At 53.2% G+C, this 115343-nt stretch carries 107 protein-coding genes and 1 riboswitch (1 of these 108 running past the window's edge); of the genes, 46 read left to right on the top strand and 61 right to left on the bottom strand.

Annotated features, from left to right (window positions below; translation table 11 throughout):
- The 6 genes from nadX to HP566_RS20550 all read right to left on the bottom strand — a co-directional run.
- Positions 1-691 carry the 5' portion of an aspartate dehydrogenase gene (gene nadX, locus HP566_RS20575; RefSeq protein ID WP_249979167.1) on the bottom strand. 134 nt of this gene lie to the left of the window's left edge, so 691 of the gene's 825 nt are visible here — the first part of the coding sequence; the start codon lies at positions 689-691; its stop codon lies beyond the left edge, outside the window.
- On the bottom strand, positions 688-978 hold the full coding sequence (locus HP566_RS20570; protein ID WP_249979166.1) for a 2Fe-2S iron-sulfur cluster-binding protein: 291 nt from the start codon (positions 976-978) through the stop codon (positions 688-690). Before HP566_RS20570 ends, nadX begins: the two co-directional genes overlap by 4 nt.
- Before the next feature lie 23 nt (positions 979-1001).
- On the bottom strand, positions 1002-2018 hold the full coding sequence (locus tag HP566_RS20565) for a 2Fe-2S iron-sulfur cluster-binding protein (protein WP_249979165.1): 1017 nt from the start codon (positions 2016-2018) through the stop codon (positions 1002-1004).
- A 109-nt stretch (positions 2019-2127) separates the two neighbouring features.
- Positions 2128-2607 (bottom strand): GlcG/HbpS family heme-binding protein, encoded by a 480-nt coding sequence (locus HP566_RS20560; RefSeq protein ID WP_249979164.1) that lies wholly within the window; start codon positions 2605-2607, stop codon positions 2128-2130.
- A 34-nt stretch (positions 2608-2641) separates the two neighbouring features.
- Positions 2642-4096 carry an aldehyde dehydrogenase family protein gene (locus HP566_RS20555; RefSeq protein WP_249979163.1) on the bottom strand — a complete coding sequence of 485 codons (1455 nt, stop codon included), beginning with the start codon at positions 4094-4096 and terminating at the stop codon, positions 2642-2644.
- 89 nt (positions 4097-4185) lie between these two features.
- Positions 4186-4917 (bottom strand): TenA family transcriptional regulator, encoded by a 732-nt coding sequence (locus HP566_RS20550; RefSeq protein WP_249979162.1) that lies wholly within the window; start codon positions 4915-4917, stop codon positions 4186-4188.
- Between the two features lie 751 nt (positions 4918-5668).
- Between HP566_RS20550 and HP566_RS20545 the strand changes: the two genes are divergently transcribed.
- Positions 5669-6547, top strand: coding sequence for a putative RNA methyltransferase (locus HP566_RS20545; protein WP_249979161.1), 879 nt, complete (start codon positions 5669-5671; stop codon positions 6545-6547).
- An 88-nt stretch (positions 6548-6635) separates the two neighbouring features.
- On the opposite strand, the gene HP566_RS20540 is transcribed toward HP566_RS20545, so the two are convergent.
- Positions 6636-6842, bottom strand: coding sequence for a cold-shock protein (locus HP566_RS20540; protein ID WP_009095703.1), 207 nt, complete (start codon positions 6840-6842; stop codon positions 6636-6638).
- A gap of 575 nt (positions 6843-7417) precedes the next feature.
- On the opposite strand from HP566_RS20540, the gene HP566_RS20535 reads away from it, so the two are divergent.
- Positions 7418-8377: a TerC family protein gene (locus HP566_RS20535; protein ID WP_249979160.1), complete on the top strand. Its 960-nt coding sequence runs from the start codon at positions 7418-7420 to the stop codon at positions 8375-8377.
- A 148-nt stretch (positions 8378-8525) separates the two neighbouring features.
- Here HP566_RS20535 and HP566_RS20530 read toward each other — a convergent pair whose 3' ends face one another.
- The 3 genes from HP566_RS20530 to HP566_RS20520 are packed head-to-tail and all read right to left on the bottom strand — an operon-like array spanning position 8526 to position 10123.
- The gene (locus HP566_RS20530; protein WP_249979159.1) at positions 8526-8885 is read right to left on the bottom strand and encodes an Atu4866 domain-containing protein; all 360 of its coding nucleotides are present in this window, start codon (positions 8883-8885) and stop codon (positions 8526-8528) included.
- A 12-nt stretch (positions 8886-8897) separates the two neighbouring features.
- Positions 8898-9347, bottom strand: coding sequence for a carboxymuconolactone decarboxylase family protein (locus tag HP566_RS20525; protein ID WP_249979158.1), 450 nt, complete (start codon positions 9345-9347; stop codon positions 8898-8900).
- A 41-nt stretch (positions 9348-9388) separates the two neighbouring features.
- Entirely contained in the window at positions 9389-10123 is a 735-nt protein-coding gene (locus HP566_RS20520) for an SDR family oxidoreductase (RefSeq protein ID WP_249979157.1), read from the bottom strand.
- Positions 10124-10346: 223 nt separating this feature from the next.
- Here HP566_RS20520 and HP566_RS20515 point away from each other — a divergent pair, with 223 nt between their 5' ends.
- Both HP566_RS20515 and HP566_RS20510 read left to right on the top strand, forming a co-directional pair.
- Positions 10347-11291 carry an AraC family transcriptional regulator gene (locus HP566_RS20515; protein ID WP_249979156.1) on the top strand — a complete coding sequence of 315 codons (945 nt, stop codon included), beginning with the start codon at positions 10347-10349 and terminating at the stop codon, positions 11289-11291.
- 168 nt (positions 11292-11459) lie between these two features.
- Complete coding sequence (locus HP566_RS20510) at positions 11460-13514, top strand: TonB-dependent receptor family protein (RefSeq protein WP_249979155.1); 2055 nt, start codon at positions 11460-11462, stop codon at positions 13512-13514.
- Positions 13515-13628: 114 nt separating this feature from the next.
- On the opposite strand, the gene HP566_RS20505 is transcribed toward HP566_RS20510, so the two are convergent.
- A complete protein-coding gene (locus HP566_RS20505) occupies positions 13629-14012 on the bottom strand; it encodes a septal ring lytic transglycosylase RlpA family protein (RefSeq protein WP_249979154.1) in 384 nt (127 codons plus the stop codon).
- 319 nt (positions 14013-14331) lie between these two features.
- Between HP566_RS20505 and HP566_RS20500 the strand changes: the two genes are divergently transcribed.
- Both HP566_RS20500 and HP566_RS20495 read left to right on the top strand, forming a co-directional pair.
- The gene (locus HP566_RS20500; RefSeq protein ID WP_249979153.1) at positions 14332-15777 is read left to right on the top strand and encodes a hypothetical protein; all 1446 of its coding nucleotides are present in this window, start codon (positions 14332-14334) and stop codon (positions 15775-15777) included.
- Positions 15778-15941: 164 nt separating this feature from the next.
- On the top strand, positions 15942-16715 hold the full coding sequence (locus tag HP566_RS20495) for an RsiV family protein (RefSeq protein WP_249979152.1): 774 nt from the start codon (positions 15942-15944) through the stop codon (positions 16713-16715).
- Positions 16716-16720: 5 nt separating this feature from the next.
- Here the strand turns inward: HP566_RS20495 and HP566_RS20490 are convergent, their stop codons facing one another.
- Complete coding sequence (locus HP566_RS20490; RefSeq protein WP_249979151.1) at positions 16721-17608, bottom strand: DMT family transporter; 888 nt, start codon at positions 17606-17608, stop codon at positions 16721-16723.
- A 100-nt stretch (positions 17609-17708) separates the two neighbouring features.
- On the opposite strand from HP566_RS20490, the gene HP566_RS20485 reads away from it, so the two are divergent.
- Together HP566_RS20485 and HP566_RS20480 are read left to right on the top strand one after the other, a co-directional pair.
- On the top strand, positions 17709-18572 hold the full coding sequence (locus HP566_RS20485) for a LysR substrate-binding domain-containing protein (RefSeq protein ID WP_249979150.1): 864 nt from the start codon (positions 17709-17711) through the stop codon (positions 18570-18572).
- A 284-nt stretch (positions 18573-18856) separates the two neighbouring features.
- Positions 18857-19414 carry a cytochrome b gene (locus HP566_RS20480; RefSeq protein WP_249979149.1) on the top strand — a complete coding sequence of 186 codons (558 nt, stop codon included), beginning with the start codon at positions 18857-18859 and terminating at the stop codon, positions 19412-19414.
- A gap of 38 nt (positions 19415-19452) precedes the next feature.
- Here the strand turns inward: HP566_RS20480 and HP566_RS20475 are convergent, their stop codons facing one another.
- Both HP566_RS20475 and HP566_RS20470 read right to left on the bottom strand, forming a co-directional pair.
- On the bottom strand, positions 19453-20826 hold the full coding sequence (locus tag HP566_RS20475; RefSeq protein WP_249979148.1) for a glycerophosphodiester phosphodiesterase family protein: 1374 nt from the start codon (positions 20824-20826) through the stop codon (positions 19453-19455).
- 129 nt (positions 20827-20955) lie between these two features.
- Positions 20956-21822 carry a LysR family transcriptional regulator ArgP gene (locus tag HP566_RS20470; protein WP_249979147.1) on the bottom strand — a complete coding sequence of 289 codons (867 nt, stop codon included), beginning with the start codon at positions 21820-21822 and terminating at the stop codon, positions 20956-20958.
- 321 nt (positions 21823-22143) lie between these two features.
- Between HP566_RS20470 and HP566_RS20465 the strand changes: the two genes are divergently transcribed.
- Positions 22144-22752, top strand: coding sequence for a LysE/ArgO family amino acid transporter (locus HP566_RS20465; RefSeq protein WP_249979146.1), 609 nt, complete (start codon positions 22144-22146; stop codon positions 22750-22752).
- 8 nt (positions 22753-22760) lie between these two features.
- Here HP566_RS20465 and ltaE read toward each other — a convergent pair whose 3' ends face one another.
- Complete coding sequence (gene ltaE, locus HP566_RS20460) at positions 22761-23768, bottom strand: low-specificity L-threonine aldolase (RefSeq protein WP_249979145.1); 1008 nt, start codon at positions 23766-23768, stop codon at positions 22761-22763.
- 88 nt (positions 23769-23856) lie between these two features.
- Between ltaE and HP566_RS20455 the strand changes: the two genes are divergently transcribed.
- Both HP566_RS20455 and speG read left to right on the top strand, forming a co-directional pair.
- Complete coding sequence (locus HP566_RS20455; protein ID WP_249979144.1) at positions 23857-25071, top strand: NAD(P)/FAD-dependent oxidoreductase; 1215 nt, start codon at positions 23857-23859, stop codon at positions 25069-25071.
- Positions 25072-25140: 69 nt separating this feature from the next.
- Entirely contained in the window at positions 25141-25689 is a 549-nt protein-coding gene (speG, locus tag HP566_RS20450) for a spermidine N1-acetyltransferase (protein ID WP_249979143.1), read from the top strand.
- 74 nt (positions 25690-25763) lie between these two features.
- Here speG and HP566_RS21690 read toward each other — a convergent pair whose 3' ends face one another.
- Positions 25764-25886: a hypothetical protein gene (locus HP566_RS21690; protein ID WP_284041594.1), complete on the bottom strand. Its 123-nt coding sequence runs from the start codon at positions 25884-25886 to the stop codon at positions 25764-25766.
- A gap of 562 nt (positions 25887-26448) precedes the next feature.
- Here HP566_RS21690 and HP566_RS20445 point away from each other — a divergent pair.
- From HP566_RS20445 to HP566_RS20430, 4 genes are all read left to right on the top strand, one after another.
- Entirely contained in the window at positions 26449-28161 is a 1713-nt protein-coding gene (locus HP566_RS20445; RefSeq protein ID WP_249979142.1) for a thiamine pyrophosphate-dependent enzyme, read from the top strand.
- A 57-nt stretch (positions 28162-28218) separates the two neighbouring features.
- Positions 28219-29016 (top strand): alpha/beta fold hydrolase, encoded by a 798-nt coding sequence (locus tag HP566_RS20440; protein WP_249979141.1) that lies wholly within the window; start codon positions 28219-28221, stop codon positions 29014-29016.
- A gap of 42 nt (positions 29017-29058) precedes the next feature.
- Positions 29059-29847, top strand: coding sequence for a metallophosphoesterase (locus tag HP566_RS20435; protein ID WP_249979140.1), 789 nt, complete (start codon positions 29059-29061; stop codon positions 29845-29847).
- A 74-nt stretch (positions 29848-29921) separates the two neighbouring features.
- Positions 29922-31175, top strand: a complete 1254-nt coding sequence (locus HP566_RS20430; RefSeq protein WP_249979139.1) for a PQQ-dependent sugar dehydrogenase — start codon at positions 29922-29924, stop codon at positions 31173-31175.
- A gap of 140 nt (positions 31176-31315) precedes the next feature.
- On the opposite strand, the gene HP566_RS20425 is transcribed toward HP566_RS20430, so the two are convergent.
- Entirely contained in the window at positions 31316-32245 is a 930-nt protein-coding gene (locus HP566_RS20425; protein ID WP_249979138.1) for a cation diffusion facilitator family transporter, read from the bottom strand.
- A 146-nt stretch (positions 32246-32391) separates the two neighbouring features.
- On the opposite strand from HP566_RS20425, the gene HP566_RS20420 reads away from it, so the two are divergent.
- Positions 32392-32667, top strand: a complete 276-nt coding sequence (locus HP566_RS20420) for a hypothetical protein (RefSeq protein WP_249979137.1) — start codon at positions 32392-32394, stop codon at positions 32665-32667.
- Here the strand turns inward: HP566_RS20420 and HP566_RS20415 are convergent.
- From HP566_RS20415 to HP566_RS20400, 4 genes are read right to left on the bottom strand one after another with little or no spacing between them, the layout of a single operon-like run.
- The gene (locus tag HP566_RS20415) at positions 32643-34154 is read right to left on the bottom strand and encodes a tripartite tricarboxylate transporter permease (RefSeq protein WP_249979136.1); all 1512 of its coding nucleotides are present in this window, start codon (positions 34152-34154) and stop codon (positions 32643-32645) included. The two genes, HP566_RS20420 and HP566_RS20415, sit on opposite strands and share 25 nt — an antisense overlap.
- Before the next feature lie 15 nt (positions 34155-34169).
- Positions 34170-34622 (bottom strand): tripartite tricarboxylate transporter TctB family protein, encoded by a 453-nt coding sequence (locus tag HP566_RS20410; protein WP_249979135.1) that lies wholly within the window; start codon positions 34620-34622, stop codon positions 34170-34172.
- A gap of 28 nt (positions 34623-34650) precedes the next feature.
- Positions 34651-35613, bottom strand: a complete 963-nt coding sequence (locus HP566_RS20405; RefSeq protein ID WP_249979134.1) for a Bug family tripartite tricarboxylate transporter substrate binding protein — start codon at positions 35611-35613, stop codon at positions 34651-34653.
- Between the two features lie 32 nt (positions 35614-35645).
- Positions 35646-36407, bottom strand: coding sequence for a GntR family transcriptional regulator (locus HP566_RS20400; RefSeq protein WP_249979133.1), 762 nt, complete (start codon positions 36405-36407; stop codon positions 35646-35648).
- 160 nt (positions 36408-36567) lie between these two features.
- On the opposite strand from HP566_RS20400, the gene HP566_RS20395 reads away from it, so the two are divergent.
- Positions 36568-37368, top strand: a complete 801-nt coding sequence (locus tag HP566_RS20395) for an amidohydrolase family protein (RefSeq protein ID WP_249979132.1) — start codon at positions 36568-36570, stop codon at positions 37366-37368.
- 153 nt (positions 37369-37521) lie between these two features.
- On the opposite strand, the gene HP566_RS20390 is transcribed toward HP566_RS20395, so the two are convergent.
- Together HP566_RS20390 and HP566_RS20385 are read right to left on the bottom strand one after the other, a co-directional pair.
- Complete coding sequence (locus HP566_RS20390; protein WP_249979131.1) at positions 37522-38124, bottom strand: glutathione S-transferase N-terminal domain-containing protein; 603 nt, start codon at positions 38122-38124, stop codon at positions 37522-37524.
- A complete protein-coding gene (locus HP566_RS20385) occupies positions 38124-39332 on the bottom strand; it encodes a YbfB/YjiJ family MFS transporter (RefSeq protein ID WP_249979130.1) in 1209 nt (402 codons plus the stop codon). Before HP566_RS20385 ends, HP566_RS20390 begins: the two co-directional genes overlap by 1 nt.
- 184 nt (positions 39333-39516) lie before the next feature.
- On the opposite strand from HP566_RS20385, the gene HP566_RS20380 reads away from it, so the two are divergent.
- Positions 39517-40413 carry a LysR family transcriptional regulator gene (locus HP566_RS20380; RefSeq protein WP_249979129.1) on the top strand — a complete coding sequence of 299 codons (897 nt, stop codon included), beginning with the start codon at positions 39517-39519 and terminating at the stop codon, positions 40411-40413.
- Positions 40414-40473: 60 nt separating this feature from the next.
- Here the strand turns inward: HP566_RS20380 and nirD are convergent, their stop codons facing one another.
- Genes nirD through HP566_RS20365 form a run of 3 tightly spaced genes read right to left on the bottom strand, consistent with a single transcriptional unit; the run spans position 40474 to position 44694 of the window.
- Positions 40474-40848, bottom strand: coding sequence for a nitrite reductase small subunit NirD (gene nirD, locus HP566_RS20375; RefSeq protein WP_249979128.1), 375 nt, complete (start codon positions 40846-40848; stop codon positions 40474-40476).
- Positions 40849-40882: 34 nt separating this feature from the next.
- The gene (gene nirB / locus HP566_RS20370) at positions 40883-43390 is read right to left on the bottom strand and encodes a nitrite reductase large subunit NirB (RefSeq protein ID WP_249979127.1); all 2508 of its coding nucleotides are present in this window, start codon (positions 43388-43390) and stop codon (positions 40883-40885) included.
- Between the two features lie 2 nt (positions 43391-43392).
- Positions 43393-44694, bottom strand: a complete 1302-nt coding sequence (locus tag HP566_RS20365) for an NAD(P)/FAD-dependent oxidoreductase (RefSeq protein ID WP_249979126.1) — start codon at positions 44692-44694, stop codon at positions 43393-43395.
- Positions 44695-45339: 645 nt separating this feature from the next.
- Here HP566_RS20365 and HP566_RS20360 point away from each other — a divergent pair.
- A complete protein-coding gene (locus HP566_RS20360; protein WP_249979125.1) occupies positions 45340-48078 on the top strand; it encodes a nitrate reductase in 2739 nt (912 codons plus the stop codon).
- Complete coding sequence (cobA, locus tag HP566_RS20355; RefSeq protein WP_249979124.1) at positions 48038-48937, top strand: uroporphyrinogen-III C-methyltransferase; 900 nt, start codon at positions 48038-48040, stop codon at positions 48935-48937. Before HP566_RS20360 ends, cobA begins: the two co-directional genes overlap by 41 nt.
- Here cobA and HP566_RS20350 read toward each other — a convergent pair.
- Complete coding sequence (locus tag HP566_RS20350) at positions 48902-50161, bottom strand: MFS transporter (RefSeq protein ID WP_249979123.1); 1260 nt, start codon at positions 50159-50161, stop codon at positions 48902-48904. The two genes, cobA and HP566_RS20350, sit on opposite strands and share 36 nt — an antisense overlap.
- A gap of 234 nt (positions 50162-50395) precedes the next feature.
- Between HP566_RS20350 and dkgB the strand changes: the two genes are divergently transcribed.
- Positions 50396-51205 carry a 2,5-didehydrogluconate reductase DkgB gene (dkgB, locus tag HP566_RS20345; RefSeq protein ID WP_249979122.1) on the top strand — a complete coding sequence of 270 codons (810 nt, stop codon included), beginning with the start codon at positions 50396-50398 and terminating at the stop codon, positions 51203-51205.
- 108 nt (positions 51206-51313) lie between these two features.
- Positions 51314-51463 (top strand): alternative ribosome rescue factor ArfA, encoded by a 150-nt coding sequence (gene arfA / locus HP566_RS20340; protein WP_249979121.1) that lies wholly within the window; start codon positions 51314-51316, stop codon positions 51461-51463.
- A 121-nt stretch (positions 51464-51584) separates the two neighbouring features.
- Here the strand turns inward: arfA and HP566_RS20335 are convergent, their stop codons facing one another.
- The 7 genes from HP566_RS20335 to HP566_RS20305 all read right to left on the bottom strand — a co-directional run bounded on the left by HP566_RS20335 (position 51585) and on the right by HP566_RS20305 (position 58064).
- Entirely contained in the window at positions 51585-52004 is a 420-nt protein-coding gene (locus HP566_RS20335; RefSeq protein ID WP_249979120.1) for a GFA family protein, read from the bottom strand.
- Positions 52005-52173: 169 nt separating this feature from the next.
- Positions 52174-53781 (bottom strand): gamma-glutamyltransferase family protein, encoded by a 1608-nt coding sequence (locus HP566_RS20330; protein WP_249979119.1) that lies wholly within the window; start codon positions 53779-53781, stop codon positions 52174-52176.
- A 34-nt stretch (positions 53782-53815) separates the two neighbouring features.
- On the bottom strand, positions 53816-55324 hold the full coding sequence (locus HP566_RS20325) for a tripartite tricarboxylate transporter permease (protein WP_249979118.1): 1509 nt from the start codon (positions 55322-55324) through the stop codon (positions 53816-53818).
- A 16-nt stretch (positions 55325-55340) separates the two neighbouring features.
- Positions 55341-55814: a tripartite tricarboxylate transporter TctB family protein gene (locus HP566_RS20320; RefSeq protein ID WP_249979117.1), complete on the bottom strand. Its 474-nt coding sequence runs from the start codon at positions 55812-55814 to the stop codon at positions 55341-55343.
- Positions 55815-55887: 73 nt separating this feature from the next.
- Positions 55888-56868, bottom strand: coding sequence for a Bug family tripartite tricarboxylate transporter substrate binding protein (locus HP566_RS20315; protein ID WP_249979116.1), 981 nt, complete (start codon positions 56866-56868; stop codon positions 55888-55890).
- A 111-nt stretch (positions 56869-56979) separates the two neighbouring features.
- Positions 56980-57510, bottom strand: a complete 531-nt coding sequence (locus HP566_RS20310; protein WP_249979115.1) for a chromate transporter — start codon at positions 57508-57510, stop codon at positions 56980-56982.
- Positions 57507-58064, bottom strand: a complete 558-nt coding sequence (locus tag HP566_RS20305) for a chromate transporter (RefSeq protein WP_249979114.1) — start codon at positions 58062-58064, stop codon at positions 57507-57509. The genes HP566_RS20310 and HP566_RS20305 overlap by 4 nt, the downstream gene beginning before the upstream one ends.
- A gap of 233 nt (positions 58065-58297) precedes the next feature.
- Here HP566_RS20305 and HP566_RS20300 point away from each other — a divergent pair, with 233 nt between their 5' ends.
- A complete protein-coding gene (locus tag HP566_RS20300; protein ID WP_249979113.1) occupies positions 58298-58966 on the top strand; it encodes a GntR family transcriptional regulator in 669 nt (222 codons plus the stop codon).
- A 78-nt stretch (positions 58967-59044) separates the two neighbouring features.
- Positions 59045-59593 (top strand): DUF1415 domain-containing protein, encoded by a 549-nt coding sequence (locus tag HP566_RS20295; protein ID WP_249979112.1) that lies wholly within the window; start codon positions 59045-59047, stop codon positions 59591-59593.
- A gap of 139 nt (positions 59594-59732) precedes the next feature.
- On the opposite strand, the gene HP566_RS20290 is transcribed toward HP566_RS20295, so the two are convergent.
- From HP566_RS20290 to HP566_RS20260, 7 genes are all read right to left on the bottom strand, one after another.
- A complete protein-coding gene (locus HP566_RS20290; RefSeq protein WP_249979111.1) occupies positions 59733-61397 on the bottom strand; it encodes a methyl-accepting chemotaxis protein in 1665 nt (554 codons plus the stop codon).
- Between the two features lie 360 nt (positions 61398-61757).
- Positions 61758-62252 carry a GNAT family N-acetyltransferase gene (locus HP566_RS20285; protein ID WP_249979110.1) on the bottom strand — a complete coding sequence of 165 codons (495 nt, stop codon included), beginning with the start codon at positions 62250-62252 and terminating at the stop codon, positions 61758-61760.
- A gap of 219 nt (positions 62253-62471) precedes the next feature.
- Positions 62472-63464: an LLM class flavin-dependent oxidoreductase gene (locus tag HP566_RS20280; protein ID WP_249979109.1), complete on the bottom strand. Its 993-nt coding sequence runs from the start codon at positions 63462-63464 to the stop codon at positions 62472-62474.
- Positions 63465-63577: 113 nt separating this feature from the next.
- Positions 63578-64261 carry an SDR family oxidoreductase gene (locus HP566_RS20275; RefSeq protein WP_249979108.1) on the bottom strand — a complete coding sequence of 228 codons (684 nt, stop codon included), beginning with the start codon at positions 64259-64261 and terminating at the stop codon, positions 63578-63580.
- Positions 64262-64354: 93 nt separating this feature from the next.
- Positions 64355-65626 (bottom strand): nitrate regulatory protein, encoded by a 1272-nt coding sequence (locus HP566_RS20270; protein ID WP_249979107.1) that lies wholly within the window; start codon positions 65624-65626, stop codon positions 64355-64357.
- A 286-nt stretch (positions 65627-65912) separates the two neighbouring features.
- On the bottom strand, positions 65913-66929 hold the full coding sequence (locus HP566_RS20265) for a patatin-like phospholipase family protein (RefSeq protein WP_249979106.1): 1017 nt from the start codon (positions 66927-66929) through the stop codon (positions 65913-65915).
- A 165-nt stretch (positions 66930-67094) separates the two neighbouring features.
- Positions 67095-67820: a murein L,D-transpeptidase catalytic domain family protein gene (locus HP566_RS20260; protein WP_249979105.1), complete on the bottom strand. Its 726-nt coding sequence runs from the start codon at positions 67818-67820 to the stop codon at positions 67095-67097.
- Positions 67821-67972: 152 nt separating this feature from the next.
- Between HP566_RS20260 and HP566_RS20255 the strand changes: the two genes are divergently transcribed.
- The gene (locus HP566_RS20255; protein WP_249979104.1) at positions 67973-69613 is read left to right on the top strand and encodes a L,D-transpeptidase family protein; all 1641 of its coding nucleotides are present in this window, start codon (positions 67973-67975) and stop codon (positions 69611-69613) included.
- Between the two features lie 76 nt (positions 69614-69689).
- Here HP566_RS20255 and HP566_RS20250 read toward each other — a convergent pair whose 3' ends face one another.
- The gene (locus HP566_RS20250; RefSeq protein ID WP_249979103.1) at positions 69690-71345 is read right to left on the bottom strand and encodes a peptidoglycan DD-metalloendopeptidase family protein; all 1656 of its coding nucleotides are present in this window, start codon (positions 71343-71345) and stop codon (positions 69690-69692) included.
- Between the two features lie 957 nt (positions 71346-72302).
- Here HP566_RS20250 and HP566_RS20245 point away from each other — a divergent pair.
- Together HP566_RS20245 and HP566_RS20240 are read left to right on the top strand one after the other, a co-directional pair.
- Positions 72303-73223, top strand: a complete 921-nt coding sequence (locus HP566_RS20245; RefSeq protein ID WP_249979102.1) for a LysR family transcriptional regulator — start codon at positions 72303-72305, stop codon at positions 73221-73223.
- Between the two features lie 84 nt (positions 73224-73307).
- Positions 73308-74303 (top strand): glutathione S-transferase family protein, encoded by a 996-nt coding sequence (locus HP566_RS20240; protein ID WP_249979101.1) that lies wholly within the window; start codon positions 73308-73310, stop codon positions 74301-74303.
- 320 nt (positions 74304-74623) lie between these two features.
- On the opposite strand, the gene HP566_RS20235 is transcribed toward HP566_RS20240, so the two are convergent.
- Entirely contained in the window at positions 74624-75100 is a 477-nt protein-coding gene (locus HP566_RS20235) for a PRC-barrel domain-containing protein (protein ID WP_249979100.1), read from the bottom strand.
- Between the two features lie 48 nt (positions 75101-75148).
- Entirely contained in the window at positions 75149-75346 is a 198-nt protein-coding gene (locus tag HP566_RS20230) for a CsbD family protein (protein WP_249979211.1), read from the bottom strand.
- A 503-nt stretch (positions 75347-75849) separates the two neighbouring features.
- On the opposite strand from HP566_RS20230, the gene HP566_RS20225 reads away from it, so the two are divergent.
- Together HP566_RS20225 and nfi are read left to right on the top strand one after the other, a co-directional pair.
- Positions 75850-77556, top strand: a complete 1707-nt coding sequence (locus tag HP566_RS20225) for a DEAD/DEAH box helicase (protein WP_249979099.1) — start codon at positions 75850-75852, stop codon at positions 77554-77556.
- 134 nt (positions 77557-77690) lie between these two features.
- Positions 77691-78380: a deoxyribonuclease V gene (nfi, locus tag HP566_RS20220; RefSeq protein ID WP_249979098.1), complete on the top strand. Its 690-nt coding sequence runs from the start codon at positions 77691-77693 to the stop codon at positions 78378-78380.
- Between the two features lie 12 nt (positions 78381-78392).
- On the opposite strand, the gene HP566_RS20215 is transcribed toward nfi, so the two are convergent.
- A complete protein-coding gene (locus tag HP566_RS20215; protein ID WP_249979097.1) occupies positions 78393-79109 on the bottom strand; it encodes a glutamine amidotransferase in 717 nt (238 codons plus the stop codon).
- Between the two features lie 98 nt (positions 79110-79207).
- On the opposite strand from HP566_RS20215, the gene tpx reads away from it, so the two are divergent.
- Positions 79208-79711, top strand: coding sequence for a thiol peroxidase (gene tpx, locus HP566_RS20210; protein ID WP_249979096.1), 504 nt, complete (start codon positions 79208-79210; stop codon positions 79709-79711).
- Positions 79712-79740: 29 nt separating this feature from the next.
- Here tpx and HP566_RS20205 read toward each other — a convergent pair whose 3' ends face one another.
- Together HP566_RS20205 and HP566_RS20200 are read right to left on the bottom strand one after the other, a co-directional pair.
- Positions 79741-80415, bottom strand: a complete 675-nt coding sequence (locus HP566_RS20205; RefSeq protein ID WP_249979095.1) for a gamma-glutamyl-gamma-aminobutyrate hydrolase family protein — start codon at positions 80413-80415, stop codon at positions 79741-79743.
- A gap of 28 nt (positions 80416-80443) precedes the next feature.
- Positions 80444-81460: an amidoligase family protein gene (locus tag HP566_RS20200; RefSeq protein WP_249979094.1), complete on the bottom strand. Its 1017-nt coding sequence runs from the start codon at positions 81458-81460 to the stop codon at positions 80444-80446.
- Positions 81461-81586: 126 nt separating this feature from the next.
- Between HP566_RS20200 and HP566_RS20195 the strand changes: the two genes are divergently transcribed.
- Positions 81587-84010: a mechanosensitive ion channel family protein gene (locus HP566_RS20195; protein ID WP_249979093.1), complete on the top strand. Its 2424-nt coding sequence runs from the start codon at positions 81587-81589 to the stop codon at positions 84008-84010.
- Here the strand turns inward: HP566_RS20195 and HP566_RS20190 are convergent.
- A complete protein-coding gene (locus HP566_RS20190) occupies positions 83927-84358 on the bottom strand; it encodes a hypothetical protein (protein WP_249979092.1) in 432 nt (143 codons plus the stop codon). The genes HP566_RS20195 and HP566_RS20190 overlap by 84 nt on opposite strands.
- A gap of 64 nt (positions 84359-84422) precedes the next feature.
- Positions 84423-85412: a J domain-containing protein gene (locus tag HP566_RS20185; RefSeq protein WP_249979091.1), complete on the bottom strand. Its 990-nt coding sequence runs from the start codon at positions 85410-85412 to the stop codon at positions 84423-84425.
- Positions 85413-85525: 113 nt separating this feature from the next.
- Between HP566_RS20185 and HP566_RS20180 the strand changes: the two genes are divergently transcribed.
- Entirely contained in the window at positions 85526-86953 is a 1428-nt protein-coding gene (locus tag HP566_RS20180; RefSeq protein ID WP_249979090.1) for a hypothetical protein, read from the top strand.
- 129 nt (positions 86954-87082) lie between these two features.
- On the top strand, positions 87083-87772 hold the full coding sequence (locus tag HP566_RS20175; protein ID WP_249979089.1) for a CBS domain-containing protein: 690 nt from the start codon (positions 87083-87085) through the stop codon (positions 87770-87772).
- Between the two features lie 131 nt (positions 87773-87903).
- Here HP566_RS20175 and cdd read toward each other — a convergent pair whose 3' ends face one another.
- The 7 genes from cdd to HP566_RS20140 all read right to left on the bottom strand — a co-directional run bounded on the left by cdd (position 87904) and on the right by HP566_RS20140 (position 94765).
- On the bottom strand, positions 87904-88311 hold the full coding sequence (gene cdd / locus HP566_RS20170) for a cytidine deaminase (RefSeq protein ID WP_249979088.1): 408 nt from the start codon (positions 88309-88311) through the stop codon (positions 87904-87906).
- A 37-nt stretch (positions 88312-88348) separates the two neighbouring features.
- The gene (gene deoD, locus HP566_RS20165; RefSeq protein WP_249979087.1) at positions 88349-89074 is read right to left on the bottom strand and encodes a purine-nucleoside phosphorylase; all 726 of its coding nucleotides are present in this window, start codon (positions 89072-89074) and stop codon (positions 88349-88351) included.
- A 43-nt stretch (positions 89075-89117) separates the two neighbouring features.
- Positions 89118-90362 (bottom strand): phosphopentomutase, encoded by a 1245-nt coding sequence (locus HP566_RS20160; RefSeq protein ID WP_249979086.1) that lies wholly within the window; start codon positions 90360-90362, stop codon positions 89118-89120.
- Positions 90362-91714, bottom strand: a complete 1353-nt coding sequence (gene deoA / locus HP566_RS20155; RefSeq protein ID WP_249979085.1) for a thymidine phosphorylase — start codon at positions 91712-91714, stop codon at positions 90362-90364. Before deoA ends, HP566_RS20160 begins: the two co-directional genes overlap by 1 nt.
- The gene (gene deoC, locus HP566_RS20150; protein ID WP_249979084.1) at positions 91714-92535 is read right to left on the bottom strand and encodes a deoxyribose-phosphate aldolase; all 822 of its coding nucleotides are present in this window, start codon (positions 92533-92535) and stop codon (positions 91714-91716) included. Before deoC ends, deoA begins: the two co-directional genes overlap by 1 nt.
- An 82-nt stretch (positions 92536-92617) precedes the next feature.
- The gene (locus HP566_RS20145; RefSeq protein ID WP_249979083.1) at positions 92618-93901 is read right to left on the bottom strand and encodes a NupC/NupG family nucleoside CNT transporter; all 1284 of its coding nucleotides are present in this window, start codon (positions 93899-93901) and stop codon (positions 92618-92620) included.
- A 33-nt stretch (positions 93902-93934) separates the two neighbouring features.
- The gene (locus HP566_RS20140; protein ID WP_249979082.1) at positions 93935-94765 is read right to left on the bottom strand and encodes an outer membrane protein OmpK; all 831 of its coding nucleotides are present in this window, start codon (positions 94763-94765) and stop codon (positions 93935-93937) included.
- A gap of 283 nt (positions 94766-95048) precedes the next feature.
- Here HP566_RS20140 and HP566_RS20135 point away from each other — a divergent pair, with 283 nt between their 5' ends.
- From HP566_RS20135 to cyoE, 6 genes are all read left to right on the top strand, one after another.
- Positions 95049-95816: a DeoR/GlpR family DNA-binding transcription regulator gene (locus HP566_RS20135; protein ID WP_249979081.1), complete on the top strand. Its 768-nt coding sequence runs from the start codon at positions 95049-95051 to the stop codon at positions 95814-95816.
- 342 nt (positions 95817-96158) lie between these two features.
- Complete coding sequence (gene cyoA, locus HP566_RS20130; RefSeq protein WP_249979080.1) at positions 96159-97217, top strand: ubiquinol oxidase subunit II; 1059 nt, start codon at positions 96159-96161, stop codon at positions 97215-97217.
- Between the two features lie 2 nt (positions 97218-97219).
- Complete coding sequence (gene cyoB, locus HP566_RS20125) at positions 97220-99196, top strand: cytochrome o ubiquinol oxidase subunit I (protein ID WP_249979079.1); 1977 nt, start codon at positions 97220-97222, stop codon at positions 99194-99196.
- Complete coding sequence (gene cyoC, locus HP566_RS20120; RefSeq protein WP_249979078.1) at positions 99196-99807, top strand: cytochrome o ubiquinol oxidase subunit III; 612 nt, start codon at positions 99196-99198, stop codon at positions 99805-99807. The genes cyoB and cyoC overlap by 1 nt, the downstream gene beginning before the upstream one ends.
- Position 99808: 1 nt before the next feature.
- Positions 99809-100138 carry a cytochrome o ubiquinol oxidase subunit IV gene (cyoD, locus tag HP566_RS20115; RefSeq protein WP_249979077.1) on the top strand — a complete coding sequence of 110 codons (330 nt, stop codon included), beginning with the start codon at positions 99809-99811 and terminating at the stop codon, positions 100136-100138.
- Positions 100096-101022, top strand: a complete 927-nt coding sequence (gene cyoE, locus HP566_RS20110; RefSeq protein ID WP_249979076.1) for a heme o synthase — start codon at positions 100096-100098, stop codon at positions 101020-101022. The genes cyoD and cyoE overlap by 43 nt, the downstream gene beginning before the upstream one ends.
- An 81-nt stretch (positions 101023-101103) precedes the next feature.
- Here the strand turns inward: cyoE and pta are convergent, their stop codons facing one another.
- Entirely contained in the window at positions 101104-103287 is a 2184-nt protein-coding gene (gene pta / locus HP566_RS20105) for a phosphate acetyltransferase (RefSeq protein ID WP_249979075.1), read from the bottom strand.
- Positions 103287-104468: an acetate/propionate family kinase gene (locus tag HP566_RS20100; protein ID WP_249979074.1), complete on the bottom strand. Its 1182-nt coding sequence runs from the start codon at positions 104466-104468 to the stop codon at positions 103287-103289. Before HP566_RS20100 ends, pta begins: the two co-directional genes overlap by 1 nt.
- A gap of 152 nt (positions 104469-104620) precedes the next feature.
- Here HP566_RS20100 and HP566_RS20095 point away from each other — a divergent pair, with 152 nt between their 5' ends.
- The 7 genes from HP566_RS20095 (at position 104621) to HP566_RS20065 (ending at position 111116) form a co-directional block, all read left to right on the top strand.
- Entirely contained in the window at positions 104621-105541 is a 921-nt protein-coding gene (locus HP566_RS20095; protein ID WP_249979073.1) for an EamA family transporter, read from the top strand.
- Positions 105542-105619: 78 nt separating this feature from the next.
- Positions 105620-106129 carry a porin family protein gene (locus HP566_RS20090; RefSeq protein WP_249979072.1) on the top strand — a complete coding sequence of 170 codons (510 nt, stop codon included), beginning with the start codon at positions 105620-105622 and terminating at the stop codon, positions 106127-106129.
- Between the two features lie 261 nt (positions 106130-106390).
- Complete coding sequence (locus HP566_RS20085) at positions 106391-107443, top strand: C4-dicarboxylate ABC transporter substrate-binding protein (protein ID WP_249979071.1); 1053 nt, start codon at positions 106391-106393, stop codon at positions 107441-107443.
- Between the two features lie 90 nt (positions 107444-107533).
- Positions 107534-108049, top strand: a complete 516-nt coding sequence (locus HP566_RS20080) for a TRAP transporter small permease subunit (protein ID WP_249979070.1) — start codon at positions 107534-107536, stop codon at positions 108047-108049.
- Entirely contained in the window at positions 108046-109374 is a 1329-nt protein-coding gene (locus HP566_RS20075) for a TRAP transporter large permease (RefSeq protein ID WP_249979069.1), read from the top strand. Before HP566_RS20080 ends, HP566_RS20075 begins: the two co-directional genes overlap by 4 nt.
- Before the next feature lie 260 nt (positions 109375-109634).
- The gene (locus HP566_RS20070) at positions 109635-109814 is read left to right on the top strand and encodes a CsbD family protein (protein ID WP_249979068.1); all 180 of its coding nucleotides are present in this window, start codon (positions 109635-109637) and stop codon (positions 109812-109814) included.
- 222 nt (positions 109815-110036) lie between these two features.
- Positions 110037-111116 carry an NAD(P)-dependent alcohol dehydrogenase gene (locus HP566_RS20065; protein ID WP_249979067.1) on the top strand — a complete coding sequence of 360 codons (1080 nt, stop codon included), beginning with the start codon at positions 110037-110039 and terminating at the stop codon, positions 111114-111116.
- 17 nt (positions 111117-111133) lie between these two features.
- Here HP566_RS20065 and thiC read toward each other — a convergent pair whose 3' ends face one another.
- From thiC to HP566_RS20050, 3 genes are all read right to left on the bottom strand, one after another.
- Positions 111134-113047 (bottom strand): phosphomethylpyrimidine synthase ThiC, encoded by a 1914-nt coding sequence (gene thiC / locus HP566_RS20060; protein WP_249979066.1) that lies wholly within the window; start codon positions 113045-113047, stop codon positions 111134-111136.
- Between the two features lie 31 nt (positions 113048-113078).
- Complete coding sequence (tenA, locus tag HP566_RS20055) at positions 113079-113762, bottom strand: thiaminase II (RefSeq protein WP_249979065.1); 684 nt, start codon at positions 113760-113762, stop codon at positions 113079-113081.
- 79 nt (positions 113763-113841) lie between these two features.
- A riboswitch (TPP riboswitch) is annotated at positions 113842-114002 on the bottom strand.
- Between the two features lie 88 nt (positions 114003-114090).
- The gene (locus HP566_RS20050) at positions 114091-115035 is read right to left on the bottom strand and encodes an integron integrase (protein WP_249979064.1); all 945 of its coding nucleotides are present in this window, start codon (positions 115033-115035) and stop codon (positions 114091-114093) included.
- Positions 115036-115343: the final 308 nt, after the last annotated feature.

Here is a 115343-nt window from a genome sequence, read left to right as displayed (position 1 = left end):
GAGCAGAAACCTCATGAATGTTCTTCTCAATGGTTGGGTCGACCAGAACGCGCACGGTGGTGGATTCGAAACCGATTCCTGCAAGGCTGAGCGCGGCTGAAACGTTGACGCTTTCGGGGAAGAGGCGTGACGATTCACGAGCATTACCCTCGAATACCAGCGTTGGCTCGCTAATCGTATCCAGATTGAGGATTTCTTCCGCAAAGGTACCTCGCCAAGCCTTAACAGGCTTGCGTGTCGTTAGTGTGATGCTGTCCACGTGGCCCAGGGTGGCTGCGGATAGACGGTCAAGGCCTGCAATGGCCGCTGAGGGAATGATCACCCGTTTGCCTTGCTGTCGGGCTATTTCAAGAGTGTCATTGAGTAGGGCCTGGTCACTAAAAGCGCCGACCGACACAACCATGACATCGCAGCCTTTCGACAAAGCGTGACTGGTGTAATGCCGTACGGCATCATGTCCGGCTGTTTCGATAACAACATCCAGGCCCGCATTGAAAAATGCATCGATACTGTCGGTTAATGTACCCGCAGGTAGCTCAGTGCCCGAATAGCGGTGGCTATTACGCACCAGTACCGCTGTAAGCTGGCAGTCGCCAGCATTTCCTGCCAGAATTCCCTTGGCCACATCACGGCCTGCGGTACCGTAGCCAATCAGCCCTGCCCGGATCTGGCGCTTTGCCGTTTTGTTCATGCGCGTGTCTCCCAGGAGACTTTAACATTCCCCTTGAGGAATGTTTGGCAGGCGAGTCGATATCCCTGTGCTAACTCATCCTCGCTGAGTAACTTTTGCTCTTTCTTCTTAATGCTATCGGTATGTTCACGGCCCTCTTCAACGCGACACTTGCAGGTGCCGCATAAGCCTCCGCCGCATTTAAAAGGGATGCCTCCCTGCTCGCGGAGTGAGACACGCAGCAGGTTGGAGTCCTCCGGGGCGCTAACGGTCTTGTTATTATTGGTGATGAAAGTGATATCCAGCATAGCGATACACCTTAGGCAGTGGCTTAGGCCACGCTGCCATCAAGTTCGTGAGTGAAGTTGAAACTGTCGGCGAAAATACGTTCGACGTTGATGCCGCGTAGGGGTAATTCCCGCTTGGCGGCAGCGATCATCGGGGGCGGTCCACAAAGGTAGGCATCGAATTGGCTTAGGTCGTCGTGATTGCGGCATACAGCTTCATGGACAAAACCGCGTGCACCTTGCCACTGTCCATCAGCCTCTGAGAGCACGGGAATGTAGTGGAAATTAGTGAGTTCACGAGCCCACTGGCACAGCAACTCATCCAGGTATAGGTCCTCGGCGCGACGGACCCCCCAGTACAGCATGATGCGGGGCGTAGGCGGAGTACTTCGCAATGACTCAATAATACTTTTGATTGGAGCGAGCCCTGTACCGCCTGCAATCATCAGGAGGTCGCGGGAACTTTGTGCGTCATAGCGAAAATTACCCAGGGGAAGCTCTACATCCAGTGTGTCTCCGATGTGGTAATGACTCTCCAGTCGGCTGGTAAAGAACCCTCCTGGCACACGACGAATGTGCAAGTTGAAGAGATCACCCTTCGGTGGTGAGGCCATCGAGAAGCTACGAGGTGAGCCATCATCCAGCATGATATTGAGGTACTGGCCAGGGTGAAAACTTACCTCGGCAGCGGTAGGAATACGCAATATCAAATGAATGACATCATGGCTGAGCTTTTCGATTTGAGCGATGGTCGCGACGTGATAATCGGCAGGAATAAAACCTTCAGGGCGTAACTGTGCACTGATAGTAAGATCACTTTGTGGCATCGCCTGGCAGGCCAGTGCATATCCCTGCCCGCGCTCTTCTTCGGTTAGTCCGAAAGGAGGTTCTTCGTAGCTTACCTGGCCACTCAGCAGTTTAATGCGGCAGGCACCACAGCCGCCGAAGCGGCAGTCATGCATTAGCTGTAGGCCGGCACGCTCAGCAGCAATCAGTATCGGCTCGTTGGGCTGAACATCAAACGTATCGGAGGTTTCTGAAAGCGTTATGGAATAGGTCATGACGGCCTCCTTGGCACCTCAATATCAGAAGTGCCGAATGCTTATATGTCGAAGTTGGCTTCTCGTTGGATCAACGAAAGCGAAGGCCAGCGCCTTCGCTTGGTCCCGCTTACTTTTTAATGTCCGCCTGAACGACGACTTCGTGACCACTGTTGCGCAAGTGATCCTGCAGGGCTTGTAAAGCAGCCAGACCTGCTTGAGTGTCTTGTTCTCCATTACCGCCACTCAAGCCAACGCCACCTACCACTTCGCCATCAACCACGATGGGGAAGCCGCCAACGAAAACGGCAAATTTTCCTTCAAAACTCCATTGGATACCGAAAGCTTCGTTACCTGGTAGAGCCGGGCCATTGGGGGGGGTGTTGAATAGGTGGGTAGAGCGCTTGTGGCCCGCAGCCGTAAATGCTTTGTTCCAGGCGATCTGAGGGCCGGTAACCCGTGCGCCGTCCATGCGTTCCAAGGCGAGGGGATAGCCACCTTCATCGACAATGCAGATGCTCTCCAGCACATTGATTTCTTCAGAGCGCTTTTTGGCCGCTTCGACCATTAATTTAGCTTCTTCGAGTTCCAGTCGGAAAAACGTTTTCATGATTCACCTTGAAATTATCGTCAGGGGGAGGGGGTCAGTAACCTAGATATATGGTTTTGGTTTGGGTGAAAAAGTCGAGACCGGCGCGTCCAGATTCTCGGAAAGTCGATGTGCTTGATTGCTTGAGGCCTCCGAACGGGGCGTTCACCAGGTTGCCCGTCGTTGTGCGATTAATCTTGACGGTTCCGGACTGAATCTCGCTTGGAAAGCGTTGTATATACTCGAGGTTCTGAGTCGCAAGGGCCGCGGATAGGCCATACATAGAGTCATTGGCCTTGGCGATGGCGTCTTCATACCCATCAACCTCGATAATGGCTACGACCGGCCCAAATATCTCTTCGCGAGCAATGCGCATCTGCTGGGTCACATCGCTGAAAATGGCTGGAGAAACAAAGTATCCGTTGTCATACCCTTCACCTGTAAGGTGTTCTCCGCCATGGATATGCGCGGCTTCGCGTTTGCCAATGTCGATATAACGCAATACCGTATCAAGCTGTTGTCGGGTGGCAAGAGGGCCGATCTGAGTGCTTTGCGCCAGCCCGTTGCCAATCTTCAATTCCTTGACCTTGGCAACCAGGCGTTCCAGATAATCCGTTTTGACCGATTTTTCGATTAGCACGCGGCTGGTCCCTGTGCATGCTTGGCCAGTTAGGGAAAAGCCACCTTTGATCGTCAGGTCGACAGCCTGGTCGAGATTGGCATCGGCGAGCACGATAAGAGGATTTTTGCCCCCTAGTTCCATCTGTGTGCGTGTGCTCATGGCGGCTGCTTGCTGAATGGCTTCGCCTGCCTGGGTCGATCCGGTAAAGGAGATGGCCTTGATGGCAGTATGGGTAGTGAGTTCTTGCCCCAGAGCGGATGCGCTGCCCGTGATGAAATTGAAAACGCCTTTTGGTACGCCAGCGTGGTGAAGTGCTTCGGCAAGACGGTAAGCAATTAAAGGGGCGTCTGATGAGGGCTTAAAGACAACGGTGTTGCCGGTAATTAAAGCAGGGGCAATTTTTCGGGCAGGTATCGAGATTGGAAAATTCCACGGGGTAATGATGGACGCAACGCCCAGCGGCTCACGCTGGGTGTATACCGTCATTTTTGCATCATCCTGGGGAAAGGTTTCGCCAGTAATCGTCAGGCCTTCAACAGCGTAAAAGCGCAGCGTTTGGGCTGAGCGTGCAATTTCGTCGCGGCTATTGCTTAACAGCTTGCCCTCTTCTCGCGTCAGCTCTTCGGCAAAGGCCTCAATGTTTTCTTCCAGGTAATCTGCAGCGCCGTTGAGCACTTTGGCTCGCTTGGAAATAGGCGTTGCCCGCCAGCCTGAAAATGCACTGTCAGCCGCTTCAATCGCGAGGCGGGCATCATCGGCGGAGGAGGCCTGAAAGTTGCCCAGCAGTTCATCGTGTTCGGCTGGGTTGCGATTTTCAAAGGTCTGGCCTGTGGTGCTGGCAGCCCATTGGCCATCAATGTAATTGAGAAACAACGGGGTAGGATTCAAAGTGCTCACCTCATCAGGTCACTGGTACTCGTCAACCTGCCGCTCCTCTGCAGGAGGGGCAGGCATGATGGTTCATGGGTGTCTGGAGTTCAGGCAGCCATATCCAGCTCGGTGATGGGGAGATCGCTTGCAACGTAGTCATAGTAAAGCGCGGTGGTATAGAGCAAACGCATCTGGGCGCCAATTTCACATATGCGCAAGCAACGCTGTTGCAGCTCGACAGTGTCAGCATGTTCGAGCACGATCTGATAGCCGCGCTCACCATGGATCTCGTCGGAAACAATGTGCAGATCAAAGAATTCGACTTCCTCGTCAGTGAAGCCGTACTTCTCGCGAAGGGTTGGGGTTTGTCTGCGATAAATGGAAGGCACTTGTGATTCCAGGCCAACAACGAGTGCCGCGACCGCAACAACGGGATGTTCGCGCATGGCTATGGCATAGCACCAGCTCTGCAGCCCCCGCGTAGTTGGCGACATATTGTCAGGGTTTTCGACGCGCTCACGCGTAGTACCGCACGCCTCAGCAAAGCGGATCAGCAAGTCAGTATGGCGATCACCGCCAAGCTCTTCCTCGTACATGTTCTGAAGTAGAAAATCCTTGGCTTCCGTATAGGTTTCGGGCGTATTGGCGTAAATATAGGCCAGATAATCGGCAAAGGGGCCTACATAGTGATAATGATTTTCCGCCCAGCGGGAAAGATGCTCTCTGGATAGCTTGCCACTTGCCCAGGCGATGCTGAAAGGGGCTTTATTGGCACTTTTGCCTTTGATGGCTTCCTCTAGTGCAGTGCGGAAATCGTCTCGATTCATTAACTGAGTCATTGGGGAGTCTCCTGCGGTCGACTGTTTGGATTGGTAGTCGTGGTTGCTGTTGTTGGTGGAACAAAGTGTGAGGGCCGGTTACAGCATAAGCGCACCCTCTCTTTATGGTTCTTGGTATACCAAGAACCGTTTTTTGAGATTAGCTTTGAAGGCTTGTCAGTGTCAAGGCGTTTCCTGAGAGAATCAGTTCAGATGCTTGTTTGTCGTCGTTGGTATGATGTTTTTTTCTTTAAATACAGATAATTATTATTAAAATATATGTTTTGGTTTTTAGAGTGATACGTATGTTGTAATAATAAAGTGGTGGGATTTTTGGTATTCTGTATATGGTGTTTCTATCGTGTTGCTGGGAAGCACATCACTGATGTATGAAGAGTGTGTCGGTGATACGTCGTATGTTCATTGCCATACCAAGCTGATATGGAATACCTGTTAAACTGTGCCATAGGCCTACAGTGAATGTCGTAATAGGCACTGTAACGGCTGTCCCTGAGCCGGGGCTGTCTTGTCAGGTGCCTGGAAATGCCCGATTCGCAGATCTTCTGGATGGGGTGGCACGACCTGTCAACCACTATGTAGGATGGCTCTGCTTGTATCTGAGGCGCTGTACTATCTCAGTTGATGAGGTTAATTTTGATGAGGTGCGTTCTTCAGTTTTATTGCTGTTACCCTGGTAAGATAACCAATTCTTTATTTTGAGCCGCATTGATTGCGGTACTAACCCGCATCCTCACTCCTGCATGAATCATCTATGAGTAACATCCCGTTTCAAGCACTGGCATGCCCATTAGATGGGAAGCCACTCAAGTTAATGGGCGGTGCCTTGTGTTGTGTGAATGGGCATGGTTTTGATATTGCCAAGCAAGGCTACGTCAACCTGCTACCCGTGCAACATAAGCGTTCACACGATCCAGGCGATAGTAAGACGATGGTGGCTGCCCGCCAGCGGTTTTTAAATAGCGGGCATTATCAGCCCATTGCTGCGTTGGTGAGACGTGCAATTAGCCAGCACCGCGATATCCTTGCTGTGCAGCAAGCGCAGTACAGTTGTTTGGACGCAGGGTGCGGTGAGGGTTATTACCTGCGGCAGTTGGTGCAGGCAGTTTCTGGTGTGCACTCGCTTGCGCTGATGGGGCTGGATATTTCCAAGTGGGCGGTTTTGTCAGCAGCCAAACAGGAGAGGCAATTAGCGCCCGAGCAAACGCATCAGGCAAGCTGGGTAGTCGGCAGTAATGCGCACCTACCGGTTCAGTCGCGAGCGCTAGACAGTGTGCTGTGCATGTTTGGGTTTCCTGTGTATAGCGAGTTTTCCCGCGTGTTGAAGGAGGGAGGCTTACTGCTTCAGGTGGAAGCAGGGCCGAATCACTTGCGGCAGCTAAGGGAAGTGATCTATCCAGCCTTAAAGCCAGAGCGTTCAGGTGGGCTGGCAGTGCCCGAGGGCTTTGGGTATCAGTATACTGAGACGTTATGCTACGAGTTGCAGCTTGAAGGAAAGGGGATGATTAGTGATTTATTGGCTATGACGCCACATCTGTACCGTGCCACTGCCGATGGGCGTGCGCGTGCAGAAGCTTTGGAGGAATTAACTCTGACGGTGGATGTGCGTTTGACTGCGTGGCAGCGTGTTTGAGACTGAAAGGGCAAAATGCAACAAGACCCGCATAAGCGGGCCTTGTTATTGGGCCTGGAAAGGCCCGAGCAAATACTTAACCTAAGGGTTAGGAGATTTGCTTGATGTTAGAAGCCTGGAGGCCTTTCTTACCCTGGGTAACGTCGAAGGAGACGTTAGCGCCTTCTTGAAGGGTTTTGAAGCCGTCAGACTGAATTTCGGAGAAGTGAGCAAACAGATCGTCGCCACCGTCAGAAGGAGCAATAAAGCCGAAACCTTTGGTGTCGTTAAACCATTTAACTGTGCCAGTTGCCATGTGTAGATCCTTTCGCGCTAATGCGCCGTAATAAAATTCCTGGTATTACCCAGATGAAGTAGTGGGTGAAACAAGGAATACAATATCAGGCTGCCGAAAAAGATCGTACGCTTCTGAAACCATGCTGCTTGCTTTCCAACTGACACTACATTGTCATGCTTCTGGGCTTAGGTCAAAGCCTTTTACATTTTTTTTCTGAGTGCGGCGGATGGCGGGTTGAACTCTGTCGCCATCGGCCGACCATTCAGTGTGCTGTTAGCGTGAATGACATTTGGGGAATGGGGCGCTGGGGCTGTGGTGAAATTAGCGAATACCATCATTAGACTGCAACAGATAATTGAGTATTTGACACCACTAAAGGAGTGGCTAGTATTGAGCATACAAGGGGAGTAGCTTTTCGCTGTGGTGTCGTCATGACGGCTGACCTTAAATGGTCGCCCGGCATCACAGGCAACAGATACTGTTGCAAGCGAGACCTTGCCGAAGGGCAAGGTCTCGTGCGTTCTATCTATTGCAAAAAAGACCTGTGTCCTTCGGACGCGGGTCTTTTTTATTGCCTTGAGATAGGTGGCGCGATGCAAACGATGGGAAATGGATGGTTGTGGGGCATCTTCGCAGCCATTGTATTAGTAATGCTGGCGGTTGATTTGCTTATCTTTAAAGGAGGAGAGCGTCATCGTGTATCGCTAAAAGAAGCCGCCGGGTGGTCTATTGCCTGGGTCTCTGTAGCGGTTCTCTTTGGTATTGGCCTGTGGGTGTATCTGGCCCTGACGGTTGGGCGCGACATTGCTAACGACACGGCACTGAAATTCTTTGCAGGGTATGTGGTTGAGAAATCTTTGGCGGTCGATAACGTATTCGTCTGGATGATGATTTTCAGCTACTTCTGTGTTCCGCTGGAGCTTCAGAGACGCGTGCTGCTGTACGGCATTTTAGGTGCTGTTTTTTTACGTACCATAATGATTCTTATGGGAAGTTGGATTATTTCGGACTTCCACTGGATTCTTTACGTCTTTGGCGTCTTTCTGGTGTTTACCGGCATTAAAATGGTGCGCTCAGCGGAGCAGTCGGAGGATTTAGAGCAGAATCCGTTATTAAAATGGATGCGTAACCGGTTCCCGATTACACCGCAGATGGTGGGCGAACGTTTCTTTGTCGTTCAGGATGGGATGCGTATGGTCACGCCTCTTTTCCTGGCTCTGGTACTGGTCGAAATTTCAGATATGATTTTTGCTGTTGATAGTATTCCCACTGTTTTTGCGATTACTACCGACCCCTTTATTGTGCTGACCTCCAACCTGTTTGCCATTCTGGGGTTGCGTGCGATGTACTTTCTATTGGCCGATGTAGGTGACCGTTTCTCACTTTTAAAGTATGGTCTGGCGATGATTCTGGTGTTCATTGGCGTCAAGATGCTGGTAGTGGACTGGATTAAAGTGCCGGTATGGCTCTCGCTAAGTGTCATTGCCTCTATCTTGACTATATCGGTGGTTGCTAGCCTGATACGTGCTCGTAAGCGTGAATGGCTCTCTTGAATCAATCTCCCTGGAGGCGGGTGAGTTTTTCATTCGCTGAGCCCACCCTCCAGTTGTAGTGAGACGCGCCGTAAAGTAAATGGTCGGTGCGATTGATACTGCAGACAGAGCTCCCCCCATCGCGTCGCAAGGGGGGAGCGTAGTTGTTTCATTCAACAGACCGGTATAGCACCATACCGCCGTGATACAGCACATCATCAATGAATTCGCCATCAGCGGTGAAACCGGTGTCATCCCAATATTCTATGTAGTTATCAGTCACCTGATAGCGACCCTGATAAGCGCTTTCACGTTCACCGCGGGCCTCATCATAGCGGTTATTGGGTAAAAGCTCATGACGCACCCGGCCATCTTCAGTGACCCACATGCCAACATAGGGGTGGTCTGCCATAGCGTCGTCTCCGTTATTGTGGGTTGGTTGAGCAGTGGTGGCTGCTGGAAACACCGTGATGATGCCAGCGATCACCAGTGCACGTTGCCAGTAGATGGGAAGCTGAGTCTCTTGCATAAACACCTCTCTCTAGGTATCACGTTCGGCAAACAGCTCGGATAGAACCTGAGATGCAGCAATGGCACGGGGGAAGCCAGCAGGTACCGTGATCATATAGATCACTTCCTTAAGCTCTTCCTCGCTAACGCCAATGTTAAGTGCGTAACCCGCATGGACACGCATCATGCCAACCTCGCCCAGGGCGGCCATCACCGCTACTGCTGTCAGTTGGCGTGTCCGGTCATCAAGGCCAGAACGACTCCAGACATCGCCAAGAGCATAAGCTTCCGTGGCTTCGGCGAGAAAAGGGAACTCTTCGCGCATTGCTTCCAGGTTTGGTTGGTCTGCACCTTGATTAAGATTGCGAATTACTTCTGCTCCTCGCTCGCTGCGGGCTTCTGTCGTCGTTGCCTGTGCAGCAAACGGAAATAGTGCGCAGGCAAGCGTCAGGAAGGGCAATAAAGCCATTTGACGTTTCATTATTTACTCCGCGGAGTCGTTGCTAAAAACATGGGCAAGAATTAGTTGCTCGCTGTGGGTCGTACCACAATGTCGCTGGTATCAACGTCATCCGGCTGACCGATAACATGCGCGATGGCTGATGCAATGGCCTCGGGTTTGAGAGCAATCTGCCGATAGGTTTCCATCAGTTTGGCCGATTCGGGGTCGGTGATGGTGTTCGCCAGTTCGGACTCCACCACGCCTGGATAGACACAGGTGACGCGGATGTTATTGGTTTCCTGGCGTAATCCATCGGAAATAGCGCGTACGGCATATTTGGTGGCGCAGTAAACGGCAGCGGTAGGCACGACCATAAGGCCGCCAATGGAGGAAATATTGATCACCTGGCCCTTTTCCTGAGCCTGCATGGTGGGTAGAACGGCAGCGATGCCATTGAGAACACCGCGAATATTGACATCAATCATGCGGTTCCACTCGTCAATCTTGAGCGCTGCCAAGGGTGAAAGCGGCATAACACCGGCATTATTGATGATGACATCGATACGGCCATGGGTATTGAGCGCGAAATTGGCAAACGCTTGCATAGCTGCAAGATCAGTAACGTCCAGCGTTTGATAATCCACCGTGCCACCATCGGCACGAATGGCGTGGCTCAATGCCTCCAGCCTATCCGTGCGGCGGGCGCCAATGACCAGCCGGTGGCCTTGCCTTGCTAGCCAGCGGGCAGTGGCCTCGCCAATGCCGCTGCTGGCGCCGGTTAATAAAATGACTTTGGATGTGGATGAATGGGGCATGGGTTAATCCTCCAGAGGGTATGTACCTGGAGAAGATTAGAGGCTGGCTGGCAGTGGCAATAGAGACAATTCTATTGCATGTTTGCCTAATTCTATTTGATGGATGGTTTTAGGTACTGAGTTTCAGCATAAAGCATGTATATTGCTCTTATACCGTAATGACGCATATTGACGGGCTTATTGTTTTCTTTATCAAACTGCATCCAGTGAGCAGGTGGTGGGTATGACGACAGGTAGCGACTCTCAGGTTCACGACAGGATTATCGAGCGCTTGTATCAATTAGCACCACATGAAGGGTACACCCAGTCGCTGTTGGATAGCGTGCGCTTAATGCGCGCTAACCGTCCCCTTAAACATACCCCTGCTCTTTATGAACCCTGCATCGTGATTATCTGCCAGGGCCGTAAACGTGGTTATCTGGGAGATGACATCTATATCTATGATGCACAACACTATCTTGTGCTTTCAGTGCCGTTACCATTCACATCGGAAACGGAAGCAAGCCCGGAAGAGCCGATGCTTGGCCTTTCTATCCGGCTGGATGCGGTGGTTATCTCTGAACTGGTAACGATGTTGGAAGCGTCGGGTGGTAATACGCTGGATGCACCACGGGGGATGCTGTCTACCCCACTTGGAGAGCCACTGCTGGATGCGACATTACGCTTGCTGGACGCTTTGGCCTCCCCAGCAGACGCACGCATCCTGGCCCCTCTCATTGTCAAAGAAATCTTCTATCGGGTGCTGGTGGGCGAGCAGGGCGGTAGCGTTCGTTCTGCGCTCTCACATTATGGCCAGTTTGGTAAAATCGCGAAGGCCTTAAGGAGAATTCATACGAATTACGCTGATACACTGGAGGTCAGTAGCCTGGCTGGAGAGGCGGGCATGAGCACACCTGCTTTTCACGTTCACTTCAAAGCCGTTACTCAAACATCCCCTATTCAGTACATTAAATCCACCCGTTTGCACCATGCCCGGCTGCTGATGATACGGGATGGGTTAACGGCTGCGTCAGCAGCGAATCGAGTGGGGTATGAAAGTGCATCACAGTTCAGCCGTGAATTTAAGCGCTTTTTCGGTCGACCGCCCACTGAGGAGGTACGTTCCATGAAGAAGGTTCTGGGGCTGTTGCCGCCAACTCACTTGGCAGATATCGCTTTGCCGCACTAATAGCGTGATAAGCGTTTATTACCTGCCTACCTGCAAGTTAATGCTATACAACAAGAACAGGTGTGTTCTGCTGGAGAGATAGTTGACACAAATAAGCGCTTCACTAGCAGTGAAGCGGCTATCCTAAATTCCAGAACCACATATGAGAACTCACCAGGATAGGATGCCATGGGAAAGTTAATGCCGTCTTCGCTGCTACTTACAAGCACTGTTATCGCCAGCCCGTTATGGGCCCAAACGGTTACGGATGGTGAAGCGGCGACTGAGTTGCAAACGGTGGAAGTGAGCGCACCACGCCTTGCCCGCGAACTCTATGCCACGCCTGCGGCGGTATCGACGCTGGAAGCGGATGATATCTCCCAGGGGCAACAGCGGGTCCGGTTGGATGAATCATTGGTGCGTGTACCCGGTGTGTTTCTGCAAAACCGCGATAATTTTGCCCAGGGGCAGCGGATTGCGATACGCGGCTTTGGAGCACGTGCCCCTTTTGGTGTGCGCGGTATTACGGTCATGGTGGATGGCATTCCCTATACGCTTCCTGATGGGCAAGCCCAGTTGGATGCTATTGATTTGGACAGTGTAGAACGTATTGAAGTGATTCGTGGCCCTTCATCTGTGCTGTATGGCAATGCAGCGGGTGGTGTGATTGATATTACCACCGCAGATGGTCGGGAAAACCCCGGCTCCCGGTTCAGTGTTGGTGCGGGTAGCGATGGTTATCAAAAAGTGGCGCTTCAGAATAGTGGTGCCCATGAAGGGTGGTCGCATAACGTTAGTCTGTCTGCCCTTAATATCGGTGGCTATCGTGAACAAAGCTCTACCGAGAAGTACTTGCTCAATGCCAAGTTACGCCGGGAGCTGGGTAGTGAACGGGCGATAACGGCGATTATTAATTTACTTGAGAACCCACGCTCAGAGGATGCCGGGGCGCTTACTGCACAGGAAGTGGCGGAGGGGCGTCATCAGGCCGCACCCAACTCCTTAGCCCTGGATGCACGGCAAAGTGTGGATCAACAGCTGATAGGTTTGCAGTATGAAGATCTGGCAGCGGGCCCTGGCGAGTTCTATTTGAGAGGGTTTATTGCCCAGCGCGATTTTGAACAGCAATTACCCTACGTGGGGGATAGCCGCCTGGGTTATCAGCGTGACTATGTGGGTGCCAGTAGTGAGCATCATCAGGATGTCGCGTTGGGCAGTTTACCGCTGAGCTACATTGTGGGAGTCGATGTGGCGCGTCAGGACGACGACCGCTTTCGCAATGACGTGAACTCACAGGGCGCTGTTGGTGAGCAGGTGGCCGAGGAAACGCAAACTGCCACAGCAACGGGAATCTTTGCTCAGGCTGATCTGTCTCTTTCTGAAGCAGTGACGTTTTCACTAGGAGCGCGGTTTGATCGTGTAGCGCTTGAGGTGGATGACCGCTATCTGGTGGATGGTGACCAGAGTGGCAAGCGTACCTTTAATGAGTGGAGCGGTTCGGCAGGTTTAAGTTACCGTTATCGTCCTCAGCATCAAGCGTATATCAATACCGGCACCGCGTTTGAAACACCGTCCTTTGCCGAATTTGCCAACCCCGCTGGAGGTGGTTTTAATCCAGCCATTGAGCCGCAAAAAGCCTGGAACCGTGAAGTGGGCTTACGTGGTTATATCGAACCATTGGCCATGGATTATGATATGGCACTCTTTTCAGTGCGTGTACGCGATGAGTTGGTGCCCTTTGATGAAGGGGCGCGCACGTTCTACCAGAATGCTGGCGACACCAACAGGGATGGCGTGGAGCTGGCGGTGGGCTGGCAGCTTGCTGATCAGTGGCGGTTAAGTAGCGCCTTGACGCTGGCACGTTACGAGTTTGATCGTTTTTCAACGCCTGCCGAGCGCTTTGATGGAAACCGCATTCCTGGCTTGCCAGAACAAACCTGGGTCAGTCAGTTGACCTGGGAGGGGCAGGGAGAGCGTTTTGCCACCCTGGAAACCGAGTATGTGGGTGGTATGGTGGCAGACAATGCCAATGAAACTGCGATCGATAGCTACTGGCTGGTCAACCTGCGTACTGGCGATGGTTGGCAGTTGGGTGGTGATACCCGGCTTAATGCCTATGTAGGGGTGCGCAACCTATTAGATGATGACCACTACGCTAATGTACGCCTGAATGGCACCTTTGGCCGTTTCTATGAGCCTGCTCCTGGGCGCAGTGTGTACGGTGGAGTAGCGTTGCGTTTTTAACGTTGTGATTGGTGGGGCAGTTAATACAAATGGGCGGCCCGGTGGTGGGCCGCCTTGCGACACTGATCGTTTAAGGGGTATCACACACTTGCGGGTGTGTTATCCGTTAATTCGCTATGAGTCTAACAGGGTCAGCATCACGGGGGCTGTGCCCCGGCGAATCATGCCTAACTTGCTGGCCGCCCGCTTTGAAAGATCAATAATACGCCCTTGCACAAAGGGGCCGCGGTCGTTGATCAGCACCTCTACTTCCTGCCCGGTATCGGGACGTGTTACCAGCACTTTGGTTCCAAACGGCAAGCTTGGGTGCGCTGCGGTGAGTGCCTGTTGGTCGAAGGGTTCTCCACTGGCGGTGGTGGCACCCTGGAAGCGGTCACTATAGAAGGAAGCAACACCTTCCTGTATTTCTAGACCGTGTGCAAAAGCACCATTAGCGGTGAAGGTAATGAGTAACGCCGCTAAGCAACTCGTTTGGAGTAATCGTTTATGGGCTCCCATGGGAGTACCTCAGTTTTATGTGTCACTAATGCCACTTTCATTGATGAGGTGCCTGCTAGGCTCAAGGATAGTAACGTGCTCTTTTCGAGACGGCAAGCTTTAAGGAGATCGCTACAAATGGCCTCAAAATTACGATTTTTTAATCTTGGCGTTATGGGCTTGAGATTCAGTAAGTTATCGCGAGCCAGCGGATGAGTTCCAGACGCTGCTTTTGTGCACTGCAATGTTTCTATTAAATGCTCACTTTATTCAGTTAAGCGTCATATAATTTCGGCTTGCTTTATCTTCCGCATTATTGCTACCGAACAAGGATGCACGTATGGCCAAGTCTTCCCCATTCACGCTGATCATCGCTGCGGTCGGCGGTGCTGTTGTTGGCTTTTTAGCAGCGCAAGCAATGCCTGGCGCGACACCTGCCGTTGAGGGACCCCCTGCCGAGGAAAACGCCGCGGCAGAGCAGTACCGAAACTCCGCAGTGGCGGGCCTGGATAGTTTAACGTTGGGTGAGCGTACTCGTGGTGAAATCACCTCAGCCGGTGAGTTAAATGGTAAAGATGGCAGCCGGTTCTTACGTTATGCCATTAGCCTGGAAGAGGATGAACTGGTAGAGATTTCCCTGCGTGGGGCTCTGCAAGGGATTGTCGCTTTATATGATGATCAGCTCGAACTGCTGAAAAGTGCCCCAACGGTCCGTCACCGTATCGAAGAGAGTGGCGACTATATCGTGGTGGTCAGTGGAGCTGATGCCCATAGCTACGGTCCCTTCAGCATTAATAGCCGTACCATTGAACTGAGTGATTCGGACACGCTCACCATAGACGCGCCGATTGATAGCTGGTTGGATGGCACTGCCCGTGAGCTAACCCTGACAATCGAAGAAGCAGGCATGTACCAAATTGAGATGCATGCGGATGACTTCGATGCCTATTTAGTGCTGGAAGGCCCCCATGGCTACCACCGTGAAGATGATGACAGCGCAGGTAATCTGAATGCACGGATCTCTGATTTCCTTGCGCCAGGCGACTATAAGCTGACAGCACGTACTGCATATGGTGATGGCAATGGTGTATTCACCTTAACTGCCGAGCCGCGAGAACTGCCGGGAGATGGTGAGTTGCGTAATGATGGCACCATTACCCCCGATGACTCTTTAAACGGTTGGTACAGCGGTCAAGACCTTCAATATGAGTTGGAAATTGAAGAGGCGGGCATGTATCAGGTCCAGATGGGGTCAAACGATGTCGACTCGTATCTGGTACTACAGGGGCCTAACGGCTACTACCGTGAAGATGATGACAGCGCTGGCAACCTGGATGCCCGTATTACTGACTTCCTGGCCCCAGGTGTCTATCAGTTGACTGCCCGTACGGCCTTTGGCTACGACAGTGGTTTATTCACCCTGTCGGTTGAGCTCAAAGAGTTACCCGAAGGCGTAGAGCTGCGTAATGAGGGCGCGTTAACGCCTGATGAAACGCTAAATGGCTGGTATAGCGGTGAGCCACTGATGTATGAACTTACGTTAGAGGAAAGCTCGCTGGTCACGATAAGAATGAACTCCACTGACTTCGACACCTATATCGAGCTATATGGCGAAGGCGTTTCCTATAGCGATGACGATGGTGGTGGTGGCACCAATTCACTTCTGGAACAAGCGCTGCTGCCGGGTACCTATACAGTGAGTGCACGTGGTTTCAGTGCCAGTGGCAGTGGCTTGTATGAGCTGGAAGTACGTACCGAGCCAACTGAAATGCAGCCAGATACGTAAAATGCCAGATAGGTAAAATGTAGTACATCTGTTACCAACGTATCGCCTTAACACCCTTGTTCGCTTTATGCAGCAAGGGTGTTTACATTTGGCTAAACTAAATAAGTCGCTTTGAAACACACCACTTAAAAGAATGGCCTGATGTCTGCCAACAAGGAGGTTTTATGCTGCGAGTTACCAGTGGATTATGTGCCCTTATGGTGCTACTGCTTAGCGGGTGCCAAACATCGGAGAACAGCAACGCAGAGCCGTTCTCCCTTGCCACTCTGGCAGTGGAAAAATACTATGTAGCGCCGGACTGCCAGGGGGAAAACTGTTCAGCAGTGACGGTGTCAGCATTAGAGTTTCCTCAGTCGCCAGAGCTGACTGAGCAACTGCAAGCGCGCTTATTAACACTTGCCATGGGGATTACCGAAGAGAGTGCACTGCCAGCGGAGAGCTGGGATGGTTATGCGCAAAACTTCTTCGATCTGGCAACAGAAGATAGCCAGGTACGGCCTGATTTTATGGCCAGTGAAGCGCTGCTGAAGGCTGACGTATACGCCCACCACAACGACCTTCTGGTGCTGGAGCTCAACAGCTATGTCTACCATGCCGGGCAGGCTCATGGGTTGCCAATGACAGAATTTATGGTGATTGATGAACGCCAACAGCGCGTTGTAACGGGCGATGACATGCTCTTGGGTGGGCAGCAGGAGGCGTTTCAGGCGGTGCTTGGCCAGGCGCACCAGCGCTGGATGGCTGAGATGGAGCAGGATGAGCAGTTTGCTGCCACCTGGCCTTTAAGCGATAGCCGTAATATTGCCCCTTTGGAAACCGGCTGGGAGGTGAAGTACAACGTTTATGACATCGCCCCCTATGCTGTAGGGCAGCCCTCCTTGACGATAACCACTGATGAGCTGGAGGGCATAGCAAAGCCACGTTATTTAGGCCATTAAGGCGCTCAGCCAGCTACGTGGCCTGCTTTTAAACAGCCGATGACCACCAGGACGGCGGCAGTAGGTAGCCGCCAGTCCAGGACGCTCATATCTGCCAGCACCAATATAAGGGCCGCTAGAACGGGTACCCCGTAGGCGAGACTGCCAACAACACTGGCTTGTCCAAAGCGCAGTGCCTTATCCCAGGCTACCATTGCCACTCCATAGGGCCCCAATCCGAGTGCAATGCCAGCCAGCAGGGCTTCACCATTTACCACACTCGGATTGCCCTCGGTAATAAAGCTGGCGCTTGCTGCGATAGCGCAGGCAATAAGCAGTAACCGTGGCAACAGTGGGGATAACGCCACCGGTGCGGTTTGACCCAGCCAGGAGTAGAGTGCCCAGCAGCAGGCAGCGACTAAGGCCAATCCGTAGCCAGTGGCCGCTCCCCCAAAGCCTCCATTCAGTGCCTGAGGCAGGAGTAGTACTGCGGCGCCTGAAAAAGCAATGAGTGCGCCTATCACTCCCGCCATTTTCAACCTGCCAAAGCGGCTCCACTGGCTTAGCAGTACGAACAGCACGGGCCATGTGTAGGTAATCAGCGCAGCTTCCGCAGCGGGTGCGAGACGCATACCTATAAAGTAGCTACCAACAGCCCCAACAATAAGTAACGGAACGCCCAACCAGACGCTGAGCTGCCAAGCCATATTGGCACGGGAAACATTGATCTGCCGGCTTAAAGGAAGCGTGGCCAGTGCGCCAGCCAATAACGTAAGCGCTGTTAGTTGGAAAGGCGGAGTGGTACGCGCAAGCTCTGCCATCAGCGGTGCAACGCTCCAGAGCATCACGGCCACAAGCGCTGCCCCAACACTGTACCAACGTGCAACGACCTCGTGAGGGTGAACGGGTTGCATGGGTTTCTCCTTGCCTTGTGGTGATAGCCCACAGCATACTCAGCAACCACCCATCACAATATCGATCTTTTTTGATTGGTTATATCAATAATGGTGATGTATGCGCGCACCAACACTTGATCTGACACTATTACGGACGCTAGTGACCATCGCCGATACCGGTAGCGTCACCGCAGCGGCAAAGCGATTGGCGTATACCCAGTCGACAGTGAGCATGCAGTTACAACGGCTAGAAGCTCAACTTGGTATGAGTTTGCACGAACGGGAGGGGCGAAGGCTGCGCTTTACGTCAGAAGGTGAGCGCTTACTTTCCCATGCGCGTCGTTTACTGGCCCTGAATGATGAAGCCTGGAACGACATGCAGGCCCGCCAAGTGACCGGTGATTTGACACTCGGTATCCCTGAGGATTACGCCTCGCTGTTGCCTTCTGTGTTTGCCTATTTTCACCAGCTGTATCCGGCGGTGGGGCTAAAGGTGATTTGTGGCACCAGCGCCCACCTTGTGGAGCAGGTAAAAACAGCCGATATTGATTTGGCGTTGGTAACGCGACAACGCAACTCGCCAGGAGGAGAGGTTATTCGCCGTGAGCCACTGATTTGGGCCGTCGGTGTTAACCAGCAACCATCACTAAGCGATCCTATCCCCCTGGCGCTGTACTCTCCAGGTGCGGATGTTTTTCGCGAAGTGGCGGAGCAGGCGCTACTGGCGGCGGGGAGAGAGTGGCGTGTTGCCTATACCAGCCAATCCATGGCAGGGCTGGCGCCCATCGTGACGGCTGGACTGGCCGTGGTGGTGGTTACCCGGAGTATGCTGACACCTTCGCTGCGGCCACTGGATGAAAGCAGCGGGTTGCCTGTTTTACCCATGATTGAGTTGGCGTTGCACCGTGCACCGCATCGTCCCTCAGAGCCGGCAAGGCGGCTGGGTGAGTTAATACGGGAGCAACTGGCGGCATCCACGTAGGCATTACAAGGTGGTGCTTTGGCTGGTCTATTAACTGAAAGGTGTCATATCCCATTATGACTCTTCAGCAATTCCCGCGTGATGTGAAACAGCAATGGGAGCTGGCAATACCTATTACCGAGGCTTTTTGTGAGGTGTATGGTTCGGCTCCTCAAAGCAATTCGCTGCTTCCAGAAAGTTACAGCAGAAAATTGATCAAAAGAGAGTGTGATTAATACCTACAAGCGTTCGTGACTGCACTAAGCTTAACGCTACATAACGTGATTGGCCGCTAGGAGCACTGAATGCACGAGTTGGATCACTATATCTACCCGCACCGGATACTGCACTGGCTGGTGGCAGGGGCGGTACTGCTTTCGTTGGCGAGTGGGTTAATGCTGGGGGCTCTTGGTTATGAGCGAGCGGTGAGTTTAGTGGGGAATACACTCACCAACCTCCTTTATACCAGTCATAAAACGCTGGGCATGATTATCTTACTCTTAATGACGCTGCGCATTATTACCCGCCTGGCATTTGTGGTGCCGGATCATGATCCTCCCTTACATGTGTTGGAGCGGCTAGTGAGTACCAGTGTGCATCACTTGCTCTATCTGGCGTTGGTGATCATGCCCATTATTGGCTGGGCGGCTACCGCCACGGGTGGCTTTCCAGTAGAGTTTTTCCACTGGCATTTACCGAGGTTCATCGGGGAGCATGATGCTCTGTCAGAACAGCTGTTTATGTGGCATGAACGCCTGGGGTGGGCCATTGCTGTTTTGGTGGTGCTACACGTGGTGGGGGCACTGTTTCATTGGCGAATCAAACGCGATAACGTGATGAAACGAATGAGTTTGTTTGATTAAAACTGACCGTAAATAATTTTCAATTATTCATCAGTGATTTAAGGTGCACCACGTTGAGCGCAGTTATCAAAAAAGGTGACCGTTGCTGGCCAATCGCTAAAGATGCCCAGCACGCCAACATCGTTTATTAATGCATCGATAGTGATCAGTTGGTCCCCCTCCCGCTGTATGACAGCCTGAGTGGTTTGGTGATACCACTGGTCTGCTTCAGCTAATGGCCCTGAGCGCTCCATGGTCCATGCAATCAGCAATAGTCCTGCATCGCGGGCTTCCTGGGCATAACGCGACGGTTGAAGCCGGCGCTGGTGACCCGTGTCACTAGCGGCTTGATCACTGTCTGATTTAGTGAATTCAGGGTTAGGTTCGAGCAACATCCAGGTGGGTGGGGCGAGAATGGCAACTCCCTGTTCGACCAGTTCGGCCATACTGGGTTGCCACGTGGTCGGGTCGTTGTGGTCAAAGCTCTCATCGTCATAGCGGCCATCCAGGTAGACCGCTTGAGCACCGAACTCGGGTTCGTTTTCAATCCAATAGAGCACGTCTTCAAGATTAAACGACTGCGGGTAAACATCCTGGGGGTTAATGCCTGCTGCCTTATACTCATCTATCAACTTTTGTGCGTAATCCTGCTGGGTAAAGCCCGGCTCTGAATGGCCAGTAAATGGCATCTCTACCTCTGGAATTTTTAACTCTGGAGTCATCTTAACGCCAAGCTGCTGAAAGAGAGCGATGCTGTCTGCATGGCTCATTAGCGTGCCTCTAGTGGCATATAGCTCGGTGCGCCAGGCCGGTGTACCAGCCAGGTATGCTTCCAGCGTGGTGGCGTCGCTATTCACCCCTTCCATCATGCCCTGCAATGTGCGGAATTCAGCCAGTGTGATATCGCTGGTGCAGCAACGTATATCAGCCGCATTAGTGAGTTCACCGGTGGTGTCATCAAATGCGGGGGGAACACTACACTGCTGAGCCAATTCAGTTTCCACAATATTAGTGGTGTAGTGCAGGTCACACTGAGAGTGTCGGCATACCAGCTCTTCATCTGCGGTAAACGCAACGTCACACTCTAGTAGGCCAGCTCCCCCCTGGGCGCCCGCCAAATAGGACTCAAGAGTATGTTCTGGAAACTGAAGGGGTGCACCTCGATGCCCAATGGTTAAGGGAGAGCGTTGCCATTGGGTTTGCTCCGCCGCGCAGGCCAGCAATTCTGCTTTTAGTCGTCGTTCATGAGCATTATCAGCACTCATATCGTTAACTAAAAAGAGCGGCCTAGGCCCCAGCGTCACTTGCTGGGCAGCACTGATTAAGGCCTCGTTCCAAAGAGGGGCAGCGCTTGACGCTTGTCCATTGGCTACGTTTGCGATGAGTAGGCCACTCGCAACCAGCAGGGCTGAGGTTTGAAGAGGTGATAACATAAACAAAGTTCCCTGTGATGCTAGGCTTTGTACGAAAACTGCTTGCGCTCGATCATCGACTTGTCGGACAAACCCTGGATGAACACTTTGAGTGTAGCCGCCTTTCTGCCACAACCCACCGCTATGATGCTAAAGCGTGAGGCGGTTCAGCCTTTCTGTTAGGCGCTGTACTAGTTGACTGCTATGACGCCAGAAGTGCCAATAGAGGGGAACCGTAAGAGAGCGGCCAGGGGCAATGCTAGCGAGCTGTCCGCTTTGTAACTGCTTAACTGTCTGTAGTTGGGGAATCATCCCATAGCCGATGCCTGCCGCTGCGAGGCGTACAAAGCCTTCGGACGAAGGGCATAAATGATAGGGGAAATACCCGTGATACCCACACTGAGCAAGAAAACGGTGCTGCAACTGATCATGGGGGCCAAAAACAATCGCAGGCGCCTGCTGGAAGGCTTCTGGGGTAGGGCCATCAGGAAAATAGCGTGCCACATAGCTGGGGGAGGCAAGTGGGTGATAATGCATCTCGCCAATTTTAATGCAGCGTGCTCCTGCGACAGGTTGTGGTGTTGCACACAGGCAGGCGGCGACATCGCCGTCCTTCAGGCGTTTTAATCCCACTTCTTGATCTTCAATCACGAGGTCCAGCAATACGCCGTCTGCCTGGCAGGTTTCCGCCACCGCCGCTGCCCACCAGGTCACCACGCTATCAGCATTAATCGCAATGCGTAGCCTGGGTGCCGCATTATCCAGAGTAGGCAGTGCATGGTGCAAATCCTGCTCCAACAGCTGTACTTGCTGATAGTGGGCAAGCAGTCGTTGGCCCGCTGGGGTCGGCGATAGCTTAGGGTGACGGACTAACACTGGCTGCCCCAGGCGCACTTCAAGCGCTTTTATGCGTTGGGAAACCGCTGACTGAGAAAGGCCCAGTAAATCGCCAGCCCGCTCAAAGCCGCCACACTCCACCACGGTGGCCAGCGCATGCAGCAGTTTATAGTCGAACATGCGGTACCCCCATCAGCTAAGCCCTCAAGGACACATCATAACGTGATGGTTACACAAAGCTAATCAAACGCCTTAATGTAAAATCAACAGCTTGATTATCCTGGTTGTTTAGTACATCTCAATGCACGGCCTGCCAGTTGGCTAACTGGGTGGGCTGTTAGGCCATGTTTCTCTATGAAATACCAGCAGGGACTTGGCTGCTTGCTTGATTGATTATAAGCATAACTAATGAAGTATTAGCAGGATGATTTTTGTTAATGATTGCTGCCGCGTAACCTATCGCCTTTATCCAGCCTTGAAGGGCATAGTGAGGAAAAGGGCATGTGGGAGAGCTATTTAACAGGCTTGGTGGTATGTGGCGGTATCATTATGGCTATCGGGGCGCAAAACGCCTATGTATTGGGCTTGGCAGTACATCGAGAATACCACTGGTGGTCCGCTGGGCTGTGCATAAGTGCGGATATTCTTCTGCTGATAGTGGGTATGTTTGGCGCAAGCGCAGTACTGCTCACCATGCCCAACGCTATGGATGCGATGCGCTGGGTAGGCGTCATATTTTTAAGCTGGTTGGCTGCCCAGGCGCTTTGGCGTGCCGCCAGTGGGCAAGAAGGCCTGCGTGCAGGTAAGACAACTACCCGCAGCTTGCGTAGTGTTGTTCTGGCAACCTTGGCGGTTACTGTGCTGAACCCCCAGGTTTATCTGGATACACTGCTACTGATCCCTGCAATTGGTGCACAGCAGGAGAGCGCTGGTGTATTTATTGCCGGCGCTTCTACTGCATCCATTCTCTGGTTTAGCTTGTTGGCCTGGGGTGGGGCTGCGCTTTCTCCCTGGCTTTCCCGCCCTGTTGCCTGGCGCATCATTGATGGGCTGATTGGCCTGATGATGGCGGCTATTGCCGTGCATTTGGCACTGGGAGCCGGGCTGTAAGTACCGTACTAATACTGGCGAAAATAGCTATCCATCACTGCCAGTACTTCATCAATATCCGCATCGTCGATATCGCGATGGACAACAAAGCGCGTGGCGTAGAGCAGTTCAATTAATATACCTTGCTCTTTCAGCCACGCGGCAAGCGGCTGTACATGCTCATAGGGAATGCGTGCAAATACCATATTGGTTGCTTGAGAGAGAACTTCGATGCCGGGTAGTACGGCCAACCCCCGTGCAAGGCGCGCCGCGCGCCGGTGATCATGGGCCAGATCGTCCACATGATGATCCAGCGCGTATTGGCAGGCTGCGGCAATAATACCTGACTGGCGCATACCGCCGCCTACCATCTTACGCCAGCGTCGTGCCCGATCAATTAGCTCTTGGGAGCCAACCAGAGCGGAACCCATGGGAGTGCCAAGCCCTTTGGAGAAGCACAGCGATACGCTATCAAATGGCTGGCACAACTGCTTAAGTGATGAACCGGTAGCCACGACTGCATTAAACAGCCGCGCGCCGTCCAAATGAGTAGCCAATCCAAACTGACGAGCCAGGTCAGTGGCCTCTTTCACGTACTCGGCAGGTAATACTTTGCCACCAATGGTATTTTCCAGCGCCAGTAGCCGTGTTCTGGCAAAGTGAAAGTCATCCGCTTTAACCGCTGCTGCGATTTTCTCAAGGGGTAAGCTGCCATCCTCGGCATGCTCAATGGGTTGTGGTTGAATACTACCCAATACTGCTGCTCCACCCCCCTCATAGCGATAGGTGTGCGCATTTTGCCCAACGATATACTCATCACCACGTTCACAGTGAGCCATTAAAGCCACCAGATTACTCTGGGTGCCGCTGGGAAACAGCAGCGAGGCTTCTTTACCTGTCTGCTCGGCCAATCTGGCTTGAAAGGCATTCGCTGTTGGATCATCTCCCCACACATCATCTCCCACAGGGGCCGACACCATGGCCTCAAGCATAGCGGCAGTGGGGCGGGTCACTGTATCACTACGTAAATCAATCATCTGCTTTTCCTTCATTGAGCAGGGTAATGTGGCAATAACCAACTATTGTTAACAGCATACTGCATGACAACCCAGCATAGGCGATAAGATGGATCTTAAAAGTGGTTACCCGTTTTGGGCGATTAAAAATGGATTATTAACCCCTTTTCCGCAGCTACGTCGCGACCATCACTGCGAGGTAGTGATTATTGGGGGAGGTATTACCGGTGCTTTAATAGCTGACGAGCTTAGTCGCCATGGCCACCACGTGGTAGTGGTGGAGCGCCGTGATGTAGGGTGGGGAAGCTCTGCTGCCAGCACCGCCTTGCTGCAATACGAAATTGATACCCACATGGTGCATTTGGCTGAGTTGTATGGTGAGGCAAATGCAGTCATGGCTTATCGTGCCTGCGCCGAGGCTATCCTATCCTTGGAAAGCATAGCCGCCGAGTTGGGTGATGTCGCCTTTGAGCGCCATCAGAGCCTCTACTTTGCCAGCAATGGTGACGATGTGGCTGCCTTGAAAGCAGAACTGGCCTTGCGCAAAAAGTATGGGTTCGATGTGACATGGCTGGGGCACCATGAGGTGCTGGCTGATTATGGGTTTGAAGCACCAGGCGCTATTTTATCCGAACTTGCCGCCAGCGTGGACCCGTACCGCATGGCGTATCAGCTGTTTGATAAAGTGGTTGCACGGGGCGGAGAGGTTTATGACCGTACCCAGGTGAATCGCATGCAGCAAAATGAGCGGGGCATTGAGCTTTTGCTTGCCAATGGCGCCACGCTAAGTTGCCAGCAGGTAGTTGTGGCGGCGGGCTACGAAGCGCAATCGTGGCTACCTGCCCCTGTTGCTGCCAATCGCAGTAGCTATGCCTTCGTAACTGATCCTTTGCCCACTGAAGCATTGGGTAAGTTGCGCCATACGCTGGTGTGGGAATCGGCCAGGCCCTATTTATATCTGCGTTCAACTCAGGATGGGCGTCTGTTGGTGGGTGGAGATGATGATGACGAGGATATTCCCCAGCGACGGGATGCCAGGGTAGTCGAAAAGGCGCAAGGCCTTGCGGCCAAAGTGGAAGCGTTATGGCCTTCGCTGGAGATCAACCCCACCTTTAGCTGGGGAGGAACCTTTGCAGAAACGGAAGATGGTTTACCTTATTTTGGACCCCATGAAGCGCTTGGGCCAAGGGTGCACTTTGCCATGGCGTATGGTGGTAATGGCATTACTTATAGCTTGATTGGTGCGGGGCTACTACGTGCCCTTATTGAGGGTAAAGACCATCCTCTGGCGGCACTGTTTTCCTTTCAACGCCAGGGTAAGTGATAAGTAGTGAACCAATGGCAACTGATAACGCCCAACAACCTAGGTTTAATGGTAGTCGAGTGGCAAACAATGAGTCATAAACTCTATTTACGCGCTCTGGAACGCAGTGATCTGCGTTTTGTTCACGAACTAAATAACAATCAAAGCATTATGTCGTACTGGTTTGAAGAGCCGTACGAGTCCTTTGATGAACTGGAAGAGCTTTATAACAAGCATATTCACGACAACGCAGAGCGCCGTTTTGTCGCGGAAGATAGTGCTGGCCATGCGATTGGCCTGGTAGAGCTGATCGAGATTGACTACATTCATCGCAGTGCTGAGTTTCAGATCATTATTACACCGGAGCATCAAGGGAAAGGGTTCGCCCGCTCCCTCATCGGTCAGGCGCTGCACTACTCATTTACTATCCTGAATCTTCACAAAGTCTACCTTATTGTGGCGGTAGAAAATGTCAAAGCCATCCACCTTTACGAAGAGAGCGGTTTTATTGAGGAGGGGCACCTGGTTCAGGAGTTCTTTATCAACGGCAAGTATCGTGATGTAAAACGGATGTATATTTTACAAGACACCTACTTGGTGCAGCTTACTGATTCGGATAAGGTTGATAGTGGGCCGTAAAATAACGTGAAGCAGGGGCAAACAGGCTATATACAACAATGCCCCGATAGTTCGAGGCATTAATACTCAAAAAATTATTGTTGGCGCATGTAGGCGGCAATGGCATCAAAAGCGGCGCGTTGCTGTAAGGCTCGTTTCGCCCACACTTCGATAACATCCACTTTCATCGCCTGGTTTTGGGTAACTGAATACTGCATGGCGAGCACTCCTTAATAGAAATTGAAGAATATTTTTGTTATATACAGCCTGTGTTGTGCAGCGCAGCAAGTTGGCCGTGACGACAGATACTATGCGTTTTTATGTGTCACGGCTAGCCCATAGGATGTAGGTGAGTTGCCACAGCATGTAAGATTTGGCTTACATTTAGGTAAGAAAACTACCCATGTGGTTGAGTGGAAAAGGTTTTCATAATAAAAAAGCCGACGTTCAACGTCGGCTTGTGTCGTTATCTTTTCGTCTAAAGGGGAGAGAAAACGCAGTTTTCAGCCAAAATAGGCTGTTAGCGCTTCATTGGCGGCTCGCTGCCATTTGGCTTGTAAGCTCCAAAAGTGCAGAACTTCATCATCGCGCGCCGGAATTGGTATCAACATTGTCATAGCGTGACCCTCCTGCTGGGCAACACTAAACAGTATAGCGGTTTTTTGTTGCAATGCAGCATTTGATTGAGCTAATCCCTACCAAGATCGGCACAGCAGTGAAACAGCAACTACGCTGTAAGGGATTGCTATCACTAAATACCTGGTGCGAAAGGAGTCGCTGATGAGCGCTAATGTTGCCGAAATCGTGGTTGAAACGCTGCAAAATGCAGGTGCGAAGCGTTGTTATGGGATTGTGGGGGATACGCTTAACCACTTCACGGATGCCTTGCGGCAAAGTGACGTTGAGTGGGTCGGCGTACGCCATGAGGAAGTGGGCGGCTTTGCCGCAGGCGGCGAGGCTTATATAACCCAGGAACTGGCGCTATGCGCTGGGTCTTGTGGCCCTGGTAGCCTGCATTTTGTTAATGGCTTGTTCGATGCCCATCGAAATGGTGCTCCTGTGGTGCTCATTGCCAGCCAAACACCACTCAGTGAAACCGGGAGCCAGTTTCCACAGGAGGTTGATCAAGCTCATATTTATAAGCAATACAGCGTGTTTTGCGAAACCGTGGCCTCTCCAGAGCAGGCCCGCCGAATGACTGTTCAGGCAGCCCAGGCGGCGCTTGCCCGGCGCGGGGTTGCAGTACTGATTATACCTGGCGATGTAATGACGCAAGTCCCGAAGAACCCGTTAGGCTACCGTGCTCATCAGTTTGAATACTCGATTCGCCCCAGTGCTGAAGCACTGGTTCCCGCCGTCGAGCTGCTGAATCAAGGTGGTAATATTACGATTTTTGCCGGGTCTGGCTGTGCGGATGCCCGGGAGCAGGTAATGGCGTTGGCAGAAAAGCTGCAGGCACCCATTGCCTGGACATCACGGGCAAAAGATTTCATTGAATATGATAACCCATACCAGGTGGGTATGACCGGGGTCTATGGTCTGGAGGGTGGCTATTACGCCGTGGCTGAATGTGACACTCTGTTAATGTTGGGGTGTAACTTTGCATTTAGTCAGTTTTACCCTGAACGTGCACACATTATTCAGATAGATCACGACCCCACGCAAATTGGCAAGCGCTACCCTGTCGAGGTTGGCATTGTAGGTAGCCTTCGTGATACCTGCGAAGCGCTTTCGCAGGTTGTTGCAGCGAATACCCGTACGCGCTGGCTGGAAAAATGCCAAAAGCGCTATGCCAGGTCGCTTGAAAAGTCAGCGCATAAAAGCCGTGATGCCGATGTGATTCACCCCCAGGAACTCACCTTGGCGATTGATCACCATGCGGCTGAAAATGCATTGATCACCGCTGATACGGGGAGCGTCAATGTGTGGATGTTGCGGCATATTCGCTCTTCTGCGCAGCGGCGCACACTGTCTAGCCTGCATCATGGCACCATGGCCAATGCCTATCCACAGGCACTAGGCATCCAACTTGCCTATCCCGATCGTCAGGTAATAGCCATGTGTGGTGATGGTGGCTTATCCATGTTAATGGGCGATTTACTTACTCTGGTACAGCATCGTATCCCCCTTAAAATTGTGGTGTACAACAACCATTCGCTTAGCTTTGTGGAGTTGGAGCAAAAGGTTGAAGGGCTGCTGGATGCGTACACTGAACTTGAAAACCCCAATTTCGGTGAGGTGGCCAGGGCGATGGGACTGTGGGGGCAGCGGGTTGAACGTGAAGATGAGCTGGAGAGCGCCATTGGCCAATGGCTGGCACAACCCGGCCCTGCCTTATTGGATGTTGTGGTGAACCCTATGGAACTGGTAATGCCTCCAAAAGTAGAGGCGGGGCAAGTGGCATCTACGGCACTCTACTCCGCCAAGGCAGTACTTAGTGGACGAATGGACGATGTCGTACATTTAGTGAAGAGCAACTTCTTAAAACGCTAGCCACGCGTCATGCTATCTTGGCTTTTTGCTCATAATAAACTGATAAGATGAAGAGCCATGACACCAACAACCACTCGCCATGACCGCTGGGTAACGGTGCCCGGCGGTTGCTTGTTTAGCCGCATCTGGGAGCCGCAACAGGCATGTTCGGATATACCCATTGTGCTCTATCATGACTCACTCGGTTGTGTGGACCTTTGGCGCAGTTTTCCTGCGGCGTTGTGTGCTGCCACCCAGCAGAAGGTGATTGCCTACGACAGGCTAGGCTTTGGCCGTTCTTCGGCAGCGCTGTCACCGCCGCCATTAAGCTTTATCGACGACGAGCCTACGGCCAGTTTTGCAGCACTTTATCAAGCGCTGCAACTCAAACAGTTTATTGCCCTGGGGCATAGCGTAGGGGGCTGTATGGCCATTCATTGTGCTGGGCACTATAAGGCGCAATGTATAGGGCTTATTACGATTGCGGCTCAGTCATTTAATGAACAACGCACCCGCGCTGGGATAACGGAGGCGCAGGTTGCTTTTCAGGCGCCCGAGCAATTTGCCAAGCTGGAAAAATATCACGGCGATAAGGCCAACTGGGTGCTACATGCCTGGACCGATACATGGCTACATCCGGCGTTTAAAGAGTGGTCGCTTACACCTGCCCTTGAGCGGGTAAGCTGCCCCACCCTGGTGCTGCATGGCGAAAAAGATGAATATGGTTCACACCGCCAGCCGGAGCGCATTGCCCGCTATACCCATGGCCCGGCTCACTGTGAAATCCTTCCTGGTGTTCATCATGTGCCGCATCGAGAAATGGAAGCGCAGGTCGTTGATCTTATCCGTCAGTTTATCGCCCGCCTTAGCCTGTAACAGTGATTATTAAAAGTGATAGGCCAGAAAAAGAGGAGCACTATGCGTTTACGTATTTTGTCTGATCTCCATCTAGAGTTTTTTGACGGAGAGCGTGAGCTACCTGATGTCGATGCAGATGCGGTTATCCTGGCTGGGGATATTCATAGACGAGCAGAAGGGTTGGCGTGGGCACGGCAACAGTTTTCAAATATGCCGATTCTATATGTGCCTGGAAACCACGAGTTTTACGGCACTGAAATGCTAGCACTGCGTGAGGAGCTAGCCCTGGAGGCAGCGCGCCATAATATAGAGCTATTGGATAATCGTGCTGTCACCATCGGTGGGGTACGCTTTTATGGCACTACGCTATGGACCGACTTTGCGCTATACGCCGATGACCCCACCCGCTGCCCGGAAGCGACGGAAGTAAAAGCGCTGCACGTTATGCCAGATTTCAGGATTGTCACCTACGCTCCGGGGCAGGTGTTTACCCCTCAAGCTAGTCGGGAGCTACATAGTGAAGCGCTGAACTGGTTGAACAGAGAGCTTGCTAAACCCTTTGCTGGCCCAAAGGTGGTGATCAGCCACCATGCACCCTTGCATGGCTGTATCCCCGAGCAGTTCCTGGGGGATGCACTGTCGCCTGCTTTCGCTTCCCACCTGCCGCAACTAATGGGAAAAATGGATGTATGGGTGCATGGGCATGTGCATGAACCGGTCGATATATTGTGCAATGGCACGCGGATAATCGCTAACCCTGGTGGTTATCCCAATGAGTTCTCTCCGCCGCTGTTTTGTGCGGATCTGGTGGTAGAAGTAAAAACTTCGCCTGCTAATGTTGATTGCTGATTGTACGAGGTTTTCCTAGGCTGAGAAGGGTAGTTAAGACTGATACAGTTTGTAACCTTCGCTAGGAGCATGGCATGACACTTCAAGGACGGCGTTTGTTTCGTAAACAGGCTCTCATTTCCCAGTTGGCATGTGGGGCCGTGCTGTCAGGTGCCGCAAGTGCGGCGTACGCTGATGTTAGTGTGGTAGATAACAGTGTGGCAACAGGCGTTGAGAGTGAAGAGGCCACGTTTAGCGTCACGCAGGTCGTCAGTGGACTAGAACATCCCTGGGCGGTGGCCTGGTTGCCAGACGGACGTATGCTGGTGACGGAACGACCCGGTCGCCTGCACCTGATTGATGGCGAAGACAGTATTGAATTAGGCAATCTGCCTGAAATTGATACCGACGAAGACCAGTTATCTGCCCCAGAGGGCGGTAACCAGGGTGGATTACTGGATGTGGCGGTTCACCCTGACTATGACGAAAACGGCTGGATCTATTTTACCTTCTCCAGCCCTGGGGACCCCCGCGCTTTCAGCACCTATGAACCTGACTATGGCACGGGCCTTGCTGTCGGGCGTGCTCGCATTGATGCAGATAATGGTGAGCTAACGGACGTAGAGACCCTCTACGGTCAAGTACCCAGAACCCATCCGGGTGCCCACTACGGTTCGCGGATTGTTTTCCCTGGCAATGGCGAAATTATTTTTTCCATTGGCGATCGCAATGTTCAGAATCTGCCACAGGATCTGACTAATCCCGGTGGCAAGATGATTCGCCTGCAGGAAGATGGCGGTGCTCACCCGGACAACCCATTCATTGGTGTAGAGCCAGGTAATTTACGCCCGGAAATCTACTCCTTTGGGCACCGTAATAACCAGGGGTTGACCATTCACCCTGATACGGGAGACCTATGGGCAGTGGACCACGGCCCAAATGGTGGGGACCTGCTGTATAAGGTGGACGCTGGGGCCAACTACGGCTGGCCGATGGTGGCGCATGGTACAGAGTACTCCACCGAAGCCCATATTGGTTTAGGTACTGAAGCCCCGGGGGTTACGGTACCCACTTACGTTTGGGAAGACTCGTTGGCGCCCTCAGGCATGGTCTTTTATACCGGGGAAGATGTGAGTGCCTGGCAGAACAGCCTCTTTGTCGGGTCGTTATACCGCGAGCAGCTACACCGTTTGGTGTTTGATGAAAATAACGAAATAGCCCATGAGGAAGTACTGCTGGACGATACCGTGGGGCGTATTCGCGATGTACGCCAAGGCCCGGATGGGCTGCTATACGTCTTGACAGATGAAGAGGATGGAGGCCTTTACCGCCTTGATCCAGAGTCGTAACGACCAACGATAAAGCGCTTTTGCTTTTTCTAAATAGGCACCCTAGAGTGCCTATTTTTAATTACTGGCCTTTAGACTTGACTGAGTGCTTGCAATAGCCTGATTCCGTATACCTGAACACCGGCTAATGAGCGCAAGCGTTAGGACTGTTTTTCAATCAGCAGGCCACACGATGGGGCTGCCCAGCGGGTATTGGCAGTGAACACCACATCGCATACAACCGGGGAGTAATAGCGGCGTACCTCTTCATCGATACGAGCGCGTAATTGATCCTGTGTATGAATCGAGGTATCGGGCTCGCGCAGTATAACATGCACTATGACGTACAGGAGACGGCCAGGACGTACCATCCGCACTCGGACTTCCTGCGTGTCGATATCCGTTAGCCCACGTGCAACGGCCTGCCTAACAGGGGCGGCGATGGTTTCTTCAGGCGTTTTATTAAGTAGCTCCCGCAGTGCCTGAGAGGCCATGCGTACAGGCACCCCCAAGCACAGCACCACGACTGCAATCACTAATACCGAATCCACATAAGGCAGGATGGTTTGCCAGCCCAGGCGCTCAAATAGCATAACCAGACAAAACGCTGCCAATACGGCGGCAGAGATAACGCTATTCACGATCCAGTTAAGTTTATCCGCCGCGATGAGAGGGCTATGCACATGTCGTTGGCTACGGTACATCACCCACGCCGTCAGTGAACAGGCGGAGGTCGCAAACAGAGCATAAATGACCGCCAGCCCAGCTGAAATTTCTCGACCACCGGTTAACAGGGCGGCAATGGCATCAATCAATGCAAAAATGGATACTCCCAGAATCAATAACCCTTTGCATAGATTAACCAGCGACTCAAAGTAGCTGTATCCAAAGGGGTAAGATTCACTATCGGGGCGGCTAGCCAGTTTGCTTACCTTGATGGTGACCAGTGCCACACTAAAGTAGATAAGGTTGAACAGCCCATCCAGCAGAATGGCTTGGGAGTTGGAGGCCAAGGTAGCCACAATGCCCGCAGAACCAATCAGTAATGCCATGATGGCGGAAAACGCTAACGTACTGGATTCAGTTTTCACGAACTTTTTTGCTCCAATGCACACATAGATAAATAGCCGATAAGGATAGCAACTTTGTTAGCACTATATCGAATGCTTGCTGTATGCAAAGTTGGCTCATGCCACGTAGGCACGTGTGGCGAAGCACCACACGGAGACTTGTGCAGATGCACCATGCCAATGACCTGACATTCAGTCTCATTACCCCGGAAGATGCAGCTGAGCTGCTGGAGTTTGAAACCATAGAGCGAGCGTGGTTTGAGCAGTATATCGAGGCGAGGCCGGAACACTTCTGTACCCCTGAATGTGTTGCCCAGCATATTATGGCAGCATTGAACAATACTATGGTTGATTTATGGGAAATGATAAACTGCCGCTTGATTTATTATATCAATAAGCCAAACGGCAGTTTTTTAAATTATTGGTTTTTAATTTTTAAGTAAGCTATCAACCTACTCCAGCCACCTTTCCATAATTTTGAAAAAAGAACAAATAGCAGTAGTAAAATTATTCCTTGAGAAATAGGGCGAGTAAAGAGTATTGTCCAGTCGTTTTGGGATATCAGCATGGAGAGGCGCAGGTTTTGCTCAGCCATGGGGCCAAGCAAGATGCCAAGTACGACAGGAGCGAGTGGGTAGTCAAGGCGATTTAATACATAGCCGAGCAAGCCAAACGCTAACATTACGTACAGGTCCGTTACTCTTCCATTAACGGTGTAAACACCTATTGCCATAAGTACGAGCGTAGTTGGGACTAATAAGGCAGCAGGCAGTCTTAATACCTGGGCAAACAGGCGTGTGGCAACCATCCCTCCCAGTAGTAGCAGTACCAGCGATGTTAGCAGCATCTGCCACATAAAGCCGAACACGACATCGGGAGCCCGGGTGAAAAGCTGAGGGCCCGGTTGGAGACCATGGATCATCAGTGCGCCAAGTACCAGCGCCGCAATCAGGTTCCCTGGGATGCCTAATGTAAGGGAAGGAATCATGGATGATGCGTTATCCGCACTATTTCCAGACTCTGCAGCTGCAATACCTACAGGGTTGCCAGTGCCAAAACTATCGGGCTCTGGAGATCTGCGCTTGGCTTCATTATAACTTAATAGTCCCGCCAGGTTACCGCCCGCGCCAGGCAATATTCCAACGCTGATACCTATCAACGATGATCGGGTCCATGTTTTCCAGTGCTGGCGCACTAAGCTCACGCCGGTAACACTCGCGTTGACCTTAAAGCTCTCGGCATTGAAGTGTGAGCTGCTTTTGTTCTCGGCCATTTCAATAATAGGGGGAATGGCATAGAGGCCAATAAGAACAATAAGCAGCTCGAAACCACCTGTTAAATACAGGCTGCCAAACGTATAGCGTTCTTCACCCGTTAATGAGTCAACGCCTACCAGGCCTATTAGTACGCCTAGTAATGCACATAGCATGCCTTTGCTTACATCCTTGCCAACCAGTACAGCAATACTGATGAGCCCGAAGGTCGCGACCCAAAAATATTCAGCCGGGCCGAAGGCTAGCGTGACTTTGGCCAGCAGCGGCGCCAGTGTCATCAATGCCAGGGCGCTGAATACGCCACCAATAGCGGACGACCAGCATGCGGTTTTCAGCGCTAAGCCACCCTGGCCATTTTGTGTCATGGGGTAGCCATCAAAAGTGGTTGCTATTGCAGAAGGTGTGCCGGGTATTTTTAGTAAAATGGCGGGAATTGCTCCTCCATACATAGAGCCATTATAGATACCTGCCACCAAACCCAGCGCAATCAGCGGATCAAGCCCATAGGTTAAAGGTAGCATCAATGCAATTGCCATCACCGGATTCAGGCCGGGTAGGGCGCCAATGAGTATTCCCGCCAGTGTGCCAATGAGCATGCTAATGACAGACTCAGTGCTTAGCGCAACTGGGAGTGCATGAAATAAAGATTCAAACATAAGGTTACCTCCTCTTTATGAGGCGAGGAAAAACTCAACAGGCAGAGAGCGCTTGAGAACTAACGCAAATAGTCCATAGAGCAAAGCGATAAAACTCAGGGCGATAAAGATAATGATCGTGGGGCGCCGCTCTCCCAGTAGAAAGGCCAGTATGCAAATAAATAGAGTGCTACTTGTGTAAAAGCCCACTACCGGTAACGCGATGTAATAAATGACACAGCAAATAAGTGTTATACCGAAACGCGCTGGATCAATAACCATTGGTTGGCTGGTGAGACCGGTGCGTGTTTCATAACGAATGACACTGATAGCACCACGCCATATTACGGGTATGGCAAACAGGCACATTAGTACTCCTACACCCATGGGCACGTAGGCTGAATCGGCATAAAAATCCTTCCCCACCAGCGTCGCTATAACACCGCAGGTGAGGAAGGTAATGCCAGAGATCAAATCTCTGAAGTTCATGGCTTAAATCTCGCCGTGTTGATGTCGATTAAAATCTTTTAAGTCCAAGGTTTTCCAGCGTCTCGCCAATAGCCTCAAACTCAACGTGCATGCGCTCACGCAAGTCCTCGCCACGCACAAGGTTTAAGGTCTCTCCTTGTGCTGCCAGAAACTCTTGGTAGCCAGGGTTTTCCACCGCGCGGGTTACTGCATCGGCGACGATATCAACGCGGCTGGCATCCATGCCTTCAGGGGCCAGCAACATGCGCCACAAAACCGTTTCTAATTCAGGGTAACCCAGAGCCTCCAAGCCGGAGGCATCGGGTAATGCCTCATTATCCTGGGCGGAGGTCACAAGCAGGCACTTGGCGGTGCCATCTTCAACATACGGAAGTACGGGAGGAATGGAACCGCCATAAATATCCACGTGACCGCCGAGGAAATTCTGCAGCGTTTCGCCTGCCCCCCCAAATGGAATGGGCCGGGCATTGATCTCTAACGCACCAAAAATACGCTCTGCTGCTAAGCGCATTGTTCCACCCACGCCATCATTTCCGTAGGTATATTTACCCGGGTTAGCGGTTAACTCAGCAATGAACTCTTCTGCATTATCGGCAGGGAAGTCTGGCAAAACGCACATGGTGTATGCGCTTTGAGACGTGCTGATAATGGGCGTTAAGGTCTCATAGGAGTATTGGACCCGCTGCATATGGGGCACGGTAGTAATAGGGCTATTCCAGGTGGAAAGCAGCGTATAACCGTCGGCACGGGCACGTGCTAATTGGTTAACACCAATGGCACCACCACCCCCCGCAACATTAATCACAGCGGCCGGTTGGCCTAACTCATCCTGAAGATACTGGTTAAGCATACGTGCCATATTGTCTGTGCCGCCGCCTGCGGGCGCAGGCACGATAATTTCGATAGGTCTTGTCGGGTAATCACTGGCCATGGCCGGCGAGAGTGAGAAGGCGGTTAGTGCAATGCTGGAGAGAAGAAATGTCGTTTTCATTTTTATGCCTATTATTTTATGTCGTTAGGAAGTTAAGCGCTGGTTTGCTCACCGAGGGTGACTCGGTATCTAAAGCGTTCGGGTCGTCCGTGAACCTGGCGATACTCAATAGTGCGGCCAACAGGATTCCGCGCAGTACGCTGGATTGCTGCTACAGGGTCCCCCTGTTTCAGGTTGAGATGCTGCGCGCTGGTTTCAGTGGCACTACTGAATGAGAGTTCATCGGTAGCCGATGAAATCAGAATTCCAAACTCTTCAAGAAACGTGGGATAAAGCAGTGGCCCTATGGACTTAAAGTCAAGTGACATAAAGCCTTCGAAATCTGGCAGCCGAAGATAAAGCTCTTCAAAGAGTAGAGGCTCTCCAGACCAGAGGCGTACCCGTTCAATTTTTATACAGTGAGTATCAGCACCACCGCCAAAGGCGTGATGGGCTTCGCTCGGGATCGGCACTTTTGTGCATGACAGAATCCGGCTTTCCGGAATAACCGGGCTATCAGGGTCATTAACATCATGCACATGGAAAAAACGAAACAGATCCGCACGGAACGCTGGCTGTTTTACAAAGGTGCCCTTGCCACGGCGCCGTTCCAAAAGCCCCTCATCAGCGAGTTGCTTTAAAGCCATCCGCATCGTAGCGAGTGCCACACTATATTCTTCAGCCAGCCGGTTTTCCGAGGGGATGGCATCACCAGGAGTCCACTCACCATTTGCGATACGCGATGCCAATTGATCGCGCAGTCGTGCATAGAGAGGCAATCGCTCGTCGGTGCGCATAAGCTGAGTTGTGTGCATGGGAGATCCTTAGCTGGTCATGGTGCACTTATTGCTGTTACTAAATACCAGTGTATACTTCTCGTCAACCAGTTCTCTAGAGAACTAGACTTAAGTCTAGGGCTAACATTGCAGGTTAAAATCATTAACACCTGAAAAAATCCAATCATGAGGAATTAAAGTGAAGCTGGGTTTCGATTGTCATGCACATGTCTACTCAACGATAAATGACACCTTAGGCTCTAACTATCGTCCCTCCCGGCCTGCACCAGTGGGAGTTTGGCAACAGAACCTGAATAAGTGCGATCTGCTTGGGGGAGTGATTGTTCAGCCAAGTTTCTTGGGAAATGACAATACAATGCTTCTTGAGAGGCTAACCCAGCTAGGCTCTCATTATAGAGGTGTGGTGCAGCTACCAAAGGATGCCAGCTATCAAACCATGCTTGCACTGAGTGCAGCAGGAGTCGTGGGGGTTCGCTGGAATCTGGTGGAAAGGCGAAGTGAGTTGCCTGATCTTGATGACCCCGAGTGGCAGAGCTTTCTTAAGCAGCTCAAACTGCTGGATTGGCATTTGGAGCTTCACTTGGAAAGTGTACGGCTACCCGAAATCCTGCCCGCACTGCAGGAGAGCGGCGTGACGCTAGTCATTGACCACTTTGGTTTACCACAGCAAGACGACCCGCAGTATGACAAAGGGTTCTGCTTGCTATTGGAAATGGCTAACACAGGACGTGTGTGGGTGAAGATGTCTGCTCCCTATCGCTCGCCAGTCAAAACCCTTAAACCATATATTCAGGCGCTATTAGCCCACTTGGGTCGGGAGAGGCTTGTGTGGGGTAGCGATTGGCCTTGGACACGGCACGAAAATAAGCACTCGTATCTCGATACTTACCATTGGTTATCAACCTGGGTGCCGAATATGGACGATCGCCACTACATTCTGAATAACTCACCGAGAACGTTATTTAAATTTGATACATGACTTCCATAGCGAAGAAGCGGCCTTACTCAGCCGCTTTAAGTAAGTGGCACCTTTCTGCTGCATTTCCTTCAGTACCGCACCTAACTGACTGTGCTCATCTTTCTGGAAGTAACATCTACAAGGCGGAAGGACTTTTGATGCAGCGAGCCGCTGTTATGCAAAGGCGGTCTGCCTAAAGCTATCACGGCTACATACCGTATGGTGCCAGGCTTTAAGTTGAGGGCGGCTATTGCCCCATGTCAGCTCGGGCAGCCGGAAGCTAAGGTAGTCCAACGCTACGGCAACAGCTATATCTCCCAGAGTGACGTTTGAGGTGGGCTGAGGCGTCGGAAGCTCGCCTTCCAGTTGATCAAGAGTGCGTCGTATGCCCCGCCAACGGCGCTGGCCCAGTACGCCCCCATCAGCCTCACTGTCCTGATGCTTTCTGGAAATCACGGTGGTAAAGGCAGCATCCATTAAACTCTGGCCTAGCCCGGTAAAATGTAGCACCTGTTCCAACTGGTCGTGGGGAAGCATTGGCTCCGCCTGCCCAAAGCTATCAAGGTAAAGTGCAATCAGGAGCGATTCGCTCAATGTGGTGCCCTTTGCTGTAATCAGGGCAGGTATGCGTCCGGCTGGGTTGGCGCGTATCAGGTCGGCGTCGTCGGCCCAGGGGTCGCACCAGCGTAGGGTGACGGTATCAGCCAGTCCTCTCTCCATGACGATGATGCGCACCATGCGTGCATAGGGTGACGTTGCATTTAGAAAAAGCTCCATTATTGCCTCCTGGTATGAGGGGGTATATGGCCGTAACGTGCTTGTACGCCAGGGCTGAGAAGAATCAACAGGCTGCCAGTGGCCAGCATAAGAGCACCGATGGCAAACAGCGGTGTATAGCTGCCCCAGTATATGTACAGGGCAGACATGCCATATCCCGATATCGCCTGTGCTAAAGCGAACGCAGCCGTGGCACGGCCCCAATACTTCTTATGGGAGGTTGGCCCCACCAGCTCGACGAGGCGCCCGGAGGTTAGCGCAACGATACCGGGAATCATTGCGCCGACCAGGAACGAAGAGAGAGAGCGACTGAGCATGCCCAGAGATAGCAAAGGCAACGCAATGGCAGCGGTTTTGACGAGAAATGCAAATACAAGCCCGCGTTGCCAGCCCAACCGCTTCGTAAAAGCCCCAGCGATCAGCGGGCCGCAAATAGCCCCTACACCAAAAATCTCCCACTGCAGTGAAGCTGCATGGTTGCCTAAGCTATTCTCCCTTGCCAGATAATCGACCCAAAATACCGTGTGTGGCACAAAGCCCGCGCCATCCAGGGTGTAAGCACCAATCACCAGGCAGACCAACAACGCCTTCATGCCGACAGGCGACTCTTGGTAACGGCTATGCTGGGCAGGTGATACGGCTGTCGTGGTGAGCTGTTTCAGGCCGTGATCACAGAGCATACCCGCGATCATAGTGATCACTCCTAATGTGGTCCAGGTGATGAGCAGGCCAGCATCCAGCAGTAGTGGCACGACCCATGCTGACAGCAGTGCGCCCAGGCCAATACCGGTAAAAATCAATGCGCCCACCTGGGGGCGGCGGTCAACAGGTGTGGCTGCTAACGCCAATGATGGGCCGACCACCATCAGAACCGCACCGGCGATACCCGAGACCAGCCGCCAGATAAAGAACCAGGAGAAGCTGGCTGGAAAGGCGCAGAGCAGAAAGCTAAAAGCGATGCCAGTGAAGCTTATTGCTATCACCAGCCTTGGAGAGTAGCGCTCCGACAGTGTGTGGCTGGAGAGTGCACCGATCAGGTAGCCCAGCAGGTTGGCTGCTCCCAGGTAGGCAGCCTGACTGTCGCTAAACCACTGTTGTTGGATCAGGGCGGGTAACAGTGGGGTATAGGCAAAGCGAGCTAAACCGATACCCGCCAGTGTGGCCATAATGCCCATGGTCAGAGCAGGAAAGTCCCTTTTAAGCATCATGCTGCCAATGTTACCTCTCTGATGTTCAATCCATATCTGAGTTTATGAGCACCTGCCGCACACCATGCGGGCGTGTGCTATGGCCTGGGGAAAGCTTAGGCAGCGAAAGTGTTTTCTAAAAGTGATTTGTTGTGATAGTAACTATCATGTTATGAGATGGCTTTCGCAATAAGGCAGGCTTGGCATGCAGCTTAAATCGTTACGTCTGTTTATGGCGGTGGCTGAAACCGGTAGTTTCGTGGCGGCGTCACAGCGCTTGCATACGGTGCAATCCAATGTGACAGCCCACATCAAGAAACTGGAGGAGGAACTGGGCGCCCAGCTTATTCACCGTAACGGTCAGGCCCGGCTAACCTCTGCCGGGTACGCGCTTGTCGAATATGCGACAAGGATATTGGTGGCCCATGATGAAGCGCTTGATCTGTTTACCCGCGACCAGGGTGCGTGCGGCCGGCTGCGCATCGGGGCAATGGAAACCACCATGGCACTGCGTCTCCCGCCGATTCTGGCGGCTTACCACACCGCCTATCCTGAGGTGGATATAACACTCACTACCGGGCCTACCGCCGAGCTAACTGAGTTGCTGCGGGCAGGGGAGGTGGAGGGTGTGTTCGTTGCGGGGCGCCTTGAGCATCATCGCTATCATTTACTTAACGTCTTTAGTGAACAGTTGGTGCTGGTCGGTCCCAAGCCCATGTCTAGCATGCCTTCTTCGGAACAGTGGCTGGCATCCACCTTCCTTGCGTTTCGCCAGGGCTGTAGCTATCGCCAGCGTATTGAGCTGCTTCTGGCCTCTTATGGGATCAATGCTATACGGATATTTGAATTCGGCACGTTAGATGCAATGTTGGGTTGCGTTGTCGCGGGCATGGGATATACCGTGCTGCCCCTTGCAACGGTTCAGGCGCACCAGCAGCGTTTTGATATTCACTACCTGGAACTGCCAAAACCCATCGCGGATGTGGATACTTATTTTGCCACGACCGAACCAGGGACATGGTCACCTGCGCTCTCGCGTTTTATTGATACCTTGAATGACTCTGTGTCTGCGGGATGTGTCTATGGGAGAGCACAGTCGTGAGTTACGTTGAAACAACACTGTGGCTGAAGGGTGGGCGGCCCACAGCCACAGTGCATTGCCCTAGCTCTCAATCCACACCTCATTGCCCTTGAAGCTGACGCGCCAGGTGCGCAGCCGGACACTGTCGTCCTCCAGGCACTGGCCATCCTCAAGGCGGAAGTGCTGCTTATAGAGGGGGGAGGCGATTACTGGCTGCCCCTTTAGGTCGCCCACAATCCCCCGGGCGATCACATAGGCGTTGGAAAACGGGTCAAAGTGATCAACAGCGTACAGCTCGTTACCGTAACCGGGCAGATAAAAGAGGGCGACCTGGGCGGCGCCTTCGGATGTTTCCAGCCAGGCAGCAACACCGGAAAATGCAACCAGATCGGCTTTTGTGCAGAGCAGTTGCCATGCTTTAGGGGGTATGTCCTGTTTTAGGGCAGTGGCTGTCATAGCAATTCTCGTAATGATTGGACGCGTTATAGGGTTAAACAGGGCGAGGCTGGCCGCGCTCGGATGTCATGATGATGGATGGGTCGGGGCGAGCATCATTTACAAAGCTTCTAAAGCGCTTGAGTTTTTCCGGGTCGCTAATGGCATTAGCCCATTCACACTGGTAGTTATCCACCACACGTTGCATTTGCCGTTCCAGCTCACTGCCTAGCCCCAGGCTGTCTTCCAGAATCACCTCTTTGAGGTATTCAAGCCCACCCTCCAGGTTTTCACGCCATACGGATGTACGTTGCAGGCGGTCAGCGGTGCGCACATAAAGCATCAGGAAACGGTCGATTGTGCGGTAAAGCTGTTCGTCATTCAGGTCGGTTGCGAACAGTTCCGCGTGGCGTGGGCGCATGCCCCCATTGCCACATACATAGAGATTCCAGCCGTTTTCGGTGGCGATAATGCCGATGTCTTTGCTTTGCGCTTCGGCACACTCCCGGGTACAGCCAGAGACACCAAATTTAATCTTGTGAGGCGCACGCAGACCCTTGTAGCGATTCTCGAGTTTTATGGCCATGCCCACGCTGTCCTGTACTCCATAGCGGCACCAGGTGCTGCCCACGCAGGATTTTACTGTGCGCAGGGATTTACCATAGGCGTGGCCGGTTTCAAAGCCAGCGGCAATCAATTCAGTCCAGATTTCCGGTAGGTCTTCCAGCCGGGCGCCGAACAGGTCAATGCGCTGGCCGCCGGTGATTTTGGTATAAAGCTGATATTTCTGGGCTACCTGGCCCAGTACGACCAGCTTATCCGGTGTGATTTCGCCACCCGCGATGCGTGGTACCACGGAATAGGTGCCGTTTTTCTGCATATTGGCCATAAAGGTGTCGTTGGTATCCTGCAGAGGCACATGGGCGGCATCGGTAATCGGTTCGTTGAAGCAGGAAGCCAGAATCGAGGCCACCGCCGGTTTACAGATATCGCATCCCAGGCGCTGGGTTTCGGGATTGCCATGGGAGGCCATCAGTGTGCTGAACGTCTTGATGCCCTCAACCCGTACAATGTCGTACAGCTCCTGACGGGTGTAGGCAAAGTGTTCGCAGATTGATTTATCCACCTCAATGCCGCGGGCTGCCAGTTCGTGATCCACCACACTTTTAAGCAGTGCCGCGCAGCCACCGCAGCCAGTGCTGGCACGGGTGGCACCTTTTACACTGGCGAGGTCAGCAGCCCCGCTGTCAATAGTGGCGCAAATGCTTCCCTTGGTGACGTTATGGCAGGAGCAGATCATGGCGGTTTCCGGCAGTGCATCCGGGCCGAGAGCTGGAGCGGCCCCGCTCTGCTGGGGGAGGATCAGCGAGGCAGGCTCCTTGGGAAGTTCAATACCATTGGCGTAGTACTGCAACAGCGTATCGTACACGCCGTTGTCGCCCACCAGCATGGCCCCCAGCAGCTTCTTGCCATCGCCGGAAACCACCATTTTGCGGTACACCTGGGTGAGTGGGTCCAGGTAGCGGAACATCCTTGCGCCGGGGTTTTGGGTGCCATGGGCATCACCGATGGAGCCCACATCTACCCCTAACAACTTTAGCCTGGTGCTCATGTCGGCGCCGCTAAAGCGCATATCGCCGCCGGTAAGCGTCGCGAGGGCCGCCTTGGCCATTTGATAGCCTGGGGCCACTAAGCCAAAAATACTCTGGTTCCATAGCGCTACTTCGCCAATGGCCAGAATGGCAGGGTCACTGGTGCGGCACTGATCATCGATGACCACGCCGCCGCGCTCACCAAGCGTCAGGCCACACTCCCGTGCCAGGGTATCCTGGGGGCGTATGCCCGCCGAAAACACAACCAGATCGGTTTCGAGGATTTTGCCATCCTGGAACACCATGCGCAGGCGGCTGGTATCGCCGGGTTCGATACGTTGGGTGGCTCGCTCAGTGAGCACCTGAACACCGAGAGCGGCAATTTTTTCCTTGAGTAGCTCACCGCCTTCGTTATCCACCTGCATCGGCATTAAGCGGGGGGCAAACTCCACTACCGCCGTGTCCAGGTTAAGGCCACGCAAGGCATTGGCGGCCTCCAGCCCCAGTAGCCCACCGCCTACCACTACGCCGTTGGTGGCATTTTTCGCGGCTGCCTGAATGGCGTCCAGGTCATCAAGGGTGCGGTACACCAGGCAGCCTTCGCTATCATTGCCGGGGATGGGGGGAACAAATGGGAAAGAGCCTGTGGCCAGCACCAACTGGTCATACGGGTAGCGGCCCTGTGTCGTCACTACTTCCTGCTGCTCACGGTCAATGCGAGTGACTGCCTCGCCAGTGCGCAGGGTGATGCCGTGATGGGCGTAGTAATCGCCATCGCACAGCGCAAGAGACTCTGCATCACGGCCACTGAAATACTCGGAAAGGTGAACACGGTCGTAGGCGCGGTGGCGCTCTTCACCAAAGACCGTCACCCTGATGCTTTCAAGCGAGCCGCTTTCAACAAGCTGCTCGACCAAGTGGTGGCCGACCATGCCGTTACCAATGATGACCAGATTTGTGGGGGTTGCCATAGTTAAGCCGCCTCTTGGGTGGATAGGGTGGAGGGCTCGCTATGCGCCTGTGCCTCTTGTAGCGCTTGGGTATCGGCTGGGCCAAACAGTAGTGCCTGGCGGCAGGTAACGATGTTGGCACCCGCTAACGACTGCTCGAAATACCAGGGGCCGTAGTGGGTATCGCCATACAGCACTGCGCCTTCAATACGGCCATCACGCAGCAGCAAGCGGCGATACTCACCCTGTCCCGGGTCGTGATAGCGCAGCACTTCATGGTGTGGGCTGGGGTGCGTAGGCCCGAACGCGTATAGCGAGATACCGCTCACTTTTAGCTTGGTAGCGGTGGCAACTTCCTGGTAACCCGCAGTGGTATCGTTACATAGCCTGGCGGCGAGCACTTCAACCTGTCGCCAAATTGGCTCCACCAGACCGTAGGTGTATTGCTCATACTGGCAACATTCACCCAATGCAAAAATATGCGCGTGAGACGTGGCCAGGTGATTGTCAACGACAATGGCGCGGTCGCAAGCCAGTCCTGCTTGCCGGGCAAGGTCCACGTTCGGTGTAATCCCTGCGGCAATAATCACGCTATCGGCGGGTAGGCGACGGCCATCACTTAGCTGTACAGCCTGCACATACCCGTGGCCGTTATCCTCCAGTGCGGTGGGCGAGGCATGGGTAATAATGTTCAGGCCGCGCTCAGTCAGTGTGTGTTGCAGCAAGTTGGCAGCGGTGTCATCAAGCTGGCGGTTCATCAGCCGCTCACTGCGCTGTAATACGCTGACATTGAGTGCTTTTCCTGCACGTTTGCGCAGGCCTTCCGCGGCTTCCAGGCCCAGTAACCCGCCGCCAATCACCACCGCATCACCACCGCGTTGGGCAATGGCTGCCAGGGCCTCTGCATCCCGTAAATCCCTGAACGTATGCACCCCTTCGAGCGTGATACCTGGCACATTGGGCAGCGTGGGCTGTGAACCGGTGGCAATTACCAGACAGTCGTAGTGCAGTTCACCCTGCGTCGTGGTAATGCGTCTAGCGCCAGGATGAATGGCAATGACGGCCTCTCCCAGCCGTAATGTGATGCCCTGCTCGGCATACCAGGTCTGGCCACGCAGTGTGAGTTCTTGAGGGTTGAGTTCGCCCGCCAGTAAGGGAGAAAGCAGGATGCGGTTATAGGCTGGCACGGACTCTTCACCAATCACAGTAATGTGCTGTGGGCGCTGCGTGTGGCATACCAGCGTTTCAATCAGGCGGTGGCTGGCCATGCCGTTACCTATAATCACTAGGTGGTCGTTAGATGAGCACCGGGCAACGGATTCCATGGGTGGCTCCTTCTGTTCTGCATGGGTGTCAGGCAATAAAAAACGCCCCTGACACGCAGCCTCCAGAAGAAGGGGTGTCAGGGGCGTCGTTGCCCATTAGCGTTGTAAGTCACGCTTGGCAGCCGCCGTTGGCTGCCACATCATAAGTTTGTGTAGTGTGTGTTACAGCAAAAATTCAGCCAGCTCTCGCTGAAGATATGATTACTTCTTTTTTATCAGTGGCTTGCTTGAAAGCCGACGATGTGTGTCACCCTCTGGTAATAGTGCTGGAGCACTTTTCTGGTGCGCAATACGGCTGTCGCGCACCGAAATAATTCGTTGAAACGGTGTGGTTAGCGTTATGTACGCCTTGACTGGCTTGATTGATTTTTACTATATTTTTGTTTTTAAATGGTTTTTTTGTTTATTGAAGAGATCGGCCTGTTGCTTGCTTTGTTAAAGGCAACAAGTAATAACGGCTCATAGCAGCTTATTTTTGCCAACAAACATGATAATCACTAATTGCGACCAACAACGCTAACGGCAGCAAAAAACTGATGAGTACGGCACCTTTAGGGTGCCCCTGAGACAACGGCGTCCAGGCAGGCTTCTTTATTGAGGCTCGCTTGGGCGCTTTTTGCTTTTTAGCGCCAGAGGGAAGTGCAAATGCCACAGGCTGATCGGACGGCTGGAAACGAACACCGCACAACCTGCCCATACTGTGGCGTTGGCTGCGGTATCAAGGCAACGTTAAACAAGGGGGTATTAACCTCTGTTGAGGGTGATCAGAAGCACCCGGCCAACTTTGGCCGCCTCTGCGTAAAAGGCGCTGCCTTGCATGAAACCCTTGGCGAGCAGGGACGGTTGCTGCGCCCACGGGTTGATGGTGTCGAGGTTTCCTGGGAGCAGGCGTTAACCGATGTTGCCACGCGACTTCAGGCGCATCGTTTGGCCTATGGTAACCGCTCCATCGCTGCATATCTTTCCGGGCAGCTCTTAACCGAAGACTACTATGTCGCCAACAAACTGTTTAAAGGGTTTATCGGAACACCTCATCTGGATACCAACTCGCGGCTATGCATGGCCTCCGCTGTTGCAGGCTATAAGCGTGCGTTTGGAGCAGATGCAGTGCCTTGCAGTTACGAAGATGTGGAAGAGGCTGAGTTGGTAGTCCTGGTCGGTTCCAATCTTGCCTGGAACCATCCCGTGCTTTACCAGCGTTTGAAGGCCGCTAAAGAGCGCAATTCACTGATGCGTGTGGTGGTCATTGATCCCAGGGTGACGGATAGCTGTGATATTGCCGACCTCTATCTGGGGGTTCAGCCGGGCAGCGATGCCTACCTCTTTAATGGTTTGCTGGCATGGATGGCGGTGAATAATCAACTGGATAGTGCTTATCTCGAACGCTGTACCGATGGTTTTGATGAAGCATTACGCGTTGCCCAGCAAACCGCAGGCCGGGTGTCTGATGTGGCCAGCATCTGTGATATAGACCCAACGCATCTGGAGACGTTTTATGACTGGTTTGCCAGCCGACTACATGTGGTAACACTCTATTCCCAGGGAGTGAATCAATCCACCAGTGGCACTGATAAGAGTAATGCCATTATCAACTGCCACCTGGCTGGTGGTAAAATTGGCCTTGCGGGAGCGGGACCTTTTTCGATCACTGGCCAGCCCAACGCCATGGGGGGACGTGAAGTCGGCGGGCTTGCCAACCAGCTTGCCGCCCATATGGATTACCATACGCCAGGTGCGCGTGAGCGGGTGAGCCGTTTCTGGGCCACCGAGCACCTGGCGCCCACGCTACCCCATGCGCCCGGTCACAAAGCGGTTGATCTGTTTGAGGCTATTGAGCGTGGTGAGATAACCGCGCTATGGGTGATGGCGACCAATCCTGCCGTTAGTATGCCCGATGCTGCCAAGGTACGGCGTGCATTGGCTAACTGCCCGCTGGTGATCGTTTCGGAATGCGCTGCCCATACCGACCTGCTGCCCTATGCTGATATTGTGTTGCCAGCGTCCGGCTGGTCGGAAAAAAATGGCACGGTGACCAACTCCGAACGGTGTATCTCGCGCCAGCGTGGCATGCTGCCTCCCCCTGGAGAGGCGCGGCATGACTGGTGGATTATCTGTGAAGTGGCAAAACGCATGGGGTTTGGCGAAGCCTTTAGCTATGGGCACCCCTATGAAATCTTTAATGAGCATGCCCAACTGTCGGGATTTGAAAACGCGGGTGATGGTAAGCGGTTGTTTGATATCTCTGGACTGGCAGGTTTAGGGCAAGATGCTTATGATGCACTCTCGCCGATTCAATGGCCCGTCACGGAGCAGTGCCCGTGTGGTACGCCCAGGCTGTTTGAAGATGGCGTATTTGCAACGCCTAATGGCCGGGCAAGGCTCCTGCCCATTGAGCCGCGGATGCCGACCCAGCCACTTAGTTCCACTTATCCGCTGCGGTTGAATACCGGACGGGTCAGGGACCAGTGGCACACCATGACCCGAACCGCACGTGCTCCGCGCTTGATGAGTCATCGTGCAGAGCCGTTTGTTGAGTTGCACCCGGTGGATGCGGAAAAGGCGGGGCTTGCCGACCAGGAGCTTGCCACATTAACAGCCGTTGCGGGTGAGTATCGTGGGCGGGTGCGTATATCCCCGGCCCAGCGTCCGGGGGAAGTGTTTGTGCCCATGCACTGGACTGACTGCTTTACCGGGCAGGGACGGAGTGGGGCATTGATTACGGGCTATACCGATCCGGTGTCTGGTCAACCGGAAGCCAAACACGGTGCGGTGGCGCTAACGAAGCTGCACATGGCCTGGCAGGCGACGCTGTTAGTGGCCAAAGGTGTCGGTCTCAATAGTAGTCGCCCCTGGTGCGAGGCTGATTACTGGTCACACATTCCCATGGGCAGTTGTGAGCGCTGGCAGCTTGCCGGTACCGTTCCCGTTAGTAATTGGCTGGCGCAAATGGGAACCTGGCTGGGCATACCCGCCTCACTCTGGTGCGAGGATGCCGGGCAGGGTAGATTACGTGCGGCAGGAGTGGTGAATGGCCACCTAAGCTGGTGGTTGATGGTGGGGCCGCCCCAGGAGTTGCCTGGGCTAGCCTGGCTTGAAGCACGCTTTGGTGATGCTACGCTAACGCTATCTCATCGTCGCCGGTTACTGGCTGGTTGTGATGATGGGGCCTCAGAGACAGGGCCGATGGTATGTAGCTGCCACCAGGTGGGGCAGGCCACCATTGTGAAGGCTATCCGCTCAGGTGACCGTAGTGTGGAAGCACTAGGTGCACGGCTTGCCTGTGGTACCCAGTGTGGTAGTTGTATTCCGGAACTTAAATCGATACTTAACAAGGAGCGGCCAGATGCGTGCGCTAAGCAAACAGTTAACCCGAAAGTGGCCTGAGGCCTTTATGCGCCTGAGCCAACGGGTATTAGCGCCCTTTGGCCGTAACGTATCATCCCCGTTACGCCTGCCCCTGCGCGGTGATTGCCAGCCGGGCAAGGTCTATTTAGTGGGTGCCGGAAGTGGTGATGTGGAGCTGCTTACCTTAAAAGCTGCGCGCTTGCTTATGCAAGCCGATGCAGTGGTCTACGACCGATTGGTGGGCGATGATGTCCTGGCACTGATTCCAACAGGTACTGAACGTTACTATGTTGGCAAGGCCCGTGGGCATCACAGTGTTCCTCAGGCTGAGATAGGCGCACTAATGGTTAAACTCGCCCAGGCTGGTAAATCGGTTGTACGCCTGAAAGGGGGAGATCCTGGTGTGTTTGGGCGTATGGGTGAGGAACTGGCGGCCTTGGCAGAGGCATCGCTAAGTGCAGAAATTGTGCCTGGCATTACGGCTGCATCCGCCGCCGCTGCCAGCATGGGGATTCCGCTTACTGACCGTGGTCACGCCCAGCAGCTGCGCTTTATTACCGCGCAGCTTTGCCGGGAGGGTGGCGCACCGGACTGGGCTTCCCTTGCCCGCCAGGATGAGACGCTGGTGTTCTATATGGGACTTTCCAAGGTAGATGCGATTTGCCACGGTCTGCGCCACGCTGGCCTGCCTGATGAGTGGCCGATTATGCTGGTAGCCAATGCCAGCCAGCCGGAGCAGCAGGCATTGGTGGGGACGCTGGCTGATATACCAGCTCGGCTAGCTGCACACCCGCTACCATCGCCCTGCTTGATTATGGTGGGCAGTGTGGTGAGCATGGTGGCGGAAAGCCCGGCGGCATTGTTAGCGGGCATCATCGAAACGATCGATGCGACGTAGTGTTGGGAAAAACTTCATCCAGGCGCCAACAACTGCCAGTGTACCAACACCGCCAATAATGGCAGCAGGGACGGCACCAAACCATGCCGCCATGCTGCCAGCGCGGAACTCGCCAAGCTCGTTGCTGGAACCGATAAACAGCATATTGACCGCATTGACGCGCCCGCGCATCTCATCAGGAGTGGCAAGCTGAATCAGTGTCATACGCACATAGACACTAATCATATCGGCAGCTCCTGCAATTAGCATGGCAACCAGCGAAATCCAGAAAATCGTCGAGAAGGCAAACACAAGATTGGCTAAGCCGAAAATGGCCACCGCCACAAACATAACCAAGCCTGCACGCCGCTTAATACCGCGAATGCCCAAATAAAGCCCCATGAGCAGGGCGCCCACCGCAATCGCGCTACGCAGCGCCCCTAACCCTTCCGGCCCAACGTGAAGCACTTCCTGTGCATAGATAGGCAGCAGCGCCACCACGCCACCGAGCAAGACCGCAAACAGGTCCAGCGAAATGGCGCCCAGGATAATGGGCTGATGGCGAATGTAGCGAATGCCCGCTGAAAAGCGCTTTATGGCGGTACTTTCCAGTGTTTTAGCGGCTTCAGCGTAGCGGATAGGCACCGGAAACAGCAGTGCCAGAGCGGTAATAAAACAGCCTAAACATACGCTGTATGCGAGACTGCCACCACCCAGCCCATAAAGGATGCCGCCTAATAGAGGGCCGCCAATAACGGCGATTTTCATAATGGAGCTATTCAACGCAATAGCAGAGGCCAACTGCGTACGGGGCACAATGTTGGGCAATAGACTCTGTAAGGCAGGCCCGGTAAAGGCGCGTGCGGCCCCAAACAGTGCAAGTACTGCATAAAAACCGTTCACGTTCTGGCTGCCATTCAGCGAAAGTGTGAGCAGCAGCGCACTACACACTCCTTGTACTGCCCAGCTAAGTTGCAAAATGCGCTTGCGTGAATATCGGTCGACAAAATCCCCCGCAGGCAGAAGCAGTACCACCATAGGCATAAATTGCGCTAAGCCTACATACGCCAATGACATGGGGTCGCGGGTAATATCGTATACCTGCCAGGCAACAACAATCGCCTGAATTTGCATGGCGAACACTGCCGCCAATCGCGACAGTAAAAAGCTCAGAAAACCTGGCTGGCGGTGCAGAGGCAGTACGGGCGGGGCTGTGGCATTTGGCGTGTTGTGGATTGAAGTCATGATATTATCATTAGCAGGCGAATATTTTATTCTATCCTTTGCTTGTTCAGTTTGGCGTAGTGAAAACCAAAAAAAGTCCAATAGGTTAGCGCGCAGCGCGTCCTTGCCCATATACCCAGGGTGGCCGTAGAAATATCAGTGGCGCACTCCAGACGTTTTATGAGGAGGGTTGAAGTAAGCGTGCCTATCCCTCATATTAGTTAACACGCTATCAAAACCAACAGGATGTAACGGATGTACAATGAACTACCCAACCCTGGGTTTGGCACCTTTCGTCTGGAAGGTGGCACTTTAACCCAAAGTATCCACGCGGCGCTGGGTGCGGGGTATCGCCATATTGATACGGCGCAGTTCTACAATAATGAAGCTGGTGTAGGCCAGGCGATTGTCTCAAGTAGCGTACCACGGGAAGAGATCTTTCTGACTACAAAGGTGTGGTTTGATAACCTGGAACCCGCCACGCTTAAAGCCAGTGTGGATGAGAGTCTTAAAAAATTAGGTAGCGACTATGTTGATTTGTTACTGATTCATTGGCCATCGCCTAACGATGCGGTGCCAATGGTGGAGTATCTATCCGCACTAAAAGAGGTGAAACAGGTTGGTAAGGCGCGTCGTGTTGGCGTTTCAAACTTTACGATCCAGCAGTTGGATGAAGCGGTGGGCATTTTAGGTCAAGGTGAAATACTGACAAACCAAATTGAAGTGCATCCGTTTCTACAAAACCGCAGGCTTGTTGATCACTGCGAGCAGCTTGGTATTAAAGTGACTGCCTTTATGCCGTTGGCGGTAGGTAAGGTAATGCAAGACCCTACCTTGAAGCTAATAGCCGAAGCACATGACGTAACGCCTGCACAAATTGCCCTTGCCTGGGTGAAACAGCGCAATATGATTGCTATTCCGTCCTCCAGCAGTTCGCGCAATATTCAAAGTAACATTGCCGCATTTGATTTGGTGTTAAGCGATGATGAGATGGCGGAAATTGCCAAACTGGATCGTAAGGAACGCATTGCCAATCCTGACTTTGCCCCGGCGTGGGATGAATAAAAAAAGAAGCGCACCATGCGGAACTGATGGCGCCAAATGAAATCGTAAGGGCGGCGCGTACGTGATGCGCCGCCTCATAAGACGCTCTTAAGAATTCAGGAGTACGATATGAAGAAGGGTAAGATCCGTGATAACGCGTTGAAAGCACAGTTGCGTACACCGATGTTCAAAATGCAGCAGCAAACACCTAAAAAAGGCAAAGGCAGTTATTCGCGCAAAGGGCGCGATACCTCCAGGAGGTATCGCCAAGCCGCTTAATCAGGCGTTTTGGCGATGTCTCCCCTTGGCATCTCTGCATACACTATGCCGTGCAGATTTTCATCAGCTTACCGGCCTATCCAGGCCGGTTTTTTTATTGTTTACACAGCGCTGGGACCGACTACGCCTGTCCACTGTATAGCTTAAACAGCTCCTCACCGGTTAGTTTTTGCGTAGGGTTGGCAAACTCATAGAAAGCCGGTTTCTCTTCAATGAAGACTTCCATGTTGAAGGCGAGGGGATGATCTCCGGCCACCAGTCCAGCAGGAACCAGGTACTGATCCTGATCGTTGAGGTGGAAATAAAGGTGCGTGCCACAATGACGGCAAAAACCTCGCTTTGCCCACTCTGATGAATGGTAAACACTGACATGTTCACTTCCTTTCAGCTGAAAATCCTGCAGCTCACCAATTGCAAACATCGGTCCACCTCCCCAGGTACGGCAAATGGTGCAGTGGCAGGCATCCACATGCAGTTTGCTGGGTGTCACTGAAACGGTAACCGCCTTACAGAGGCAAGAGCCTTGCATTGATTCAGACATGAGATAACTCCAGGTGGCAATGTAGGATCAACCTTAACTATAGTCATCCTTTCTGTTTTGATATGTTTAGCCTAACCAGGCGCAAACCGTTCGTATCGCTACATCAACAAAATAAAAGCGTTGTGCATGGCAGCAACGCTTTTATGTCATCTCATGTGGAATTCAGTACCTAGATCGGCAACACTGCTCCATCGGTACGTGGTTCGGTGCCACCCTCCAATACGCCTGTATCAGGGTGTCGTAAGATAATCTGGCCTCGGCCAAAACTAATCGAATCGGCCACTTTTACGATATGATGTCCACGGCGTGCCAGCGCCAGGGCAAGGTGATTGGGGAAGTTTGCCTCTACTTCGATCGTTTTCCCTTTTGTCCACTTCCAGCGTGGCATATCGAGGGCTGCCTGGGGGTTCAAATGATCTTCCAGCATGGCGGTAACGACCTGTACGTGCCCTTGGGGTTGCATATAGCCGCCCATTACCCCAAATGGCCCAACCGCCTGGTCATCTTTGGTAATAAAGCCGGGAATGATCGTGTGATAGGTGCGCTTGCCAGGGGCCAGAGCATTGGTATGCTGCGGGTCAAGTGAGAACGACCAGCCGCGATTTTGCAGACTGATACCGGTTTCCGGTACTACCATGCCTGAGCCGAACCCTTTGAAGTTACTTTGAATCAGCGACACCATGTTGCCGTCGTTGTCTGCGGTAGCAAGATAAACTGTTCCCCCTTGCAGTGGATTACCATGAATCGGGTCTACCGCTTGTTCACCAATCAGCGCGGCTCGCGTTTTTAAGTACGCATCGCTAAGCATCTGCTCCGTTGTGGGGGCCATTGCTGCCCGTTCGGTAATATGCTTAAAGCCGTCAACATAGGCCAGCTTGGTGGCTTCAATGCGGCGGTGCAGCGTTTCCACGGGATCTCCCCCACACTCCTCCAGCCGTTCCAGCATACCCAGCGCCTGGAGAACAATCATGCCGCTTCCGTTAGGCGGAATCTCCCAGATATCATGACCTTTGTAGCGCACGCTAATAGGGTCTACCCATTCTGGCTGGTAGGCCATAAGGTCTGCTTTGCGTAGCAAACCGCCATGCTCTCGGGAAAATGCATCCATTGCATCGGCCAGTTCGCCTTGGTAAAAAGCATCCGCGTTGGTAGCTGCTATGGCCGCCAGGCTTTTAGCGTGGCCGGGAGAAGACCACACCTCTCCCGGTCGGGGCGCTCGGCCTTTTGGGGCAAAGGTGTCGTACCAGGGTTTAAAGGCTGCATCGGGATAGACCGAGTAATGGTGGTAAGCCTCTTCCCACATCTGGTGGATAACCGGGGTGACGGCAAATCCTTCTTTTGCCAGCGCAATAGCCGGGGCCAATAAATCGGCAAAAGGCAGCTTACCAAAGCGTTCAGAAAGCGCTGCCCACGCAGCGGGAGCACCAGGAACCGTCACCGGCAACATACCGTGGTTCGGCATTTCATCGTGCCCCAGCGCCTTCAGTGCTTCAATGGTGGCTGCCTGTGGGGCAGGGCCACTGGCATTAAGGCCATGTAATTTGCCATCGACCCATACGATAGCGAAAGCATCACTGCCGATACCGTTAGAGGTGGGTTCAACGACGGTAAGCGCCGCTGCCGTAGCAATCGCCGCATCAATGGCATTTCCCCCCTGTTGTAAAACAGTGATGCCCACTTGTGCAGCAAGGGGTTGAGAGGTAGCGACCATGCCGCGTTTGCCAAAGGTGGCCATACGGCGGGAAGCGCTGGGGTAATAAAAAGCGTCATGTTGCATACATTTATCCTTTGCGGCAGCGTTTAAGGTGTGTCTATTGTGATGAGGAAACTTTTTTTAGTCGCTGTACCTTACGGTCTTGATAAAGTGAGAAAACGACCGAAGCAACAGCAAGCGCCAGGAAGAGGGCTGAGAGCGGCCGGGTTAAGAACGTAAGCCAACTGGCATCCAGCTCCAGTGCCCGGAAGAGCTGCCGTTCCAGGTTGTTGCCCAGTACAACGCCCAATATAAGAGGCGTCAGCGGAACCTCTGCTTTCCAGAGCAAGTAGCCAATAACCCCGAAAATAAACAGCACCCATATATCAAACAGGTTGTTGTTTAGCGCATAGGCGCCAATGGCGCACAGCATCAACACTACGGGTACAAGAATTTGCTGGGGAATGAGAGAAATCTTGGCGAACCAGCGTACCAGCAGAAGGTTACACAGCACCATCACAACGGCGCCAATCAACAGGCTGGCGTAGATAGCACCCACCAGTACCGGGTTTTGCTCAAACATCATCGGCCCTGGGGTTATGCCGTGCAGGATCAGTACCCCCATCATGATTGCCATGGGGAGATCGCCTGGGATGCCGAGCGCCAGGGTGGGAACAAAAGCGCCCCCTGCGACAGCACTGTTCGATGCTTCAGACGCCACAATGCCGCTGGGTGTGCCTTTGCCAAACTCCTCAGGATGACGCGAAAATTTCTTGGCTTGGTCGTAGCTCACAAAGTTGGCTACTGTGCCGCCGGTGCCTGGCAGGGCGCCCACTAAACTGCCAATCAGTGATGAGCGTAACGTATTGAGTTTCTGTGCTGCCATATCCTTCATAATCAGGCCGTAGGGGATGGTGACGTTCGTATCCACACCTTTGCCACTACTCCCTTCATCGCGCATCTTTTCGATGTTGCCCAGCAACTGAGAGAAAGCAAATACACCAATCATCACCGGTAGCATCTCAAAACCTGACCCTAATACGGGTAGACCGAAATCAAACCGCAGGTTGCTGTTGCGATCGTAGCCCACGGTGGTAATCAACAGCCCAATGGCAGCGGCTAGCAGCCCTTTTAGCAGTGCTCCGTTTGAAAGCCCGGCAACCAGGGTTAACGCAAATACGATCAATGCGGTGATCTCCCACGGGCGGAAGTTCATGCTGAAGCTTGCAATTAAAGGCCCAAAGAAAACCAGAACCGCAACGCTGATCAGGGTGCCGAGAAAAGAGGACATTACCCCGATACCCAGTGCACGGCCTGGTTCCCCTCGCTGCGCCATGGGGTAGCCGTCATAAACGGTGGTAATTGATGAGGGAGTTCCAGGAATACCCAACATCACCCCGGAGACAATGCCCCCAGAGTAGCCGCCGACAAAGACACCTATCATCAGTGATACACCGCTGACCGGGTCCATGGCGAAGGTGAAGGGAAAAACAACCAGAATAGCCATGGTAACGGTAAAGCCAGGAATACTGCCCCCGACAATACCGAATAGAACGCCGAGAATGATTAAACTCAATACGGCTGGGCTACCTACTTCGGTCAGCGCTTGAAGAAAAAAGTTCGTCATGCGTGGTTCCTCAACATTAGGGCAGCCAGACGTTTAAGCCATAGCGAAAAATCACAAATACCAGCGGCGCGAAGGTGCAACTGATCCCCAGGTTGATGATCCACTTGCGTTTTGTATCAATGCCGAGCAGTAGCGCCAGCGATACCACCAGGAAACTGATGGTCGCGGTGATATAGCCGACGATGGGCAGCAGGGCGGCATACAGACCAAAAAAGAGAAATAAAGCGACGATGGTTTTACGGTGAATAAGCCACTCTTTGGCCGCAAGTGGCCAAGGTTTGTACGGTGTTGCCACCCTGGTAAAAAAAGTACGCGCCAACAGTAGTAGTGAGAGTAGCGCGATAGTGACCAGCAAGATGCGCGGAAAGAGTGCTGATCCATATGGCTGCCAACTGGTCGGGGGTCTGATAGAGCCAGACTCCACCCACATGACAGCTACGATCAAGAGCAGCGCCAGCGCCAGCGCGCGGTCTTTGGTTAGCGTTAGCATTAGCGATGCCTCCAGGCGCTCCCAGGACTCAAGAGCCACTGGGAACGTTAGCTTGAAAAATTAACGTTAGGCGTTAGTTCTGAAAGTCGATGTTCTCGGCGGCGGCAGAGAGTGCCGCCTCATTTTCAGTTAAGAATGCCTGGTAATCTTCTCCGGCAAGGAAGCGCACGACAGAACCAAACTCGTTTTCGATGCGGCTTTGTACCTGTTCATTTTCGAGGGCGGTGCCATAGGCGTCAGCAAGCGTATCCAATACGTCCTGTGGTGTGCCCAGTGGGGCAAAAATACCGCGGCTGGTAGAGTGATCCATCTCAATGCCCAGCTCACGCAGGGTGGGCACATCGGGCATACTGTCAAGGCGCTCCGGGTGGGCAATGCCCAGGGCGCGGAACGTTCCATCTTCAAAAAAAGCACCGCCTGACGGCAGGTTGAACATCGCAAAGTCAATTTCTTCTGCCATCAATGCGGAAACCTGTTCACCGGTATCCGGGTATCCGACCAGGCGAACATCTGCCATATCGATGCCCGTTTCCTGAAAAAACTGCGCCCAGAAAAAGTGGTCGGTGGAACTGGGGATCATACTGAAGCGCACCTGCCCAGGATTGTCGCGGACATAGTCGGCGATCTGGTCTGCGCTCTGTACTGCATGGTTGGAATGAGATGCCGGGATATTGATGGTTTGGGTCAGCAGGGCGACAGGCTCAAATGCATCAAATGAGTAGTCGACGGTCCCTGCGAGTTTGGAAAGTGCAATGGTGTCATGACTGCCAAGCAGTGTGTAGCCGTCTGGAGCGGCATCTTTTACATTGCGTGACCCCAATGTGGCTCCCGCGCCTGCCATATTGACAGGAATGATCGAGGCTCCCAGTGTTTTTTCAGCTTCCTGTGAAATCAACCGAAAGAGAATATCCGTTGCACCACCCGGCCCGTAGGGGATGATCAAGCGAATATCCTGCTCTGGGTAATCCGCATGGGCTGTTGAGGTTATCGCCAGGCTGGACGCCAATCCAATGGCTGCGAGGGTCGTATTTAGAGTAAGTTTTGAACGCGTCATTCTTATACACCTTGGTAGGATTGAGTTGGTGTGTGCCGCTGCCGGTTGGCAGCGGTATGGTGAGCGCGTGGTTCCATACCGGGTTCTTATTATCGTTGGTGAAGTATCAGATCAGCCTAGCAATAGACCTCCATAGATCAATGCGCCGAAGACGACAAAAGCAGGGTGAGTCTTAAAGCCCACGAGCGCGACAGCGGCCACTACGCCGATGATGATTGTGTGTACGGCGCCGCTGGCATCCATACTCTCCAGGAAGAAGCCAAGTGTCAGCCATGCCATCATCATGGCGATAACGGGGCGGACCCATTGGCTCATGCGCTTTACCCGCGGTGAGTCCCGGTGCCGGTAAAGCAGCCCCAAGGCACCCAGCATAAGAAGTAGTGAGGGCACCACTGTTGCAGCAACCGCGACTATGGCGCCGCCAATGCCCGCTACCTCATAGCCCACATAACCGGCCATTTTGGTTGCAATAGGGCTTGGCAGCGCGTTTCCCAAAGCCAGCGTTTCGGCAAATTCCTGCGAAGTCATCCAGCCGTAACGGCCAACCACTTCTGTTTCAATTAAAGGGATAATGGCCGGGCCACCGCCATACCCGATGATGTTGGGGATAAAAAAGGCCAGGAAGAGCTCCCAATAGATCACGCTGAGCCCTCCGCACGTTTTTTATGGTTTGGCCGCAGTAGTGCTGTCAGTAGAATGGCACCAATTACCCAGCCTGGGTGTACTCCAAGCCAATAAATCAAACCGCCAGCTACAATGGCCATCAGCGCGCTTGTCAGCCAGCCAAGTGCTGCTTTGGATTTGTCAAAAAAATCCCAGGTCAACTGGCCCAGCATGACCATCACCACCGGGATAACCGCTTGCCCCATACCACGGATCCAGGCCACATCGCGGTATCGGCTGAATATGCCTAACATGATAATCATTGCGATGATCATTGGCAGGATTAAGGCGATTACTGAAATAATGCAACCACTGATTCCCGCCACACGGTAGCCGATATATCCTGGCATTTTGGTGGCGATAGGCCCAGGCAGTGCATTACCAATGGCGAGGACGTCAGCAAACTCCTCATCGTTTAGCCACTGGTGTCGTTTGACCACCTCGGCATGAACTAGCGGAATCATGGAGGGGCCGCCGCCAAAACCGAAAATACCGACTCGGAAAAACGCCCAAAATAGTGCCGTCTGCTTCATTGATGCGGCACTCGGTTAAAGGGCATGATCACATACATGAGAGATACCTGTTTATCGTTTGTATATTAAAAAATCGATTATTTTATCTAAAATAGAATATAAGTGAGGCTTGAGAGAGGCGTCAACACTTGGCGGCAAATCATGCCTGCACATACACCATCGAGGCAGGTGCAACCCATTGGGAAAACGCATTTGAGAGCAGACAACGTGAAGGTTTGCAAAAGGAACCCGCAATGAATAACCCTATCCAGCCTCCCGTAGGCACATCATCAAGCCGTATCTACGATACATTGCGCAAGGATCTGATTAGTGGGCGTTTTGCTGCGGGTGAAAAGCTTGCTATCAATACGCTAAAGGAGCAGTACCAGGTAGGACTTAGCCCTCTGCGTGAGGCCCTGAACAAATTAGCGGCTTATGGCCTGCTTACCCAGGAGAATCAGCGCGGGTTTAGAGTCCCCAAGCTTTCCCGAAATGAGTTAGACGACATTGCTCAGATGCGGCTGGAGCTTGAAGGCATGGCGCTTGAGCGGGCCATTGCACATGGCGATGCGTTATGGGAAGCGGATCTGTTGGCGGCGGCACACCGCTTAAGGCGCACAGATGTCACGCTGGATAAGGGCGAAGAGTGGGAGCAATTGCATAGCCACTTTCATCGCACGCTAGTGGCGCCTTGCGGTTCAGTGTGGCTATTACGGTTTATTGAGCAGCTACACGACCAGTTTGATCGGTATCGCCGGCTTGGCCCTAAAATCCCGACGATTCGACAGGAGTTGGATGACCAGCATCATAAGTTAGTCGAACTGGCTTTGCAGCGCGATGCCAAAGCGGCCCGGGCACTGATGGATGATCATATTCACAAATCCTACGATGTGGCATTGGCGCGTTATCAGAAGCATGCCTGAAGCATTCAGTGTTACCTGCATGTACACTGGTCCACTCAATGAGTCTGCCACTGGTGGGCGTGGCAACTAGGGGGCACGATGCAGGAAACAGATAATAAAATTGCCGAGCAGACGTTGGCATGGGTGCGTTCATTTATTGTGGAGCACAATATTTGCCCTTTCGCCAGCCGCGAGCTGGAGCGCAGCAGCATCCGGGTTGGGGTAGTACGCTCGAAAAAAATGGAGGTGGCGCTGGAAGAACTTGTCGCTGAAATTGAGTGGTTAAACGAACATCCGGAAACAGAAACAACGTTGCTGGTGTTTCCCACTCTGTTTAAAAGTTTCGACCACTATTTAGACTATGTGGAGTTGGCGGAAAGCCTGCTGGCCGAGCAGGGGTATGAGGGAACGTATCAGCTGGCAACGTTTCACCCGGATTACTGCTTTGCTGATGCTGGACCTGATGATGTGGCCAACTATACGAACCGTTCACCCTACGCAATGGTACATCTACTGCGTGAAGCCAGTGTGGAAAAGGCGATTGCCTTTTACGGGGACACCTCGCTTATCCCTGAGCGTAATATCACCCATTTGAATGCGTTAGGAGATGCGACTGTGGAAGAGCAGCTTCAGCGCTGTTTACGCTGACTGCCCGTGCTGTGGTCATCAGTTGTGTCTGTTTGCCACCCTATCATAGTGTTGTGGGACGCCTGTCTGAGTACCCTTAACCTATCCGATAGGGTGGAAAAATACACGGTGCGCTCAACTCCTGTTCACGCGTTAACCATTAAAACTCTTCCCACTGCGGTTCCGCAGTACGCGGTTGAGTAATCGCTGGTGTTTTTGACTTCATAGGCGGGCGTTGCAACGGTGCTGCTGGTGTTGAAGAGAGGGAGGCGCGTCCAGAGTGGTTTAATTTAAAGGTCATTACCAACTCGGCCAATCGAGCTGCTTCTTCTTCCAGGGCTGAGGAAGCGGTGCTGGTTTCCTCAACCAGAGAGACGTTTTCCTGGGTGGCGGAATCCATCTGCGCCACGGCAGTGCTAATCTGGCTAATGCCTGATTCCTGCTCTTTAGCGGCGAGTGCCAACTCCTGCATCATATCGGTAACACGCAGAATCGCCTGGTTTATTTCGTCCATGCTTTCTCCGTTTTTGAGCGCCTGGTTGGCGCCTTCGGCGATACGTGTAGAGATATCCTCAATCATTGTACGGATCTCTTTGGAAGAGTTTGATGTTTTGGTGGCAAGTGAACGAACCTCGCTTGCCACTACCGCAAAGCCTCGACCATGCTCGCCAGCCCGTGCAGCTTCAACGGAAGCGTTAAGTGCCAGGATATTGGTTTGGAACGCAATGGAGTCAATAACCTGGATGATCTCGTTCACTTTTTGGGAACTGGCTTCCAGATCCCGCATTAAGTGGTTGGTTTGCCCAGACTCCTGTTTACCGGTCTCTGCTTTGCGCGATGCATCCTGGGTGAGCAGTTCTGCCTGACTGGCGGTTTCAGCGTTCTGGCGCACGATGGAGGAAATTTCATCCATACTGGCAGCGGTTTGTTGTAAGGCGGCAGCCTGCTCTTCAGTACGCGAGGCCAGGTCCTGACTGCCGCTTGCGATCTGTTTGGAGCTGCTGGCAACCGCTTCACTGCTTTGATTTAACGTACTGATCATATCTTCCAGGCGGCTCTGCATATCATCCATGGCGCTATAAAGCCGGCCTATTTCATTCTTACCGCGATCATCAATATGGCTGGTCAGATCCCCCTTGGCGATATTCTCGCAAATTTGTACAGCACGTTGCAGGGGAGTAATGAAAATCCGATTAATAACCACTTGCATGGCAATATAAAGAATAATAGCAATAAGCAGAATGGTTCCTACGGTTATGCTGAATATGATACTTTCACGTACCGTATCAGCATAAATCTGTTCGCCTCTTTCAAAGGCGTAATTGTTGAACTGCTCAATTGCGTTACTGAAGGCAGGGAAGCGCTCGTTAATAGGGTCAAGGTGTTCCTCTAATGCTGTAAAGCGGCCATTGGATAAGTCGTTTCTAAGGCTTTCAGTCACTACATTATTATAACTCTGAACAATGTCGTCTATTAGTGGCCTGCGAGCCGAGTTGGGCGGTAGTTCAATATCAAGTAATGATTGTAGGCGTAGGTCAGCTTGGTTCAGGCTGTTTTGCGCTTCCTGAAGCGCCGTTTCAGCGCGACTGCTATTACCACTACTGTAATACTGAGCCATTCTGGCCAGCCTGACGCGCATTTCCATTAAATTCGTCTCAGCAGGGCTGGCAGCCTGGGCTTGTTGAGCATTTGTTTGATTAATTTCTGAGAGTAGCTGGGCCGCTTCCCTCTCTTCCTTGATACCCATACCGCCTACCAACACAATCATTGCCAATAGTATAAGTAATGCGCCCGTAATCATCTTTTTAACTGAGATGTTCCTCATTAAGCATCCTCCGAATTTACCCTACGTCTTTATTGACGTTTTGGGAAATTAGACGATAGCAATAAGAAATCGATTCAATAGGGAGAATTAAATTATCATAAGGTGTGAGATCCAAGGTTGGGAATTAACCATGTGGGTGTATAGTTAAATATTTTGTTTAATTTTCTTTGAATACCTTGTTTTGTTTTTGTTGTTAAATATGAGAATTTTTCGTTAGTTATTGTTTTTATTGTATTTTGTGAGTGCTACATTGGCGGGTTGGCACGTATCGCAAGCGTTACCCTGTGTCACCAGGCAGTGGGGCAACGTTCTGGTATGTAAACGGTGCTGGTTGCAGGCTTTTACTGTGCGTTAGTGAATTTATAATGCTTTGTACATCACGTAGGTATCGACTAACCCATGTTTTGCATGTCTGAAAGCGTTGGGAACCGTCCCGACAATATCAAAGCCAAGACGTTGCCATAGTGCGACGGCAACTTCATTGGTTGCGACGACGGCGTTAAACTGCATCGCCTCAAACCCCAGTTCACGTGCGGTCTGTTGGGAGTGCTGGCACATGCTGCGGGCAACCCCTTTGCCACGTGCAGCAGGGGACACCATATAGCCACAGTTGCATACGTGTTTTCCGGGGCCGGCAGCATTGGTTTTTAAATAGTAAGCACCTAACAACTGGCCCTGGTTATCTTTTACCGCAAAGGTGACTTTAGGGACGCTACACCACAAGTGGTAGGCATCAGCCAAGGTAATGTCGGGATCTATGGCGTATGTTTCTTCAGCCGCCACAATCGACTGGAAAGCAGGCCAGAATGTAATGAAATCTGCATAGGTCATTGGCGTGTAGATCAGCGGAGACATAGGTAGTATTTCCAGCAATAATGGAATGCATGGCAAAGGCTGCGTTAGCCACTCCAGGTTCATCAACGATGCGTGGGCACGCGACTCATTTGTTAATGGCTGTGGCTAAAACGGTAGACAATGCAATTTCATGGTCTCTTCAAACAACGACCATCGTGACAGTAGCAAGTAGGGGGCGCATTTGCCCCCCTCACATGCCATTGATATCCAGCTGTACACTTACCGCATTACCTCCGCAACGATTTCATAGCTACGGACGCGGTCGGCGTGATTGTAGAAGTCACTATTGAGCATTAATTCATCGGCGCCTGTACGTACTTGAAACTCTTCCAGCCCTGCCTTTACGGTGTCATGTCCGCCAATAATGGCGGCGCCCAAAAACTGCCCCACCTGTGCCTGCTCAACCGGATTCCAGTCCAAGTGCTCAACCGGTGGCTGAGATTGAGTAGGCTTACCGCGAATCAGGTTGAGAAATTTCTGCTGGGCTGTGGTGGCCAGGTAGTGCGCCATGGCATCGTTTTCCGCCGCGATGACGGGCAGGCCAACCATGACGTAGGGCTTGGAGAGATGCTCCGATGGGCGGAAATTATCACGGTAGAGCCTCAGTGCTTCAAATAAGTAGCCCGGCGCAAACTGTGCCGCAAAGGCAAATGGCAAGCCAAGCCTGGCTGCCAGTTGGGCGCTATAGCCGCTGGAACCCAGCAGCCAGATGGGTACGTGAGTGCCTTGTCCTGGTACCGCTTTGACCTGCTGATGGGGTTCGGCTTCACTTAAATAGCGGCGCAGCTCATCAAGCTGTTCGGGGAAGTCGTCTACACCTGCCTGCATGCTTCGCCGCATGGCGCGCATAGTGGCGCCATCTGAGCCGGGCGCCCGGCCAAGGCCCAAATCGATACGGCCGGGATAGAGGGTTTCCAGCGTTCCGAACTGCTCAGCGATTACCAGCGGGGGATGATTGGGAAGCATAATTCCACCACTACCAACGCGCAGGGTGGTGGTTTGACCGGCTACATGGCCAATCAGCACGGCGGTTGCTGCGCTGGCAATACCCGCAATATTGTGATGCTCCGCCAGCCAGTAGCGCGTATAGCCGAGCTGCTCTATCCGCTGTGCCAATTCAACCGTCTGGTGAAAAGTTTCGGCAGCTGTGCCGCCCTGGCGAATAGGTGCTAGATCCAGCACAGAAAGAGCGGGGGTGGCGAGTTGGCTCATGGGTCACCTGCATTGCTAACGATGTGGCGTACTAGGTTAATTAGCACGCTTGGTAATAGAACGTTATGCGGGCGGGTAGGGATAAATGCAAGGCATTGGCGCCAGCGATTGGGTTATTCGGTCGGTGTGGGGCGAATAAGTATTTCATTAACATCCACGTGGGCTGGTTGGGCCAGGGCGTAGATGACTGCGTTAGCAATATCCCGATCTTTAAGTGCATACTCCGGAGGCTCGTCAAAGAAGGGAGTATCGACCATGCCTGGCTCAATCAAGGTGACACGCATGCCTGAACCGCGTAACTCCTCCCGCAAGTTATAGCCTATACCGGTGACGGCCCACTTGGTTGCGCTATACATTGAGCCAGGGATTGTTGTACGGCCAGCCGCTGAACCGGTAAGTAGTATATGCCCTTTACTGCGTTTTAACGCTGGCAGGCACGCTTGTATCGTGAGCCCTACCCCGTAGATATTAGTGAGTATCATCTCTCGCCATGTATTGTGGTCGGCGTTACTAAAGCCGCCAGGGGTGCCGCCGCGTCCTGCGTTGGCAAAAACGGCATCCAGGCGCCCAAAGGTCTCCAAACACTGTTCCACCATGGCTTTCTGCTGCGCCATATCGGTGACATCCAACTCACAGGCGAGGGTGTTTTCCGGCCCCAGCTCTTGGGATAGGGTGGTTAATTTATCAGCAGAGCGGGCAGCAAGCACCAGCTGGTAGCCCTCGCGTGATGCAGCGCGTGCAGTGGCAGCACCGATGCCGCTTGAGGCGCCAGTGATCAGCAGTACGCGGTGTTGCATTGGGTTGCGCTCCTTGCTCATCCAAATGGGTTAATAATCAGCATGGTCAATGAGCGCAAATCTTGCAAACAAGGTCTGGTAATGACCTATGACCTAGCGCATGTGTTTTTCCTCTTTACGCTGCAGCATGGCTGAAAGGTCAAGAATAGACTGTGCCATATCGGCCATGCTTTTACTTTGATCCATCGACGTTTTGCGCAGAAATTGATAGGCCTCCTCTTCTGTCATCGCCTGGTGAGCCATGATTAGCCCTTTGGCGCGTTCAATCAGTTTGCGTTCGCGCAGTGCCTTACGGGTGTTTTCCAGTTCATCGCTAAGGCCCTGCAGGCGGCTGGAGTGTGCATGGGTGAGCTCAATCAGCGAACGACCCAGTGGAGAGGTTAAAGCGTTGGCCGTCAGGTCACCTAATGGTTGCGTGGCGCTTAATGCCAGCAACTGTTCGCAGGGGGCTGGAACGTGTTGGCTGGGCTCTGCTTTAAGCTGTTCAAGGTCTGATTGTGCCGTGGCTATTTTGCGGTGGCACAATGCCGCTAACTGAGAGTTAAGCGTGTCTTCCACCTCTTTGATACTATCAATACGAAGCGTGGTGAGCTCGTACCACGTTTCGCCCAGTGTGTCGCCGATAGCCGTTTGGTGTTGAGTGCGCTGGCAGGCGATATCGCGAAGCTGATTGATACCTGCCAGTGTGCGTTGAGAGAGCGTCTGATGCCAGGAACGCTGTGCCTCGGGCGTGGCAAATTCGACAAAGGTGTCGAAGCAGCGCTGTTGGTCATGAACCAGTTTGTTGAGTAGCTCGCGATGCGCATTATCGAAATGTCCATGGGTAAAGCCGAAGGCTCCACAGGCACGTTCTTGGCCTGCCAGTTCTTTACCCTGCATGAGGTGAAAAATGGCGACCAGCGCCCGGGTGACGTCCAGGTCTGCGGAGGTGTCCGCAGCTTCAAATACAATCGCGAGCAATCCACTGATTAAGTGGTTAAATGCCTGAGTCGCTGCATCAGGGGAAATGGCAAATGTGTCAATGGCGCGTCGCAAGGTATCGAGATCGTCCAGCGCCAGCCATACCGTTGCGATGCGTCTCAGCAGGCGGGCAGTTGCCTGGGGCCTGGCCTCCTGGCTGAGCGCTTCCAGTCGCTGACGCATCAGGGTTTCGGCTTCCTGACTATGTTGCACGTAACTCATTCGCCGGGTTTTAAACCGTTTGCCTCTTGACGCCAGGTAGATGGTTGAAGCGCCCCGTTCACGCTGTAGTACATGGATAAAGCGGCTTATGTCGCCGACGATTTCTGACGTGGTGGCTAAGTGACGTAAGTTGTCGATATCGCAACGCAGGGCGGTTAATAGCAGGTGTTGGGCTGAAGACATAACAGTTTCCTTATTACTCGCCGCCTGACATGGGCCCCCTCTGGAGACGTTAACCCGCTAAAGGGGAGGGCAGAGACGCAACGCAGTCCACTTGTACTCCATGGACAGATTCACGCCTGTTACCGTTCGTGGAAGAAAAGGCAATTAATTCGCCAGTGGCGTTCTTATAGATGTAAATCAGCTCGTTATAGTCGTTGGATGAGCTGATTGGAAGCGGGGCGTATTTTTTTATGCCCCAAATGGGGGCAGTGTAAATTTGGGTATGTCAGGACATGCGAGTGGTTTGTCAGTGTAAATAAACGGCATCGATATCCAGTGTTGAGTAGTTGCCCAGTGCTTTGAAATGCTCTGCAAGCCAGCGCTCAGCCGCCGCTCGCCCTTGTTCGAATAAATGGCAGAGAAAAGGCCACTCAGCATTCATTTTGCTGGAAACAGAGAGGCTTTCAAGCGCCTGTTCGCCGCTAATTCGGTGAAAAAGCGCTTGCTGGTAACAGTTCTCAATCCCCTGTTCATCCAGCGCGTGTTTCAGTAGGGCGATCATGCGGACTTCTTTGATCAGTGCTGCGTTGAACGTGATTTCGTTTAAACGGTTCATAATGGCAGAGGCTGATGTGGGTACATCGTCTCGGCTGATGGGGTTGATCTGCACAAGCATGATATCCCGGGCACTACACTCTTCCATTAATGGAAACAGCGCTGGATTCCCCATGTAACCCCCATCCCAATAGGCTTCTCCATCTATTTCAACCGCTTGAAACATGAAGGGTAGGCAGGCCGATGCCATGACGGCATCAAGGCTCATCTCTTCACGGCGAAATACATGCTGCTTTCCAGTGCGGACGTTGGTTGCAGCGACAAAAAGCTTCAGCTGTTCACAGCGTCGTACCCGTTCAAAATCGATATGTTCGGCGACAATATCACGCAGCGGGTTGAGGTTGAGCGGGTTCAACTGATAGGGCGATACCAGACGGCTCATCAGGTCCATCGCGATATAACCGGGGGAGTGATCAAGGCTCCAGTTACCTGTCAGTATATCCAGGGGAGAGCGTCGGATAGGGCTTGCCATACCGGCCCGGCTGACTGCCTGCCAAAAATCATGCAGTGCCTGGCGAGCGGTTTGCTTGTCGCCGCGGGTGAGAGCGTCGGCCATCACGACACCATTCATGGCGCCTGCGCTTGTACCGCTAATCCCTTCGATCTCAATACGCTCATCTTCTAAAAGTCGGTCAATGACACCCCAGGTGTAGGCACCATGCGCACCACCGCCCTGTAATGCGAGATCCAGCTTTTTAGTTTGCAACATATATCCCCTTGCCCAGTGCGTTAGAGAAAACGGTTACTTGGTTAGCATGGCATAAAAGTCAACACCACGCGCGCTTGGCAGGGGTACTTACTCTGAGGGAGCCGCCACTATTTTCCTTGTACATGGTTTGGCACTCACCGCAATCGATCGCTTTATCCTGTTACGTTATTGCCAGGCCAGTTGCCTGGAATCATGACTGGTACAGTGAAAGAAGGTGGAGGTGGCTAGCCATTCTTCATCAGGGTAGTACGCAAACACATACTGGCTTTCTTTTAGGCTATCAATTAATGGGTAAGTAATATCTTCACGTACTGCCGGGCAACCATGGCTTCGACCAAGTCGGCCGGTTTGGGTAATAAAGTCTTCGCTAACGTAGTCGGCACCATGGATAACGATAGCGCGCTCAAAGGCAAGATCATTTATCTCTGGCTCTAAACCGTCAAGACGCAGCGAGTAGCCGTTACGGCCATAATAGCTGTTCATGGTTCGAAAAAGCCCGATACTGGACTGATGACTCTCGGGAGTGTTGGAAAATACTTCCGCCCTGGCATCTCCAGAACCCTGCCCGTGGGAAACCAGTTCTTCGAACAGTAATGCGTGGCGATGCAGATCAAATACCCACATGCGTGGCTCGGTAGAGGGTAGGGAATAATCTATAACTGCCAGACGCTCGGCTGAGGGGTCGGCACAACTAAGTGCTTTGGCGGCGAGGCGTAGTGCTTGCGGTGTGGCGGATGGAGCCAACTGGAGCAATTGATGGTGCAAGGGAGAAATACCCGGTGGTGGCGCGGCGCCTAACTGGGAAAAAAAATTTGTCGCGTGGGAGGGAAGACTAAATAACATGACTGGTAGCGAAAGCAGTACAGTAGGCGCACACAAACGAATCAACATGGAGCGTAATCCTTGTAATAGAAGCGATGACGGATAAAAGTAAACAGCTATGCTAAAAAGTCACCTGACCGAATAATGGGAGCAATCAGTACAAACGATGCGCAGAACAGTGATGTATCGAGTATTGATGCATGATAACGCAAGGAGGGGCGATGAACGAGAAGCAGTTACTAAGACGATGGGCGACGGGGGCAGTGCTATGTCTGACGCTGGCTCAGTCACCTTATGTCATTACCGGTGCTCATGCCGCATCAGGGCCGTTACAGCAGGCATTAGACCAGCACTTGTCTGCACAATCGACAGCTCGTTTACCGGTTGAGGGGTTCTACCAGCAACATGGTGGAAAGCCTGTCTGGCAAAATCTCATCATGGTCGAAGCGTTGGTCAGTGCACTGAATGGCCTTGAAGATGACGGCCTAACCCCTCATGACTATGCCGCCCATACCTTACTTGACGATTTTCGTATCAGTCAGCAAGCCGGTGCTGATGCCCAGGCGAGATTTGATATTCAGGCAACGCAGTCCTTGCTGTTAGCGCTTGAGCACCTGTCACGAGGTAAAGTGAATCCCCGCGATGTGGAATCCAACTGGGATATTCCACGTCCTGAAAGCCGTTACTCAATGCTGCGTGTGGTCCACGCCGTTGAAAACGCTGATATAAAGAGTGCCTTTGCTTTAGCGCGCCCGGCATCAACTGAATATAATCAGCTACGTGAGGCATTAAGCTATTATCGCCACCTTGATACCCAGGGCAGTGTGCCCTATTTGGCGGGTAGAGATGACTCATTGCGCCCCGGTGATACAGGTAACGATATCATCGTGTTACGCCAGCGACTGGCGTTGTGGGGGGAAGCTAACATATTGCCGGCCGATAGCAGTGCTTATCCCATGATTGGTGTGCAGTCAGCCAGCATCGACCGCCATGCGTTCGATGCGGACCTGGAAAGTGCTGTTAGACGTTTTCAACGTCGTCATCAGTTGCAGGATGATGGAATTGTTGGTGAGAGAACACGGTTAGCCCTGAATACGCCAGTGGCATCGCGCATCGATCAGCTGCGTGTCAACTTGGAACGGGCGCGCTGGATTGAGCCTACGCGGACCAGCCAGCCACAAGTGTGGGTGGATATTGCCGGTTACCGGCTGCATTACGTGCGGCCTGATGGGCAGCACTGGGATGCCCGGGTAGTGGTGGGGACACCGCGGCGGGAAACGCCAATTATTCATTCGTCAATCAGCCATCTGACGGTGAATCCCAGTTGGACTATCCCGCCCACAATAATGCGCGAAGATGTACTGCCGCGCATAAGGCGAGATCCAGGCTATCTGGCACAGCACAATATTCAGGTATTGAGTCCATCGGGAGAGCGTCTGGATGCCGAGACGATTGACTGGCAGCGACCGGGAGGCATTATGCTGCGCCAGGTGTCGGGGAGTGCCAACCCACTTGGCCGCGTAGTGGTGCGGTTTCCAAACAATGACATGATTTACCTGCACGATACGCCGTCACGTGGCCTGTTCCAGCGAGAGCAGCGAGCACTCAGTTCCGGCTGTGTGCGGGTGGAGGGAGTGCTGGAGTTTGCCCAAATGCTCTTACAGGATACCGGCAGTCGTTATCAGCTCAATGCGTTGCTCAATAGCGGCGGTAGTGACCAGAATGTGCATTTGCCGCAACGTATCCCGGTGGCTCTGCATTATCTGACGGCGTGGCCGAATACCCAGGGAGAGGTTGAGTTCCGTGATGATATTTATCACCGTGATGCGGCGTTGTTGAGAGCTTTATCAGGAACGGTTTAAAGGCTACCCAGAAGAACGATGAAAACACTAACGCCGCCCCATAATGTGAGGCGGCGTTAGTGTTCAATAATGGTGTTTACTGATTGCTCTCTTCGCGTTGGTAGTTAGCCACGTTGATGGTTCCTGTCTCGCCACTTTCCAGTGCCGCCAGCATTGGTTCTGCATGACGCTGGAAGGCAATCAGGGTATCCCCGCTCAAGCTGGTGTTTTCAGGCAGGTCAACGGTCATTGCATTCACCGGTGTGTTATTAACGATGACCTCATAGTGCAGGTGAGGGCCGGTACTGCGCCCAGTATTACCTGACAGTGCAATACGCTCGCCCATTTCAATGCGGTCACCCTGGTTTACCAACGGACGGGAAAGATGCAGGTAGCGGGTGCGGTATCCATTGTCATGACGTACCACTATATAGCGACCGGCTGCATGGTGGTTGCCCACCCGCTCGACCCGGCCATTTGCTGGCGCCACCACTGGAGTGCCAATGGGCATCGCAAAATCGGTACCGTTATGCGGGCTGACGCGGCCAGTAATTGGGTGCAAACGGCGTGGGTTGAAGTTGGAGCTGAGACGGTAATTGCCTTCAAAGGGATAGCGGGCAAAGGCCGGATCCAGGCTGTTACCTTCTGGGGTATAGAAGTTGTCGTCGGAGGCATTGCGCACCACGGTCAAATCCATACGCTCCCCTTCATACTTAACCGCGAGTACCCGGGAGTCCAGGGTTTCGCCATCAATCATGTCGGACTCAACCAGAACCTGGAAACGGTCTCCGCGGCGGCTGTCACGACGAAAATCGAGTTTCTTCTCAAGCAGGCGAGTCAGTTCGGTAACCGAGCTGCTGGTTAAACCTGTTGCCTGTGCTGAGCGGGCAAAACTACCGCTGACGCTGCCTGCGTAAAGCCGTTGTACCGGCTCACCCTGGCGCTCAATGGCCGTAATGGCAAACTGCTCGTCATCACGCTCTAACAAAACACCCTCGCGGGTATTCTTCATCATGCGCAAAGTCAGCAAGCGTCCATTTTCATCTAACTGGTAATCAAAGCTATGGCCTGCACGCCAATGGGTAAGCATACGCGGGTCAGGCAGGTCATCCAGTAGGGCGAGCACTTCACTATAGCCGAGGCCCAGCTCATTTTGAGCCAGTACGGCGAAGGTTTCGCCAGACTCGACTAAATGAGTTTCCCATTGAGGGACGAAGGACTCTTCTGCGGCAAGCTCAAGTTCAAGAAAAGAGATATCGCCGAATAGCTCAGTGCCATAATCTTCGTAGGAAGTGGCATCAGCCATCTCGACAGAAGAGGTATCATCAATATTGAGCATACCGCTTGAAAGGGTGCCTACCACGACAGCCATATGGAGTGCGCCGTCATCCAGTTCAACGCCTAGCTGTGCACTTTCTGCCAGAGAAGCTTCCGCACTGGTAATTACGTCCAGATCCACAATTTCTGTGGCAGTCAAATCGCTAAGTGGTATGTGTTCTCTGGTGGCGTCAATAGCGCGGGAGGCGCGATCGATCGCTTCTGCAACGGGGGTGCGCTCTTGGCGTAATGACGGTACACCAGGTGCAGAGTCACTGGGGAGCGGTACTAACACGCTCTCCAGCGGTGTATGAGGTTGATTTAAGTCTTGATACGTCGTTATTAGCTTTTGTGTGCCCAGCACAGTGACCATAGTTGCCACTGGTAACAGTAATAATTTATGCGTGCGGGGCAGCGAATGAAGGATTCGCAACATGGGTAAATGGGCCGCCAAGTTCGTGATAAAAAAAGTAACATGAAAGTAACCAAGCCCAGGAACCATACCCCATGAGGCATAGAGTGGATAGACTGTATATTTATACACAAAATATACTTCCGTCCAAAAACGGAAATATTCAGTAAACATCACCATTTATGAACGCTGTTTGCTAACGAAAGTAACTGACACCATCACTTGCGTCACGTCAAAAAACAGGCGTTTTTTCTTTACCAAAAGTAAAGCACATAAATACACTATCTTTCTTCAATCCTGGACATTTGTTGAGGATTGAGAGCTATGTGTATAGTTTCTGTCCAATTAATTAGGCTTTTGTAACCATATTTTAAGGTTGGAACACTGAATATAGTGGTGTGGGCACGGGGGGACGTCGCATTTGGGATAGCAGATCTTATTGTTATTACAGAGCTAATAATAGTTAGTTGGCTAAGGGCTTCGCTTTGAGACTCCCATGTTACCATGAGTGTCAATAGTGGCGATAAAATTAATAAATGTCGCTATTTTATTTTTGTAAAAAAAAGTTACTTTTGTTTTCTTTTTGTGTTCTTTGCGTGGTGGGGCATGCTTTCGGGGCGATTGAGTTCAGAATATCGTTTTAAAACATAGGTAAGGGCTGTGTTGATAATGATGTGTGGTCGTAATAATAACGCTAAGGACAAGGCCATGATGATGAGGCAGTCAGCCAGATAAGAAAGTCATTGAGTTTTTACAACCTATTGAATACTAATAGTTAATTTTCTTTTTCGCTGACTGGGGGGAACTGCCTGCAACTCACATTCTCCACCCTATAGCGGGTCTCCATGATACCTCTGTTGCCTGTTTTACAACCAGATAGTTGTTTACAGACAAGTACTCGCCGCCGTTTCCTGGCATTCTAGTGAAGTTTTTTCGAAGATTGAGCGGATTATTTCGCTGTTTAGCGTCGAGGAAATCGAAATGTCTCGGGTAACACTTGCACAATGGCAGATGCTGGCCGCCGTAGTGGATCATGGCGGGTTCGCGCGTGCGGCAGAAGCCGTTCACAAAAGCCCCTCCACGCTTAACCACGCGGTACATAAATTAGAAGAGCAGCTTGGCGTACAGGTGTTGGAACCTGTGGGCAGGCAGGTGCGCTTAACAGAGGCGGGCGAGCTACTGCTGCGCCGCGCCCGTCAGCTAATCGAGAGTGCTGCTTCCCTGGAGGATGTTGCCTCACGCCTGGCGGCTGGCCTTGAAGCGGAAGTTGTGGTGGCGATTGATCAGGTATTTCCAGCGGCTGCCCAGGCAAAAGCGCTTGAGCGCTTTTCGGAAACGTATCCCCAGGTCAGAGTGCAGCTCCACGAAAGCGTACTCAATGGTGGAATTGAAATGCTTTACGATGGCCGGGCGGACTTGGTGGTATCTGGTATCGAAGCGCAAGGTTTTTTGGGGGAGCCGTTAGTTACAGTGCGGTTTGTGGCCGTTGCGCACCCACGCCACCCATTGCACCTGTTGGGGCGTCCGTTGGACCTTCGCGATCTATCTCAGCATCGTCAGTTAGTGGTGCGTGATTCAGCTTTGCGCCAGTCCACCAATGCAGGATGGTTGAAAGCGGAGCAGCGCTGGACCGTCAGTCATCTTAATACATCGCTGGATATGCTGAAGCGGGGATTGGGGTTTGCCTGGATGCCGGAAACCCGCATAGAGGATGAACTGGCCAAGGGAGAGTTAAAGCCACTGCCATTGGCAGCGGGTGGGATTCGAGAAGTACCTGTGCAAATGATCTTCAGGGATCGTGACCGTGCTGGCCCTGCCGCTCATGCCATGGCACACGCTTTGAAGCAGTCGGTGATGGAGCTTTGCGCTAATGATTCGATTCTCTCGAACGAAAAACCGTAAAACATCTGCTTGAGCATCCACTGAGCGGGCGTATGCTGCATAACAAAGAGAGCAATGCTTGCAACTTTTATCAGGAGGCGCCCGATGGGTTTGCTTGTTAACGGCAAATGGCACGACCAATGGTACGACACTGAAAAGCACGGTGGCGAATTTGTTCGCGAATCCGCTCAATTAAGGGATTGGGTCGGCAATTCATCTGATACTGCGGGTCAGTGCTATCCTGCTGAAAAAGATCGCTATCATTTGTATGTATCATTCGCCTGTCCGTGGGCACACCGTGTGTTGATCATGCGCAAACTCAAAGGGCTTGAGTCGCTGGTTGGTGTCTCTCATGTGAGCCCGCTGATGCTCGATAAAGGCTGGACCTATCATGTGGATGAAGGCTCCAGTGGTGATCCGGTTAATAATGTGGATTACCACTACCAACTGTATACCATGACGAACCCAGACTATACCGGGCGAGTGACGGTTCCCGTTCTATGGGATAAACAGCGCAGCGCGATTGTAAATAATGAGTCAGCGGAGCTGTTGCGTATTTTTAATCGCGGGTTTGATGAGCTGACCGGTAATGATCTGGATTTCTATCCGCAAGATCTGCATAGTGTTATCGATGAAATCAATGACGGTGTTTACGACCATATCAACAATGGCGTCTATAAATCGGGGTTTGCCACTGAGCAGAGTGTTTACGAAAGGCACGTCTACGCGCTGTTTGAAGCCCTGGAGAGAGTCGAAGCACGTCTGGGTGACAATCGCTACCTGGCAGGAGAGTGGTTAACCGAAGCCGATATACGTTTGTTCACCACGTTAATTCGATTTGATGCTGTCTACTACGGCCATTTCAAATGTAACTTTAAGCGTATTGAAGATTACCCCAACCTTGCCAACTATGTGCGCGAGATTTACCAGTGGCCCGGCGTGGCGGAAACCGTCAATATGGATCACATAAAGCGTCACTATTACTACAGCCATGATACGATTAATCCAACGCGCATTGTACCGGCAGGGCCTTTACTGGATTTTCAGCGCCCGCATGATCGGGAGCGCCTACCTGGGCAAGGTGTACGCCGCCATAGCTAAGAAAACAATTGGCGGTACCCTCCAACTGCTGATCGCCAATAACATAAAGTGCCACCCGATAAGGATGGCCCTTGAGACTGCTGACAAAGTAGATAAGTGGTCTCGAGTAACCCTATGCGGGGGCGCTATTAACCCATCCGTGGGCGCTACTTTCGCCGTCCCTGGCGCAAGACCCCCGCTACGAGTTACTCGATACTATGCCAAGAAGCGAGGAAAAGGGTTTGTCATCAACCTGAAGGGCCACCCGATAAGGGTGGCCCTTTGTGCTATAGATGGTGAGATACCACCTGAGCTAGTCGATGACAGAGTTATGTCATGCCCTACTGGTTAACTGCGTCGCGGGTGGACTGCCAGGCACTCTGTGCGCCATCGCGGGTTGTTTCCCAAGCCTCGCGGGCACTCGCCTTGGTTTGCTCCCACCAATCGCGATCATAGGCGGGGAAAGATTCCACTTCTTCAGACGTGGCGTTCAAAAGGATACGGTGTTCAGTATCGCCGTCACCTTCTGTATGCGTTTCCAGCGTGAAATAATCAGTGCCAACCACGATTTCACGGCCACCCAGGCCCAGCACTGATCCGCTTTCAACGACGATGGCGGTAATGCGCATCTCCTCATCGAATAAAATATTTTCTACTTCACCGATCTCTTCGCCAGAGCCACCTGCAAAATAGACGTCAGCATCCAGGATATCTTCAGCGGAGTACATTCCCTGCGGTTGGTCTGATGCCTGCACCCCAAAGGCCAGACTGCCAAGAAGTAGGGTACCAACGGCGGTGGTCAGAATAGATTTATGCATAGCTTCTCTCCATGTTGCTACGTGATGTGCGCCAAAATCTCTTAATGATTACAGACCGCTTGCCCAGTCGTCGGCGCGCTTGTCAGCTTCTTCTTTTGTGAGACCGTATTTCTGTTGCAACTTACCAACCAATTGATCTTTTTTGCCGCCAATCTGTTCCAGCTCATCATCGGTGAACTCACCCCAGCTTGAGCGAGCCTTACCCTTCACTTCCTTCCATTTACCTTCAATTTGATCCCAGTTCATCATCTAGCTCCTTGATGTTAGTGAACGTATTGAAGCACTTCCTAGGTTAGACGAAATATGAACAAGTGCAAGTTCAAGGGTTTAGTATGGGTAAAGTAAAAAAACTGGCAAGAAGCCATTTGCGGTGTTAGGATGCGCGCTCCTCGCATGTGTTGACCCCTCCATCACGACGATAAGCGTTTACCTGCGTAGTAACATATACGCACTGGCGCTTGCGGGAACATCTCGCCAACTGCAGATGTTCATTGCTGTGAAGATGGCGCGCCTCCAGCATTTCACCAAACGGGTGAAATCGGCGCAGAAGGTCGCCACAGCGGTTGGCCCGCTATAACGATAGTGGTGTTGCCACCGAATGCTAGGTGCGACCGGCGTCTCCGACTCCACTGATGACGATATCCGCTTGACGGAGTCTTTTTTCGATGATGTTCCAACACATCGATAACAGAGTCAGGGACGCTTACGATGTTTTTTGCCGGTACAGCCGGCCTACCAAGGTGTGATTAATGACCTCGACTTCTGTCGCCTCGCCGAGCTTCGGCGATCTGGCTCTATTGCCTGCCGTTCTGTCTGCTGTTGAAGCACAGGGCTACGAAATTCCGTCTCCTATTCAGGCGCAAACTATTCCCGCGTTGTTGGAAGGCCGCGATATGCTGGGCCAGGCACAAACGGGCACCGGTAAAACTGCTGCGTTTGCGTTGCCATTGCTGTCACGTTTGGAAATCCAGCGCCGTGAGCCCCAGGTGCTGGTGTTGGCACCAACCCGTGAACTTGCTCAGCAGGTTGCCGTTTCATTTAGTAAGTATGGTCAGAATCTTCAGGGGCTTGAAGTGGCTACCCTGTGTGGCGGCCAAGAGTACCGTGAGCAGTTAGGCGCCTTAAAGCGCGGCGCTCAAGTGGTTGTGGGCACCCCTGGCCGGGTGATTGATCACCTTGACCGCGGTAGCCTGAAGCTGGATGGCCTATCCGCACTCGTGCTGGATGAAGCTGATGAAATGCTGCGTATGGGCTTTATCGACGACGTTAAACGCGTGGTTGCCGATACCCCGAAAGATGCTCAGCGCGTATTCTTCTCGGCTACTCTGCCGACTGAAATCGAGCGCATTGTTAATCGTTATCTGGTTAACCCGGTGAAGGTGGCGATTGAGTCGCGCACTACCACTGGTGAAAACATCGAGCAGCGCATTGTGCGTGTTGACGGTGGCGCCAAGCTGGAAGCGCTATCGCGCATTCTGGAAGTGGAGCCGGTGGATGCCGCTATTGTGTTTGTTCGTACACGAGCGGCCTGTACTACCCTGGTGGAGCAGCTGACCGCCCGTGGTGTTAATGCGGCTGGCCTGTCTGGCGACCTGGACCAGAGCTTACGTGAGCGCACGATTACGCGCCTCAAGCGTGGCAAGGTGGATGTACTGATCGCTACTGATGTTGCCGCTCGTGGCCTCGATGTACCGCGTATTACCCACGTTATTAACTATGACCTGCCCCAGGATGCGGAAGCGTATACCCACCGTATTGGCCGTACGGGTCGTGCAGGGCGTAGTGGTATCGCCATTACGTTTGCGGGTTTCCGTGAAGGCCGTAAAGTAGGCTGGATGGAGCAGGCAACCGGTCAGAAAATGACCGAAATGCCGCTGCCCGATGAGGCCGCTATTCGCGCCCACCGTGATGAAGTATTCCACCATCGCGTTGTGGCCGCCCTGACCAAAGGGGCTGAGGAGCAGCGTGCACTGGTTGAGCGTTTGGTCGAGGAAGGCCATGATGCTATCGAACTGGCGTGTGCGTTTGCTGCCATGGCTCGCGCTGATGAAGCGCCGATTGGGCGTCTGCAAGCGCCGCGTAAAGAGCGTGCTCCGCGCGATAGTGGTGGCAAGCCGGCTGGTCGCCGCGAGCGCTCAAGTGCACCCAGTGAAGGCATGACCCGCTACCGTGTTTCCGTTGGCCATAAAGATGGTGTTAAGCCTGGTCAGTTGGTGGGTGCACTGGCAAATGAAGGGGGGATTGAAGGTGCGCGTATCGGTCGTATCGATATTCGTAACGCCTTCTCTGTGGTTGAGCTGCCTAGCGGCCTGCCATCCACCATTCTGGCGAAAATGGCCCGTGCCCGTGTTGCTGGCCGTCCTCTGGAAATCAGCGAAGACCGTGCGCCTGAGCGCGCTCCACGCCGTCGTCGTGACGATGGTGATGCGCCGATCCGTCGCCGCGAACGCGCTTAAGTCGTTATGAGCGCCAATTGATGGTGCTTTGAAAACGCTAAATGAACGCGCTATCCCTTCATGCCTTATGGCATGGGGGGATTTTTTTTGGCTATTCTCACTACTATCAGTCAGCGCCCTTTTGAGGAGAAAGCGTGGAAGCACCACTGCACGAATGGGGCCTGGCCCCTAAACAGGCGATAGCACTGCAAACCGTGTTGGCCAAAAAAGTGGAGATCGCAGACCGTATCGACCCTGTGCAACACATTGCCGGGGTGGATATTGGTTTTGAGGAAGAGGGGACGATCACCCGGGCGGCCGTGGTGCTATTAAAGTGGGAGCCTGCCAAGGCACCATATCTAACGCTGGTTGAGCAGGTGGTACACCGGGAACCTACGCGCATGCCCTATATTCCAGGGCTGCTCTCTTTTCGTGAGATTCCCGCCGCGCTGGGGGCGTTTCAAAAACTCAGCACACTGCCGGAGCTGGTGATGGTGGATGGCCAGGGGATTGCCCACCCGCGGCGGCTGGGGGTTGCCGCTCATTTAGGGTTATGGCTGGATTTACCCACTATCGGCATTGCCAAATCCCGGTTGTACGGCAGGTACGCAGAGGTAGGGGAGCAGCGGGGAGACTGGGTGCCTTTAAATGCCCCAGGAGGTGATGTGATCGGTGCAGTGCTGCGCTCTCGTCACAATGTAAAGCCCGTGTTTGTATCCCCTGGGCACCGCCTTTCGCTTGAAACATCCCTGGACTGGGTAATGCGCTGTTTGGGGCGTACCAAACTGCCTGAGCCGACCCGTCTGGCGGATCGTCTGGCCTCAAGGCGAGGGCAGCAGCGATAGCGGATGATGGCATTATATAAAAGCCAGAAAGCGGCGTAATAGACTGGAGGCATCGTCTGTAGCCGTGATGGCGGATAACAGGGCTTCGGGGTCTTCCCCTTGAGCTTGGAGCGCGGATCGCTGCCGCTCAATATAAGCGCCCATGACCGGTTGGGTAAATTCGGGGTGAAACTGAACACTCCACTGGCGAGGCCCATAGCGCAATGCCTGGTGTGCATCGTGACTATTGTGGGCCAGTACTGTCGTGTTAGGCGGCAGTTGCATTACCGACTGTGCATGGGTCAAATGTGCCGGAAAGCACTCGGGTAGTTGTCCAAACAGCGGGTCCTGCTGGCCTGCGCGGGTTAGTCGTACCTGGTGTGTGCCAGATTCCCGCCCGGCTGGGTGGTAATCGCTGATCCCCCCCAGGGCGGCAGCCATTAACTGGTGCCCGTAGCAAACTCCCAGCATAGGGATATCTTCGGTTAACGCTTGCTGCAACCAGGGCTTAAGTGCCTCGCTCCACGGCTCCGCTTCGCTTACCATGCTATGGGAACCGGTAAGCATAACACCGGCCAGCGTTGACAGTGGGGGAAGAACCGCCGACTCCCGTGCATCCCACACGGTGAGCGTGAGGTGCTCAGGCAGTGCTGTGGAAAGCTGTTGTATAAATAGCTGCTCGAAGTCACCGTACTGGTTGACCACTTCCGGAAAAGCATCGCCGGTTTTAATAATGACTACAGAGGCCATAAATGTTCTCGTCGATAGATCGCAGCGGTGAAAGGATCATCTAACCCGTGCATTTCCCTGCTAAGCTGAATGTTTCAAAATACTATTAGGAGCCTGATATGCAACAAATAACCCGTGCTGGTGAGCCAATGGATGTTGCTGGAACTCTGCCCGTTCCAGGGCAAACCGCCCCGGCCATGACGCTGACGGATACTGATCTTAACGATGTTACGCTGGATACCTATCAAGGCAAGCGTAAAGTACTGAATATTATTCCAAGTGTCGATACACCAACTTGCGCTACATCAACCCGGCGCTTTAATGAGCTGGCCTCAGGACTGGAAAATACGGTGGTACTGGTAGTCTCTGCGGACCTGCCTTTTGCAGCGAAACGTTTTTGCGGGGCTGAAGGGCTTGATAATGTTAAAACGCTCTCTACGTTTCGCCACAGAGAGTTCCAAGAGGCATGGGGGGTGGCGTTGTGCAATAGCGCTATGGAGGGGTTGTGCGCCCGTGCGGTTGTCGTTCTGGACGCTGATAACCGCGTACTACACAGCGAACTGGTTAGTGAGCTGAAAAACGAGCCGGATTATGACGCAGCACTGGCAGCATTAAAAAGCTAGTGCAACGGCAACCTGATGGCGTGTAACCGCTATCGCCATCGACGGATATTTGCCGCCTCCACCAGTGCACTGATCAAGCGCTGTTGGGGGCGGTTGAAGACAAGCCATTCAGGGTGCCACTGCACACCAATCAGAAATTCGTGCTCTTCTGACTCAATGCCCTGAACCAACCCGTCCCTGTCCCGGGCCACAATACGAATACCCCGGCCTGCTTTGTTGACAGCCTGGTGGTGCAAACTGTTCACCCGACACCATGTCACTCCCAGCAGCTGATAAAGCTGGCTGGCTCCCACAATATCCACTGTTTTGCGAGGCAATACGGTTCGCCGCCGTTTTAATCCTTCGTGGGTAGTGTAAATATCAGGGTTGAGGGTGCCGCCCAAATGAACGTTGATTAGTTGCGCCCCCCGGCAGATACCAAGCACAGGGGTGTTTTGCGGTATAAACCGGTTTAGCAAACTAAGCTCCAATTCGTCCCGTGCAGGGTCCAGACGCACGTTCAACTGTACTTCACCCCCATAAAGGTGGGCCTGGATATCGTCGCCACCGCCAATAATCAAGCCATCAAGATGGTCGGGTAGCGGCCGGGAAGGTGACAGCCGGAGTGGTTGGCCGCCATGCCGCCATACCGCAAACCAGTCGAACCACCAGGCAAGCTGGCTTTTGTGATCCGATGTGGTAATACCAATAAGCGGTCGAGACATGCTGACAAGTACTCGCTGTTGCAGTTTGTTATTTGCGACTGTGGCGGCCCAACAGGTGGAGCAGTTGCTCTTTTAAACGCACAAACCATGGTCGGCTGTGGTGCGCTATATATTCGTCGCAACGCGCCTCCAGTACCGTGGTATTTGCCGCCAGCTTTTCTACCTCCACCCAACGGTTCCACTCCACGACGGAGCCCCATCCTGGCTGGGAAAGTTGTGCATTGGGCAGCCGGTAGTGAAAGGTAGGACGGGGCTTGGTGAGCTGCGTATGCAACAACTCATGGGGGTGGTCGGGGCGTAGATAGGCAAAGAGGGGCAGCAGGTCCAACTCCCGGTTACGGGTGGGGTTGAAACGCAGGTAGTCTTCAATAAATGTATCCAGATCCGGTTGATAATGACGATCAAGCAGCTTTAGGGCATACTCCTTGGGAAATGGATTGGCATGGGGCAGTACTTCGCGTGTGATATCCACCTTGATTTCATCACGCAGCCAACTTGCCAGGAGCAGGTAGGCACGCACCATCGCCAACAGGTAGTCAACATCCAGCCGTTCTACCTCCAGGTTAAGATGCAAGCCAAAGCCATACAGCAGGCTGGCGTCAGTACCTTTGGCTCCCTTGTCGCGCAGCGCCTGAAATAAGGTATCCAACTGTTCCAGTTCATTCCAGGGGATCGGTGGGCAGACAATTTCGGTGGGTACTAATCCCGTTACCATATCCCCGATGAGCTGGCGGGTTTTTTGATGAAACTCAACCCGCCGACGATGCTGCTCCCGTGCCCACTCACTGTCTTTAGATTGAATCTCGTTCAACAGTTCCTGGTTGGGGTGTGCATACTGGGTATCCAGCTCAATGACAAATTCACCCCACTGGGTGCCCTCCACCAGTAGTCGGTGCGGGCTTACCACGTTAAGCTCACCACCAAATAAATCACGCACCAGTTCAGCGGTATCACGTGGCAGCAGGCCGGCAAATTCGATCTCTACGCCGACATGGCGTGTTTGGCCGTTGCTATTTACATGGTTGGGGGGAGCTTGCAGCGTCATCTCGACATCCTTGAGGTGAACGTTTGAGCATCCAGCCTATCATAGTCACGCGTCGAGGCTGAGCGCATTCAGTGAAGCAAACGTTGATATACCGGTGTGTTAAACCGGTTCATTACGGGGGAGAGCGTGCGACAGCACTGGATAATCAATAGTGTGATGGGCGTTATCATTACCATCATGTTGGGGGTAATGGCGCAAGCCCACGCACAGAGCGTATCACTGCCCAGCCTTGGTGGTAACGACGCCAGCGAAGAAGTGGACATTGGCAGTGATAGCTTTCAAAGCTCGCTCAACGATGTCATTTCCTTGTTAGAGAATGAAGAGCGGCGCACAGAGCTGCTCGGTTCTTTGCGTGAATTACAGGTGGCTGCAGATGCGACTGACGAAGGGGGCATCGTGCGTCAGGGGTTGTTGGGGGCGCTTGCTGACACGCTGAGTGATCTTGGTGAACAAGCTCAGGCAGGTGACTCTCCCATGGATGAGTGGTCGCGCCAGTTCGTTCAGGGGGCCGCCGATTTACGTGCACTAAACGAAGGCGTGGATCCAGGAGAGGCGTTTCGGGCAGTGGTGGATGGGGCGGTGCTGGCCGTTATCTGGAGCGTCCTGTTAGTGGCCATGATTGCTCTGGGGCGTTTGCTGGCGAGGCGCCGTGACTGGCCGCTTGACCTGCCCAAAGACCCTAAAGGCTGGCTTCTGGTACTGCATTTTTTACGCCGAATGTTGCCATGGACACTCGCATTTGCCACTACCCTCGGCATTGGCCAGCTATTACCTTACAGCTCTGGTCGCACTGTGGTGTTAGTGATTGCTTATATCTGCCTGTGTGGGCGTGCGCTCTCAGTCGTCTTCGAAACGGTCATTGCATTTTTCAGCAGTGGCCACCGTTTTACAGCCGTTCAGTTTTTACAGCAGCACGCTTTGCGTGGGCTATTCGTGATTGGCGCCCTGGTCGCATTGGGGGACGCGGTAAACTCTACCCGCTTAATAGAGCTATTGGGTTCTGAGCTTGCCAGCCTCGTGTCCGTGCTCGCTAATATGTTAGCCGCGCTGCTGTCGGTGAGATTTATCTTCAAATTCAAACGGCCTATACGCCATCTGATTTGTAATCGACCTTATAGGCAACGCCGTGATGCCAGTACTGCCGTTGAAATGATTCGCACGCTGGGGGGGCTATGGCATATTCCTGCATTGTTGATGGTCGGCGGTTCGCTCCTGGCAATCTTTGTCACTGTAGGGGATGTAGGCACTGCGTTGGCACGGTCGATCATTTCTGCAAGCCTGCTGGTACTTACCCTGGTGGTAACGGGGTTATTGCGGCGCCAGTCAGAACGTATGGGCAAGCGTCGCCATCGCCACCGCTATAGCCAGTACCGCAAGCGTTTAGAGCGGTTTGGGGTTGTCCTGGCCCATATCTGCACCTGGATGGTATTTGCCGAGCTCTCTATGCAGGTGTGGGGTGGGTCGTTCTTTGGGCTGGGGCAGCCGGCGGTGGCAAGTGCGCGTATTGGTCAGGCTTTACTCAGTCTGGGCGCCACGGTTCTACTGGCGTGGCTGGTATGGATATTTGCCGACACCGCTATCCAACGGGCTCTCACTTCTTCAGCACGCTCCAGGGGGCGGCGGGTTAATCAGGCACGGGCGCAAACCATTACCCCCATGATCCGCAATGTGATTTTTATCACCATTTTAATCATTGCGGTCATATCGGGGCTGGCTAATCTGGGAGTGAATGTGACACCGTTGTTGGCGGGTGCGGGTGTCATCGGTTTGGCCATTGGTTTTGGTGCCCAAACGCTGGTGCAGGACTTGATTACCGGCATCTTTATCCTGATTGAAGACTCTCTGGCCGTCGATGACTTCGTCACGATCAACACTTATATGGGGACAGTGGAAGGGCTGACACTACGCACCGTACGCCTGCGCGACCTGGATGGCGTGTTGCATATCATTACCTTCAGCCGTATCGACTCCATCCACAATATGTCGCGGCAGTTTGGGATTGCACTGATGCGGATTCGTATCCCCTACGATATGAAAATCGATGATGCCATTACCTTAATGCAAGAGACCGCCCAAGAGCTGCGTAAAGACCCAGTGATGCGTCACCATATCTGGTCTCCGTTGGAAGTACAGGGTGTTCAGGGTTTTGAAGATGGTTGCCCTATTTTACGTATGCGCTTCCGTACCGCACCGGAAATGCAGTGGGACGTCTCCCGGGCGTTTAACCTGTTGCTGAAACAGCGTATGGAAGCCCAGGAGATTGATCTTGGTGTGCCGCGGCTTAGTATTAGTATGGAGGCGCGTTCGGATGCGCGCGCCGGGGAAGAGGCGGGTACGGATTTATCCATCGATAACGGAGCCAGCCAGGAGCTGGAGGAGGCGCGTAAGAAGCCTGCTCCACCCAAACCTGCCCCACGGCCCACAAAGGCCGAAACGCGGGCGGATGAGCTGCAGCGCGCTGGGGAGTTAACCCAGGGCAAGCCCCAGGGCCAGGGCGAACCCCATGGCGAGGCCTATGGCCGCTCCGCTGGCGAACACGGTGATGAGTAACCAGGGGCCACGCCAGCGCCTCCAGCGGTTGTAAAGCGAAACGGCGTGGCTTACGCGGTCTACCAGCTCATCATGGCGTGAGATCGCATTGTCTGGTGGCAGGGAGAAGTCGTTGGCGACATCGCCCTGCCAGTGAGCGCCATGGGTCAGGCCCAGGCGTGCCCTTAACCGGCCAATGTCGCTTACGGTGTCATGGAGCGTATCATAGGCTTCACGACGCTCAGCAATCTCCAGCACTGCTTCGGCATCCTGGCGTAGGGCGCTGTTGGGGCAGCGTGCTACAGCGCTTCTGATTTCCTGGTGATTCGCGCTGGGCGAAAGAGTGAGTCGTTGATACAAATCGCGCATAACGTGATGGGTGCTCGCTAGCCATAACAGCAACAATATAACAGCGGTGCTCGTTAAATATGAATCAGTAAGTCTGCATCAGGTAATCGTAGGCGTTTTTGATACGTTGGAACCGGGCTGATGCCAGTGCCACCTGATGCTCACTTTCAGTATAAAAGCGGTCTGGATGGTGTAGTTGTGCCATGCGGCGATAGGCGCGGCGTACATCGGTCCGGCTCGCACCTGGGGTTAATCCTAATACCGCCAGAGCACGGGTCGTACGATCAGGTGGAGGAGGGCTGCTGGCTCGCTGGCGGTATTGTCGGCGTGCGTCTTCATGACGGGCCTGCTCTTGCTGCCAGCGCTTTTGCCTTGCCCGCTCGTGCTGCCGGGCCTGCTCCTGGCGGGCCCTGGCTTGCTCTGCCTCAGCTTTGGCATTACGGGCCTCTTCCTGCTGGCGCTGCTTTTCCTGCTGCCTTTTTTGCTTTTCCTGCTGTTTATCCGCCTTGGCCCGCTGACGCTGTTCCGCCCTGGCTTGAGCGTCTTTGGTGCGCTGCTCAGCTGCCTGTGCTTCCCGAGCCTTACGTGCGTGATACTCTGGGTCATGCCGTTGCCAGTAGGCATCCCGGCTAGGGTCTTCTGGTGACTGTAGGGGCTTACCCGTCAGCTCTTGAAACAGCGTGCTTAGCGTATTGGGCACGACGTTTAACAAATCTGCCAGGAAGCGCAGAATGTAATGATTCGCCAGGGAAATTTCCCCATCATCTGTGGCAACGGTAATGGCCTGGTGAATAACACTCAGGCTCCGCTCTTTAGAACACTCTTTGCGTACTACCTCAGCAGCAAGCTGAATGGCCTGTAGATCCTGGCTGTGGGCAATACTCATTACTGGCCCCAATTCATGCCCATGGCGAAATTGCGCAGTTACCTGCGCCAGCCGGCGCCGCCGTTGGCCTTCAGACACGTGTTGGCGATGCACCAGCACCCAGGCTAATAGCAGCAGTGTTGCCGTATCCACTTGGCTGCGGCTTTTTAGTAGTAGCAGCTCGAAGGGTGAAAAACGGGCAATGGACATTCCCTGGCTCCAAGGCGAAAAGGTGAACCGTAGCTGAGTTAAAGTGTGCCACCATGGTTATTTTTAGCCATGGTATATCATCGCGTTAAGCAATGAAGTAGGAGATTGGTTAAGTGATCAACGTTGAGCGTAAAAACAGCTTTCAGCTGCGCCTCTCGCGACGACTAAAGGAAGAAACCTCGCATACGCTTGATGTTTACCTGTTTGTGCCTGGAGAGCTGGGGCTTAGTACTCATGTGATCTCTGAAGAGGCATTTTATCACGGCTCCATGCATGTCTCGCGCACCTATTACAGTGATGAGTATCACTTACCCTTGGTGCACAGCCGTCTGGCAAGTCGCAACCAACTGGGGAGTGACTCGTATCGTCTAAGCCTAAGCCTATACGCCTACCAATACGTTATCGCCCTGGAGCGTACGACCCAGGCAATGTTAGCCCGCGCCCGTAAGCTGCGTCACGCGCGTAGCGATGAGCGCGGGGAGAAGAACGATTTCCAGGAGGGAGAAAAAGCACTGTATGAACAACTACATGAGATGAGCGATTTAAGTGATGGCATCCTAAAGCGCTTGAGGCGTAACCCTCCTGGCGATGAGCGAATGTACAAGTACTTTGCCAATATAGATAACTACCTGTCCTGGTTTACCGAGCAACAGTTATTGTCGTTGGTGGCGCATATGCCCCGTGGCGGTGAGTTCAGTGACATAAAGCGGCGCTTTATCACGATCTGCCATCGGGAAGAGGAGTACCGGCGGGAGCAGGAGTACAATGCCCAGCGGGTGATGGAAGACCCAACGAGGATGTCGAATAAGATGCGCTTGCTGCGCAGATTAATCGAGTACCCCATCACGTTGAAACAGAGCGCCATAGAGCTGGGCAGTGGTGAGCAAAAAGCAGTTAAAGCCCTGGCGACTGCGGTAGTAATGGCCTTTGTATCACTTGGCGTACTCTATTTGCGTGATGTGATTGGAGGAATTACCGCGCTGTTTGTGCTTGCGATGGCGCTGCTCTATGCCATGCGGGAAGTCTTCAAAGATGATTTGCGCAATACACTGTGGCGATGGCTACGTCGCGGGCGGCCAAAATGGCGAAGGCAATATATCGACCCTACCCGCAATAAGCTTGTTGGACGACAACTGGAGTGGTTTGACTATAAGCGTTACGCAGCACTGGATGATGATATTCGGCAGATGCGCCGCCGCACGGTAGCTCAACGGGAAGAAGTGGTGGTGCATTATCGTTCCAGTTCCCGCATGTCCCCCACGCGATTTTTAAGCGGCTATGAGCATACCCGGGAGACACTGCATATCGATCTGTCCATGCTAACGCGCTTAATGAGCAAGGAAAAGCATAGTATTTACCGCCTGAAAGATGGTCAGGCAGTGCGTGAAAATGTTGAACGGCGGCACTTGTTAAATCTGGTTATCCGCGAAACCGGCAGTGAAGATGCGTCTTATCTTGCCCGTTGGAAAGTGGTCGTCAGCCGCTCGGGTATCGTGGATGTGGAGAAAGTGGCTGAGAGCACCCCGGAGACGGGGAGCTGATTGACTGAGCTATATCATGAAAGCGTTCATCGATAGCGAACCAACATAGCTAATTTCCCCGGAGCGAACTAGTCTCAAAGAACTGACAGGTCAATCTACATCTGTGACCCAGTTGCGAGGGGATGTACCATGCAAGCTATCGATATTATGACCCCAAAAGTGGTGAGTGTGGGGCCCGACACTGAAGTTCGTGAAATTGCCCAGCTGCTACTGAATCACCGGATTAGCGCGGTACCTGTGGTAGATGACGAGTCAAAAGTGTTGGGCATCGTCAGCGAAGGCGACCTGATGCGTCGGGTAAAAGATGACAATGACCATGAACGGTCATGGTGGTTATCACTATTTACCAGCGGTAATAATGCTGGCGACTATGTAAAGTCTCATGGTCGTAAAGCCCGTGAAGTCATGACCCCCGACCCACTGACGGTGGATGAAAATACGCCGCTGCATAGCATTGCGCGGTTATTGGAAAAGCACCATATCAAGCGTGTACCTGTCGTGCGGGAGGGGAAGCTGGTGGGTATTGTCAGCCGAGCTAACCTGTTACAAGGCATTGCCAATGCCGAGGTTGCACCGACGCAATCGCCAATGGACGACCGGAAGGTGCGGGATGCCATCCTAAAAGAGGTGGAGCAGCATGCCGGTGTGCATACTGAAAGCATCAGTGTGATTGTCGATGGTGGCGTTGTGGAAGTGTGGGGGCTGGTGGATTCACTTGAACAAAAGCAGGCGGTAACAGTCGCAGCCGAGAACGTGCCTGGGGTTACCAGGGTTGAGAATCATCTTGGCATGATACCCCGTGGGGTAGGTTATCTATAACGCTGAAACCGCCAGTGTTATTGCCTTTAGCCCGCTATGATATATGGCGGGCTTTTTGTACCCAGTAAGAACCTGCCCAGGCGTATATCGCGACCTGGGTCCTTGTGTGACTGGAAGCGCGCTAAATAGCGTTAGCGTGGAGGTAGGTTTTCTGGCCCAAAGGCGTCGGGCAGCAATGTTGCCATGGTGTAGGTTTTCAGCACCTCGCCCTGGTGGGAAAGCACCAGGATTTGCGTCTCCGGCGTGGCGAATTCTCGAATGCGCTGGCGGCAGTCACCGCAGGGCGTGCACAGGTGCTCGCCGGGCCCCATTACGTACACCTTGGCAAGCTCTCGCTGCCCGGCAGTCACCATGGTGGAAATCGCCGAGGCTTCCGCGCATAGACCCTTATAGTGCGCCACTTCCACATTGCAGCCAGCATACTGCTGGCCGTCCGGGCACTCCATTACTGCCGCCACAGGGTGATTAGAGTAAGGCGCGTAGGCGTTGCCCAGGGTGGTTAACAGCGTGTCAACCAGTGCCTGATCCGCTTGGCTCATGGCATTATCCTCTCTGTTGGCTCTGAGTGCTTGGCGGTTAAGCCTTGGCTGCGTCATCACGCAGCACGGTGTTGAGTGCAATCACCATCATATCGTTGAAGGTGGTTTGACGGTCGGCGCTGGAGAGTGAGTCACCCTTCAGGATATGGTCCGAGACAGTGCAGATAGTCAGCGCGCGGGCGCCAAATTCCGCTGCCACACCGTAGAGGCCAGCCGCTTCCATTTCCACGCCGACGATGCCGTAACGCTTCATTAACTCGGCCATGTCGGTTTGCGGGTTGTAGAACAGGTCCGCAGAGAAGATATTGCCTACTTTTACCGGCACGTTTTGTGCCTTGGCAGCAGCGACAGCGTGGCTGGTGAGTTCGAAGTCGGCAATCGCTGCAAAGTCGTGGTCGTTGAAGCGCATGCGGTTCACTTTGGAGTCGGTGCAGGCACCCATGCCAATCACCACATCGCGGACGTTGACATCGTCGCGTACTGCGCCGCAGGAGCCGACGCGAATAATCGATTTTACGCCGAAGTCGGTAATCAGTTCTTTGGCATAGATAGAGACAGACGGTATGCCCATACCATGGCCCATGACCGAGATTTCCCGGCCTTGATAGCTGCCGGTGTAGCCGAACATGCTGCGCACATCGTTTACCTGACGAACGTTTTCCAGGTAGGTGTCAGCGATGTACTTGGCGCGCAGCGGGTCGCCGGGCATCAGAACGGTATCAGCGAAATCGCCCATCTCGGCGTTAATATGCGGGGTAGCCATCAATTGCTCCTATATTCGGGTCTTACTTAATAGTGATCGGTGTTTAAGCCACTTTAGGTAAAAAGCTCTTGCCATCTTCCATGGCGTCCACGGCGAAGAAATCCGCCAGCGTTTGGCCTATGTCGGCAAAGGTGCCCCGCCCGCCCAGCGGGCCGGGGGTGAAGCCTGCTCCGCGTACCATGATCGGCACATACTCGCGGGTGTGCTCGGTCCCTTCCCAGCTTGGGTCGCAACCATGGTCGGCGGTGAGCAGTAGCAGGTCGTCGTCATTCAGTGCGTCAAGCAGCTCCGGCAGGCGGGCATCGAAGTGCTCCAACGCTGCGGCATAGCCCGGTACATCCCGGCGGTGGCCGTAGACCGAATCAAAATCAACGAAGTTGGTCATGATCATGGTCGGGCGGTCGCTGGTTTCCCTGGCGGTGCGTGCTATTTCAGCCAGGGTGGCTTCCATTAGCGCATCATGGCCGCTGGCTTTGACCTTGTGGGTAATACCGCAGTGGGCATAGATATCGGCAATCTTACCAATCGACACCACTTCACCACCGGCATCGGCCAATTTTTGCAGCACGGTAGGGCTGGGTGGCTCAATGCTGTAGTCGCGGCGGTTGCCGGTACGGGCAAAGCTGGCACTGTCATTGCCGATAAACGGGCGGGCGATCACGCGGCCAATATTGTAGGGTTCCAGTAGCCCGCGCACGGTTTCGCACAGTGCATAGAGGCGTTCCAGACCAAAGTGCTCCTCGTGGGCGGCGATCTGGAACACGGAATCCGCCGAGGTGTACACAATCGGCTTGCCGCTCTGCACATGCTCTTCACCCAGGTGGGCAATGATCTCGGTACCGGAGGCGTGGCAGTTGCCGATAACGCCTGGAAGTTTCGCTTCCTGAATAATCTTTTCCAGCAGCTCCGTAGGGAAGCTGTCGGTTTTATCGTTAAAGTAACCCCAGTCAAAACGAACCGGTACGCCGGCGATTTCCCAGTGGCCGGAAGGGGTGTCCTTGCCGCTGGAGACCTCTTTGGCATGGGCGTAAGCACCCGATAACTGCGCGGGCAGGCTAACGCCTTCCGCCACGCTGCCGGTAGCGTCACGGTGGGCGTGGAACAGTCCCAGGGCGGCCATGTTAGGCAGTGTTAAGGGGCCAGAACGTTTAGCGGTATCGGCATCGCCACGGACGCATGCAGCGGCGATATGGCCCAGAGTGTCGGCACCCTGGTCGCCAAAGGTATCGGCATCCGGCGCACTACCGATGCCAAAGGAATCGAGTACCAAAACGATTGCGCGGCGCATCAGGCTTCTCCTCGAAAGGTTTCTTGCAGCAGCGTGTCAGCATCAGCCGTTTCTGCACCCAGGGTGATGGCGGCGCGCAACTGGGCAGCGGCACGGGCGGCGGCCTCTTCACTGCGGGCGTGAACGATGGCCAGGGGGCGTTGGCTATCCACGTGGTCGCCAATCGCAACGATATCGCTAAAGCCTACGCTGTGGTCAATGCTGGCATCGTTGCGTAGGCGGCCACCACCCAGTTCAACGACGCTCATGCCCACGGCGCGGGTATCAAAGCGCTGAACGATACCGCTCTGTTCAGGGTAAACCGCTTGAATCACCGGGGCGGTGGCAAGATAGTTGTTGGAACGTTCCATAAAGTCGGCGGGGCCGCCCAGTTCACGGACCATACGGGCAAACACTTCCGCTGCCGCTCCGGAGGTAAGTGCTTTTTCCAACTGGGCGAGTGCGTCTTCACGGTTAGCCGCCAGCTTGCCGGCAATCAGCATTTCAACGGCCAGTTCGCGGGTGACCTGCATAACACGGCTGTTGGAACGCTCGCCGCGCAGCAGGGTCAGGGTTTCAACGATTTCCACCGCGTTACCGGCGCAGGGGGCCAGCGGCTGGCTCATGTCGGTGAGCAGGGCGGTGGTCGGCGTGCCCGCTTGAGTCGCCACGTTGGCGATGCTTTTGGCCAACTCGCGGGATTTTTCCGGGGTGGGCATAAAGGCACCGCTGCCGACTTTTACGTCCATCACCAGGGCGTCCAGGCCGGAGGCGAGTTTTTTGCCCAGAATAGACGCAGTGATCAGCGGGATAGATTCCACGGTAGCGGTGACATCACGTACGCCGTAGATACGCTTATCTGCCGGTGCCAGGTTGCCGGTTTGGCCGATAATCGCCACACCGGTGCTCTTTACTACCTCGCTAAAGCGCTCAGGGGCGGGGTAGGGGGCGTAACCGGGGATCGACTCCAGCTTGTCCAGCGTACCGCCGGTGTGGCCCAGGCCACGGCCAGAAATCATCGGTACGAAGGCGCCGCAAGCGGCCACCCACGGGCCAAGCACCAGAGACACCAGGTCGCCTACGCCACCAGTGGAGTGCTTATCCACAATCGGGCCGTGCAGGTTCAGTGCATCCCACCGCATCACATGGCCGGAGTCACGGGTTGCGGTCGTCAGCGCAACGACCTCTTCACGGCTCATTCCGTTCAAGAACACCGCCATGGTGAAAGCACCAATTTGGGCGTCGCTGATGCGGTCGTCGGCAATGCCTTGTACGAAGGCTTTAATCTCTTCGGCGGGCAATGGCTGGCCGTCGCGCTTTAAACGGATGAGTTCTTGCGGAAGCAGCGCATGGTGAGAAGCATTGGTTGACATTAGTAGCCTCCCTCAGTGGTTGAAGACTGGGCGGCTTGCGGGATGCCGCTCAAGGTATTTAATAAGCTGCCGAGCAGGCTGGAAGCGCCAAACCGGAAGTGCCTGGGGGTGACCCATTGGGAACCCATAATATCAGCAGCAAGTGCCAGGTACTCGGCGGCCTCTTCTGCGGTGCGTACGCCACCTGCGGCTTTAAAGCCAACGTCTTTTTTACCGCTTGCCTTGATGGCTTTGAGCATGATCCTGGTGGCTTCCAGCGTGGCATTAACCGGTACTTTACCGGTAGAGGTTTTAATAAAGTCGGCGCCGCCTTCAATGGCCAGTTCGCTGGCGCGCTGGATAAGCGCAGGCTCTTTGAGTTCGCCGGATTCAATAATGACCTTTAACAGCGCCTGCCCGCCGCAGGCGGCTTTGCACATTTCAACCAGTTCCAGGCCAGTGGCTTCATCGCCCGCCATCAGCGCACGGTAGGGGAAGACCACATCGACTTCATCCGCACCGGAAGCCACGGCTTCACGGGTTTCACGGGCAGCCTCCATAATGTCGTTGCCGCCATGGGGGAAGTTAGTCACGGTGGCAATTTTGACCTGCCCGTTTAGTTTGTGGGCGGTTAAGGCTCGTGTAGCGGTGACAATAAATTGCGGGTAAACGCATACTGCTGCTGGGTTGCCGAAAGGTGTTTTCACCTGTTGGCACAGCGCTTCAATCACGCTATCGGTGTCGCTTTCATTCAGGCTGGTCAAGTCCATTAGCGTTAAGGCCTGACGGGCGGCTTGGATAATATGGGCTTGAGTGTGCTGGGGAGAGGCAGTCGCGGTCATGAAGTTCTCGCAAATCAATAAAAGACAAAACGGGCACTGCATAGAATAGCAGCGCCCGTTACCAGGTGAGGTGTCCGCTGCGTTAAGTTGTAATGTTACCCAGTGCGATAAAGAAGCCAGCAATCGACGCTGACATCAGGTTAGAGAGCGTACCAGCCAATACGGCTTTCACACCAAAGCGGGCAATCTCTTTGCGGCGAGTGGGTGCAATGCTACCCAAACCGCCGAGCAGAATCGCAATGGATGACAGGTTGGCAAAGCCACACAGAGCAAACGAGAGAACAGCCATTGTGTGGGGTGTCATTAATTGACCTGTGGCAGCTACCACCTGTTCCCCGGCAATGTAGGGGGCCAGATTGATATACGCCACAAACTCATTAACCACCAGTTTTTGGCCAATGAACGAACCCGCCAGCGTTGCTTCCTCCCATGGTACACCCAGCAGGAAGGCAAGCGGCGCAAACAACCAACCAAGAATCAGCTCCAGGCTGAGTGCTTCAAAGCCAAACCAGCCACCAACGCTGCCTAAAATTCCGTTCACCAGTGCAATCAAGGCGATAAATGCCAGCAGCATGGCACCTACATTGGCTGCCAGCATCAGGCCGGAGGTGGCGCCTGATGCCGCTGCATCCAGTACGTTGGCAGGTTTGTCATCCTGTTCTTTAAGTTCTTCATCCACCTTGGAAACGCTGTCGCTATCTTCTGAATCCTGGGTTTCCGGCATAATCAGCTTGGCAAACAACAGGCCACCCGGGGCTGCCATGAACGACGCGGCCACCAGGTATTCCATGGGGATGCCCAGGGCGGCATAACCTGCCAGTACCGAGCCCGCCACCGACGCAAGACCGCCACACATCACCGCGAACAGTTGAGATGGTGTCATACGGGCAATAAACGGGCGAACCACTAACGGTGCTTCGGTTTGGCCGACGAAGATATTCGCTGTTGCAGAGAGTGACTCAGTGCGTGAAGTGCCAAGTGCCTTTTGCAGCGCCCCACCCAGAATGCGAATAACCCACTGCATAATGCCGAGGTAGTACAGTACGGCGATCAGCGATGAGAAGAAGATGATGACCGGCAATACTTTAATGGCAAAAACGAACCCTACGTTATCCACATCGGCCAGGCCACCAAACAAAAAGCCAATACCGTCATTGGCATACACCAGTACCTGGCTGACACCAGCAGAGATGGCCTGCAGCACCGCCTGGCCAAAGGGCACGTAAAGTACAAAAGCACCGATACCTGCCTGAATGGCAAAAGCGCCCAGCACCGTGCGTAAGCGTATCGCTTTACGGTCGTAAGAGAAGATCAGGGCAATAGCGACCAGGGTGACCATGCCTATCAAGCTCATGATGAGGGTCATGTGAATACCTTCGGAGCGGGTGAAATGGAGCGATTACAGCAAGTTTAGCTTGACTGAGTAAATCATCGCATTTTGATAGGCATCCGGTGTGCCCAGCTTATTCTCAGAATAGCGGTACTGAATGCCTGTGGTAATCAGGTCTACCGGGTGCCACCACAGGCTCAGGGCACCATTGGTGCCAACGCTACCCGCCGTGCCGTTCACATAGTTTTGGGACAGGTATTCGCTATCGCGGCCGAACGTCTGTTCATGCCAGTTGGTGACGCTGAAATTCTGATCAAAAGCAGAGAAGTCGTAGCCTGCCACCCAGCCTGCCATATAACCATTCATGCCGGTATAGCCGTCGCTCTGAACGCGTGCCGCACCAATAAAGGGCTTAAACCACAGGCCGTTTGCGAAGGTGGTACGATAGCCCAAACCCAAAATCTGATCCTGCTCGCGACCATTAAAGCCATAGTCACGGAAGTCGTACACGTGGGCATAGAGAGAGAGTGGGCTGTCACCTAAATAAATATGCGAGGTGATTTTACCCGCTGTACGGAAATTATCTCTGCCATTGCTGGCTTCATCAAACTGGTCGTTAGTGGGGTTCTCGAAATCAAAGAAGCCGTAGAATTCACCCCAGCTGTAACCGACGCCGCCTTCAATTTCAACGAACATGAAGTCGCTTTTTGCCGCGTTATCAGCGGTGCGCGCTTCTGTGCCGCTGGACCAGTCCAGGTAGTTCAAGGATACGTTAGCGAAAGACCAAAGTGGGGTTGAAGGTGAATCATTTGCCATGGCAGGTGCCGCAGCGCTCGCCAATAAAACGCCAGCGCCAAGCGTGACGAAAGATAAAGAACGGGTAACGTTATGAGCAGTCATGAAAGCCTCAACAGGTTTATCACGGCGCCAATGGAGTGGCGTCCGGCGTTATGGGTCGTGTGGGCTGGCGATAATGTTAAAATTATAACATTAAGTGTTATTTTTTTAACGTTGATTTGCAAGCAGTGCCACATCAACGTTGTATTAATGTGATAAGCCTTTCATCACGCTCTGCTATGTTGTAACAGTGATGTATTGCAGTGGAAATAAGTAAGCCGCTGGCTCAGCATAAGCCTTGAATCGCTTATAAAAGCTGATAACAAATCAGAAGGAGACGCCTACCATGAATGACCGTAGTGCTCGACGCCTGGCAATGCTGCAGGAAGCGCTCGCCAGCGGTGGCACTCTGCACTTACGTGATGCCGCCGAGCTGTGCGGCGTGTCAGAGATGACGATCCGCAGGGATTTAACCACACAACCGTCTGCGATTAGCTTGCTGGGCGGGCGGCTGGTAATGGCGAATTATCCAGGGGTGACGCCGGTCTACGATCTTACTGAACAGCAGGCCAGTCATTACCATGTAAAACATCGTCTGTGCCAGCGGGCGGCGGGTTTTATTGAAGAGGGAGATACACTTTTTATTGACTGTGGCTCAACGCTTATCCCGTTGCTCAGTCAGTTAAGCCATTTCCGTGAATTAACGGTAGTCACCTACGCACTGAATGTGGCTAACTCGGTGGCCGGGCTACCCAATGTACGCCTGGTGCTGCTGGGAGGCTTGTTTTATGCCTCCTCACAATCGTTTGGCAGCGACAATATGGAGGCTGCTATTGAACGCCTGGGTATTAACAAGGCGCTGATATCTGCCGCAGGTGTCGATTATGAGAGGGGCGTCAGTTGCTTTCATTTCCATGAAGTAGCGCCCAAGCAAGCTGCGATCGCCACCGCAATGCAACGGTTTTTGGTGGTCGACGCCAGCAAATTTGGCGTAGTACGCCCTGCCTACTTTGCCACCTTGGCTGATTTTGATGTTGTTGTGACAGACGATGAACAGGCCCCCGCGCTTTTGGTGAGCGGTTCCACACCACTGCCAGATATTAGTCTTGCCTAGGGCCTGTTGACGTTTCATGGAGGCCGTGTGAAATGTCAATAGACCCTAGTTACCTACCCCCAGGGGTGTGGGGTGCGTCAATGCGTCTCTTTTTCCTTGACCTGGATCAATAGAAAATACTTTAGTCTTGGTTTATATGCGCGCCGCGCGTATTGGCTAAGCATCGCTACCAACCCCGTGCGGTAGCGCATATTTTTCCCGGAGCAACATGGTTTTCCTGGAAGCGAAGGTTTAACTCGGTATCCATTAAATCAGGGCAAATGTTTTGGGAAAGGTATGGGGTTATAGTTAGCAGGCTATTTAGTTTGCTATTTAAGGACAACTCTCTGACGAGATCACACCATGCGACAACATACCCTCTGGCGCAGACGAGGCACTCTTGTGCTCGTCTTGCTGTGCCTGTTGTTAACGGGCTGCAGTTCAGCATTGTTGGATCCCAAGGGGCAGGTTGGCATTGAGCAACGCTCGCTAATCCTCACCTCGTTTGGGTTGATGCTTATTGTCGTTATCCCCGTCATTGCGATGACGATACTGTTTGGCTGGCGTTATCGGCGCAGTAATAGCGTTGCAAAATACCTGCCTGACTGGGCGCACTCCAACTGGATTGAAGCGGCTGTATGGACCGTGCCGTGTTTGATTATTGCTGTGTTGGCGTTTCTTACCTGGCAAACGTCCCATAGCCTGGACCCTCACAAACCTCTCGAAAGTAACACTGCCACCATGGAAATCCAGGCGGTAGCGCTGGATTGGAAGTGGTTGTTTATCTATCCCGAACAGGGGATTGCCAGCGTTAATGAACTGGCCTTTCCGGTGGATACGCCGGTGCGCTTCCGGGTTAGCTCGGGTTCTGTCATGAACGCATTCTTTATTCCTCACCTGGGTAGCCAGATTTACGCCATGGCGGGGATGGATAACGACGTGCATTTAGTGGCGGACAAGGTAGGTACCTATCCAGGCCGTTCCACCAATTATAGCGGTGCTGGCTTCTCTGGGATGACATTCGAGGCCCATGTCACGACGCCTGCTGAGTTCGATGAGTGGGTGGCAGGCGTGCGTGCGTCGAGCGAAATTCTGACTTACCCCGAAGGCTATAGCGAGCTGGCCAAACCAAGCGAATACCATCCGGTGGAATATTTCTCCGCGGTATCGCCTGAGCTTTATGAATCCATTCTGTTGAGCTTCGGTGGGCATGGCGCTAGTGGTGATGTTGGACACGGCGAGCATGGCGGCCACCGCGAAGCGCCGGGGGATGCTCTCCATGAGAGCCATAGCGAAGTTAACGAGCTGGAAAGCGCAAGCAGTGCTCATCATCAGGCCGCAATCGGCCACGTTACCAATCAGCATGCCAGTGAGGATCGCGCGATGAGCGGCTATCCCACAAGCGTTGAGGCGGGGGGTTAAGCATGTTTGGAAAATTAACGTTAGACGCAATTCCTTATCATGAACCGATCATTATGGTCGTTGCTGCCTTTATGGCTATTGGCGGTATTGCGTTATTGGGAGCATTGACGTACTACCGTAAATGGGGCTGGCTGTGGCACGAGTGGTTTACCTCTGTTGACCACAAAAAGCTCGGCATTATGTATTTTGTTGTTGCTCTGGTGATGCTGCTGCGTGGCTTTGCCGATGCCATTATGATGCGTACCCAACTTGCCATGGCGGCCGGTGGGGCGGCGGGGTACTTACCCCCTGAGCATTACGATCAGATCTTTACCGCCCACGGTGTGATCATGATCTTCTTTGTCGCCATGCCGATGGTGATAGGCCTGATGAACCTGGTGGTGCCCCTGCAAATCGGCGCCCGCGATGTTGCTTTTCCCTTCCTGAACAACCTTAGTTTCTGGTTGTTCGCTGTCTCCGCTGTTTTGGTCAATATTTCTCTGGTGGTGGGGGAGTTCGCCAAAACCGGCTGGCTCGCTTATGCGCCGCTTTCAGGGATAGAGTTTAGTCCTGGCGTGGGAGTGGATTATTGGATATGGGCGCTGCAAATATCCGGGGTGGGAACGACACTGACGGGGATTAATTTCTTCGTCACGATTCTAAAAATGCGCACCAAAGGCATGACCATGTTCCGCATGCCGATATTCACCTGGACCTCGTTGTGCGCCAATGTGCTGATTATTGCCTCTTTCCCGATTTTGACCGCAACGGTTGCGTTGTTGACCCTTGACCGCTACTTCGGCATGCACTTCTTTACCAATGATTTTGGCGGCAACATGATGATGTACGTCAACCTCATTTGGGCCTGGGGCCACCCGGAGGTTTATATCCTGATCCTCCCGGCCTTTGGGGTGTTCTCGGAAGTGATTGCCACCTTTGCCCGAAAACGTCTGTTTGGCTACAACACCATGGTATGGGCAACCGTCGCGATTACGCTGCTATCGTTTATTGTCTGGCTGCACCACTTCTTCACCATGGGGGCCGGGGCTAACGTCAATGCCTTCTTCGGTATCATGACGATGATCATCGCCATTCCCACCGGGGTGAAGGTCTTCAACTGGCTATTCACTATTTTTCGCGGCAGCCTGGAACTTACCTCGCCAGTACTGTGGACGCTGGGCTTTATCATTACGTTTACCCTCGGCGGAATGACCGGCGTAATGCTCGCAGTGCCTGCGGCTAACTTTGTGCTGCATAACAGCCTGTTTGTTATTGCCCACTTCCACAACGTGATTATTGGTGGTGTGGTGTTTGGCATGATGGCGGGGCTGACCTACTGGTTCCCCAAAGCGTTTGGTTTCACGCTAAGCGAAAAATGGGGCAAGCGCTCGTTCTGGTGCTGGTTTATCGGTTTCTACGTCGCCTTTATGCCGCTTTATGTACTGAGCTTCTTTGGTGCGGTGCGCCGCATGCAGTCTTACGCCAATCCTGAATGGCAGCCCTGGATGATTCTCGCCTGGGTGGGGGCTGTCATCATCATGATGGGGATTGCCTGCACCATTATTCAGTTCTGGGTCAGCATCCGTGACCGTAAGCAAAATGCAGACATTACAGGTGATCCATGGCATGGCCGTACGCTGGAGTGGTCCACATCATCTCCTGCGCCGTTCTATAACTTTGCCCGCCTGCCTGAAGTCGGTGATATCGATAGTTTCTGGTCGCAAAAGCAGCGCAGCAAAGAGCAGCTTGAAGATGCCCCCTACACCGATATTCATATGCCCCGTAACACCGTTGCCGGGCCGATTATCAGTGTGTTTGCCCTGGTGCTTGGTTTTGCACTGGTCTGGCATATCTGGTGGCTCGCCGCAGTCGGTGCCCTTGGTGTGGTGGCAAGCTTCCTGGCCCGTGTCTTTAACGATGATATCGATTACTACGTTCCGGCTGCTGAAGTTGAGCGCATTGAGCGTGAGCACCAACAACGTCTGGAGGCGCAAGCGTAATGGCGACTGATACCCTACACCACGGCGCAGTGGCTGAGCCTCATGAACACCACGACGCCTCAGGCACGAAAGTCTTCGGCTTCTGGGTCTACCTGATGAGCGATCTGGTGATCTTCGGGGCACTGTTCGCCACTTACGCCGTGCTGATGAAAGGCACGGCGGCAGGTCCAACGGCTGCCGATATTTTTGAACTGCCCTTTGTGCTGGTCGAAACCTTTCTGCTGCTGTTGAGTAGTTTTACCTTTGGCATGGGCGTGTTAGCCATGAATGCTGAGCGTATAGGTCAGGTGAAAGCGTGGCTGGCTGTTACGTTTTTACTCGGTGCCGCGTTTGTCGGCATGGAGGTGTACGAGTTCCAGCACCTGATTCATCAAGGGAATGGTCCTGACCAAAGCGCGTTTTTGTCGTCATTCTTCACTCTGGTGGGTACCCACGGCGTGCACGTGACGGTCGGACTGGTGTGGATTCTGGTCATGCTTATCCAACTGACCACCAAAGGCTTAACCCCCATGACACGGCCCAGAATAGTGTGCTTAAGCCTGTTCTGGCACTTTCTGGATATCGTGTGGATCTGTGTGTTCTCGTTTGTCTACCTGATGGGAGTGCTGTGAGATGAGCTATTCTTCGTCTAATTCAACAACTTCCCATGGCAGTGTTAAATCCTATGTGACCGGACTTCTGCTATCTTTAGTGCTGACGGTTATTCCGTTTGCGGTAGTAATGAGCGGTGCGCTGAGCACCGCTGCTACGGTGGTAGTCATCGCTGCAACAGCCGTGCTCCAGATTCTGGTTCAGCTGGTCATGTTTATGCATATGAATGCCAAAGCCGACGAAGGTTGGAACTTGATGTCCTTCGTCTTCACACTGACGATACTCGTCCTGGTGATAGGAGGCTCGCTGTGGATCATGCAGCATCTGCATCTCAACATGATGATCGGCTAATAAAAATGACGCCCAGCCGTTGGCGTGACCTGCTGGCGTTAACCAAGCCAGGTATCATTGGTGGCAACCTGATTGCGACCCTTGGCGGCTACTTTTTAGCCGCCCAAGGGACGTTCGACTGGGTCACCTTTATGGCGGTAATGGTGGGAATCGCGCTGGTTATCGCCTCAGGCTGTGCATGTAACAATGTGATTGACCGTGATATTGATGCGCTGATGGCGCGTACGCGCCATCGTCCCTTGGCGAAGGGGCGTATCTCTATCACTCAGGCGTTGGGCGTTTCAGCGCTGCTTGGTGTGGTGGGCGTGGTGTGCCTGGCACTGGGTACCAATGGACTGACCGTGGCATTGGCTGTGGTGGGCTGGGGTGTGTATGTGGGGGTCTATAGCCTCTATATGAAGCGTCGCTCTGAATATGGCACCTTGGTAGGCAGCCTTTCTGGCGCAATGCCGCCAGTGGTTGGCTACTGTGCGGTCACTGGGCAGTTCGATAGCGGTGCTTTCATGCTGTTGGTGATTTTCTGCCTGTGGCAAATGCCTCACTCCTATGCCATCGCGATTTTCCGCTATGCGGATTATCGGCGTGCTTCGATTCCCGTGCTGCCAGTAGTGCACGGCATCAAGCGCGCCAAGCACCATATTCTGGGCTATATTGTGGCGTTTATCCCCGCTTCGCTGGCGCTGGTACTGGCTAGCCAGGCAGGCACAGGCTATTTATGTGTGGCCTTGGCGATGGGCGGCTATTGGCTGTATCTGGCGCTGTGTGGCTTTCGCCTGGATGACGATGTACGCTGGGCAAAAAAGGTGTTTGGCGTATCGATTCTAACCATCACGGCGATGAGTCTGGTTATGGTGCTGGAAGCGATGGTGCCGATGTGGGTGTGATGTATTAACCTGCTTTACTGAAAAAGGCCCCAGGCAATCAAGATGCTTGGGGCCTTTTGCATGAGTGAGAGCTGGTTTTTTTTACGCTTCCCGCTGACTGGCCTGGATTGCTGTCAGTGCAATGGTATACACAATATCGTCCACTAACGCACCACGGGAAAGGTCGTTAACGGGTTTGTTTAACCCCTGTAGCATGGGGCCAACGCTGACCACGCGGGCACTACGCTGTACGGCCTTATAGGTCGTATTGCCAGTGTTCAGGTCGGGGAAAACAAACACCGTTGCTCTACCAGCGACAGGTGAATCGGGGGCTTTCTGTTTGCCCACGCTCTCTATGGCGGCGGCATCGTATTGCAGAGGCCCATCAATCGCTAAGTGAGGGGCACGCTCTTTAGCAATGAGCGTGGCTTCACGCACTTTATCCACATCCGCGCCGGTGCCGGAGTCGCCGGTGGAGTAGCTGATCATGGCGACGCGTGGCTCAATACCAAATGCTTCAGCGGAATGGGCACTTTGCAGCGCGATTTCAGCCAGGGTCTCTGCGTCCGGGTCGGGGTTTACAGCGCAATCGCCATAGACGACGACCTGCTCTGGCAGCAGCATGAAGAAGATCGATGATACCTGACTGTATTCCGGCGCGGTCTTGATCAACTGAAAGGCCGGGCGAACCGTATTGGCTGTGGTATGCACCGCACCAGAGACGAGGCCATCCACCTCATCCAGTTGCAACATCATGGTACCCAGCACCACGTTATCCTGAAGCTGGGCTTCTGCAGTCAGCTCGTTAAGCTTGCCGCGGCGACGCTCTACCATGGGTTCAATATAGCTGGCTCGAGTGCTTTCCGGGTCTATGATGGTCAGGGTTTCCGGTAGCGTTAAGCCCCGGTTATGCGCCACGTTTTCGATATCATCGCGCTTACCAAGCAGGACGCAGTCGGCGATACCGCGGCGCTGGCAGATAATGGCTGCTTCTATGGTACGTGGCTCATCCCCTTCAGGTAGCACGATACGTTTCTTCGCCTGCTGGGCAAGTTTAACCAATTGGTGACGAAATGCAGAAGGCGACAGGCGGCGGGTATAGCCTCTGCTCAGCTTGGACTTCAGCCAATCCAAATCCAGGTGTGCTGCCACATAACGGGCTACCTGCTCAGCACGCTCGAAATCGTCCATCGGGATTTCACTGCTGAGCTGGCTCAGGTTCTGGGCTGTGGTCAAACTGTCAGATTCCACTGCCAGTACTGGCAGGCCGGTTTTCAGCGCCGGGCGACACATCTCGATCATGCTGTTATTGGGCAGGAAACCATTGGTGAGCAAGACGCCCGCCAGTTGGGTGCCGTTCATGGTCGCCAGGGCTGATGCCAGTACCACATCGTCCCGGTCACCCGAGGCGACTATCAGGCTGCCGGGGGTAAAGATATGCAGCGCGTTGGCTGCACTACGGGCGCAAAGGCTGGTAGATAGCACACGACGACTGGCCGCTTCACCTTCGTTAAGCACTTTTGCATTCAGGGCGCGGGCAACGTCCAGAGTACGCGGAGCACTCAGGGTTTTGCTGTAAGGCACAACACCAATCAGATGGAAGCTATCTGTTGCCAGAGAGGGTGAGTAACGGCGGAGTTCGTTAAGTACCGGCTCTTCCAACTGTGGCTTAATGGTGCCAGGCGCGGCAGAGAGATCATCTTCCTGCCCATACGGCAGGTTTCTCATGCGCATCAAAATACCGCCCAGCGTACGGCTGGAGCTCACGCCACCGAAACTACGGGCATGCATATCCAGCTCTTCGGCAAGGCGTTGGGGGTCGTTAAGGTCCCCCGTGCCTACCAGAATAATGCGCGCGTTCAAGGCATCGGCCAGTTGAGCATTGGTCTGGGTAGCATAAGTGGTGTGCTGGGTAGGTACAACGCCTTCTACCACCACAAGGTCCAAGGCACTGCCATCCCGATACGCCTGCTGGGTAACCTGGTCGTAAAGCTCAACCACGTTCTCCATGAGCTCATCGGTCTGGTCGTCGCGCAGCAGGCGCTCAAGTCGAGCCTGGGAAATCGGTGAAGGTGGACGCTGACTTAACGTGCGGGATACCAGGGCAGTAGAGCGATCCAGTCCTGGGCCGTTCAGCTCGTTTTGCATAAACGGCTTTAAAAAGCCCGCTTTTAAGCCAATGGTATCCAATGCCTGTATTAGTCCCAGGCAGGCGGATGTCAACCCTGCACCCACGCTAGTGGGTACCAGCAGTATGGCTTGGGGTTGCTCGGGTGAGCTATTCATTAATGGGTCTCCACGCAGTGGCGGGTTTCCATGGCAATACGGCCCTCTTCGTCGGTGGGGATGACCCACACCTCTGGCCCGCTGTGCCCTGTATGGTCCAGCTTGCCCTCTTTGCCACGTATAGTGGCCTCATTGGCTGCTTCATCCATGTTGAAGCCAAAGTGGGGCAGTAGGGCGATCACTTCACGTCGCACAATGGGAGAGTTCTCACCGATTCCGCCAGTGAAAATAACGCCATCGAGAGTGGGCAGGGCGCAGGAGAGCGCTGCCAGGGATTTCGCAATCCGATAGCAAAATACATCCAGTGCCAGCTTGGAACCCTTGTGCCCTGAAAGCGCTTGCTCCTCGACTTCGCGCATATCGTTCGTCAGGCCGGAAAGGCCCAATAACCCGCTTTGTTTGTTGAGCACATCGTCGATTTCATCCAGCGACCAACCAAGCTGGCGGTGCAGATGGGCGTGCAGACCGGGGTCCACGTCGCCGCTTCGGGTACCCATGACCAGACCTTCCAGCGGTGTTAGCCCCATGCTGGTATCCTGGCTTTGGTTATTCCAGATCGCACTGGTGGAACAGCCGTTGCCCAGGTGGGCGGTTAACCAGCCACCATTACCACGCTGGCTCAGCTCACCAGCACGCTTGCTTACATAGGCGTGGCTGGTGCCGTGAAAACCGTAACGACGAATGCGGTGTTCAGTGTAGAGGGCTTCTGGCAATGCGTAACGGTAGGCCCGTGGTGGTAATGTTTGATGGAAGGCGGTATCAAAAACGGCGACTTGGGGGAGACCAGGAAATACTTTCTGGGTAGCGGCAATGCCGGCTAAATGAGCTGGGTTGTGCAGGGGAGCGAGTGCCGCAATGGATTCAATGGTCGCGATAACGCTGTCATCGATAAGTGCCGCTTGTGTGAAATGCTCTCCACCATGCACGATACGGTGTCCAATGGCGGCGGGTACCCGATTTTCCAAACGCTTTAAGATGGCAATGAGGGCTTCGGCGTGGTCGGCATTGGGTAATGGCTGGGTAAAACTTTCGCCTGCGCTGTTTTTGCCTTTCAGGCGGGCATCTCGACTACCTAAGCGTTCCGCCAAGCCTGCTAAACGCGGTGCCTGAGGATCTGAATCAATCAAAGCGTACTTAATAGAAGAAGAACCACAGTTAATTACCAGCACCGGTGCGTTCATAACAGCCTTTTGAAGTAGTCAGCAGGAAAAGGGAGTGAACTTTAGTCTAGCATGCTGCCGCGCAGATAATCAGCGCTGAATTTAGTTAGCCTTCTATGAAAAATGTCGGCATTCTGTGCCCTATATTACCTATCGTGAGCCGTTTTGTTCCTATGCCTTCAATTTCTTCACCTACGCTATTGCCACGTCATCTGGCTATTTTGCTGATGATAACCGTCGCCACCATGTTTGCAGCTAACCATGTTGCTGCCCGTCTGGCGTTCGATAATGGTACTGGCTTATTACTGGCAGTACTGACCCGCTCGGGCGTTGCCTGCCTGATTTTACTGACACTGGTCATCGCCCAGAAAAAACGCTTTTGGCTGCCACCAGGCACGTGGCCGTGGCAATTGGCAGTGGGGCTGTTGATCGCCATTCAAAGCGTCAGTTTATATTCGGCAGTGGCACGGCTGCCGGTTGTTATTGCTCTGCTGCTAGTCAACACCTATCCCATTCAGTTGGCATTGTTAACGTGGGCGCTGGGTGGGCCAAGACCCTCTTTGCGTAGTTGCCTGATTATGGGGACGATTTTGATTGGGCTGCTGATAGTGCTCGATATTCCGAGCTGGCTAACCGACCTTGAAGCGCTGGGGCCAGGTTGGCTGGCCGGCATTGGGTATGGCTTGATTGCTGCCTTTGTGTTTGCCTGCGCGCTATGGGTGACGGAGCACCGTTTAGCGGCGGTTGGTAGCACGCTTCGCAGTCTGTTAACCATGCAAACGGTGCTTATTGTTATGGTCATTGGCGGTTTGCTGGGTGCTGTGCCTGGGGGGATGAATCTGCCAGAAAGTAATGTGGGCTGGGTGGGGCTGGCTCTGCTGGCACTGCTCTATGGTTCTGGGTTCTCAATACTGTTTATTTTTGTTCCCCGACTGGATATGGCACGTAATGCACCGGTGATGAATATCGAGCCCGTGGCGTCACTGGTAATAGGATATTTCGTTCTGGGACAAATGCTTAGTCCAATTCAGCTGCTCGGAGGGGCGGTAGTGGTTAGTGGGATCGTGGTACTGAGTTTGTCTAAAGTCAGATAAAAAATTTGCGTTATCTGCAAGGTTGAGCCACAATCCAAATACGTAAGGAAACACTGTTTTTTAACTGAGGCTTTACTTATGAAGATGACCGTATTATCACTCACCTCCGCAGCGCTTCTGGTTGGTGCGGGTGCTTTCGCGGCATCGGCTCAAGCGCAACAATCATTTCAGTACCCACAAGGATATGTGGGTGGTGACGCCATGTTCTGGAGCCTGGACCCTGACCGTGGCTCTTCCCGTGACGACGTAGGCCTGCGCCTGCGTGGTGGCGCACAGTTCAATGACTACTTCGCCGTTGAAGGGCACCTTGGTACCGGTGGTTCTGACGGCCCTGCCGAGCTCGACTACCTGGTTGGCGCATACGCCAAGGGTATCGCGCCCATCGCCCCGACATTCCGCCTCTATGGCCTGGTGGGTGTTACTGAGGTGGATTTCGATCTCGACCGTGAAAGTGGCGTGTCATACGGCGCTGGCGCAGAGATTGACGTGGCCGACAATCTCGCCATCGGCGCAGACTACATGCGCTACCTGGATAAGTCGGCGTACAACTTTGATGCCGCCAGTGTGGGGCTACGTTACCGCTTCTAAGCAAGTCGCTGCATTACATACATAATAGAGTAAGGGATCCCCCCACCGCTTCTTAAGCGGTGGGGTTTTTTTATGGTATTGCCGACCTTCCTGCCTCCTCGCAATTTTAATTTATAACCAGTGTTTTCTGAGGATCGGCATATTTTTACTCAGTTTGAGCTAAATGCTGCATCTGCGAAGGTGGTAGTGTCGAAACAAACAATAATGACTAAAAATGGCCAGCGAACAAATATACAACATACCATTTAAGAGGAAACTGCCATGAATAAAGTAAATAAACTTGCATTAGCTATCGGCCTTTGTACTGGCGTTGTGGCAACCGCCGGGGCTGCTGAAATGAACTGGCGCATGGCAACGCCCTGGAGTGGTGGGCCGTGGCTTGAGCGTGATGCGCAGATGTTTGCTGACCGAGTTAACGAACTCTCTGATGGTAAGATTGCGATTGAGGTCTACCCCGGAGGCACCCTGGGCAGTGCACTTCGTGTTACCAATACGGTGAAATCCGGCGTTGCTCAGATTAGCCATAATTACATCAATTACGACTATGGCACCGATCCAACCACTGCATTATTGGCGGGACACTCAAGTGGCTTAACGCCGGAAGAGTTTATGCTATGGATGTACGAAGGTGGCGGTGTTGAGCTTTATGAAGAGTATCGCCGTGATGTATTTGATGTCGTGGCGTTCCCTTGTGCGATTTTAGGCACAGAAATTTTCCTACACTCTAATAAGCGTGTTGAAACCTTGGAGGATTTTCAGGGGTTGCGCTTGCGTACTTCGGGTGCTTGGTCTGAGTTAGCTTCCCGGCTGGGTGCATCTACCGTGGTCATGGCGGGAAGCGATATCTACAGTGCCCTGGAGCGTGGGGTCATTGATGCGGCGGAGTGGGGCAGCCCTGAAATGAACCAGCCTACTGGGTTCCAGGAAGTCGCCCAGTACGTCATCTTGCCGGGGGTTCATCAGTCAGGTGGTTTTTTAGAGTGCCAGGTTAATGAAGCAACCTGGGATGCGTTAAGTGAAGATGAACAGGCAATGTTGCGTTTGGCCGGCAAAATGAGTGTTTTTGAAACGTGGCTGGCAAGCTCGTTTGCGGACTTGGCCGCTTATCAAGCCCTGGTCGATGGCCCCAATGAGATTGTTCATCTGGATCAGTCATTCATCGATACTATCTACGAAGAGACCGTCAAGTGGGAAGACGAATACGCTGCTGAAAACGAGTGGTTTGCTCGCGTTATTGAGTCCCAGCGCGATTTTAAAGACACCATGAGTGTGTGGCCTCAGTATCGTCTACCCATTGGCAGTATGGGCCGCTAACTGAGCACCAACGAAATGAAAGAGAGGTCTTGGACCTCTCTTTCGTACGTTTGAGCCTCTCTTTTACGGAATGTTTTTTGAGTATCCATCATGAAACTAATTCAAGCGATTGAGTCGCTGACCCGCTGGGCTGGCTGGGTCGGTGCCATATTGATTTTTCCTCTCGTTGGCGCGTTAGTCGTTGAGGTGTTTAGCCGTTATGTTGGCGGGCGCCCAACCTTATGGGCGTTTGAGATTAGCTATATGGTGATGGGCGCAATGTTCATGCTGGGTATGGCAAATGCACTGCGAGTTGGCCACCACGTCAGTGTGGATTTGGTATCAATGCAGTTAAGTGGCAAGGCTAACGCACTGCTGCGAATTATTGGCTATGTACTGTTTTTGCCCATTCTAGTGTGGTTGGTGTGGGAGCTTTTTCATTACGCACTGCAGGCATTTAATTCCAATGAGCGTTCAGGCCGTTCTGCATGGAACCCCATCGTCTGGCCGATTCTAACCATATGGTTTATCGGTTTTAGCTTGCTGGCTCTGCAAGTCGTTGCCGAGATGTTAAAAGCGGTAGCAATACTGCGTGGCGAACCGCTTTCTGAGGAGCGCACATCATGAGCAGCTACTTAGCGTTATTGATGTTTCCAGCTCTGATGCTGTTTATTTTTTCTGGTTTTCCCATCGCATTCTCGATGATTCTGGTGGCCACTGGCTTTGGGATTATTCAATTCGGTGATGTGGCGGCTTATCAATTGCTAACCAAAATTGAAGATACCGCCTCTAATTCTATTCTTGCCGCTGTACCGCTGTTTATCTTTATGGGAGCGATGCTTGAGCGATCCGGGATTGCCGAACGTTTATTCGAAGCTATCCATATGTGGACACGTCGCCTTCCTGGTGGGTTGGGGGTGGGGGCCATTATTATGGGCACACTATTTGCTGCCTCCAGTGGTGTGGTTGGCGCTACCGAGGCGGTTATTGGGATGCTGGCGATACCGGTAATGCTTAAGCATCACTACAACAAGAGCCTTATTTCAGGAACGATTTGTGCCAGTGGTTCGTTAGGCACTGCTATTCCGCCTTCCATTACGGTAGTGGTTTTAGGGCCGGTGGCTGGAGTCTCGGTGGGCTCGCTATTTAGTGGATTGCTGATACCGGGGTTCTTAATGGCGCTTATGTTCCTGGTTTACATTATCGGGGTCGCTTACCTGAAACCGGAAATGGCGCCGCGTGTGCAGGAGCAGGAGCCCGATATTGGCTGGGGCGAGAAGCTACGAATTACGCTCGTGGCACTGGTACCAACCATGCTGCTTATTTTTACCGTATTGGGCACCATCTTAATGGGCCTAGCCACGCCAACAGAAGCGGCGGCCTGTGGGGCGCTTGGCTCGGTATTGTTGGCACTGGCATATCGTAACCTAACACGGGATGTGCTGTGGCACGCAGCGATCAAAACCATGAACATCTCGGCAATGATTTTGCTGATTGTCATGGGGGGCAGTATGTTTGCGGGGGTCTTTTTTGCCTCTGGCGGAATGGCAACGGTGCAGTCGATGCTGATGGATACCGGCTTAAGCCCCTGGATGATTCTCGGCCTGATTCTGCTCATCGCCTTTATCGCCGGCTTCGTGCTGGACTTGATCTCAGTGGTTCTGATCATCATTCCCGTGGCGATGCCGATTGTCAGGATGCTAGGTTTCGATGAGGTGTGGTTCTGCGTGGCATTCCTCGTCGTGCTGCAAACGAGTTATTTAACGCCGCCACTTGCCCCAGCCATTTTCTATTTAAGAGCCATTACCCCACCGGAGATTACGCTCAAGCATATGTATTGGGGGGTCGTGCCATTTATCATCGCGCAGTTAGTGGTTTTGGCTCTGGTACTGGCTTTCCCCAGCCTTGCGTTATGGCTGCCTGATGTAATGGGTGGACCTTCCTGGCGTTAGTAGCCCCATGGATGTGCATTAATCTGGAAGCAGCGCGCTATACCGCTTTTCCTCCATGAATGGCATGCTGTCGCTAATGCTTCTTGTGATGGCATGTTTGCACATCATGCCAAATAGTGGGGCGCCGACATGATGAGTAGAAAGAAAGTGAGGCAACTTTTTTAACAGGGACTACCTTAAGAGATATGCCGTGCTGCTGGTGGTGTTAATGGCAACCAGGTACACGGCATTTCCCTACTAACGGATTAGAGGTGTTCGTCATGTCAAGCGGCAAAAAAGATAAAGTGAAAGGTACGGCTAACAAAGCAGCTGGTAAAGTGAAAGAAGCGGCTGGTAAAGCGACCGGAAGCACCAAAACTGAAGTCAAAGGTAAAGCCCAGCAAGCCAAGGGCGAACTGCAAAAAGGTAAAGGCGAAGCCAAGGAAAAACTGACAAAGTAATTATTCCAATCGCCAGTGTGTTGTAGAACCAACCGGAGCCAATGGCTCCGGTTGTTGCTTTTTAGCACCCTGTTTGATGTAGCTCACGACGCCGAGTAACCCACTCACGCTTAATGGATAAGTACTTAATGGATAAGTTTTGAAGATGAGTTCTGAAGGGTTAGTTCTGAAGGTTAGTTCTGAAGATTAGTGCCATGACTCCCCTCACTGAGGACGTGCCCCATGCCTACCATGATGAAAGCGGCGATTTTTGTTGAACCAGGCCGGATTGAGATCGACGACAAACCTATCCCCGAAATCGGCCCGACCGATGCGCTGATGCGCGTGACCACGACCACCATCTGCGGAACCGATGTACATATTCTAAAGGGGGAATACCCGGTAGAGCGCGGCTTGACCATCGGCCATGAGCCGGTGGGCGTTATCGAAAAACTGGGTGCCAATGTTAAGGGGTACCAAGAGGGGCAACGGGTCATCGCTGGTGCCATCTGTCCCAGTTTTACCTCCTACGCCTGCCAGGATGACTGCTGTTCACAGGATGGCGGCCACCACGGACACGGTTATAAACCGATGGGCGGCTGGCGCTTTGGCAATACCATTGATGGTGCCCAGGCGGAGTACCTCTTGGTACCTGATGCCCAAGCGAACCTTTCCCCTGTGCCCGATGGCCTCACCGATGAGCAGGTATTGATGTGCCCAGACATTATGTCGACGGGGTTTGCCGGTGCTGAAGCAGCAGGTATCAAGATAGGCGATACAGTGGTGGTATTTGCCCAAGGGCCGATTGGCCTATGTGCCACCGCAGGTGCGCGGTTGCGGGGAGCGGGAATGATCATTGCGGTCGATGGCGTTGATGAGCGCCTAGCCATGGCCAAGCAGATGGGTGCTGATGTGACGCTGGATTTCCGCAAGGTCGATGTGGTGGAAGAAGTGCTCAAACTTACCGGTGGGCGTGGTGTGGACGCCGCGATAGAAGCGCTTGGCCTACAGCAAACGTTTGAAGCTGCACTGCGGGTACTCAAGCCTGGCGGTACGCTATCCAGCCTTGGTGTGTACTCCGAGGACCTCACCATTCCGCTGGGTGCTTTCTGTGCGGGCCTGGGTGATCATAAAATCATCACCTCGTTATGCCCTGGCGGTAAAGAGCGCATGCGCAGGCTAATGAGCATCATTGCCGCCGGCCGGTTGGATCTTGGCCCCATGGTTACCCATCGCTACGCGCTGGAGGATATTGTCGAGGCCTACGACCTCTTCTCCCACCAGCGCGATGGCGTGCTAAAAGTGGCGCTTAGCGCTGCCTAAGCGCCTTGGGCAGCGGGCTATACCTCTTGATACAGCTCGCTGCCTTTGCGGCGAAACTTCTCTGCCTGTTCCTCCATACCACGTTTTACCGCTTCTGCGTCGTTTAGGCCATGCTCGTTGGCCCGGTCTTTGTAAGTGTCACGCACCTCCTGGCTGATCTTCATGGAGCAGAACTTCGGCCCGCACATGGAACAGAAGTGCGCCACCTTGGCGGAGTCTTTCGGCAGGGTTTCGTCGTGGTATTCCCGTGCGGTGTCCGGGTCTAATCCCAGGTTGAACTGGTCTTCCCAGCGGAATTCAAATCGCGCTTTGGAGAGGGCGTTATCCCGCCGCTGTGCTGCTGGGTGCCCCTTGGCCAAGTCGGCAGCGTGGGCGGCAATCTTGTAGGTGATAATGCCGGTTTTGACGTCGTCTTTATTCGGCAGGCCCAGGTGCTCTTTGGGGGTGACATAGCAGAGCATTGCGCAGCCGAACCAGCCAATCATCGCCGCACCAATACCCGAGGTAATATGATCGTAGCCGGGGGCGATATCCGTTACCAGCGGGCCAAGCGTATAGAAGGGCGCTTCGTCGCAGTACTCCAGCTGCTTATCCATGTTCTCTTTAACCAGGTGCATGGGCACATGGCCTGGGCCTTCAATCATTACCTGCACATCATGCTTCCAGGCAATTTTGGTCAGCTCGCCCAGGGTTTTAAGCTCGGCCATCTGCGCTTCATCGTTGGCATCCGCCACCGAGCCAGGGCGCAATCCATCGCCCAGGGAGAACGCCACATCGTACTGTTTGCAGATCTCGCAGATCTCTTCGAAATGGGTGTAGAGGAAGCTCTCCTGATGGTGATACAAGCACCACTTCGCCATAATGGAACCGCCACGGCTGACAATGCCGGTGACGCGGTTGGCGGTCAGCGGTACGTAGCGCAATAGCACGCCCGCGTGAATAGTGAAGTAATCCACGCCCTGTTCGGCCTGTTCGATCAAGGTATCGCGGAAAATCTCCCAGGTGAGATCTTCGGCCACGCCCTTCACCTTTTCCAGAGCCTGATAGATGGGCACCGTGCCAATGGGCACAGGCGAGTTACGAATAATCCATTCGCGGGTTTCGTGGATGTTTTGCCCGGTGGAGAGGTCCATGATGGTATCCGCGCCCCAACGGATTCCCCAGGTCATTTTATCGACCTCTTCTTCAATGGAAGAGGTGACCGCCGAGTTGCCCAGGTTGCCATTAATCTTGACCAGGAAGTTACGGCCAATAATCATCGGCTCGCTTTCCGGGTGGTTGATGTTATTGGGAATAATTGCCCTGCCTCTGGCAACCTCATCGCGCACAAACTCCGGGGTGATTTCTTCCGGTAAGCTGGCTCCAAAATTCTGACCAGGGTGCTGGTGGCCCAGAATACGCTCCACTTCCGCAGTGCCTAACGCCTGGCGGCGTTGGTTTTCCCGTAGGGCGATAAACTCCATTTCCGGCGTGATAATGCCCTGGCGGGCGTAGTATAACTGGGTGACGTTTTTGCCCGGTTTGGCACGGCGTGGAGTGCGGTTCAGGTCAAAGCGCAACTGGGCCAGGGTAGGGTCATTGGCGCGGCGCTGACCGTAGTGGGAGGTAGGGCCCGTCAGGAATTCGGTATCGTCCCGCTCCTCAATCCAGGCACGGCGTAGCTCGGGCAGCCCCTGGCGCAGGTCAATCCTGGCAGTGGGGTCGGTGTAGGGGCCGGAGGTGTCGTACACCAGCAGCGGCGGGTTCTCTTCATCAATACCCGTGGTTTTGGTGGGAGAGAGAGAGATTTCCCGAAATGGCACACGAATATCCGGGCGCGAGCCTTCGATATAAACTTTACGCGAGCCAGGCAATGCCTGAATAGCGGCATCATCCACCTGGGCAGTTTCGGCTAAAAAGTGGCTGGTTCTATTGGTAACGGTCTTGGTCATTAGGATCTCCTTGGGTTCTTGTTGTGCAAGCTTAGTTGGCCAGGGTCTCGTCTATCAGATCCAGGCCCATTTGCCAGAAGTCGATTTCCAGACGGGTGGCATCGCGAAAGGTTTTACTCAGTTCGGCAAAGCGGGCAGGGGTAACGTCTGCCAAACGGGCATTTAGCCATTCAATTTCTGACTGCATGGCCGCCTGGAACTCCTCGCTTTCGTACATGGCTATCCATGCGTCATAGGGGTTCTGCTCGCCGCGCAGGGTGGAAGGCTGGGCATTCAGCCAGTTAGCAATTTCACCGTAGCCCACCAGGCAAGGGGCCAGCGCCACGTGTAAATCGAGCAGATCACCGCGGTTGCCGGTATCCAATACATAGCGGGTGTAGGCAAGTGTTGCTCTGGCTTCTGGCAGCTCAGCAAGCTCTGCTTCTGAAATGCCCCACTCCTGGCAGAAGCCCACGTGCAGGCCCAACTCCACATCCACAATGGCTTTTAAGCCTTCATGAGCCTGACGAAGATCAGCAAGAGTAGGGCTTTTGTAGGCAGCCAGCGCATAGGCGCGGGCGAAGTGAATTAAAAACAGGTAATCCTGTTTCAAATAGTGGCGAAACGACGCTTCCGGCAGCGTAGCTGTGCCCAACTGACGCACGAAATCGTGCTCAATATAGGCGCGCCACTCTTCCTGGCAGGCGGTGGTGAGATCAGTAAAGCAGTAGCCCATGACTCCTCCGGAAGTAATGATCCGGAAGGCGAGCGATGGAGATCGAGGGAATGGCACAGAAGGGTGGCGTAAAACGAAGCCGTGGCCATCGCTTGATCCCTACGCCGGTACCCGCGCCGCACGTCATGAGAGCAGCAGCACATTAGCCGGATCAGGTTCAGCGGGACCAGCGCTTGGGAGCGAAAATTGCTACGCCCTGCGCCATCTCAGCCGGATTCACCGGCACCCCGTCAAGCTGTTAGTCACCGCAGTGTAGGAGGCGGGGGGGAGAGATGCAAGGGGGCTATTTTGATCGTGTGACAGCATTCCATAAACGGCAACGCACGCCTTAACCTAGTGGGCTTCTAACACCTGCAAAGCCATTACCCAGCACATGGGTATATATTTGGGTGGTTTCGATACTTTTGTGTCCCAACAACTCTTGAACCGTGCGAATGTCAGTGCCTTGGCTAAGCAGTTGAGTCGCGAAACTATGACGTAAAGAATGGCATGATCCCGGGCGCGTTAACGAAGAGGATCGCATGGCATGTTTAACCGCTTTTTGTACGGCAGAAGTATGAATATGGTGTAGTACCACCCGGTTGTCGGCATCAAAACAGGGTTTGGATGCAGGGAAAAGCCACTGCCACGCAAGCGAAGCACCAGCATTCGGGTATTTGCGATCTAGCGCATAGGGAAGAGATACCGGGGTGGCGTTGGTTGCAACACGCGAAGCCAGTTGCTGCGCTGCCAACTGAATGTGGGCATGTAATGCCGCTTCACAAGAGGGTGGCAAGAGTGTGGTGCGGTCTTTGTTACCTTTGCCAGAACGGACAGTGATAACGGATTGGGAAAAATCAATATCTTTAACTCGTAAACGGCAAGCTTCAGAGACTCGTAACCCTGAGCCGTACATGAGCGATGCAATCAAGTGCATCGATCCTGATAGATGTTCAAGAGTATCCATCACTTCTTGATGAGAAAGAACTACCGGCAAACGCTGAGGACGTTTGGCACGACTAAACATGCCTATGTCTGCCAGTGGTTGATCCAGAACGTGCCGATAAAGAAACACAATAGCATTGAGTGCCTGGTTCTGTGTGCTTGCAGCCACTCGCCTTTCAATCGCCAGGTACTCCAGAAACTGTCGCACTTCTGAGGCTGCCATAGTGGCAGGGTGCCGCATTCGATGGAAACGAATGAAAAAGCGTATCCAGTAGCAGTAGGTCTTCTCGGTACGGAGGCTGTAGCGCTTGACTCTGAGTGTAGCCCGAACCCTTTCCATCAGTTTCATGGTGGCCCTAATCATAGCTTGGTATGTGTTTTTATACAGTATTATTGAGAATGGAAAATCACGCAAGCACACGAATTTTGGATATACTGCCAAAATTGGCTTTGCCACTAGAAGAATCAATGGGGTAGAGTCATTCAAGATGGCTGTATAACCCCAATGAATGTGCCGTCACGTTTATTGCGGTTATGCAGCCGGGCGTATATACATTGTTATTTGCGCGATAGCGAGCGAGACCCACTATCAGCCTAGTACATGCAGCAGAAAATGCTGTATACCCAAACAGCATATTGAGGCTGGCTGATATGAGA

Source organism: Vreelandella olivaria (assembly GCF_023507745.1).
Taxonomy (GTDB): Bacteria; Pseudomonadota; Gammaproteobacteria; order Pseudomonadales; family Halomonadaceae; genus Vreelandella; species Vreelandella olivaria_A.
The sequence above is the reverse complement of the archived record's forward strand: the minus strand, read 5'-3'. Positions and strand labels throughout refer to the sequence as shown.

Excerpts from the sequence above, each read along its gene's own strand:
- HP566_RS20570 (WP_249979166.1), bottom strand. The coding sequence starts at position 978 with ATGCTGGATATCACTTTCATCACCAATAATAACAAGACCGTTAGCGCC.
- HP566_RS20565 (WP_249979165.1), bottom strand. The coding sequence starts at position 2,018 with ATGACCTATTCCATAACGCTTTCAGAAACCTCCGATACGTTTGATGTT.
- HP566_RS20560 (WP_249979164.1), bottom strand. The coding sequence starts at position 2,607 with ATGAAAACGTTTTTCCGACTGGAACTCGAAGAAGCTAAATTAATGGTC.
- HP566_RS20550 (WP_249979162.1), bottom strand. The coding sequence starts at position 4,917 with ATGACTCAGTTAATGAATCGAGACGATTTCCGCACTGCACTAGAGGAA.
- HP566_RS20545 (WP_249979161.1), top strand. The coding sequence starts at position 5,669 with ATGAGTAACATCCCGTTTCAAGCACTGGCATGCCCATTAGATGGGAAG.
- HP566_RS20540 (WP_009095703.1), bottom strand. The coding sequence starts at position 6,842 with ATGGCAACTGGCACAGTTAAATGGTTTAACGACACCAAAGGTTTCGGC.
- HP566_RS20535 (WP_249979160.1), top strand. The coding sequence starts at position 7,418 with ATGCAAACGATGGGAAATGGATGGTTGTGGGGCATCTTCGCAGCCATT.
- HP566_RS20530 (WP_249979159.1), bottom strand. The coding sequence starts at position 8,885 with ATGCAAGAGACTCAGCTTCCCATCTACTGGCAACGTGCACTGGTGATC.
- HP566_RS20525 (WP_249979158.1), bottom strand. The coding sequence starts at position 9,347 with ATGAAACGTCAAATGGCTTTATTGCCCTTCCTGACGCTTGCCTGCGCA.
- HP566_RS20520 (WP_249979157.1), bottom strand. The coding sequence starts at position 10,123 with ATGCCCCATTCATCCACATCCAAAGTCATTTTATTAACCGGCGCCAGC.
- HP566_RS20515 (WP_249979156.1), top strand. The coding sequence starts at position 10,347 with ATGACGACAGGTAGCGACTCTCAGGTTCACGACAGGATTATCGAGCGC.
- HP566_RS20510 (WP_249979155.1), top strand. The coding sequence starts at position 11,460 with ATGGGAAAGTTAATGCCGTCTTCGCTGCTACTTACAAGCACTGTTATC.
- HP566_RS20505 (WP_249979154.1), bottom strand. The coding sequence starts at position 14,012 with ATGGGAGCCCATAAACGATTACTCCAAACGAGTTGCTTAGCGGCGTTA.
- HP566_RS20500 (WP_249979153.1), top strand. The coding sequence starts at position 14,332 with ATGGCCAAGTCTTCCCCATTCACGCTGATCATCGCTGCGGTCGGCGGT.
- HP566_RS20495 (WP_249979152.1), top strand. The coding sequence starts at position 15,942 with ATGCTGCGAGTTACCAGTGGATTATGTGCCCTTATGGTGCTACTGCTT.
- HP566_RS20490 (WP_249979151.1), bottom strand. The coding sequence starts at position 17,608 with ATGCAACCCGTTCACCCTCACGAGGTCGTTGCACGTTGGTACAGTGTT.
- HP566_RS20485 (WP_249979150.1), top strand. The coding sequence starts at position 17,709 with ATGCGCGCACCAACACTTGATCTGACACTATTACGGACGCTAGTGACC.
- HP566_RS20480 (WP_249979149.1), top strand. The coding sequence starts at position 18,857 with ATGCACGAGTTGGATCACTATATCTACCCGCACCGGATACTGCACTGG.
- HP566_RS20475 (WP_249979148.1), bottom strand. The coding sequence starts at position 20,826 with ATGTTATCACCTCTTCAAACCTCAGCCCTGCTGGTTGCGAGTGGCCTA.
- HP566_RS20470 (WP_249979147.1), bottom strand. The coding sequence starts at position 21,822 with ATGTTCGACTATAAACTGCTGCATGCGCTGGCCACCGTGGTGGAGTGT.
- HP566_RS20465 (WP_249979146.1), top strand. The coding sequence starts at position 22,144 with ATGTGGGAGAGCTATTTAACAGGCTTGGTGGTATGTGGCGGTATCATT.
- ltaE (WP_249979145.1), bottom strand. The coding sequence starts at position 23,768 with ATGATTGATTTACGTAGTGATACAGTGACCCGCCCCACTGCCGCTATG.
- HP566_RS20455 (WP_249979144.1), top strand. The coding sequence starts at position 23,857 with ATGGATCTTAAAAGTGGTTACCCGTTTTGGGCGATTAAAAATGGATTA.
- speG (WP_249979143.1), top strand. The coding sequence starts at position 25,141 with ATGAGTCATAAACTCTATTTACGCGCTCTGGAACGCAGTGATCTGCGT.
- HP566_RS21690 (WP_284041594.1), bottom strand. The coding sequence starts at position 25,886 with ATGCAGTATTCAGTTACCCAAAACCAGGCGATGAAAGTGGATGTTATC.
- HP566_RS20445 (WP_249979142.1), top strand. The coding sequence starts at position 26,449 with ATGAGCGCTAATGTTGCCGAAATCGTGGTTGAAACGCTGCAAAATGCA.
- HP566_RS20440 (WP_249979141.1), top strand. The coding sequence starts at position 28,219 with ATGACACCAACAACCACTCGCCATGACCGCTGGGTAACGGTGCCCGGC.
- HP566_RS20435 (WP_249979140.1), top strand. The coding sequence starts at position 29,059 with ATGCGTTTACGTATTTTGTCTGATCTCCATCTAGAGTTTTTTGACGGA.
- HP566_RS20430 (WP_249979139.1), top strand. The coding sequence starts at position 29,922 with ATGACACTTCAAGGACGGCGTTTGTTTCGTAAACAGGCTCTCATTTCC.
- HP566_RS20420 (WP_249979137.1), top strand. The coding sequence starts at position 32,392 with ATGCACCATGCCAATGACCTGACATTCAGTCTCATTACCCCGGAAGAT.
- HP566_RS20415 (WP_249979136.1), bottom strand. The coding sequence starts at position 34,154 with ATGTTTGAATCTTTATTTCATGCACTCCCAGTTGCGCTAAGCACTGAG.
- HP566_RS20410 (WP_249979135.1), bottom strand. The coding sequence starts at position 34,622 with ATGAACTTCAGAGATTTGATCTCTGGCATTACCTTCCTCACCTGCGGT.
- HP566_RS20405 (WP_249979134.1), bottom strand. The coding sequence starts at position 35,613 with ATGAAAACGACATTTCTTCTCTCCAGCATTGCACTAACCGCCTTCTCA.
- HP566_RS20400 (WP_249979133.1), bottom strand. The coding sequence starts at position 36,407 with ATGCACACAACTCAGCTTATGCGCACCGACGAGCGATTGCCTCTCTAT.
- HP566_RS20390 (WP_249979131.1), bottom strand. The coding sequence starts at position 38,124 with ATGGAGCTTTTTCTAAATGCAACGTCACCCTATGCACGCATGGTGCGC.
- HP566_RS20385 (WP_249979130.1), bottom strand. The coding sequence starts at position 39,332 with ATGATGCTTAAAAGGGACTTTCCTGCTCTGACCATGGGCATTATGGCC.
- HP566_RS20380 (WP_249979129.1), top strand. The coding sequence starts at position 39,517 with ATGCAGCTTAAATCGTTACGTCTGTTTATGGCGGTGGCTGAAACCGGT.
- nirD (WP_249979128.1), bottom strand. The coding sequence starts at position 40,848 with ATGACAGCCACTGCCCTAAAACAGGACATACCCCCTAAAGCATGGCAA.
- nirB (WP_249979127.1), bottom strand. The coding sequence starts at position 43,390 with ATGGCAACCCCCACAAATCTGGTCATCATTGGTAACGGCATGGTCGGC.
- HP566_RS20365 (WP_249979126.1), bottom strand. The coding sequence starts at position 44,694 with ATGGAATCCGTTGCCCGGTGCTCATCTAACGACCACCTAGTGATTATA.
- HP566_RS20360 (WP_249979125.1), top strand. The coding sequence starts at position 45,340 with ATGCCACAGGCTGATCGGACGGCTGGAAACGAACACCGCACAACCTGC.
- cobA (WP_249979124.1), top strand. The coding sequence starts at position 48,038 with ATGCGTGCGCTAAGCAAACAGTTAACCCGAAAGTGGCCTGAGGCCTTT.
- HP566_RS20350 (WP_249979123.1), bottom strand. The coding sequence starts at position 50,161 with ATGACTTCAATCCACAACACGCCAAATGCCACAGCCCCGCCCGTACTG.
- dkgB (WP_249979122.1), top strand. The coding sequence starts at position 50,396 with ATGTACAATGAACTACCCAACCCTGGGTTTGGCACCTTTCGTCTGGAA.
- arfA (WP_249979121.1), top strand. The coding sequence starts at position 51,314 with ATGAAGAAGGGTAAGATCCGTGATAACGCGTTGAAAGCACAGTTGCGT.
- HP566_RS20335 (WP_249979120.1), bottom strand. The coding sequence starts at position 52,004 with ATGTCTGAATCAATGCAAGGCTCTTGCCTCTGTAAGGCGGTTACCGTT.
- HP566_RS20330 (WP_249979119.1), bottom strand. The coding sequence starts at position 53,781 with ATGCAACATGACGCTTTTTATTACCCCAGCGCTTCCCGCCGTATGGCC.
- HP566_RS20325 (WP_249979118.1), bottom strand. The coding sequence starts at position 55,324 with ATGACGAACTTTTTTCTTCAAGCGCTGACCGAAGTAGGTAGCCCAGCC.
- HP566_RS20320 (WP_249979117.1), bottom strand. The coding sequence starts at position 55,814 with ATGCTAACGCTAACCAAAGACCGCGCGCTGGCGCTGGCGCTGCTCTTG.
- HP566_RS20315 (WP_249979116.1), bottom strand. The coding sequence starts at position 56,868 with ATGACGCGTTCAAAACTTACTCTAAATACGACCCTCGCAGCCATTGGA.
- HP566_RS20305 (WP_249979114.1), bottom strand. The coding sequence starts at position 58,064 with ATGAAGCAGACGGCACTATTTTGGGCGTTTTTCCGAGTCGGTATTTTC.
- HP566_RS20300 (WP_249979113.1), top strand. The coding sequence starts at position 58,298 with ATGAATAACCCTATCCAGCCTCCCGTAGGCACATCATCAAGCCGTATC.
- HP566_RS20295 (WP_249979112.1), top strand. The coding sequence starts at position 59,045 with ATGCAGGAAACAGATAATAAAATTGCCGAGCAGACGTTGGCATGGGTG.
- HP566_RS20290 (WP_249979111.1), bottom strand. The coding sequence starts at position 61,397 with ATGAGGAACATCTCAGTTAAAAAGATGATTACGGGCGCATTACTTATA.
- HP566_RS20285 (WP_249979110.1), bottom strand. The coding sequence starts at position 62,252 with ATGTCTCCGCTGATCTACACGCCAATGACCTATGCAGATTTCATTACA.
- HP566_RS20280 (WP_249979109.1), bottom strand. The coding sequence starts at position 63,464 with ATGAGCCAACTCGCCACCCCCGCTCTTTCTGTGCTGGATCTAGCACCT.
- HP566_RS20275 (WP_249979108.1), bottom strand. The coding sequence starts at position 64,261 with ATGCAACACCGCGTACTGCTGATCACTGGCGCCTCAAGCGGCATCGGT.
- HP566_RS20270 (WP_249979107.1), bottom strand. The coding sequence starts at position 65,626 with ATGTCTTCAGCCCAACACCTGCTATTAACCGCCCTGCGTTGCGATATC.
- HP566_RS20265 (WP_249979106.1), bottom strand. The coding sequence starts at position 66,929 with ATGTTGCAAACTAAAAAGCTGGATCTCGCATTACAGGGCGGTGGTGCG.
- HP566_RS20260 (WP_249979105.1), bottom strand. The coding sequence starts at position 67,820 with ATGTTGATTCGTTTGTGTGCGCCTACTGTACTGCTTTCGCTACCAGTC.
- HP566_RS20255 (WP_249979104.1), top strand. The coding sequence starts at position 67,973 with ATGAACGAGAAGCAGTTACTAAGACGATGGGCGACGGGGGCAGTGCTA.
- HP566_RS20250 (WP_249979103.1), bottom strand. The coding sequence starts at position 71,345 with ATGTTGCGAATCCTTCATTCGCTGCCCCGCACGCATAAATTATTACTG.
- HP566_RS20245 (WP_249979102.1), top strand. The coding sequence starts at position 72,303 with ATGTCTCGGGTAACACTTGCACAATGGCAGATGCTGGCCGCCGTAGTG.
- HP566_RS20240 (WP_249979101.1), top strand. The coding sequence starts at position 73,308 with ATGGGTTTGCTTGTTAACGGCAAATGGCACGACCAATGGTACGACACT.
- HP566_RS20235 (WP_249979100.1), bottom strand. The coding sequence starts at position 75,100 with ATGCATAAATCTATTCTGACCACCGCCGTTGGTACCCTACTTCTTGGC.
- HP566_RS20230 (WP_249979211.1), bottom strand. The coding sequence starts at position 75,346 with ATGAACTGGGATCAAATTGAAGGTAAATGGAAGGAAGTGAAGGGTAAG.
- HP566_RS20225 (WP_249979099.1), top strand. The coding sequence starts at position 75,850 with ATGACCTCGACTTCTGTCGCCTCGCCGAGCTTCGGCGATCTGGCTCTA.
- HP566_RS20215 (WP_249979097.1), bottom strand. The coding sequence starts at position 79,109 with ATGGCCTCTGTAGTCATTATTAAAACCGGCGATGCTTTTCCGGAAGTG.
- tpx (WP_249979096.1), top strand. The coding sequence starts at position 79,208 with ATGCAACAAATAACCCGTGCTGGTGAGCCAATGGATGTTGCTGGAACT.
- HP566_RS20205 (WP_249979095.1), bottom strand. The coding sequence starts at position 80,415 with ATGTCTCGACCGCTTATTGGTATTACCACATCGGATCACAAAAGCCAG.
- HP566_RS20200 (WP_249979094.1), bottom strand. The coding sequence starts at position 81,460 with ATGACGCTGCAAGCTCCCCCCAACCATGTAAATAGCAACGGCCAAACA.
- HP566_RS20190 (WP_249979092.1), bottom strand. The coding sequence starts at position 84,358 with ATGCGCGATTTGTATCAACGACTCACTCTTTCGCCCAGCGCGAATCAC.
- HP566_RS20185 (WP_249979091.1), bottom strand. The coding sequence starts at position 85,412 with ATGTCCATTGCCCGTTTTTCACCCTTCGAGCTGCTACTACTAAAAAGC.
- HP566_RS20175 (WP_249979089.1), top strand. The coding sequence starts at position 87,083 with ATGCAAGCTATCGATATTATGACCCCAAAAGTGGTGAGTGTGGGGCCC.
- cdd (WP_249979088.1), bottom strand. The coding sequence starts at position 88,311 with ATGAGCCAAGCGGATCAGGCACTGGTTGACACGCTGTTAACCACCCTG.
- deoD (WP_249979087.1), bottom strand. The coding sequence starts at position 89,074 with ATGGCTACCCCGCATATTAACGCCGAGATGGGCGATTTCGCTGATACC.
- HP566_RS20160 (WP_249979086.1), bottom strand. The coding sequence starts at position 90,362 with ATGCGCCGCGCAATCGTTTTGGTACTCGATTCCTTTGGCATCGGTAGT.
- deoA (WP_249979085.1), bottom strand. The coding sequence starts at position 91,714 with ATGTCAACCAATGCTTCTCACCATGCGCTGCTTCCGCAAGAACTCATC.
- deoC (WP_249979084.1), bottom strand. The coding sequence starts at position 92,535 with ATGACCGCGACTGCCTCTCCCCAGCACACTCAAGCCCATATTATCCAA.
- HP566_RS20145 (WP_249979083.1), bottom strand. The coding sequence starts at position 93,901 with ATGACCCTCATCATGAGCTTGATAGGCATGGTCACCCTGGTCGCTATT.
- HP566_RS20140 (WP_249979082.1), bottom strand. The coding sequence starts at position 94,765 with ATGACTGCTCATAACGTTACCCGTTCTTTATCTTTCGTCACGCTTGGC.
- HP566_RS20135 (WP_249979081.1), top strand. The coding sequence starts at position 95,049 with ATGAATGACCGTAGTGCTCGACGCCTGGCAATGCTGCAGGAAGCGCTC.
- cyoA (WP_249979080.1), top strand. The coding sequence starts at position 96,159 with ATGCGACAACATACCCTCTGGCGCAGACGAGGCACTCTTGTGCTCGTC.
- cyoB (WP_249979079.1), top strand. The coding sequence starts at position 97,220 with ATGTTTGGAAAATTAACGTTAGACGCAATTCCTTATCATGAACCGATC.
- cyoC (WP_249979078.1), top strand. The coding sequence starts at position 99,196 with ATGGCGACTGATACCCTACACCACGGCGCAGTGGCTGAGCCTCATGAA.
- cyoD (WP_249979077.1), top strand. The coding sequence starts at position 99,809 with ATGAGCTATTCTTCGTCTAATTCAACAACTTCCCATGGCAGTGTTAAA.
- pta (WP_249979075.1), bottom strand. The coding sequence starts at position 103,287 with ATGAATAGCTCACCCGAGCAACCCCAAGCCATACTGCTGGTACCCACT.
- HP566_RS20100 (WP_249979074.1), bottom strand. The coding sequence starts at position 104,468 with ATGAACGCACCGGTGCTGGTAATTAACTGTGGTTCTTCTTCTATTAAG.
- HP566_RS20095 (WP_249979073.1), top strand. The coding sequence starts at position 104,621 with ATGCCTTCAATTTCTTCACCTACGCTATTGCCACGTCATCTGGCTATT.
- HP566_RS20090 (WP_249979072.1), top strand. The coding sequence starts at position 105,620 with ATGAAGATGACCGTATTATCACTCACCTCCGCAGCGCTTCTGGTTGGT.
- HP566_RS20085 (WP_249979071.1), top strand. The coding sequence starts at position 106,391 with ATGAATAAAGTAAATAAACTTGCATTAGCTATCGGCCTTTGTACTGGC.
- HP566_RS20080 (WP_249979070.1), top strand. The coding sequence starts at position 107,534 with ATGAAACTAATTCAAGCGATTGAGTCGCTGACCCGCTGGGCTGGCTGG.
- HP566_RS20075 (WP_249979069.1), top strand. The coding sequence starts at position 108,046 with ATGAGCAGCTACTTAGCGTTATTGATGTTTCCAGCTCTGATGCTGTTT.
- HP566_RS20070 (WP_249979068.1), top strand. The coding sequence starts at position 109,635 with ATGTCAAGCGGCAAAAAAGATAAAGTGAAAGGTACGGCTAACAAAGCA.
- HP566_RS20065 (WP_249979067.1), top strand. The coding sequence starts at position 110,037 with ATGCCTACCATGATGAAAGCGGCGATTTTTGTTGAACCAGGCCGGATT.
- thiC (WP_249979066.1), bottom strand. The coding sequence starts at position 113,047 with ATGACCAAGACCGTTACCAATAGAACCAGCCACTTTTTAGCCGAAACT.
- tenA (WP_249979065.1), bottom strand. The coding sequence starts at position 113,762 with ATGGGCTACTGCTTTACTGATCTCACCACCGCCTGCCAGGAAGAGTGG.
- HP566_RS20050 (WP_249979064.1), bottom strand. The coding sequence starts at position 115,035 with ATGAAACTGATGGAAAGGGTTCGGGCTACACTCAGAGTCAAGCGCTAC.